The 109522-nt window shown below is 68.8% G+C and carries 109 protein-coding genes and 1 tRNA gene (2 of these 110 cut by a window edge); 47 read left to right on the top strand and 63 right to left on the bottom strand.

All coding sequences use genetic code 11. The features are described 5' to 3' along the window. A protein-coding gene (cyoB, locus tag AC4GYY_RS15625) for a cytochrome o ubiquinol oxidase subunit I (RefSeq protein ID WP_491121862.1) crosses the window boundary here: on the bottom strand, positions 1-1931 show its 5' portion. It extends 76 nt beyond the left edge of the window; the window shows 1931 of its 2007 coding nt (coding positions 1-1931); its start codon is at positions 1929-1931; its stop codon lies beyond the left edge, outside the window. A 14-nt stretch (positions 1932-1945) separates the two neighbouring features. Then, positions 1946-3028: a ubiquinol oxidase subunit II gene (gene cyoA, locus AC4GYY_RS15620; protein ID WP_491121860.1), complete on the bottom strand. Its 1083-nt coding sequence runs from the start codon at positions 3026-3028 to the stop codon at positions 1946-1948. 125 nt (positions 3029-3153) lie between these two features. Between cyoA and AC4GYY_RS15615 the strand changes: the two genes are divergently transcribed. Continuing rightward, positions 3154-4470 (top strand): MFS transporter, encoded by a 1317-nt coding sequence (locus AC4GYY_RS15615; protein WP_491121858.1) that lies wholly within the window; start codon positions 3154-3156, stop codon positions 4468-4470. 9 nt (positions 4471-4479) lie between these two features. On the opposite strand, the gene AC4GYY_RS15610 is transcribed toward AC4GYY_RS15615, so the two are convergent. The 7 genes from AC4GYY_RS15610 to AC4GYY_RS15580 all read right to left on the bottom strand — a co-directional run bounded on the left by AC4GYY_RS15610 (position 4480) and on the right by AC4GYY_RS15580 (position 13531). Further along, positions 4480-4965, bottom strand: a complete 486-nt coding sequence (locus AC4GYY_RS15610) for an asparaginase domain-containing protein (protein ID WP_491121856.1) — start codon at positions 4963-4965, stop codon at positions 4480-4482. Beyond that, positions 4962-6992: a M3 family metallopeptidase gene (locus tag AC4GYY_RS15605; RefSeq protein ID WP_491121854.1), complete on the bottom strand. Its 2031-nt coding sequence runs from the start codon at positions 6990-6992 to the stop codon at positions 4962-4964. The genes AC4GYY_RS15610 and AC4GYY_RS15605 overlap by 4 nt, the downstream gene beginning before the upstream one ends. A 250-nt stretch (positions 6993-7242) precedes the next feature. After that, entirely contained in the window at positions 7243-10077 is a 2835-nt protein-coding gene (locus tag AC4GYY_RS15600; protein WP_491121852.1) for a type ISP restriction/modification enzyme, read from the bottom strand. A gap of 289 nt (positions 10078-10366) precedes the next feature. Continuing rightward, positions 10367-10807 carry a type II toxin-antitoxin system VapC family toxin gene (locus AC4GYY_RS15595; RefSeq protein ID WP_491121850.1) on the bottom strand — a complete coding sequence of 147 codons (441 nt, stop codon included), beginning with the start codon at positions 10805-10807 and terminating at the stop codon, positions 10367-10369. Then, positions 10807-11058: a type II toxin-antitoxin system Phd/YefM family antitoxin gene (locus tag AC4GYY_RS15590; RefSeq protein WP_491121848.1), complete on the bottom strand. Its 252-nt coding sequence runs from the start codon at positions 11056-11058 to the stop codon at positions 10807-10809. The genes AC4GYY_RS15595 and AC4GYY_RS15590 overlap by 1 nt, the downstream gene beginning before the upstream one ends. Before the next feature lie 65 nt (positions 11059-11123). Next, positions 11124-13052, bottom strand: a complete 1929-nt coding sequence (gene uvrC / locus AC4GYY_RS15585; RefSeq protein WP_491121846.1) for an excinuclease ABC subunit UvrC — start codon at positions 13050-13052, stop codon at positions 11124-11126. A gap of 53 nt (positions 13053-13105) precedes the next feature. Continuing rightward, on the bottom strand, positions 13106-13531 hold the full coding sequence (locus AC4GYY_RS15580; RefSeq protein ID WP_491121845.1) for an organic hydroperoxide resistance protein: 426 nt from the start codon (positions 13529-13531) through the stop codon (positions 13106-13108). 89 nt (positions 13532-13620) lie between these two features. Between AC4GYY_RS15580 and AC4GYY_RS15575 the strand changes: the two genes are divergently transcribed. Further along, entirely contained in the window at positions 13621-14064 is a 444-nt protein-coding gene (locus AC4GYY_RS15575; RefSeq protein WP_491121844.1) for a MarR family winged helix-turn-helix transcriptional regulator, read from the top strand. Here the strand turns inward: AC4GYY_RS15575 and AC4GYY_RS15570 are convergent. Continuing rightward, positions 14061-14456 carry a hypothetical protein gene (locus AC4GYY_RS15570; protein ID WP_491121842.1) on the bottom strand — a complete coding sequence of 132 codons (396 nt, stop codon included), beginning with the start codon at positions 14454-14456 and terminating at the stop codon, positions 14061-14063. The genes AC4GYY_RS15575 and AC4GYY_RS15570 overlap by 4 nt on opposite strands. Before the next feature lie 123 nt (positions 14457-14579). On the opposite strand from AC4GYY_RS15570, the gene AC4GYY_RS15565 reads away from it, so the two are divergent. Next, entirely contained in the window at positions 14580-15332 is a 753-nt protein-coding gene (locus tag AC4GYY_RS15565) for a class I SAM-dependent methyltransferase (RefSeq protein WP_491121840.1), read from the top strand. A gap of 35 nt (positions 15333-15367) precedes the next feature. Here the strand turns inward: AC4GYY_RS15565 and mddA are convergent, their stop codons facing one another. The 6 genes from mddA to AC4GYY_RS15535 form a co-directional block, all read right to left on the bottom strand. Further along, on the bottom strand, positions 15368-16099 hold the full coding sequence (gene mddA, locus AC4GYY_RS15560; protein ID WP_491121838.1) for a methanethiol S-methyltransferase: 732 nt from the start codon (positions 16097-16099) through the stop codon (positions 15368-15370). Positions 16100-16199: 100 nt separating this feature from the next. Next, a complete protein-coding gene (locus tag AC4GYY_RS15555) occupies positions 16200-16811 on the bottom strand; it encodes a F0F1 ATP synthase subunit B family protein (RefSeq protein ID WP_491121836.1) in 612 nt (203 codons plus the stop codon). After that, positions 16804-17298, bottom strand: a complete 495-nt coding sequence (locus AC4GYY_RS15550; protein WP_491121834.1) for a F0F1 ATP synthase subunit B — start codon at positions 17296-17298, stop codon at positions 16804-16806. The genes AC4GYY_RS15555 and AC4GYY_RS15550 overlap by 8 nt, the downstream gene beginning before the upstream one ends. 59 nt (positions 17299-17357) lie before the next feature. After that, positions 17358-17585: a F0F1 ATP synthase subunit C gene (locus AC4GYY_RS15545; protein ID WP_491121832.1), complete on the bottom strand. Its 228-nt coding sequence runs from the start codon at positions 17583-17585 to the stop codon at positions 17358-17360. 40 nt (positions 17586-17625) lie between these two features. Then, complete coding sequence (locus AC4GYY_RS15540; protein ID WP_491121831.1) at positions 17626-18408, bottom strand: F0F1 ATP synthase subunit A; 783 nt, start codon at positions 18406-18408, stop codon at positions 17626-17628. 29 nt (positions 18409-18437) lie between these two features. Further along, positions 18438-18755 carry an AtpZ/AtpI family protein gene (locus tag AC4GYY_RS15535; protein WP_491121829.1) on the bottom strand — a complete coding sequence of 106 codons (318 nt, stop codon included), beginning with the start codon at positions 18753-18755 and terminating at the stop codon, positions 18438-18440. A gap of 137 nt (positions 18756-18892) precedes the next feature. Between AC4GYY_RS15535 and radC the strand changes: the two genes are divergently transcribed. Continuing rightward, the gene (gene radC, locus AC4GYY_RS15530; RefSeq protein ID WP_491121827.1) at positions 18893-19576 is read left to right on the top strand and encodes a RadC family protein; all 684 of its coding nucleotides are present in this window, start codon (positions 18893-18895) and stop codon (positions 19574-19576) included. A gap of 57 nt (positions 19577-19633) precedes the next feature. On the opposite strand, the gene AC4GYY_RS15525 is transcribed toward radC, so the two are convergent. Further along, positions 19634-19867, bottom strand: coding sequence for an EF-hand domain-containing protein (locus AC4GYY_RS15525; protein WP_491121825.1), 234 nt, complete (start codon positions 19865-19867; stop codon positions 19634-19636). A 58-nt stretch (positions 19868-19925) separates the two neighbouring features. Here AC4GYY_RS15525 and AC4GYY_RS15520 point away from each other — a divergent pair, with 58 nt between their 5' ends. Together AC4GYY_RS15520 and purB are read left to right on the top strand one after the other, a co-directional pair. After that, positions 19926-20384, top strand: a complete 459-nt coding sequence (locus AC4GYY_RS15520) for a hypothetical protein (protein ID WP_491121824.1) — start codon at positions 19926-19928, stop codon at positions 20382-20384. Positions 20385-20484: 100 nt separating this feature from the next. Then, positions 20485-21795, top strand: coding sequence for an adenylosuccinate lyase (gene purB, locus AC4GYY_RS15515; protein WP_491122025.1), 1311 nt, complete (start codon positions 20485-20487; stop codon positions 21793-21795). A 151-nt stretch (positions 21796-21946) separates the two neighbouring features. Here purB and AC4GYY_RS15510 read toward each other — a convergent pair whose 3' ends face one another. The 3 genes from AC4GYY_RS15510 to dnaK form a co-directional block, all read right to left on the bottom strand. Further along, on the bottom strand, positions 21947-22198 hold the full coding sequence (locus AC4GYY_RS15510) for a hypothetical protein (RefSeq protein ID WP_491121823.1): 252 nt from the start codon (positions 22196-22198) through the stop codon (positions 21947-21949). A gap of 151 nt (positions 22199-22349) precedes the next feature. Further along, positions 22350-23465 (bottom strand): molecular chaperone DnaJ, encoded by a 1116-nt coding sequence (gene dnaJ / locus AC4GYY_RS15505; protein ID WP_491121821.1) that lies wholly within the window; start codon positions 23463-23465, stop codon positions 22350-22352. A gap of 141 nt (positions 23466-23606) precedes the next feature. Next, complete coding sequence (gene dnaK, locus AC4GYY_RS15500) at positions 23607-25514, bottom strand: molecular chaperone DnaK (RefSeq protein ID WP_491121819.1); 1908 nt, start codon at positions 25512-25514, stop codon at positions 23607-23609. A gap of 162 nt (positions 25515-25676) precedes the next feature. Between dnaK and AC4GYY_RS15495 the strand changes: the two genes are divergently transcribed. After that, entirely contained in the window at positions 25677-26135 is a 459-nt protein-coding gene (locus tag AC4GYY_RS15495) for a copper chaperone PCu(A)C (RefSeq protein ID WP_491121818.1), read from the top strand. A gap of 32 nt (positions 26136-26167) precedes the next feature. After that, positions 26168-26617, top strand: a complete 450-nt coding sequence (locus tag AC4GYY_RS15490; RefSeq protein WP_491121817.1) for a vgr related protein — start codon at positions 26168-26170, stop codon at positions 26615-26617. Here the strand turns inward: AC4GYY_RS15490 and AC4GYY_RS15485 are convergent. From AC4GYY_RS15485 to pgi, 9 genes are read right to left on the bottom strand one after another with little or no spacing between them, the layout of a single operon-like run. Then, positions 26590-27153, bottom strand: a complete 564-nt coding sequence (locus AC4GYY_RS15485) for a hypothetical protein (protein WP_491121815.1) — start codon at positions 27151-27153, stop codon at positions 26590-26592. The two genes, AC4GYY_RS15490 and AC4GYY_RS15485, sit on opposite strands and share 28 nt — an antisense overlap. A gap of 36 nt (positions 27154-27189) precedes the next feature. Beyond that, positions 27190-27777: a GAF domain-containing protein gene (locus AC4GYY_RS15480; RefSeq protein WP_491121813.1), complete on the bottom strand. Its 588-nt coding sequence runs from the start codon at positions 27775-27777 to the stop codon at positions 27190-27192. A 40-nt stretch (positions 27778-27817) separates the two neighbouring features. Beyond that, entirely contained in the window at positions 27818-28129 is a 312-nt protein-coding gene (locus tag AC4GYY_RS15475; RefSeq protein ID WP_491121811.1) for a DUF1905 domain-containing protein, read from the bottom strand. A 15-nt stretch (positions 28130-28144) separates the two neighbouring features. Beyond that, positions 28145-28576 carry a hypothetical protein gene (locus tag AC4GYY_RS15470; RefSeq protein ID WP_491121810.1) on the bottom strand — a complete coding sequence of 144 codons (432 nt, stop codon included), beginning with the start codon at positions 28574-28576 and terminating at the stop codon, positions 28145-28147. Beyond that, positions 28573-29922, bottom strand: coding sequence for a glutathione-disulfide reductase (gene gorA / locus AC4GYY_RS15465; RefSeq protein WP_491121808.1), 1350 nt, complete (start codon positions 29920-29922; stop codon positions 28573-28575). The genes AC4GYY_RS15470 and gorA overlap by 4 nt, the downstream gene beginning before the upstream one ends. Beyond that, positions 29922-30332 (bottom strand): type II toxin-antitoxin system VapC family toxin, encoded by a 411-nt coding sequence (vapC, locus tag AC4GYY_RS15460; protein WP_491121806.1) that lies wholly within the window; start codon positions 30330-30332, stop codon positions 29922-29924. The genes gorA and vapC overlap by 1 nt, the downstream gene beginning before the upstream one ends. After that, positions 30329-30520 (bottom strand): type II toxin-antitoxin system VapB family antitoxin, encoded by a 192-nt coding sequence (locus AC4GYY_RS15455; RefSeq protein WP_491121804.1) that lies wholly within the window; start codon positions 30518-30520, stop codon positions 30329-30331. The genes vapC and AC4GYY_RS15455 overlap by 4 nt, the downstream gene beginning before the upstream one ends. A 54-nt stretch (positions 30521-30574) precedes the next feature. After that, entirely contained in the window at positions 30575-30952 is a 378-nt protein-coding gene (locus AC4GYY_RS15450; protein WP_491121802.1) for a DUF4174 domain-containing protein, read from the bottom strand. Further along, entirely contained in the window at positions 30949-32442 is a 1494-nt protein-coding gene (gene pgi / locus AC4GYY_RS15445; RefSeq protein WP_491121801.1) for a glucose-6-phosphate isomerase, read from the bottom strand. Before pgi ends, AC4GYY_RS15450 begins: the two co-directional genes overlap by 4 nt. 97 nt (positions 32443-32539) lie before the next feature. On the opposite strand from pgi, the gene lepB reads away from it, so the two are divergent. From lepB to era, 3 genes are read left to right on the top strand one after another with little or no spacing between them, the layout of a single operon-like run. Continuing rightward, positions 32540-33376 (top strand): signal peptidase I, encoded by an 837-nt coding sequence (gene lepB / locus AC4GYY_RS15440; RefSeq protein ID WP_491121799.1) that lies wholly within the window; start codon positions 32540-32542, stop codon positions 33374-33376. Beyond that, positions 33373-34083 (top strand): ribonuclease III, encoded by a 711-nt coding sequence (gene rnc / locus AC4GYY_RS15435; protein ID WP_491121797.1) that lies wholly within the window; start codon positions 33373-33375, stop codon positions 34081-34083. The genes lepB and rnc overlap by 4 nt, the downstream gene beginning before the upstream one ends. After that, the gene (era, locus tag AC4GYY_RS15430) at positions 34080-34970 is read left to right on the top strand and encodes a GTPase Era (RefSeq protein WP_491121795.1); all 891 of its coding nucleotides are present in this window, start codon (positions 34080-34082) and stop codon (positions 34968-34970) included. Before rnc ends, era begins: the two co-directional genes overlap by 4 nt. A 139-nt stretch (positions 34971-35109) precedes the next feature. On the opposite strand, the gene AC4GYY_RS15425 is transcribed toward era, so the two are convergent. Then, complete coding sequence (locus AC4GYY_RS15425; RefSeq protein ID WP_491121793.1) at positions 35110-35391, bottom strand: ETC complex I subunit; 282 nt, start codon at positions 35389-35391, stop codon at positions 35110-35112. 9 nt (positions 35392-35400) lie between these two features. After that, on the bottom strand, positions 35401-37908 hold the full coding sequence (gene hrpB, locus AC4GYY_RS15420) for an ATP-dependent helicase HrpB (protein WP_491121792.1): 2508 nt from the start codon (positions 37906-37908) through the stop codon (positions 35401-35403). Positions 37909-38087: 179 nt separating this feature from the next. Between hrpB and AC4GYY_RS15415 the strand changes: the two genes are divergently transcribed. Then, positions 38088-39002, top strand: a complete 915-nt coding sequence (locus tag AC4GYY_RS15415; protein WP_491121790.1) for a cation diffusion facilitator family transporter — start codon at positions 38088-38090, stop codon at positions 39000-39002. Between the two features lie 27 nt (positions 39003-39029). Here the strand turns inward: AC4GYY_RS15415 and AC4GYY_RS15410 are convergent, their stop codons facing one another. Beyond that, entirely contained in the window at positions 39030-40040 is a 1011-nt protein-coding gene (locus tag AC4GYY_RS15410) for a polyprenyl synthetase family protein (protein ID WP_491121788.1), read from the bottom strand. A 50-nt stretch (positions 40041-40090) separates the two neighbouring features. Here AC4GYY_RS15410 and AC4GYY_RS15405 point away from each other — a divergent pair, with 50 nt between their 5' ends. Both AC4GYY_RS15405 and AC4GYY_RS15400 read left to right on the top strand, forming a co-directional pair. Then, positions 40091-40369: a chorismate mutase gene (locus AC4GYY_RS15405; protein ID WP_491121786.1), complete on the top strand. Its 279-nt coding sequence runs from the start codon at positions 40091-40093 to the stop codon at positions 40367-40369. Between the two features lie 193 nt (positions 40370-40562). Then, entirely contained in the window at positions 40563-40997 is a 435-nt protein-coding gene (locus AC4GYY_RS15400; RefSeq protein ID WP_491121784.1) for a hypothetical protein, read from the top strand. Positions 40998-41091: 94 nt separating this feature from the next. Here the strand turns inward: AC4GYY_RS15400 and AC4GYY_RS15395 are convergent, their stop codons facing one another. After that, positions 41092-41697: a hypothetical protein gene (locus AC4GYY_RS15395; protein WP_491121782.1), complete on the bottom strand. Its 606-nt coding sequence runs from the start codon at positions 41695-41697 to the stop codon at positions 41092-41094. 40 nt (positions 41698-41737) lie between these two features. Beyond that, the gene (locus AC4GYY_RS15390; protein WP_491121781.1) at positions 41738-42502 is read right to left on the bottom strand and encodes a competence/damage-inducible protein A; all 765 of its coding nucleotides are present in this window, start codon (positions 42500-42502) and stop codon (positions 41738-41740) included. Positions 42503-42552: 50 nt separating this feature from the next. Between AC4GYY_RS15390 and map the strand changes: the two genes are divergently transcribed. After that, positions 42553-43380, top strand: coding sequence for a type I methionyl aminopeptidase (gene map, locus AC4GYY_RS15385; protein WP_491121779.1), 828 nt, complete (start codon positions 42553-42555; stop codon positions 43378-43380). A 242-nt stretch (positions 43381-43622) separates the two neighbouring features. Here map and AC4GYY_RS15380 read toward each other — a convergent pair whose 3' ends face one another. The 3 genes from AC4GYY_RS15380 to AC4GYY_RS15370 are packed head-to-tail and all read right to left on the bottom strand — an operon-like array spanning position 43623 to position 46812. Then, entirely contained in the window at positions 43623-44687 is a 1065-nt protein-coding gene (locus AC4GYY_RS15380) for an alpha/beta fold hydrolase (RefSeq protein WP_491121778.1), read from the bottom strand. After that, positions 44684-45994: an MFS transporter gene (locus AC4GYY_RS15375; protein ID WP_491121776.1), complete on the bottom strand. Its 1311-nt coding sequence runs from the start codon at positions 45992-45994 to the stop codon at positions 44684-44686. The genes AC4GYY_RS15380 and AC4GYY_RS15375 overlap by 4 nt, the downstream gene beginning before the upstream one ends. A 38-nt stretch (positions 45995-46032) precedes the next feature. After that, positions 46033-46812 (bottom strand): metallophosphoesterase family protein, encoded by a 780-nt coding sequence (locus AC4GYY_RS15370; protein WP_491121774.1) that lies wholly within the window; start codon positions 46810-46812, stop codon positions 46033-46035. Between the two features lie 92 nt (positions 46813-46904). Here AC4GYY_RS15370 and AC4GYY_RS15365 point away from each other — a divergent pair, with 92 nt between their 5' ends. Continuing rightward, positions 46905-47693 (top strand): class I SAM-dependent methyltransferase, encoded by a 789-nt coding sequence (locus tag AC4GYY_RS15365; RefSeq protein WP_491121772.1) that lies wholly within the window; start codon positions 46905-46907, stop codon positions 47691-47693. A 10-nt stretch (positions 47694-47703) separates the two neighbouring features. On the opposite strand, the gene phaR is transcribed toward AC4GYY_RS15365, so the two are convergent. Then, positions 47704-48252 (bottom strand): polyhydroxyalkanoate synthesis repressor PhaR, encoded by a 549-nt coding sequence (phaR, locus tag AC4GYY_RS15360; RefSeq protein WP_491121771.1) that lies wholly within the window; start codon positions 48250-48252, stop codon positions 47704-47706. Positions 48253-48344: 92 nt separating this feature from the next. On the opposite strand from phaR, the gene AC4GYY_RS15355 reads away from it, so the two are divergent. Both AC4GYY_RS15355 and AC4GYY_RS15350 read left to right on the top strand, forming a co-directional pair. Further along, positions 48345-49331 (top strand): alpha/beta hydrolase, encoded by a 987-nt coding sequence (locus AC4GYY_RS15355; RefSeq protein WP_491121770.1) that lies wholly within the window; start codon positions 48345-48347, stop codon positions 49329-49331. Then, the gene (locus AC4GYY_RS15350) at positions 49328-50368 is read left to right on the top strand and encodes a hypothetical protein (RefSeq protein WP_491121768.1); all 1041 of its coding nucleotides are present in this window, start codon (positions 49328-49330) and stop codon (positions 50366-50368) included. The genes AC4GYY_RS15355 and AC4GYY_RS15350 overlap by 4 nt, the downstream gene beginning before the upstream one ends. On the opposite strand, the gene AC4GYY_RS15345 is transcribed toward AC4GYY_RS15350, so the two are convergent. Next, on the bottom strand, positions 50365-50718 hold the full coding sequence (locus AC4GYY_RS15345) for a GntR family transcriptional regulator (RefSeq protein WP_491121766.1): 354 nt from the start codon (positions 50716-50718) through the stop codon (positions 50365-50367). The genes AC4GYY_RS15350 and AC4GYY_RS15345 overlap by 4 nt on opposite strands. Positions 50719-50743: 25 nt before the next feature. Beyond that, positions 50744-51334, bottom strand: a complete 591-nt coding sequence (locus AC4GYY_RS15340) for a nitroreductase family protein (protein WP_491121764.1) — start codon at positions 51332-51334, stop codon at positions 50744-50746. 94 nt (positions 51335-51428) lie between these two features. Here AC4GYY_RS15340 and AC4GYY_RS15335 point away from each other — a divergent pair, with 94 nt between their 5' ends. Together AC4GYY_RS15335 and AC4GYY_RS15330 are read left to right on the top strand one after the other, a co-directional pair. Next, a complete protein-coding gene (locus AC4GYY_RS15335; protein ID WP_491121762.1) occupies positions 51429-53222 on the top strand; it encodes a peptide MFS transporter in 1794 nt (597 codons plus the stop codon). A gap of 117 nt (positions 53223-53339) precedes the next feature. Then, entirely contained in the window at positions 53340-54026 is a 687-nt protein-coding gene (locus AC4GYY_RS15330; protein WP_491121760.1) for an NnrU family protein, read from the top strand. 34 nt (positions 54027-54060) lie between these two features. Here the strand turns inward: AC4GYY_RS15330 and AC4GYY_RS15325 are convergent, their stop codons facing one another. Further along, positions 54061-55050 carry an aldo/keto reductase gene (locus AC4GYY_RS15325; RefSeq protein WP_491121758.1) on the bottom strand — a complete coding sequence of 330 codons (990 nt, stop codon included), beginning with the start codon at positions 55048-55050 and terminating at the stop codon, positions 54061-54063. Positions 55051-55052: 2 nt separating this feature from the next. Continuing rightward, entirely contained in the window at positions 55053-56291 is a 1239-nt protein-coding gene (locus AC4GYY_RS15320; RefSeq protein WP_491121756.1) for a dicarboxylate/amino acid:cation symporter, read from the bottom strand. Between the two features lie 129 nt (positions 56292-56420). On the opposite strand from AC4GYY_RS15320, the gene glmM reads away from it, so the two are divergent. Further along, positions 56421-57758, top strand: coding sequence for a phosphoglucosamine mutase (glmM, locus tag AC4GYY_RS15315; protein WP_491121755.1), 1338 nt, complete (start codon positions 56421-56423; stop codon positions 57756-57758). Between the two features lie 73 nt (positions 57759-57831). Here glmM and ygfZ read toward each other — a convergent pair whose 3' ends face one another. After that, positions 57832-58545 carry a CAF17-like 4Fe-4S cluster assembly/insertion protein YgfZ gene (gene ygfZ, locus AC4GYY_RS15310; RefSeq protein ID WP_491121752.1) on the bottom strand — a complete coding sequence of 238 codons (714 nt, stop codon included), beginning with the start codon at positions 58543-58545 and terminating at the stop codon, positions 57832-57834. 50 nt (positions 58546-58595) lie between these two features. Here ygfZ and pyrC point away from each other — a divergent pair, with 50 nt between their 5' ends. Further along, positions 58596-59618, top strand: a complete 1023-nt coding sequence (gene pyrC, locus AC4GYY_RS15305; RefSeq protein WP_491121750.1) for a dihydroorotase — start codon at positions 58596-58598, stop codon at positions 59616-59618. 180 nt (positions 59619-59798) lie between these two features. Here pyrC and AC4GYY_RS15300 read toward each other — a convergent pair whose 3' ends face one another. Beyond that, positions 59799-60563, bottom strand: a complete 765-nt coding sequence (locus tag AC4GYY_RS15300; protein WP_491121749.1) for a DUF1134 domain-containing protein — start codon at positions 60561-60563, stop codon at positions 59799-59801. Between the two features lie 140 nt (positions 60564-60703). Here AC4GYY_RS15300 and AC4GYY_RS15295 point away from each other — a divergent pair. Continuing rightward, positions 60704-60793, top strand: a tRNA-Ser gene (locus AC4GYY_RS15295). Between the two features lie 263 nt (positions 60794-61056). On the opposite strand, the gene AC4GYY_RS15290 is transcribed toward AC4GYY_RS15295, so the two are convergent. Further along, a complete protein-coding gene (locus AC4GYY_RS15290) occupies positions 61057-61584 on the bottom strand; it encodes a MarR family transcriptional regulator (protein ID WP_491121747.1) in 528 nt (175 codons plus the stop codon). Next, positions 61581-62423: a Stf0 family sulfotransferase gene (locus tag AC4GYY_RS15285; protein WP_491121746.1), complete on the bottom strand. Its 843-nt coding sequence runs from the start codon at positions 62421-62423 to the stop codon at positions 61581-61583. The genes AC4GYY_RS15290 and AC4GYY_RS15285 overlap by 4 nt, the downstream gene beginning before the upstream one ends. Positions 62424-62694: 271 nt before the next feature. On the opposite strand from AC4GYY_RS15285, the gene AC4GYY_RS15280 reads away from it, so the two are divergent. Both AC4GYY_RS15280 and AC4GYY_RS15275 read left to right on the top strand, forming a co-directional pair. After that, the gene (locus tag AC4GYY_RS15280; RefSeq protein WP_491121744.1) at positions 62695-64866 is read left to right on the top strand and encodes a glycosyltransferase; all 2172 of its coding nucleotides are present in this window, start codon (positions 62695-62697) and stop codon (positions 64864-64866) included. 25 nt (positions 64867-64891) lie between these two features. Beyond that, entirely contained in the window at positions 64892-65599 is a 708-nt protein-coding gene (locus tag AC4GYY_RS15275) for a hypothetical protein (RefSeq protein ID WP_491121742.1), read from the top strand. A gap of 11 nt (positions 65600-65610) precedes the next feature. Here AC4GYY_RS15275 and AC4GYY_RS15270 read toward each other — a convergent pair whose 3' ends face one another. Next, on the bottom strand, positions 65611-67047 hold the full coding sequence (locus tag AC4GYY_RS15270) for a class I SAM-dependent methyltransferase (protein ID WP_491121740.1): 1437 nt from the start codon (positions 67045-67047) through the stop codon (positions 65611-65613). A 251-nt stretch (positions 67048-67298) separates the two neighbouring features. On the opposite strand from AC4GYY_RS15270, the gene AC4GYY_RS15265 reads away from it, so the two are divergent. Both AC4GYY_RS15265 and AC4GYY_RS15260 read left to right on the top strand, forming a co-directional pair. Next, positions 67299-68438, top strand: coding sequence for a hypothetical protein (locus AC4GYY_RS15265; RefSeq protein WP_491121738.1), 1140 nt, complete (start codon positions 67299-67301; stop codon positions 68436-68438). A gap of 181 nt (positions 68439-68619) precedes the next feature. Further along, complete coding sequence (locus AC4GYY_RS15260) at positions 68620-70050, top strand: glycoside hydrolase 5 family protein (RefSeq protein WP_491121736.1); 1431 nt, start codon at positions 68620-68622, stop codon at positions 70048-70050. An 81-nt stretch (positions 70051-70131) separates the two neighbouring features. Here AC4GYY_RS15260 and AC4GYY_RS15255 read toward each other — a convergent pair whose 3' ends face one another. Genes AC4GYY_RS15255 through AC4GYY_RS15230 form a run of 6 tightly spaced genes read right to left on the bottom strand, consistent with a single transcriptional unit; the run spans position 70132 to position 78294 of the window. Next, complete coding sequence (locus AC4GYY_RS15255; RefSeq protein WP_491121734.1) at positions 70132-70287, bottom strand: hypothetical protein; 156 nt, start codon at positions 70285-70287, stop codon at positions 70132-70134. Then, positions 70288-70584 (bottom strand): hypothetical protein, encoded by a 297-nt coding sequence (locus AC4GYY_RS15250; RefSeq protein WP_491121733.1) that lies wholly within the window; start codon positions 70582-70584, stop codon positions 70288-70290. It abuts the gene before it with no gap. 27 nt (positions 70585-70611) lie between these two features. Further along, positions 70612-71580 carry a formylglycine-generating enzyme family protein gene (locus tag AC4GYY_RS15245; protein WP_491122023.1) on the bottom strand — a complete coding sequence of 323 codons (969 nt, stop codon included), beginning with the start codon at positions 71578-71580 and terminating at the stop codon, positions 70612-70614. A 53-nt stretch (positions 71581-71633) separates the two neighbouring features. Beyond that, positions 71634-73475 (bottom strand): arylsulfatase, encoded by a 1842-nt coding sequence (locus tag AC4GYY_RS15240; RefSeq protein WP_491121732.1) that lies wholly within the window; start codon positions 73473-73475, stop codon positions 71634-71636. Between the two features lie 53 nt (positions 73476-73528). Continuing rightward, positions 73529-75892, bottom strand: coding sequence for an arylsulfatase (locus tag AC4GYY_RS15235; protein WP_491121731.1), 2364 nt, complete (start codon positions 75890-75892; stop codon positions 73529-73531). Further along, positions 75889-78294 carry a TonB-dependent receptor gene (locus tag AC4GYY_RS15230; RefSeq protein WP_491121730.1) on the bottom strand — a complete coding sequence of 802 codons (2406 nt, stop codon included), beginning with the start codon at positions 78292-78294 and terminating at the stop codon, positions 75889-75891. The genes AC4GYY_RS15235 and AC4GYY_RS15230 overlap by 4 nt, the downstream gene beginning before the upstream one ends. Before the next feature lie 464 nt (positions 78295-78758). On the opposite strand from AC4GYY_RS15230, the gene AC4GYY_RS15225 reads away from it, so the two are divergent. The 3 genes from AC4GYY_RS15225 to AC4GYY_RS15215 are packed head-to-tail and all read left to right on the top strand — an operon-like array spanning position 78759 to position 82581. Then, positions 78759-79682 (top strand): peptidyl-prolyl cis-trans isomerase, encoded by a 924-nt coding sequence (locus AC4GYY_RS15225; RefSeq protein ID WP_491121729.1) that lies wholly within the window; start codon positions 78759-78761, stop codon positions 79680-79682. Continuing rightward, positions 79679-80680, top strand: coding sequence for a HupE/UreJ family protein (locus tag AC4GYY_RS15220; protein ID WP_491121728.1), 1002 nt, complete (start codon positions 79679-79681; stop codon positions 80678-80680). The genes AC4GYY_RS15225 and AC4GYY_RS15220 overlap by 4 nt, the downstream gene beginning before the upstream one ends. Positions 80681-80697: 17 nt before the next feature. Then, positions 80698-82581, top strand: coding sequence for a DUF3604 domain-containing protein (locus AC4GYY_RS15215; protein ID WP_491121727.1), 1884 nt, complete (start codon positions 80698-80700; stop codon positions 82579-82581). Between the two features lie 40 nt (positions 82582-82621). Here the strand turns inward: AC4GYY_RS15215 and AC4GYY_RS15210 are convergent, their stop codons facing one another. From AC4GYY_RS15210 to AC4GYY_RS15195, 4 genes are read right to left on the bottom strand one after another with little or no spacing between them, the layout of a single operon-like run. Further along, positions 82622-84001 carry a Coenzyme F420 hydrogenase/dehydrogenase, beta subunit C-terminal domain gene (locus AC4GYY_RS15210; RefSeq protein WP_491121726.1) on the bottom strand — a complete coding sequence of 460 codons (1380 nt, stop codon included), beginning with the start codon at positions 83999-84001 and terminating at the stop codon, positions 82622-82624. Continuing rightward, the gene (locus AC4GYY_RS15205) at positions 83994-85052 is read right to left on the bottom strand and encodes a polysaccharide pyruvyl transferase family protein (RefSeq protein WP_491121725.1); all 1059 of its coding nucleotides are present in this window, start codon (positions 85050-85052) and stop codon (positions 83994-83996) included. Before AC4GYY_RS15205 ends, AC4GYY_RS15210 begins: the two co-directional genes overlap by 8 nt. A 3-nt stretch (positions 85053-85055) precedes the next feature. Continuing rightward, positions 85056-86030 carry a Gfo/Idh/MocA family protein gene (locus tag AC4GYY_RS15200; protein WP_491121724.1) on the bottom strand — a complete coding sequence of 325 codons (975 nt, stop codon included), beginning with the start codon at positions 86028-86030 and terminating at the stop codon, positions 85056-85058. Next, positions 86027-86992 (bottom strand): MDR/zinc-dependent alcohol dehydrogenase-like family protein, encoded by a 966-nt coding sequence (locus AC4GYY_RS15195; RefSeq protein ID WP_491122022.1) that lies wholly within the window; start codon positions 86990-86992, stop codon positions 86027-86029. The genes AC4GYY_RS15200 and AC4GYY_RS15195 overlap by 4 nt, the downstream gene beginning before the upstream one ends. A gap of 50 nt (positions 86993-87042) precedes the next feature. Here AC4GYY_RS15195 and AC4GYY_RS15190 point away from each other — a divergent pair, with 50 nt between their 5' ends. Beyond that, positions 87043-87606, top strand: a complete 564-nt coding sequence (locus tag AC4GYY_RS15190) for a DUF1003 domain-containing protein (protein WP_491121723.1) — start codon at positions 87043-87045, stop codon at positions 87604-87606. Here AC4GYY_RS15190 and AC4GYY_RS15185 read toward each other — a convergent pair. The 3 genes from AC4GYY_RS15185 to AC4GYY_RS15175 are packed head-to-tail and all read right to left on the bottom strand — an operon-like array spanning position 87567 to position 90429. Continuing rightward, positions 87567-88679, bottom strand: a complete 1113-nt coding sequence (locus AC4GYY_RS15185) for an inositol-3-phosphate synthase (protein WP_491121722.1) — start codon at positions 88677-88679, stop codon at positions 87567-87569. The genes AC4GYY_RS15190 and AC4GYY_RS15185 overlap by 40 nt on opposite strands. Next, positions 88679-89662: a glycosyl hydrolase gene (locus AC4GYY_RS15180; protein ID WP_491121721.1), complete on the bottom strand. Its 984-nt coding sequence runs from the start codon at positions 89660-89662 to the stop codon at positions 88679-88681. The genes AC4GYY_RS15185 and AC4GYY_RS15180 overlap by 1 nt, the downstream gene beginning before the upstream one ends. Next, positions 89659-90429, bottom strand: coding sequence for a TIGR04290 family methyltransferase (locus AC4GYY_RS15175; RefSeq protein ID WP_491121720.1), 771 nt, complete (start codon positions 90427-90429; stop codon positions 89659-89661). The genes AC4GYY_RS15180 and AC4GYY_RS15175 overlap by 4 nt, the downstream gene beginning before the upstream one ends. A 229-nt stretch (positions 90430-90658) precedes the next feature. Between AC4GYY_RS15175 and AC4GYY_RS15170 the strand changes: the two genes are divergently transcribed. After that, the gene (locus tag AC4GYY_RS15170) at positions 90659-91588 is read left to right on the top strand and encodes a glycosyltransferase family 9 protein (RefSeq protein WP_491121719.1); all 930 of its coding nucleotides are present in this window, start codon (positions 90659-90661) and stop codon (positions 91586-91588) included. Beyond that, on the top strand, positions 91528-91926 hold the full coding sequence (locus AC4GYY_RS15165) for a DUF6165 family protein (RefSeq protein ID WP_491121717.1): 399 nt from the start codon (positions 91528-91530) through the stop codon (positions 91924-91926). The genes AC4GYY_RS15170 and AC4GYY_RS15165 overlap by 61 nt, the downstream gene beginning before the upstream one ends. On the opposite strand, the gene AC4GYY_RS15160 is transcribed toward AC4GYY_RS15165, so the two are convergent. Further along, positions 91908-92504, bottom strand: coding sequence for a histidine phosphatase family protein (locus tag AC4GYY_RS15160; RefSeq protein WP_491121716.1), 597 nt, complete (start codon positions 92502-92504; stop codon positions 91908-91910). The two genes, AC4GYY_RS15165 and AC4GYY_RS15160, sit on opposite strands and share 19 nt — an antisense overlap. Before the next feature lie 177 nt (positions 92505-92681). Here AC4GYY_RS15160 and AC4GYY_RS15155 point away from each other — a divergent pair, with 177 nt between their 5' ends. The 13 genes from AC4GYY_RS15155 to AC4GYY_RS15095 all read left to right on the top strand — a co-directional run bounded on the left by AC4GYY_RS15155 (position 92682) and on the right by AC4GYY_RS15095 (position 107013). Then, positions 92682-93797 carry an NAD-dependent epimerase/dehydratase family protein gene (locus AC4GYY_RS15155; RefSeq protein WP_491121715.1) on the top strand — a complete coding sequence of 372 codons (1116 nt, stop codon included), beginning with the start codon at positions 92682-92684 and terminating at the stop codon, positions 93795-93797. After that, a complete protein-coding gene (locus AC4GYY_RS15150) occupies positions 93794-94855 on the top strand; it encodes an SDR family NAD(P)-dependent oxidoreductase (protein WP_491121714.1) in 1062 nt (353 codons plus the stop codon). Before AC4GYY_RS15155 ends, AC4GYY_RS15150 begins: the two co-directional genes overlap by 4 nt. Then, positions 94852-95934, top strand: a complete 1083-nt coding sequence (locus AC4GYY_RS15145) for a glycosyltransferase family 4 protein (protein WP_491121713.1) — start codon at positions 94852-94854, stop codon at positions 95932-95934. The genes AC4GYY_RS15150 and AC4GYY_RS15145 overlap by 4 nt, the downstream gene beginning before the upstream one ends. Continuing rightward, positions 95931-97037: a CgeB family protein gene (locus AC4GYY_RS15140; protein WP_491121712.1), complete on the top strand. Its 1107-nt coding sequence runs from the start codon at positions 95931-95933 to the stop codon at positions 97035-97037. The genes AC4GYY_RS15145 and AC4GYY_RS15140 overlap by 4 nt, the downstream gene beginning before the upstream one ends. Beyond that, positions 97034-98122 carry a CgeB family protein gene (locus AC4GYY_RS15135; protein WP_491121711.1) on the top strand — a complete coding sequence of 363 codons (1089 nt, stop codon included), beginning with the start codon at positions 97034-97036 and terminating at the stop codon, positions 98120-98122. The genes AC4GYY_RS15140 and AC4GYY_RS15135 overlap by 4 nt, the downstream gene beginning before the upstream one ends. Next, positions 98119-100218 (top strand): bifunctional glycosyltransferase/UDP-glucuronate decarboxylase, encoded by a 2100-nt coding sequence (locus AC4GYY_RS15130; RefSeq protein WP_491121710.1) that lies wholly within the window; start codon positions 98119-98121, stop codon positions 100216-100218. The genes AC4GYY_RS15135 and AC4GYY_RS15130 overlap by 4 nt, the downstream gene beginning before the upstream one ends. A 207-nt stretch (positions 100219-100425) precedes the next feature. Further along, the gene (locus AC4GYY_RS15125; RefSeq protein WP_491121709.1) at positions 100426-100986 is read left to right on the top strand and encodes an SRPBCC family protein; all 561 of its coding nucleotides are present in this window, start codon (positions 100426-100428) and stop codon (positions 100984-100986) included. Continuing rightward, positions 100983-102155, top strand: coding sequence for a zinc-dependent alcohol dehydrogenase (locus AC4GYY_RS15120; protein WP_491121707.1), 1173 nt, complete (start codon positions 100983-100985; stop codon positions 102153-102155). Before AC4GYY_RS15125 ends, AC4GYY_RS15120 begins: the two co-directional genes overlap by 4 nt. 69 nt (positions 102156-102224) lie before the next feature. Continuing rightward, positions 102225-103001: an SDR family NAD(P)-dependent oxidoreductase gene (locus AC4GYY_RS15115; protein ID WP_491121706.1), complete on the top strand. Its 777-nt coding sequence runs from the start codon at positions 102225-102227 to the stop codon at positions 102999-103001. A 3-nt stretch (positions 103002-103004) separates the two neighbouring features. Continuing rightward, the gene (locus AC4GYY_RS15110; protein WP_491121705.1) at positions 103005-103892 is read left to right on the top strand and encodes an SDR family oxidoreductase; all 888 of its coding nucleotides are present in this window, start codon (positions 103005-103007) and stop codon (positions 103890-103892) included. A 64-nt stretch (positions 103893-103956) separates the two neighbouring features. Continuing rightward, positions 103957-105036 carry a retroviral-like aspartic protease family protein gene (locus AC4GYY_RS15105; RefSeq protein ID WP_491121704.1) on the top strand — a complete coding sequence of 360 codons (1080 nt, stop codon included), beginning with the start codon at positions 103957-103959 and terminating at the stop codon, positions 105034-105036. 91 nt (positions 105037-105127) lie between these two features. After that, a complete protein-coding gene (locus tag AC4GYY_RS15100) occupies positions 105128-106228 on the top strand; it encodes an NAD(P)-dependent alcohol dehydrogenase (RefSeq protein WP_491121702.1) in 1101 nt (366 codons plus the stop codon). Positions 106229-106239: 11 nt separating this feature from the next. Continuing rightward, positions 106240-107013 carry an SDR family NAD(P)-dependent oxidoreductase gene (locus tag AC4GYY_RS15095; protein WP_491121700.1) on the top strand — a complete coding sequence of 258 codons (774 nt, stop codon included), beginning with the start codon at positions 106240-106242 and terminating at the stop codon, positions 107011-107013. A 28-nt stretch (positions 107014-107041) separates the two neighbouring features. Here the strand turns inward: AC4GYY_RS15095 and AC4GYY_RS15090 are convergent, their stop codons facing one another. Beyond that, positions 107042-107827: an SDR family NAD(P)-dependent oxidoreductase gene (locus AC4GYY_RS15090; protein ID WP_491121699.1), complete on the bottom strand. Its 786-nt coding sequence runs from the start codon at positions 107825-107827 to the stop codon at positions 107042-107044. Next, positions 107824-108735, bottom strand: a complete 912-nt coding sequence (locus AC4GYY_RS15085) for a glutathione S-transferase family protein (RefSeq protein ID WP_491121697.1) — start codon at positions 108733-108735, stop codon at positions 107824-107826. The genes AC4GYY_RS15090 and AC4GYY_RS15085 overlap by 4 nt, the downstream gene beginning before the upstream one ends. A 457-nt stretch (positions 108736-109192) precedes the next feature. Here AC4GYY_RS15085 and AC4GYY_RS15080 point away from each other — a divergent pair, with 457 nt between their 5' ends. Further along, positions 109193-109522, top strand: partial view of a TonB-dependent receptor gene (locus AC4GYY_RS15080; RefSeq protein ID WP_491121696.1) — the beginning only. Its footprint extends 2124 nt past the window's final position; only the first 330 of its 2454 coding nucleotides appear in the window; its start codon is at positions 109193-109195; its stop codon lies beyond the right edge, outside the window.

The following is a 109522-nucleotide window of genomic DNA, read 5'->3' as shown; positions in this document are numbered from 1 at the left end:
TCGCGCTTGTAGTTGAACGTGTGCCCGATCGCGACCGCGAGCAGCCCGGCGAAGCTCAGCGCCGCCAGCCACCAGACGTACCAGATCAAGCCCAGCCCGCAGACCATGGCCAATCCCGCGAGGATGACGCCCGCCCCGGTGTTCGACGGCATGTGGATGTCGCGGAAGCCGCCGACCGGCCGCTGATAGCCGCGCGCCTTCATGTCGGCCCAGGCGTCCAGATCATGGACCACAGGCGTGAACGCGAAATTGTACGCGGGCGGCGGCGAGGAGGTCGACCATTCGAGCGTCCGGCCCTGCCAAGGATCGCCGGTCTCGTCGCGCAGCGCCTCGCGGTCGCGGATGCTGACGTAGAACTGGATCAGCATGCACGCGATCCCGCCCGCGATCAGCGCGGCGCCGAACGCCGCGACGATGAACAGCGGCTGCCATGCGGTATCGTCGAGCACCCTCAGACGGCGGGTGACGCCCATCAGACCCAGGATGTAGAGCGGCATGAACGCGACGTAGAAGCCGACCACCCACAGCCAGAAGCTGCGCTTGCCCCAGGTCGCATCCAGGCGGAAGCCGAACGCCTTCGGCCACCAATAGTTGATCGCCGCAAACGCCCCGAACAGCACCCCGCCGATGATCACGTTGTGGAAGTGCGCGACCAGGAACAGCGAGTTGTGGAGGACGAAGTCCGCCGGCGGCACCGCCAGGAGGACCCCGGTCATCCCGCCGATCGGGAAGGTGACCAGGAACGCGATCACCCACAGCATCGGCACGTCGAACCGGATGCGCCCGCGGTACATCGTGAACAGCCAGTTGAAGATCTTCGCGCCCGTCGGGATAGAGATGATCATCGTCGTGATGCCGAAGAAGGCGTTGACGTTCGCGCCCGCCCCCATCGTAAAGAAATGGTGCAGCCAGACGAGATAGGCGAGAACGGTGATGACCAGCGTGGCGTAGACCATCGACGTATAGCCAAACAACCGCTTGCCCGAGAAGGTCGAGGTGATCTCGCTATACACCCCGAACAGCGGCAGGATCAGGATATAGACCTCGGGATGGCCCCAGATCCAGATCATGTTCACGTACATCATCGGATTGCCGCCGAGCGAGTTCGTGAAGAACGACGTCCCCACGTAGCGATCGAGGCTGAGCAGCACGAGCACCGCGGTCAGCACCGGGAAGGCGGCGACGATCAGCACGTTGGTGCACAGCGCCGTCCAGCAGAAGATCGGCATCTTCATCAGGCCCATGCCCGGCGCGCGCATCTTCACGATCGTCGCGATCAGGTTGATCCCCGACAGCAAGGTGCCCACGCCTGCGATCTGGAGCGCCCAGATGTAGTAATCGACGCCGGTGCCCGGGCTGAAATCGAGTTCGGACAGCGGCGGCATGGCCAGCCAGCCGGTCTGGGCGAACTCGCCGACGAACAGGCTGGTCATGACGACCATCGCGCCCGCGGCGGTCATCCAGAAGCTGAAGTTGTTGAGGAAGGGAAAGGACACGTCGCGCGCGCCGATCTGTAGCGGCACCACGAAGTTCATCAGCCCGGTCACGATCGGCATGGCCACGAAGAAGATCATGATGACGCCGTGGGCGGTGAACACCTGATCGTAGTGGTGGGCGTTCAGATAACCTTCCGAGCCGTTGAACGCGATCGCCTGCTGGCCGCGCATCATGATCGCGTCGGCGAAGCCGCGCAGTAGCATGACGATGCCGAGCACCATGTACATGACGCCGATCTTCTTGTGATCGACGCTCGTGAACCACTCTTTCCAGAGGTAGCCCCACAGCTTGAAATAGGTGATCGCGCCGAGCAGCGCGGCGCCGCCCAGCGCGACCCCGACGAAGGTGGCGACCACGATCGGCTCGTGGAGCGGCAGCGCTTCCAGCGTGAAGCGGCCGAGGATCGGACTGACGGCGGGGTGTGAAGAGGTCATGGTTCGGATGCTCTCTAGAGCGTGGTGTTGTCGGCCGGCGTGAAGCCGGAGCGCTGCTGGACGTCGCGGGGGTTCGACCCGCTCTCGCCGGCGTCGCCCCCGGTCAGCGGGCGGGTCTCGCGATAGCCCGGTGCGCCGCCGCCGGGGGTCTGCTCGATCGACGACGGGTCGTGGCGGTCCATGCGCATCACGTCCGACATGCAGCGCGTGCCCGGCCGGACGCAGCGATTGACCACCGCATCGAAGACGCTTGCGTCGATCGCGGCGTAGCGGGTGGTCGGCGCCTTCTCGCTCGGCTTCTCGAGCCGGAGATAGGTCGCGCGGTCCAGCGCGCCGCCGCCCGCCTTCACTCGCGCGACCCAATCGTCGAAGCCCTTCTCGCTGCGCGCGAAGAAGCGGAATCGCATGTGGCTGAACCCGGCGCCGCTGTAGTTCGCGGACATTCCCCAGCTATTGCCCGGACGATTGACGACCGCGTGGAGCTTCGTCTCCATCGACGGCATCGCGTAAATCATCCCCGCCAGCGTCGGCGCGTAGAAGGTGTTCATCACCGACGTCGAGGTCAGGCGAAAGCGGATCGGGCGGTTCACCGGCGCCACCAGCTCGTTCACGGTCGCGATCCCCTGTTCGGGATAGATGAACAGCCATTTCCAGTCGAGCGCGACGACCTGGACGTCGAGCGGCTTGAGGCGTTCGGGAACCTTCACGCCCTTCTGGATCCGGCCCAGCGGGCGATAGGGGTCGAGCAGATGGCTCCCCGTCCAGGTCGCCGCGCCCAGGCAGATGATGATGAGCAGCGGCGCCGACCAGATCAGCAGCTCCAGCTGGGCCGAATGGTCCCAGTCCGGCTCGTAGGTCGCGCTCTCGTTGGTCGCGCGGTAGCGCCAGGCGAAGACCAGCGCGGCGACGATCACCGGCACGACGATCAGCAGCATCAGCGCGGTCGAGAAGATGATCAGGTTGCGCTGCTGGAGCGCAACGTCGCCCGCGGGATCGAGCACCGTCATCTCCAACCCGCATCCGGCGAGCAGCGGGGCGAGCGCGGCGGGAGCGAGCAGGCGGGCGGCGCGGCGTAGAGTGTGACCGGATACGGGCATGGCGCGTCCCTAACCCCTTCATGCTGCGCCGCGACATTGGACATTTTGTCCAATCCCGCGATCGCGGCTATTCGTGCATCCGACGTGTCGCCAGCGGCGTTGTTCCCGTCGGCAGAGGATAGCACATGACCGCCCAGACCGCCTCTCACCACGCCGAACGCGATGCGCGCGCGATCAACGCGCGGCACGACATCTCGCCCGGCGAGATCGCGATCGGCGTCATCATCGGCCGCACGAGCGAGTTCTTCGACTTCTTCGTCTATGCGATCGCCTCGGTCCTGGTGTTTCCTTTGCTGGTCTTCCCCTACCTCGACCGGCTGACCGGGACGCTCTACTCGTTCGCGATCTTCGGCGTGGCGTTCGTCGCCCGGCCGATCGGCTCGGTGATCTTCTTCGCGGTCGACCAGGCACTGGGGCGCGGCGTCAAGCTGACGATCGCGCTGTTCATGCTCGGCACCTCGACGGTGTTGATCGCCTTCCTGCCCGGCTACGAGTCGATCGGCCATTGGTCGGCGGCCCTGCTCGTGCTGTTCCGGGTCGGACAGGGGATCGCGCTGGGCGGCACCTGGGACGGGCTGTCCTCGCTGCTGGCGGTCAACGCGCCCGAGAACCGGCGCGGCTGGTATGCGATGATCCCGCAGCTGGGCGCGCCCTTGGGCCTCATCGTCGCCTCCGGACTGTTCGCCTATTTCCTGTCGACCCTGTCCACCGCCGACTTTCTCGACTGGGGCTGGCGGTACCCCTTCTTCGTCGCCTTCGCCATCAACGTCGTCGCGTTGTTCTCGCGGCTGCGCATGGTCACGACCCCGTCCTACGCCAAGGCGTTCGAGAGCCGCGAGCTCGAGCCGTCGGGGGCCATCGCCACGCTGCGCGGCGACTGGCGGACCATCGTCATCGGCGCGTTCGCCCCGCTCGCCAGCTTCGCGCTCTTCCACATGGTGACGGTGTTTCCGCTGTCCTGGGTGTTCCTCTACACCAAGCAGCCGCCCGAGCGCTTCCTGACGATCGAGATCCTCGGCGCCGTCGTCGGGGTGGTCGCGGTGCTGGTCTCCGGGCGGATCGCCGACCGGATCGGGCGGCGCTCGCTGCTCGGCTATTCGGCGGCGGGGATCGCGGTCTTCTCCGGCTTCGCGCCGCAGATGCTCAACGGCGGCGACATGGGCGAGCTGGCGTTCATGGTCACCGGCTTCACCTTGCTCGGGATCGCATTCGGCCAGTCGTCGGGCGCGGTCGCGTCCAACTTCGCCTCCGCGCGGCGGTACACCGGGGCGGCGCTGACCTCCGACCTCGCCTGGCTGGTCGGGGCGGCGTTCGCGCCGCTGGTCGCGCTGGTGCTGGCGAGCCGGTTCGGGCTGCTCGCGGCGGGTGCCTATCTGCTGTCGGGCGCGATCTGCACGCTGGCGGCGCTCGGCATCAACAAGGAGCTGGCGGAGCGGTCCTGATCGCGCCGCTCAGCCCACCGCGACGAAGCCGCCCTTCTTGCGATCCTTGCGGACGCGGTCGCCGCGAAAGATTGTGCCGTTCATCGCGATCCACACGCCGGCCGGGGCGACCTGCGCCGCGGCCAGCGCCATGCCGAGGTTGAAGCTCGCATCCGACTCGGCGAACCGCGCCGGGGCGAGCGCGCCGACCAGCACGATCGTCTTGCCCGCGATCCCGGCCAGCGCCGCCGCGGTGTCGGTCATGGTGTCGGTGCCGTGAGTGACGACGATGCGCGTCTCCTCGGCATCCTCGACCGTTCCGCGGATCGCGGCACGGTCGTCGTCGGTCAGCTCCAGGCTGTCCTTGCGCATCAGCTCGACCACGCGGTGGGGCAGCGAGACGCGCGCGGTGGCGAAGATTCGCGAGACGACGCTGTCGCCGACCTGGAACTCGCTCAGCGCGTCGAAGTAGAGCTTGTCGATCGTACCGCCGGTGGTGAGGACGAGGACGCTCATGCCGCCTCGGCGAGCCCGTGGCGTTCGAGCATCGCCGCGGGATCGGGATCGCGGCCGCGGAAGGCGCGGAAGCTCTCGGCGGCGGGACGGGTCGCGCCCTTGGCCAGCACCTCGGCGCGAAAGCGGTCGCCGGTCGCGCGATCGACCAGCCCGGCTTCCGCGAACATCCGGAAGCCGTCCGCCGCCAGCACTTCGGCCCACAAGTAACTGTAATAGCCCGAGGCATAGCCACCCGCGAAGATGTGGCTGAAGGCGTGGGGGAAGCGGGTCCACTCCGGCGGACGGATCACCGCCACCTCGTCGCGGACGGCGTTCAGCACCTCCATCGGATCCGAGCCGAGCGTGCCCAGGTGGAGCAGGATGTCGAACAGCGCGAACTCGACCTGGCGGACGATGAACAGGCCCGACTGGAAGCGGCGCGCCGCCACCATCTTGTCGTAGAGGTCGCCGGGCAGCGGCGCGCCCGTCTCGCGGTGGCCGGACATGGCGGTGAGGACGTCCCGATCCCAGGCGAAATCCTCCATCAGCTGGCTCGGCAGCTCGACTGCGTCCCATTCGAAGCCGCTGACGCCGGCGATGCTCGGCCGGTTTACGCGGGTGAACAGGTGGTGGAGGCAGTGGCCGGTCTCGTGGAGCAGCGTCGTCACGTCGTTGTGGCTGAGCAGCGAAGGCTGGCCGTCGCCCTTCGGCGCGAAGTTGCACACGAGATAGGCGACGGGCACGCGGACCGCATTGCCGTCGTGGAGGCGGGGCCGCGCCTCGGCCATCCAGGCGCCGCCGCGCTTGCCGGGGCGTGCGTGGAGATCGAGGTAGAGGCCCGCGATCACCTCGCCGCTCTCGTCCGACACGTCGAAGTAGCGCGCGTCGGGGTGGTAGAGCGGAACGTCCGAGCGCTCGGCGAGGCGGATGCCGTAGAGGCGGGTCAGCAGCGCCTGCCAGCCCTCGACCACCCGCTCGACCGGGAAGTAGGCGCGCACCGCCTGCTCGTCGACGGCGTAGCGCGCTTGGCGGAGGCGGTTGGCGGCGAAGCCGGTGTCCCAGGGCTGGAGATCGTCGATCCCCAGCTCGGCGGCGGCGAACGCGCGGAGTTCGGCGAGGTCGCGCTCGGCGGCGGGTTTGGCGCGCGCGCCGAGATCGCGGAGGAAGGCGATCACTTCGCCGGCGTCGGGCGCCATTTTCGTCTCGAGCGACCAGGCGACCGGATCGGGGAAGCCGAGCAGCGCCGCCGCCTCGCGCCGCAGTTCGAGGATGCGGGCGATCCGCGGGCCGTTGTCGAACGTGCCGGCGTGCGGCCCCTGATCGGAGGCACGGGTGGCGTGGGCGGCGTAGAGGCGGGCGCGGAGCTCGCGATCTTCGGCGAAGGTCAGGACGGCTTGCACGCTCGGGTGCTGGAGCGTGATGCGGTAGTCCGCCTCCCCTTTCGCTTCGGCGGCGGCGCGGAACATCGCCTTGTCGGCATCGGACACGCCGCCGAGCGCTGCTTCATCGACGGTCTCGCTCCAGGCGTCGGTCGCGTCGAGAACGGCGCTGCCGAACTCGGTCGAGAGCTGCGACAGCTCGACGCTGATCGACTTGAAGCGCTCGCGCGCCGCGTCGTCCAGCGCGACGCCGGACAGGCGGAAGCCGCGGAGCGCGCGCTCGACGGCGACGCGATCCTCGGTCGCGAGATCGGCGAAGCCGGGCGAGGCTTCGAGCGCGACGAGCACCTCGTAAAGGTCGCGGTTCTGCGCGACGGCCATGCCATGCTCGACCAGCAGCGCCTGCCCTTCGGCATGCGCGGCGCGGAGTTCGGGCGTGTCGGCGACGCCGTGCAGGTGCGACACCGCCGACCACAGCGCGTCCATCGCGGTCTCGGCGCGCTCGTAGGGGAGCCAGGCGTCGGCGAAGTCGGTCGGCGTGTCGGCGACGAGCCGGGCGACGACCGCCTCGGCTTGCGCGATCGCGGCGCGGACGGCGGGGACGATCCGATCGGGGACGAGATCGGGGAACGGCGGGAGCGCGAGCGGATCGGCGAGGGTGTCGGTCATGCGGAGCGACGTGGCGTGGGCGGCGGCGAAGCGCAAGCGGGAGACAGGTTGAGGCGGTTGAGGCCCGTACGGCGAGATCGGGCCGCACCCGGCAGGAACGCGACGGGTTCGCGCCGGGAACGCGACACCGGCGCGACTGGAACGCGACCCGTACTCGACCGGGACGCGCCGGGAGAGCCGAGGGGGATATGACGATGCGAAGGAGCGAGCCGGGAGGGTGACGCAGATGGTTCAACAGAGCAATCGCGGGTCAGCCGCCTCGGTCGAGCGCCGCCATCGCATCGGTGATCGCGAGCGTCTCGAGGCTGACGCGGACCACCTTGGCGAGCAACGTGATCATCGCCTCCTTGTGATCGGCGAAGCGATAGGTGTCGAACTTCGCGGCGACGGTCGGGTCCTTGATCCTCTTCTCCTTGTGCTGATCGAGCACCCAGTCGATCGCGGAGCGATTGCCGAGGCGGTAGCGCCAGGCGTCGGCGGGGATGCCGGTGAGGCGGGTCGCGGTGTCGACCAAGACCGTGCCGTCCTCCGGCACCGACTTCAGCTTGGGAGACGGCGCGCGGCCTTTCGCGTCGGGCGTGTCGACGCGGTCGAGCGCGAACGGCTTCGCCTTCTCATAGTCGATGTGGAGCTTGAGCAAAGTCCGCCCCCAATCACGCCACCTGGCGAAATCGGGGTTGAGCGGCACGCGCGGGAACTCGCGGCGGAGATCGTCGGCGTGGACGCGGCGGTACACCGGATCGTGGAGCGCGGCGTAGCAATAGGCGAAGATGTCGTCCTTGGTGATCGCCGGATCGGCATAGTGCGCGCGGAAGCGGGCGAGCGCCCAGTCGGTGATGTTGTCGACGCGGTCGCCGGACTTGGTGTAGCGGTAGCGGGTTACCCCTCGCGTGTTGCCATTTCCGGTTTTCGTTAGACCTTTGTCAAAGGGCTTATTGACGGCTAGTGTACAGAAGTAGTCCGCTGCCATGCCATCTACTGTAATGGCTTGATTGGGAATTTTACCCTTGAACATAAATGGAATGCGGTATGGCCGGGCGACCAGATGACTCTCCAGATACAACCACTTTCTCGTAAATGCACGATACATCCCAGAGGTTTCATGAGATGAGTCATAGACGATTCGCGTTCCATTTGCTAAGTGTCGTTCTAGTTCGGTATCCCACTTTATTAAGGTATTATTCGTCGAACCGACGTCCCTCCGAGCCTTTTCGTAGGAGTTTATTAGCCGCTTAGTCTTTTGCGTAAGCGAGGCACGATTGTCTGCCCACATCCAATCGTCGCGCTGTGTTTTAACACCGTTCGATGACAACCTAAAGATTGCTGCAACAGCGCTGCTTGCCACATCGCCAGGACCAACCGTGGGGTCAGATAAGGGAAGATAGCTGCCCCAATCTGCGTGCTCGGCTGAGAGCCAGTATCCGTTTCCATCAGTTTGGACAATTCTGAAATCAGTACCATCCAGTTCTTGGCTCCCTAGCGTCGCAAGCTTCTCCGCCTGAGATAGATTTGCGGAGAGATGAGCATAGCGCAGGGTGTGCTTACGCTTCATCGCTTTACGCTTTACCCAGAAGCTAATCGCTACGCCAACCTTTATGCCGAAAACATTCGCGCCTCCAGCAACGCCGCTCGAACGCAGATTACCTCCGAGATCGACAATCCATCCCTCTTCAAACTCACTTTCCACAGCCTGACGAAAACCGTCGAACGCTACTGAATCTATGAAGCTGCGGTTAGTGACGAAGGCGATCACCCCGTCGTCGCGCAGCCGGTCCGACGCCCAGCGCCAGAAGCGGACGTACATGTCGGAAAGCGAATTAGTGTTCTGCGCCCGCGACAGCCGACGATAGGTCTGGCCGATGCGGTCGTCGACGCGCTTGTACGGGCGGTTGGGGTTGCGCGCGTTATAGTCGGACTGCCAGGCGTTGTACGGCGGGTTGCCGATGATGACGCTGATCTTGGCAGCGTTCTGGCGCCTGACCCGCTCCAGGTTCTCGTCAGCGATGCCGCCGAACATGTCGCCCTGATGCCCCTTGTAGACGCCGAGACCCGCAGTGTTGTCGAGCGTGTCGACGAAGACGAGTCCGGGGAACTCGGCATACTGGCCGTCGATCGCCGCGAAGGTCGCCTCGATGTTTAAATTGGCGACGTAGTACGGGAGGATCGCGACCTCGTTGGCGTGCATCTCGCGCGTATATTTGGCGCGCAGCCGCTCGCGGCCGGCACCCTGCATGTGCTCGATCAGTTCGACGATGAAGGTGCCGGTGCCGGTCGCCGGATCGAGGATCTCGACGCCCTCGTCCGCCAGCGTCCTACCGAAATGCCTCTCGGTCAGCCATTCCGCGCCGCGGACCATGAAGCGGACGATCTCGCCGGGGGTGTAGACCACGCCCAGCCGGTCGGCGGCGGCGGGGTTATAGACCTTGTAGAAATCCTCGTAGAGCTTCTTGAGGAACGTCTGCTTCTCGCGCCGGTCGGCCAGCCCGGTCGCGGCGTGGCGGATCGCGCCGTAATAGGGGCTGAGTACCTGTCTGGTCGCGTGATGAAGTGCGCCGGTGAAGAACTTCGCCTCCAGCTCGCCCAGCCGCCGCGCGACGTTGTTCTCTCGGTGATATTGCGCGTTGTCGAAAACGGACGCGAAGATCTCTTCGGTGAGGATGTGCTGGATCAGCATCTCGCGCACGTCGTCGTCGGTGACGGCCGGGTTGATCGCCTGCTTGGCATGGGCGAGGAAATCGGCGCGGGCGCGGGCGAAGTCGGACGAGCGCGCCTCCGCCTCGCCGATCGCGTGGCGCAGCGCATCGAGCACCTGCGGCAGGTTCTCGCGGAACTTGGCCGAGGCGGTGCGGAACTCGGTCAGCTCGGGGCGTTCGTATGCGTAGAAGGCGTCGAGCAGGCGGAGCAGCCCGGCGTCGTCGTCGCGCATGTCGACGCGCAGCACCTCCTTGCCGTCCTGGCGGAGCACCGCGGTGCGCGTGTCCTCGTAGATGATGTTGTCGTCGGGATAGCCGCGCGCGAGCTTGGCGGCGATCTCGCGGTCGAGGTCGTCCTTCTCGTCCTTCGCCTCCCAATAGCCGAAGGGCACGCGCAGGATCGACGGGATCAGCGCGCCGTCAACGCGGATCAGGTTGCCGCGCGGCCCCCTGCCCTCCCACTGGGGCGAGAAGATCAGGTCGCGCGAACGGCCGGTGCGTTCGAGCAGGTCGGCGAAGGCCTTGCTGACGACGCCTTCGTTGAGGTTGCCGGTGACGCGGTGCTGCTCGGCGAGCGTGCGGCGATAGGCGGCGACGTGCTGACGGCTGATAGCGGCTCTCCCCGTTCGGCTTTTTGGCGGGCGACCGCATAGGGGGCAAGAGTTCTGTCCGTTTCGCGCCCTACTCCGGCAATTGGCGCGGCCGCCATGTCCAAGGGTCCAGCACCCGCGCGCCCGTCGCCGCGAAGTCGGCGACGTTGCGGGTGACGACGATCAGGCCGTGGACCAGCGCGGTGGCGGCGATCCAGGCGTCGCGCTCGCTGACCGGATCGGGGACGTGGAGCGCGGCGCAGGCGGCGGCGACTGCGGCGTCCATCGCCAGCACGCGATCGGCGAACCCGGGCTTGATGACGCCGTCGAGCCAGCGCCGCAGCCGCTCGCCCTGCGCGGCGTCGCGGCGCTCGATCCGGACGACGCCGAGTTCGAGTTCGAAGAGCGACATCGCCGACAGGTAGCTCACCGCCGGATCGGTCGCCGCGAGCCAGGCGACGATCGCCGGGGCGGCGCGGCCACCGGCGACCTTGCGACTTTCCGACACGACATTGGTGTCGAGCAGGAACATCAGTCGAGATCGACGGCGCGAGCGGCGGGGCGTGCGCGCGGCGGATCGAAGTCGAAGTCCTGATCGTGGCCGGGCGTCAGCAGATCGAGCAGCGACGCGCCGCGCCCCGTCAGCCGCTCATACTCCGCCATCGCCATGACCACGAGCGAGGAGTGGCCCCGATCGGTGATGAAGACCGGACCGGCGAGCGCCGCCCGCTTGATGCTGGCGGGATCGCGGTTGAACTCGCGACTGGTGAAGGTGGCGGGCATTGCGTACGCTCATTGTCTGTACGTACAGACATGTATGATGCGCCTGTCTCGGGGGCAAGTCGCGCTCACCGCGCGTGGTAAAAGTCGTACACCTGTTGCGCGACCGTCGCTGACACCCCCGGCGCCTTCTGCAAATCCGCCAGGCTCGCGTTGCGCACCGCGCGCGCGGTGCCGAAGTGCATCAGCAGCGCCTTCTTGCGCGCCGGGCCGATGCCGGGGACCTCGTCGAGCGGCGAGGCGCCGATCGCCTTGGCGCGCTTCTCGCGGTGCGCGCCGATGACGAAGCGGTGGACCTCGTCGCGCAGGCGCTGGATGTAGAACAGGAGCGGCGAGTTGACGGGGAGCATCCGCTCGCGGCCGTCGAGCATGTGGAACACCTCGCGTCCCTCGCGGCCGTGATGCGGGCCCTTGGCGACGCCGACGAGGCAGACGTCCTCGATCCCGAGGTCCTCGAGCGTCGCCTTGGCGGCATCGAGCTGCGGGCGGCCGCCGTCGATCAGGACGAGATCGGGCCACATCCCGCTGTCGCGATCCGGGTTCTCCTCGAGCTGGCGCGCGAAGCGGCGGCGGAAAACCTCGCGCATCATGCCGACGTCGCTGTCGGTCTTCGCCTCGTTCCCCTTGATGTTCCACTTGCGGTACTGGCCCTTGCGGAAGCCCTCCGGCCCCGCGACCACCATCGCGCCGACCGCGTTGGTCCCCTGGATGTGGCTGTTGTCGTAGACCTCGATCCGATCGGGCGGCTCGGCGAGGTCGAACAGCTCGGCGAGCTCGCGGTTGAGCTTGGCCTGGGTCGTGCTCTCGGCGAGGCGGCGTTCGAGCGACTCCTTCGCGTTGCGCTCGGCCTGCTCCATCAGCCGGCGGCGGGTGCCGCGCTGCGGGGTGGCGATGGCGACGCGGTGGCCGGCGCGCTCGGACAAAGCCTCCTCGAGCAAGGGCTGTTCGGAAAGCGTGCGGTCGAGCAGGATCTGGCGCGGCGGCGGCACCTCCTCGTAGAATTGGGTCATGAACTGGAGGAGCACCTCGTCCTCGGCGACATCGGCGGTGTGCGCGGGGAAGAAGCTGCGGTGCCCCCAATTCTGCCCGCCGCGGATGAAGAACGCCTCGATCCCGATCAGCCCCTGATGGCTGGCGAGCGCGAAGATGTCGGCGTCGCCCACCCCTTCGGCGTTGATGAACTGCGAGCCCTGGATGAAGGTCAGCGCCTTGAGCCGGTCGCGGATCACCGCCGCCTGTTCGAAGTCCATGTTTTCCGACGCCGCCTGCATCTGCGCGCCGAGCTTCGCCTGGACGTCGGTGGTCTTGCCCGAGAGGAAGCGGCGCGCGTCGTCGACCAGCTCGCGGTAGCCGGCGTCGTCGATCCGCCCGACGCATGGGGCCGAGCAGCGCTTGATCTGGTGGAGCAGGCACGGTCGGTCGCGCGTCTTGAAGAAGCCGTCGGTGCAGGAGCGGAGCAGGAACAGCTTCTGGAGCGCGTTCAAGGTGTTGTTGACGCTGCCGGCGCTGGCGAACGGGCCGTAGTAATCGCCCTTGGCCCGGCGCGCGCCACGGTGCTTCTGGATCCGAGGGAAAGCGTGGTCGGCGTTCAGCAGGATGAAGGGGAAGCTCTTATCGTCGCGCAGCAGGACGTTGTACGGCGGGCGGTAGCGCTTGATCAATTGCGCTTCGAGCAGCAGCGCCTCGGCCTCGTTGTTGGTCGTGACGATCGTCATCGACCGAGTCTGGGAGACCATGCGCTTGAGGCGGGTCGAGAGCTGCGGAACCTGCGTGTAGTTGGTGACGCGGCTCTTCAGCGCGCGCGCCTTGCCGACGTAGAGCACGTCGCCGCGCGCGTCGTGCATCCGGTACACGCCGGGCTGGAGCGGGAGGGTGCGGACGACGTTGCGGATCGCGGCGACCCCGGCCTCGATATCGGTGCCGCCGCCCTCGTCGCCGCGGACGGTGTAGGTCGCCTTTTCCTCGTTGAACCGGTCGGGGGGGCCGTAACTCGACATATCGGCGACTTAGGGGCGCGCGGACTCGGCGACAACCGCGCACCCCGTTCGCGTCACGCCACAGTCAGGCCGACGTCGACATTGCCCCGGGTCGCGTTCGAATAGGGGCACACCTGGTGCGCCGCCTCGACCAGTTTCTGCGCGTCTGCCTTGTCGAGGCCGGGCAGCGTCACGGTGAGATCGGCGGTGATCCCGAACCCGCCTTCCGAGCGCGGACCGATGCCCACGTTCGCCCGGACGGTCGCATCCGCAGGGACCTTGAGACCGAGCGAGGGCGACACCGCCTTCATCGCGCCGATGAAGCAGGCGGCGTAACCCGCGGCGAACAGCTGCTCGGGATTCGCCCCCTCGCCGCCCGCGCCGCCGAGCTCCTTGGGCGTGGACAGCTTGAGATCGAGCCCGCCGTCGTCGACCTTGGCGGTCCCCTCGCGGCCCCCGGTGGCGGTAGCGGACGTGTGATAGAGGGCGGTGACGGCCATGATCTGATCCTTATACGACGAGAGTGTTTATCGTCGTACCTACATAGACGCGCTTGCGCCGGACGTCCAGAGGCATATTTATCGTCGTAATGAAAACCGTTCCCTCCACTCCGCTCCCGCTCGACCAGCAGCTCTGCTACGCGCTCTATTCGGCCTCGATGGCGGTGACGCGGACGTACAAGCCGATCCTGGACGGGCTTGGGCTCACCTATCCGCAGTATCTGGTGCTGCTGACGCTGTGGGACGCGGATGGGCTGGGCGTCGGCGCGATCGCCGAGCGGCTGGCGCTCGAGCCGAGCACGGTCACGCCCCTCGTCAAACGGCTCGAGGCCGCAGGCTTCGTCAAGCGGGACCGCGACACCGCGGACGAGCGACGGGTCCACGTCCGCCTGACCGACGCCGGACGGGACCTGCGCGAACGCTGCACCTGCGTCGGCGAGACGCTGGTCGCGCGGGCGGGGCTGCCGCTCGCCGAGCTGGCGGCGCTGCACGCGGGCGCGACGAAGCTGCGCGACGCGCTGACCGTGGATTAACCGATCTTCGCGAGGTCCTTGCCGACCTTCTCGAGCAGGTCGGGGCTGAGCCGCCCGCCCGACAACGGGGCGAGCTTGCGAAGCGACAGCGGCTTGAACTTGTCGAGGTTCTTGTCGCTCGACAGCCCGGGCATGTCCTTGTCCAGCACCGCCTTCGCCCGATCGTCGGTCAGCAGCTTCGCAATCGGCGTGTCGAGCGTGAAACGGCCGGCCTTGCCGTCGGCGACGGGCTCGGCAGGAGACGGCGGCGACGCGACCTCGTCGGTCGCCGGCAGGTCGAGGGAGAAGCGATCGGCCGCTTCCTTCGGCGCGGGCGGCTTCTTCGCAGGGGCGGCGAGCACCGGCGGCGCGACGAGGGCAAGCCCGGCGGCGATCACGACTGCGTTCCTCATCGATCCCACTCCTGTCATCGCGAGCGCGATAGCCCCGATCGCGCGGGCGCGCAAAGGATGCACGGTTGCGCGGGCGCAACGATCGGAGGATAATCGACGCACCCTAGACAGGAGAGACTCGCCGTGACCCCTCGGTTCCTCTCGGCCGCCGCACTCGCGCTGGTCGCCCCGCTCGCGCAGGCGGCGTCCGCCCCCTCCGCCGCCGTCACCGCCGCGCTCGCCGATCCCGCCCGTCCGGCCGAGGACCGCGCGCGCGACGCCGCGCGCCACCCGGCGGAGCTGCTCGCCTTCGCCGGCGTCAAGCCGGGGATGAAGGTGGCGGACTTCATCATGGGCGGCGGCTATTGGACCCGCATCCTGGCCAAGACGGTCGGCGGCACGGGCAAGGTCTATGCCTACCAGCCCAAGCAGTTCATCGAGTATAAGGCCGATTACGGAACGCAGCAGGATGCGGTGGCGAAGGATTATGCCAACGTGGTCCCCTCGCGCGAGTCGCTGGGCGAGGTCGCGTTCCCCGAACCGCTCGATGCGATCATGACGGTGCAGAACTGGCACGATCTGCATCTGAAGATGTCGCCGCCGGGGTTTGCCGGCGCGGTCGCCAAGCAGCTCTACGCCGCGCTCAAGCCGGGCGGCGTGCTGCTGATCGTCGACCATGTCGGGACGCCGGGGCCTGCGCCGTTCGCGGCGGCGGAGTCGCTCCACCGCGGCGATGCGGCGGCGACCCGGGCGGAGATCGAGGCGGCGGGATTCCGCTTCGCGGGCGAGAGCAAGCTCCTCGCCAGCCCGGCGGACCCGCACACCGCATTGGTGTTCGACCCCGCGATCCGGGGCAAGACCGATCAGTTCGTGTATCTGTTCCGCAAGCCGAAATAGCGGTCTTCGCGCGCCCGATCAGAGGAGAGGAGAGGTCACCCCCGCCGCAGCCGCGGCGTGAGCATCCCCACCCGCCCGCGGTACGCCTCGTAATCGGCGCCGAACAGCGCCACCAGGTCGCGCTCCTCGTGGCGGATCGCAATCAGGATATAGGCCGTCATGCCCACCGCGAACACCAGATGGCCGAGCGTCATCGAGGGCGTCGCCCAGAAGGCGAGCAGGAAGCCCGAATAGAGCGGGTGGCGGACGAAGCGGTAGAACAAGGGTTCGCGCAGCTGCGGCGGGGCGGCGACACGACCGCGCAGCTCGCGCCAGACCTGGCTGAGCCCGAACAGCTCGAAATGGTTGAGCAGCACGGTGCTGAGCAGCACGACGAACCAGCCGAGGCTGAACACGCCCCAGACCAGCGCCGCCGCGACCGGATCCGCGATGCGCCAGACGTCGCCCGCGATCGGCTGCCACAGTGCGAACAGCAGGATCAGCGCCGCGCTTGCGAACAGGACATAGGTGCTGCGCTCGATGGGCTTGGGGACCACGCGGGTCCAGACGCGCTTGAAGCCGTGGCGCGCCATGACGCTGTGCTGGAGGCCGAACACCAGGATCAGCGCGATGTCGACCGTCGCCGCGAGCGCGGGCGCCGCGGTACCGCCGCGGTCGATCGTCCGCGGCCAAAGGCTGAGATCGGCGACGAAGCCAATCAGAAAGAGGAACGTCGCGAAGAAGACGACATAGGCGACGCCCGCAAACAGGACGTAGAGATTGCGCATGGTTCATCCCCGCTCGAGCGGGGAATGTGTACGCGGTTCGCCTCCCGCGCGATTGGATGGAAGCGACGCCGAGCGGCTCGCCCTGGACGAGCAGGCGCGCCTAGTTCAGCCGACCCAGCCCCGCAATCGTGCGGTCGACCAACGCCTTGTCGGCGTCGGCCCCGTGGCGCTCGGCGAGCAGCGCCGCCGCCGCGGCGGACGCTGCCGACGCGGCGCGGGCGCGGACCTCGGCAAGCGCGGCCCGCTCGGCGGCGGCGATCTTGTCCTCGGCCATCTTGCCGCGGCGCTCGACCAGATCGGCCGCGTCCCGCCGCGCCTGGGCGACGATCGCCTCGGCCTCATGCTCGGCGTTCGTCGACATCTCGGCGGCGCTCGCCTCGGCATCGGCGATCTTGCGCGCGTATTCGTCGCGAAGCGCCTCGGCCTCGGCACGGAGCTGCCTGGCGTCGTCGAGCTGCTTCTTGATGTCGGCGATCTGGCGATCGAGCATGGCGGTCACCGCACGGACCCCGCCCTTCCAGATCACGATGCCCAGGAACACGAGCATCGCGATCGACACCCAGACGGTGCCGTTGAGTACGCCGAACAGCGCCGGATCGGCGTGGTGTCCCTCCTCCGCCGCGGCGGTGGTGAGCGCCTTGCCACCCGTCTCGGGCTGACCCTCCCGATGGATGGCACCGCCCGCTGCGGAAAGGATCACGAACTCAGCCATGGGTCATCGCCGCCTGAACGGCGCTCCGTGCTTCGTCGGGGGTGACCGACAATCCCGAGACCCGCGCGACGATGTCGCGGGCGGCTTCGGCGGCCACCGTCTCGATCTCACCCAGCGCGCGGGTGGTCGCGGCGCGGATGTCCGCCTCGCGCGCGGCGACGCGGGCCGCCTGTTCGTCCTTGGCGGCGTGGAGCGTCGCCTCGCTTGCCTTGGCGGCGCGGGCGCGGGCCTCGGTGACCAGCGCCTGCGCGCGCTCGCGATTGGCATGGTCGCGGGTGCGCCACGCCTCCTCGGCGGTGTCGGCCTCGTCGCGTGCGCGGCTCGCAGCCGACAGGTCCTTGGCGATCGCGGCATCGCGGCCGTCGATCGTCTGCTGGACCTTGGGAAGCATCCCGCGGCCGACGACGAAGAAGACGACGCCGAACGTGACCGCCAGCCAGAAGATCTGGGACAGCCAGGTCGCGGCGAGCTGGGAAATCTGGGGCATGGCGACTCCGCGCCCCCGCCCCGGCCGCGATCGACGCGGACGGGGTCGGAGGTGGGTGGTTACGCGACGAAGATCAGGATCATCGCCACGACGAACGACAGCAGGCCGAGCAGCTCGGCCGCGGCGAAGCCGATGAACAGGCGGCCCTGCTGGCCGTCGGCCGCACCCGGATTGCGCAGCGCGCCCTCGAGGAACGAGCCGAAGACGGTACCCACGCCGATCGCGGCCATGCCCGCGCCGATCGCGGCCAGACCGGCGCCCAGCAGCTTGGCGGCTTCTGCGTCCATGATAAAACTCCCTCGTGTTTCAGTCGGTTGGTTGAAGAACTTAGTGAAGGTTGACCGCATCGTTGATGTAGAGCGAGGTCAACAGCGCGAAGACATAGGCCTGGATGCCCGCGACCAGCAGCTCGAGCGCGGAGATGCCCACCATCAGCACGAACGACGGAATGCCGACGCCAAGCCCGGTGATCAGCCCGGCATTCCCTGCGTTGATCACGAAACCCGCGAGCACCTTGAGCAATACGTGCCCGGCGGTCATCGCGACGAACAGCCGCAGCCCCAGCGAGAAGGGGCGCACCATGAACGACACGAACTCGATCAGCGGGATCAGCGGCAGCAGCCAGACGGGCGTGCCGTGCGGCACGAACAGGCTGAAGAAGTGGAAGCCGTGCCGCCAGAAACCCACGATCAGCACGATCGAAAAGCTCATGATCGCCAGCACGCCGGTGATCGTGAAGTGGCTGGTGAAGGTGAACGGGTGGACCCCGAACACGCCCAGCGGCAGCAATCCCAACACGTTGGCGAACAGGATGAACATGAACAGCGAGAAGACGTAGGGGACGTAGCGCCGACCCTCCGGCCCGACGTTCGCCGCCAGCATGTTGTCGATGAAGCGGACGAAGCCCTCCACCATCACCTGCCCGCGACCGGGGATCAGCTTGCCCTTCGTGCCCATCGTCATGAACGCGATCAACGCGAGCGTCGCGAGCACCATCCAGGCCGCCGAATTGGTGAACGCGATCCGGTGCCCGCCGATCGCGAAGCCGTCCCAGATCGTCTGCACCTCGAACTGGTGCATCGGATCGATCTTGCCGCCGCCTGCCGCCACTTCGCCTCAACCCCCGTCGACGAGCCGGATCACTTCGGCCCCTGTGAAATCCGATAGATGTTCCTGAACGCGACGATGATCCCGAGGAACAGCATCACGAGCAGGCCCCAGGGCGAGGTGCCGGCGAAACGGTCGAAGACCCAGCCGATCAGCGCGCCGCCGACCATCGCACCGACGAGTTCGGCGAGCACGCGGCTGCCGAGACGATAGCTGTCGTCCCCGCTGGCCGCCCTGCCCGCTCCCGTGCGGTGCGCCTCCACCTGCTGCGCGGCGTCGAGACGCTCGTCGAGCGACCGCATCCGCGCATCCTGGCCGAGATTGTCCGGTCCGGGCCCGTTTTCCGCCACCCGCGCGCTCTCCCATCGTGTCAGGCAGGCGCAACGAGTGCCAGGTGGCGGGCCCGCCAAGGCAGGGGTCGGTTAGCCGGGGGGTGCGGGGGTGTCAACCGATTGACCGCGCGTGCTTCGAGCGGCATCCCCCCGTCATGGCGGAGGCGGAGGTCGACGACAGCAAGGGGCACCGCGAACGCCTTCGCAGCCGGCTGCTCGACGGCGGCGAGGCGCTGCTCGATTACGAGCTGCTCGAATATCTGCTCGCGCTGGTGAACCGGCGGATCGACACCAAGCCGATCGCCAAGGCGCTGATCCGCGAGTTCGGCGGGCTCGGCGCGGTGCTCGTCGCCGATCCGAAGTCGCTCCAGCGTGTGCCGGGCATGGGCGAGCAGGGCGTCGCCGCCATCAAGATCGCGCATGCCGCGGCCATCCGCATGGTGCGCGACGAGGCGGCGGCACGGCCCGTCCTCGGCAATTGGCAGGCGCTGCTCGACTATCTGCGCGCGGACATGGCGCACCTCTCGACGGAGCGGTTCCGCGTGCTCCACCTCAACACGCGCAACATGCTGATCCACGACGAGGTGATGGGCGAGGGCACGATCGACCAGGCGCCGGTCCATGTCCGCGAGGTGATCCGCCGCGCGCTCGAACTCGCGTCGGCGGCGGTGATCCTGGTCCACAATCATCCCAGTGGCGATCCGTCGCCCAGCCGCGCCGACATCGACATCACCCGCGCCGTGAGGGACGCGGGCAAACCGCTGGGGATCGCGGTCCACGATCACCTGATCGTCGGCGCGAACGGCCATGTCAGCTTGCGGGCGAAGGGACTGATCTGACGTGCAAACGGCCGCCGGATCGCTCCGGCGGCCGTTCGTCGTTCCTGTGCAGCTGTGTTACGAGGCGGACTTGCCGCCGCTGAGGAACGTGGTGAGCTCGCCCTTGCTGAGTGCGGACGACTTGTCGGTGTCGGCCTGCGCGAACGCCTTGGCGTTGTAGCCAGGCGCGGACATCGCCGCCGCGTTGCCCGGCTGCTTGGCCTTGAGCGCGTCCATCCAGGCGGAGAACTCGGTCTTGCTCAGCTGACCGTCGCCGTCCTTGTCGTAGCTGGCGAACTCCTGATCGACCACCGAACCGACCGCGGCGGCGGGCTGCGCCTGCGCGGCGTCCGTGGCAGCGGCGCCGGTCGTGGCCGTCGCGTCCGCCGTCTGCGGCTGGCTGGGATCGGCCGAAGTCGGAGCCGTTCCCGTCGTCGTGTCCGTCGTGCTCGACGTCGGTGCGGTCGTGGTGGTGGCCGACCCGTGCCGCGAACGGCTGGACCGGGTCGACGAACGGCTGGTGGTCGAGGTGCTCGGCGACATGGTCGAATCGTTCGGCGCAGTGGTCGTGGTGGACGAATCCGTCGACGTGGTCATCGTTCCGCCGGTCGTCTGGCTGCCCTGCATCGATCCCGCGCCGCCGGTCGTCGAAGTTCCGGCCGATCCGGTGGTCTGGGCCAGAGCGGGGACAGCAACCACCATCGTGGTCGCAAGAAGAATGGTCTTCAGCATCTGCCTGTCTCCTGTTTATCATCTTGGTTCAGGCGGCTCGCATCGAAGGACGCGCGCCGGTCAACTGCAATCGTATGAACCGTTGCTGACGAAGTAGGTTCCCGATCGGGCGATTTGAACCCCATGGTCCGGGCTGCTATCGGCCTGTCCCTCGTGCGGACGCGGTGAAGCGTGGCCGCTCAGCGATGAAGGAACTTATGGTACCGCGCTATTCCCGGCCCGAGATGGCGGCCATCTGGACGCCCGAAACGCGGTTCCGCATCTGGTTCGAGATCGAGGCGCATGCGACCGACGCGCTGGCCGAACTGGGCGTGGTGCCGAAATCCGCCGCGGAGGCGCTGTGGCGCTGGTGGGCGACCGATCCCGCGATCGACGTCGCCGCGATCGACGCGATCGAGGCGGTGACCAAGCACGACGTCATCGCCTTCCTCACCTGGGTCGCCGAGCAGGTCGGCGACGAAGCGCGGTTCATGCACCAGGGCATGACCTCCTCCGACGTGCTCGACACCTGCCTGTCGGTCCAATTGGCGCGCGCGTCGGACCTGCTCCTCGCCGATCTCGACGCGCTGCTGGCGGTCCTCGAGCGGCGGGCCAAGGAGCACAAGCTGACGCCGACGATCGGGCGCAGCCACGGCATCCATGCGGAGCCGGTGACCTTCGGGCTGAAGCTCGCCGAGGCGTACGCCGAGTTCGCCCGCGCCCGGACCCGACTGATCGCGGCCCGCGCGGACATCGCCACCTGCGCGATCTCGGGCGCGGTCGGCACCTTCGCCAACATCGACCCGCGGGTCGAGGAACACGTCGCCGCCAAGCTCGGGCTGACGGTCGAGCCGGTCTCGACCCAGGTGATCCCGCGCGACCGCCACGCGATGTATTTCGCGACGCTGGGCGTCATCGCCTCCTCGATCGAGCGCGTGGCGGTCGAGGTCCGCCATCTCCAGCGGACCGAGGTGCTGGAGGCGGAGGAGTTTTTCTCGCCCGGGCAGAAGGGTTCGTCGGCGATGCCGCACAAGCGCAACCCCGTGCTGACCGAGAACCTCACCGGTCTGGCGCGGATGATCCGCGGCTATGTCACCCCGGCGCTGGAGAATGTGGCGCTTTGGCACGAGCGCGACATCAGCCACTCGTCCGTCGAACGCTACATCGCCCCCGATGCGACGATCACCCTCGATTTCGCGCTGGCCAGGCTGACCGGGGTCATCGACAAGTTGCTGGTCTATCCCGCGCGGATGCAGGCGAACATGGACCGGATGGGCGGGCTGATCCACTCCCAGCGCGTGCTGCTGGCGTTGACCCAGGCGGGGGTGAGCCGGGAAGACGCCTACCGATTGGTCCAGCGCAACGCGATGAAGGTGTGGGAATCGGACGGTGCGCTGTCGCTGCTCGACCTTCTCAAGGCCGATCCCGACGTTAGCGCCGCGCTGTCGTCCGCGGAGCTGGAGGACAAGTTCGACCTCGGCTACCACCTCAAGCACGTCGACACGATCTTCGCGCGGGTGTTCGACTGACCCGGCGGATGCGCTCGGGAAGCCCAGGGCGAAGTGGAGCGCTCAAGCCACCGGCCACGCCTGTTCGACCCAGGGCCACTTGGGCCGAGGCAGGTGTGGCCGGCTTCGTGATCCGCCGTCGCGCAAACGACGCTGCGAGTTCAGGATTCACCTAAAGGGTCGTGCCCTCCGTGTTGGTACGAATATTGAGCTTCCACCGGACGCTGCCGTGATCAACCGGGTGCTGGTGGCGATTCTGCGGCGGAAACTGATCCCCCTTGTTGCAAGTCACTTCCCGCTTACAGCCGGTGCAGCGGTAGATCCCCGATACCGGCACTTCGTCCGCGGGTTCAAAGGTGTCCTTCCACCACGATTTCTCGGCACTTACGCTGGAAAGAACAGACGTCTCGATCTTGAATGACATGCAAGCCTCCGCGAGCGGGGGTAACTGGCCGACGACGGGCTCTGCCACCTATTCGCACCGATCCGGATCAAAGTCCGGCAGAAGCCCTCGGAACTGGCGGACATCTCGGCATCTTGTTAGCGCCGATCCGGAGCCGCGTCGGTGACCGGCCCTACTCCCCGGCGATCGCCTCTTTGATCTTCGCAAAAAAGCCCTTCGATTGCGGGCTCTCCTCCCCAGTCTCGGTTTCGCGGAACAGCTCCAGCAACTCGCGCTGGCGCGTCGTCAGCTTGGTCGGCGTCTCGACCTCCACCTGGATCACCAGGTCGCCGTGGCCGCGGCCCTGGAGGACGGGCATCCCCGCGCCGCGCTGGCGAAGCTGCTTGCCCGACTGGATGCCGGCGGGAATGCGGACCTCGTGGTGCGTTCCGTCGAGCCCCGGGATCGCGAGCGTCCCGCCGAGCGCGGCGGTGGTGAAGCTGATCGGCGCGCGCGCGAACAAGGTCGTCCCCTCGCGCTCGAACAGCGCGTGGCGTTTGACGTGGAGGAAGATGTACAGATCGCCCGCGGGCGCGCCGCGCGGCCCCGCCTCGCCCTCCGCCGACATCCGGATTCGCGTGCCCTCGTCGACGCCCGGCGGGATCGTGACGGAGAGCGTCTTGGTCTGCTCGACCCGCCCATCGCCGCGGCAGTCGCGGCACGGATCGTCGATCACCTGGCCCGAGCCGTTGCACACCGGGCACGCGCGCTCGACCACGAAGAAGCCCTGCTGCGCGCGCACCTTGCCGTGGCCGCCGCAGGTGTTGCAGGCGTGCGGGCGGCTGCCGGCCTTCGCGCCGGAACCGCCGCAGGTCTCGCACGCCGCGGTGACGTCGATCGTGATGTCCTGCGACTTGCCGTGATACGCCTCCTCGAGGGTCACCTCCATGTCGTAGCGCAGGTCCGCACCCCGCCGGGGCTGGCGCTGTCCCGGCCTGCCGCCCATGAACTCGCCGAAGACGCTCTCGAAGATGTCGGAGAAGCCGGAGAAGTCGGCGTTCTGCGTCTGCCCGCCACCGCCGTTTCGGAACGCGGCATGGCCGAAGCGATCGTAAGCGGCGCGCTTCTGCGGATCCTTGAGGCACTCATAGGCCTCGCCCAGCGCCTTGAACCGCTCCTCCGCCTCCTTGGAGCCGGGATTGCGGTCCGGGTGATATTTCATCGCGAGCTTGCGGTACGCCGACTTGAGCGTCCCCGCATCCGCAGTGCGCTCGCATTCGAGCAGTTCGTAGTAATCGACTTCGGTCATGCCCGTCCCCGGCGCCACAGTCCTTCGAGACGCCGCTTCGACCAGCTCAGCGGCTCCTCAGGATGAGCGGAAATAAACCACCGCTCGTCCTGAGGAGGGACTGAGCGAAGCGAAGGCCCGTCTCGAAGGGCCACGCCCGCGTTACGCCTTCTGGCTGTCGTCCACTTCGGAGAACTCGGCGTCGACCACGTCCTCCTTGGGGGCCTCGGCGGTTTCGCCCGACGCCGGAGAGGCGTCCGACTGCTGCTGCTTGTCGTAGATCGCCTGGCCCAGCTTCATCGCGACTTGGGCCAGCGCCTGCGCCTTCTCGTTCATCGCCTCGGGCTCGCCGCCCTCGACCGCGGTCTTCGCCTCGGCGACCGCCGCCTCGATCTCGGACTTGAGGCTCGCGTCGACCTTGTCGCCATGCTCCTGGAGCTGGCGCTCGGTGGTGTGGATCAGGCTTTCCGCGTTGTTCTTCGCCTCGGCCGCCGCACGCCGCTTCTTGTCCTCCTCGGCGAAGCTCTCGGCGTCGCGGACCATCTGCTCGATGTCGTTGTCGCTAAGCCCACCGCTCGCCTGGATGCGGATCTGCTGCTCCTTGCCGGTGCCCTTGTCCTTGGCGCTGACGTTGACGATGCCGTTGGCGTCGATGTCGAACGTGACCTCGATCTGCGGCACGCCGCGCGGCGCGGGCGGGATGCCGACCAGATCGAACTGGCCGAGCATCTTGTTGTCCGCCGCCATCTCGCGCTCGCCCTGGAACACGCGGATGGTGACGGCCTGCTGGTTGTCGTCCGCGGTCGAATAGGTCTGCGACTTCTTGGTCGGAATCGTCGTGTTGCGGTCGATCATGCGGGTGAAGACGCCACCCAGCGTCTCGATGCCCAGCGACAGCGGGGTCACGTCGAGCAGCAGCACGTCCTTGACGTCGCCTTGGAGCACGCCCGCCTGGATCGCCGCGCCGATCGCGACGACCTCGTCGGGGTTGACGCCGGTGTGCGGGTCCTTGCCGAAGAAGCCCTTCACGACGTCACGCACCTTGGGCATCCGGGTCATGCCGCCGACGAGGACGACCTCGCTGATGTCCGCCGCCTTGACGCCCGCATCGGCCAGCGCCTTCTTGCACGGATCGAGCGTGCGCTGGATCAGATCGTCGACCAGGCGCTCCAGGTCGGCGCGGCTGATCGCCTTGACCAGGTGCTTCGGCCCCGTCTGATCGGCGGTGATGAAGGGCAGGTTGACCTCGGTCGACGCCGCCGACGACAGCTCGATCTTCGCCTTCTCGGCGGCTTCCTTCAGCCGCTGGAGCGCCAGCTTGTCCTTGGTGAGGTCGATTCCCTCGTCCTTCTTGAAGCTGTCCGCGAGGAACTGGACGATCTTGTTGTCGAAGTCCTCGCCGCCCAGGAAGGTGTCGCCGTTGGTGGCTTTCACCTCGAACACGCCGTCACCGATCTCGAGCACCGACACGTCGAACGTGCCGCCGCCGAGATCATAGACCACGATCGTCTTGCCGTCCTGCTTCTCAAGGCCATAGGCGAGCGCCGCCGCGGTGGGCTCGTTGATGATGCGCAGCACTTCCAGACCCGCGATCTGCCCGGCGTCCTTGGTCGCCTGGCGCTGGGCGTCGTTGAAGTAGGCGGGAACGGTGATGACCGCCTGCGTCACGGTCTCGCCGAGGTACGACTCCGCGGTCTCCTTCATCTTCTGGAGCGTGAAGGCGCTGATCTGCGACGGGCTGTAATCCTTGCCGCCCGCGTTGACCCAGGCATCGCCGTTGGGGCCGCGGCTGATCTTGTACGGGACCAGCTCGGTGTCCTTCTTAGTGATCGGGTCGTCGAACCGGCGACCGATCAGCCGCTTGACCGCGAAGATCGTGTTGTCGCCGTTGGTGACCGCCTGGCGCTTCGCCGGCTGGCCGACCAGCCGCTCGCCGTCCTTGGCGAAGGCGACGATCGACGGCGTGGTGCGCGCGCCTTCCGCATTCTCGATCACCTTGGGCTTTCCGCCCTCCATCACCGCGACGCAGCTGTTGGTGGTGCCGAGGTCGATACCGATAACTTTTGCCATGAGTGCTCTTCTAGCCCCTGCCGAATATAGGTGCCGGCCGCGTCCCGTTACGGCGGCGCAACCGTGCTGACGAAGCGCGATATAGGGGGGGTTCGGCTTGTCGCAAGTCGCGGGGGCCGCTAGGCGAAATGCGACGTTTTCGGAAGAGTTGGAGGCCTGACGATGCGCACCTTTCCCCCGTTCGCCCCCATGATCGCGCCCGTCTTCGCCGCGGCGGTTCTCGCCGGCTGTTCGCAGCCGCGCGAGCTTTCCGTTACCAACGCCTGGGTACGCCTGCCCGCCGCCGCGGGGCGACCGGCGGCAGCCTATTTCATCCTTCACGGCGGGGCGACCGATGCGACGCTGATCACCGTCTCCACCGACGTGGCGATCAAGACCGAGATGCACGAGACGAAGACCGCGGACGGCACGATGACGATGGCCCCGCTCGCTGCGGTGGCGGTGCCGGCGCGCGCCAACATCCCCTTCGCCCCCGGCGGCCGGCACGTCATGCTGTTCGACGTCAATCCGGGGGTGAAGCCCGGCGGCGCGATGACGCTGACCTTCAGCTTCTCGAACGGCCTGCGGATCCAGCAGGACGCGAGCGTGATCGCCGCCGGCGACCCGGCGCCGAAGTTTTGAACGGACGTCTCCCCCGCCACGGGGAGGTTCGAGTGGAGCGCCCCCTCACCTCCGGGGAGATCGCGCTCGCCCGATCGGTCTACGGGGATGCGATCGACTACGCCCCGGTGACGGTCCGCCGCCGCAAATGGGCGTTCTTCCAGCCGCGCCATGTGGTGATGGCGCCGCTCGGCCACCTCCACTTCCACCCGGGCGGCGACCTCTACCGCGACGATTTCGCCGCCGCTCCGCTCAGCGACCAGGGGCTGTTCGTCCACGAGCTGTGTCACGTCTGGCAGCACCAGCGCGGCCTCTGCCTGCCGCTCGTCCGCCATCCCTTCTGCCGCTACGACTACGCCTTCAAACCCGGCTGGCCGCTCAAGCGCTACGGTATCGAGCAGCAGGCGGAGATCGTCCGCCACGCCTTCCTGCTCCGCGCCGGTGCGAAGGTGGCCGGCGCACCGGAGCTCGAGCGTTACGAGAGCGTGCTGCCGTTCACGTGACCATCCGGCGTGACGACGGCCGGCGCGCGCCGGATCAGCGCGAAGATGCGCAGTCCTGCGAACGTCAGCCCGCAGAAATAGATCGCCCCCACCGCCAGCGCGGCCACCACCGAGCGGAAGTCCTCGCCCGCCTGGAGCAGCGGTGCGCCGGTGACGGTCAGGAACAGCATATAGGCCGGATTGATGGCGATCGGCAGCCAGTTCATGATCTGGACGAGCAGCGCGACGCAGATCAACGCCAAGACGCCGACTCCGCCCGCCGTCCCCCAATGCAGCGCCGCATATTGCGCCAGGCCCGCGGTCGCGACACCGCATGCGGCCCCGATCACCGTCGCCGGCGCGAGCTTGAACGCGACCTTGTCCATGCTCGCCCAATACCAGGCGAACAGGAAGCCGGCATAGAGCGGCGCGAGCTTCAGCAGCGATCCGATCATTACGAAACCCGCTACCGCCAGCACCACCGCCGCCCACAGCGCCAGCCCTGCCCCGAGCGTCAGCGCGGGCGCGTCACCCGCCGCGGTCTCTTGCGTCGACATGTCCCTCTCCCACCGTTTTAATACGGTCGTTTTAGACTACGACGGAGGGGTCCGGGTGACAACCGGTGTTTGCCGTCGCGCAGGGCCGGCAACGAGCGGGGAGGCATCCGCACCGGTCCGAGTCGGGCCGGCCGCCGCCGGAACCGCGCGCGTCGGATCGCCTTGCCCTTCGACGATCGACGCGATGAGCGCCACGAACCGCTCCATGAGGGGCACCACCTCACTCGCCCGCAGCGCCCGCGCGACCGGGTCGATCGCGCACAATGTGCCGAAGAAACTGCCGTCCGAGAGCAGGATCGGCACGGAGACGTAGCTCTTGAAGCCGTAGACGACCGGGGTCGGATGGGTCCGCCACGCCTCTTCGGTCCCCGCGTCGTCGATCACCACCGTCCGGCAGGTCTGTCGGATATCGTCGCAGATCGTAGTCTTGATCTCGAGCTCTTCGCCCGGTTCGAGCCCGAACTCGATTCGGTCGAGGACCTGACAGGCGATCCACCGTTCCTCGGTCACGCGCGCCACTGCGGCGAAGCCCATCCCGGTCACCCGGCAGATCTCCTCCAGCATCGTGCGGATGCCGGGATCGTCGGCCAAGGCGATCGCCTCGGTACGGACGGGATCGGACATGGCGCGAGGATAGCCGCAAGCCGGGACGCCGCAAGTCGAATCAGCGCGCGCGCACCCGCATCGTCACCGCGACCGGGTCGTCGAGGCCGAGCGCCCCCGCCTCCCGCACGGCCGCCTTGAGCGGAAGCACATAGCCCCCGTCCTTCGGGAACAGCGAGGTCGTGAACGGCACGCCGTTCGCCTTGGCGGCGACCGGGACGCAGCACCAACTGTAGCTCGCCCGTTGCGCAGCGCCGCGGATTGCGGGAACATGGCAATCAGGTACGCCGACGAAAAAGAAGGGCGCCGGGCCGCGCCAAAGAACGACTAGGCCATCGAACGCGACAGGGACGAGCGGCGGCCCGCCAGTCACCTCAGCAACTTAAAGTCAAAACCAGTTTTTGACCTGATCGTCGAATCCCAAATAGGAAACCGCCCATCCCTCGCCAGTATTCACCAAATCGAACTCCCAACGGGTGACCAACTTGGCATGACGAACGAGATAATATTGACGGATGGCCGTGGACCCAAGACGATCGCTCTGAACTAATTCGAAACCCTGCACCGGGCCGTAGGCCTGAAGCGAAGTCAGCGTCTGATTCTTAATCGACGCCATTTCCGCTGTCTTGCCGCTCCACGCCGGGGTCGAGAGCAACTGCTCGACCGCGCCGTCGAGCTTGCCGGCCCGAAGCGCGGTCAGAAAACGGATCACGGGAGCCTCTGCGGCAGAGTCGCGCAGGAGAGGACGGTCGGCCGCCGAGGCGGGACCGGAGACCGCGGCAGCGCCGATCGCGATGGAGATGAGCCAGCGCTTCATCATTTCAACAGCACCAGCTCCTCCGCCATCGTCGGATGGAGCGCGACGGTGGCGTCGAAGTCCGCCTTGGTCAATCCCGCCTTCACGCACACCGCCGCCGCCTGAATGATCTCGGGGCTGTCGGGCCCGATCATGTGGATGCCGAGCACGCGGTCGGTCTCGCCGTCGCACACCATCTTGTAGAGCGCGCGCTCGTCGCGACCGGCGAGGACGTTCTTCATCGCGCGGAAATCAGAGGAATAGACCTTGACCGATCCATATTGCTGCCGCGCCTGGCTCTCGGTCAGCCCGACCGCGGCGATCGGCGGGTGGCTGAACACCGCACTCGGGATGCAATCGTAATCGACGCGGGTCGGCTTGCCGCCGAACAGCGTGTCGGCGAACGCCTGCCCCTCCCGGATCGCGACCGGGGTCAGCTGGATGCGGTCGGTCACGTCGCCGACCGCGTAGATCGACGGGCAGGTCGAGCGGTTGTCCGCATCGACCGTGATCGCGCCCCGCTCGTTCAGTTCGACGCCGGCGCTGTCGAGCCCCAGACCCTTGGTGTTCGGGATGCGCCCGGTCGCGAACATGACGAGATCGACGACGGCGGGCTCGTGCCCGGTCATGGTCACCCTGAAGCAGCCGTCGTCCTGCTTTTCGATCCGTTCGAACGTCGCGTCGAAGCGGAACTCCAGTCCCTTCATCATGCTGATCTGGAGCAGCCGGTCACGAACGGCCAGGTCGTAGCCGCGCAGGATATCCCTGGTCCGGTTCACCAGGATGACGTGCGCGCCGAACTGATGGAAGATGCCGGCGAACTCGTTGGCGATATAGCCCGCCCCCGCGATCAGCACGCGCTTCGGGATCGCGTCGAGGTGGAACGCCTCGTTCGAGGTGATGCCGTGCTCGTGCCCGTCGAACTGCGGAACCTGCGGATGCGCGCCCACCGCGATGAGGATGGTCTTCGCCGTCGTCTTCCGGCCGTCGGCGAGCGTCAGCTCGTTCGGCCCGCTGACGACCGCGCGCTGGTGGATGATCTCGGCCCCCGCATTCTCCAGCGTGTGCGTATAGGCGCCGTTGATCCGGTCGACCTCGGCCAGCACGTTGTCGCGCAGCGTCGGCCAGCTGAAGTCGCACTTGTCGGGCACGTCCCAGCCGAACCGCTTGGCGTCCTTCAGGTCCTCGGCGAAATGCGCGCCGTAGACGAGCAGCTTCTTCGGCACGCAGCCGCGGATCACGCAGGTCCCGCCGACGCGGTATTCCTCCGCCACCGCCACCTTCGCGCCGTGCGCCGCCGCGACCCGCGCCGCGCGGGTGCCGCCGGAGCCAGCGCCGATGACGAAGAGATCGTAGTCGAAATCGGGCATCAATTCACTCCGGGGTCGTCGAGCGCCGAGCGCAGGCCGAGATATTGGACGAAGGGGTCGAAATCGCGATCGCTGTAAAGCAGCGGTATGTCGTCGACGATGCAGCGGGTGGCGATCAGGATGTCGATCGTCTTGCGGACCGTGATGCCGAGTCCGCGAAGGTGGCGGTCGTTGCGCGCGGCGACGATCGCGACTTCGCCTCCCGTGATCTCGAGCACGGGATGCGGCTCAAGTTCGAGCCGGAGCGTCCGGAACTCACGATCCGTCTCGCACCCTTGGAGAACCTCCGTCAGGACGAGGTCGGGGATGATGACTTCGCCGACGGTGATCCCCTCGACCAGGCGAGCGACCTGTCGCGAGGGAACGTCCCTGCAAAAGTCGATCCAAACGCTGGTGTCGACCGCGATCAATCGCGCCGCATCTCGTCAAGGTCGCCGACCCAGTTGATCTTGCCGCGCAGCCTGAGAATGCCGCGCTGTCGATCGAGCTTGACGAACGAACGCAGAGCCTCCTCGACGACCTCGCGCTTCGTCTTGGCTCCGCTGACCGCCATCGCCTCGGCCATCAAGGCATCGTCGATCTCGATATTGGTGCGCATGTGTATAACTCCGGGTCGGCATACACATAAGCGCGCTAGGCCGTGAACGCCACCCTACCGCTCGCCCGCGCGCCGCATCGGCATCGCGTCGATCCGGCCTTGCAGCGTCTCGGCGAGCACCGGCTCGCGCGAGCGGAAGGCGACGCGGCCGTCCTTGCCGATCAGCGCCACGGCGAAGCGGCGTGGGTCGAGGCCGAGACGGCGGCGGATCGCGGCGGCGTCCTCGCGCGCGCCGCGGACTGTCGCTCCGATCACCTCGACCACCGTCACGTCGCGATCCGCCGCGCCCTCGCGCCAGCCGGACAGCGCATTCCGCTGCGCGGCGAGCATGGGGTCGGCGGCGACGGGCGCGCTGACCACCAGCACACGGCGCTCCCAGCGCATCTCGGCGATCGTCTGCGCCGCCAGCGCGATCGCCGCCGCCGCGATCACGCCAGCCCGGCGCGCGCGATCAGGTCGGTCGTCGACGGATCGAACTCGCCGCCGCCCTTGGCCGCGGCCTTCGCCATTTCCTTCCCCAGCTCGACCCCGAACTGATCGAACGAGTTGATGCCGAGCAGCACACCGCTGACGAACACGCGGTGCTCGTAGAAGGCGATCAGCGCGCCCAGCGTCCGCGCGTCGAGCGTGTCGAGCAGCAAGGTCGAAGACGGCCGGTCGCCCGGATAGGCGCGCGCGGGATCATCGGGGTTGGCCTTCCCCTTCATCAGCGCCGCGCCCTGCGCGAAGGCGTTGAGCAGCAGCATCCGGTGATGCTCCTCGGGCAAGGTGTCGCCCGGCTCGATCACCGCGAGGAACTCGACCGGAACCAGATGCGTCCCCTGGTGGAGCAGCTGGAACACCGCATGCTGCGCGTCGGTGCCGACGCCGCCCCAGGTGATCGGCGAGGTCGGTCGCCCGACCGGCTCGCCGTCGACCGTCACGCCCTTGCCGTTGGACTCCATCTCCAGCTGCTGGAGGTAGCTCGGCAGCAGCCGCAGCCGCTCGTCATAGGCGAAGGGCGCGCGGGTCTCCGCCTTGCGGACCTGGGTGTAGTAGAGGTCGGCGAACGCCGCGAGCGCGGGCGCGTTCTCGTGCAGCGCGGCGAGGCGGAAATGCCGGTCCATCTCCGCCGCTCCCTCCAGCAGCTCCTCGAACTGTTCCCAGCCCAGCTTGACCGCCGCCGGGAAGCCGATCGACGACCACAAGGAATAGCGCCCGCCGACGCCCTCGTTGAACCCCAGCACCCGCGTCTCGTCGACCCCCCACTCGACCGCCTTGTCGGTTGCGGCGGTCAGCGCGATGACGCGGCCATAGGGGTCTTCGACCCCGTGCTCGGTCATCCAGCCGATGACGCTCTCGGCGTTCATCATCGTCTCGGTCGTGGTGAAGGTCTTGGACGCGACCACCAGCAAGGTCGCCGCCGGATCGAAGCGCGCGAACACGTCCTCCAGCGCCACCCCGTCGACGTTGGAGACGATCGCCACCTCGTAGCGGTCGTGATCGCGCCCGAGCGCATCGACCAGCAAGTGCGGGCCGAGCGCGGAGCCGCCGATCCCGACATGGATCACCTGGCTGATGGGGCCGAACGCATCCGCCGCGATCGCGTCGATCACCGCGCGCATCTTGGCATGATACTCCGCCGCGCGCTTGACGCTCTCGGCATTGCCCTCGCCGCGCTCCGCGGTGTGCTCGACCGGGCGGTCCTCGGTGACGTTGACGTGTGCGCCCGCGAACATCTGCTCGCGCTTGCCGGCGAGGTCCTGCGCCTTCGCCAGCCGCTCGAACGCGGCCACCGCCTCCGGCGTCAGATGCGTCTTCGACCAGTCGAAATGGATCCCGGCGACATCGAGCGTGAACTTCGACAGGCGCTCCGCGTCATCCGCGAACAGCTGCTCCAGCCGCACCAGCGGCAGCCCCTCGATCTCCGACCAGTCCGCCATGTCCGTCCCTCCGATATCGTCGCGCGCCAAGCGCAGGGGCGCCGCGATCGTTCCCACGGCTTGACGCGCGCGCGGGGCTGGGCGACGCGCTTCGCCCATGGCCAAAAGCAAGCCCGCCGCCAAGCGCTCAGAGCCCCGCGACACGATCGTCTTCCTCGTGAAGCTGGCGATCGTGGTGTTCGTCTTCCGCAGCTTCGTGCTGGCGCCCTTCTCGATCCCGTCCGAATCGATGCTGCCCCGGCTGCTGATCGGCGATTACCTGTTCGTCTCGAAGTGGAACTACGGCTATTCGCGGTGGTCGCTGCCGTTCGGCTTTCCGCCGATCGACTGGCGCGTCGGCTGGGGCACGCCGGAGCGCGGCGACACGGTCGTGTTCCGCGGCCCCGAGGGCGAGGACCACGACGTCATCAAGCGCGTCATCGGCCTGCCCGGCGACACGATCCAGATGCGCCACGGGCAGGTGATCCTCAACGGCCGCCCGATCCCCAAGCAGCGCGTTGCGGACTTCATCCTCCCGCTCACCCCCAATTTCGACGCGACCAAGTGCGAGGCGCAGTTCCAGGCGTCCGACGCGACCGGCGCCGCGATCTGCCGCTACCCCCGCTTCCGCGAGACGCTGCCGGGCGGGCGCAGCTACGAAGTACTCGATCAGCGGGACATTCCCGGCGTCGACGACACCGGCGTCTATCAGGTGCCGAAGGGCACGGTGTTCCTGATGGGCGACAATCGCGACGATTCGGCCGACAGCCGCTTCCCCGCCCCGATCGACGCGATGCCGGGGCAGTCGCCCGGCATGGGCTATATCCCGCTCGACCATATCGAGGGACGCGCGCTCGTGGGCTTCTGGTCGACCGACGGCAGCGCCAATTGGGTCCTGCCCTGGACCTGGGCGACCGCCGCGCGCTGGAGCCGGGTCGGCCAGGGCTTCCCGTGACCGCGCTTGCCGCATGGGTGGAGGTGACGTTCGCCCACACACCGCGCGATCCCGAATTGTTCGTGCAGGCGGTGACCCACGCCAGCCGCGGCGGCGAGACGAGCTACGAACGGCTGGAGTTCCTGGGCGACCGCGTCCTCGGCCTCAGCATGGCCGAATGGCTGTTCGAACGGTTTCCGAACGAGCCGGAGGGGGTGCTCAGCCGCCGGCTCCATACCCTGGTGTCGGGCGCGACCTGCGCCGAGATCGGCCGGGAGATCGGCGCCGCCGATCACGTCCGCGTCGACAAGGGGGCCAAGGCGACCATCCGCGACGGCGACAGCGTGCTCGGCGATGTCGTCGAGGCGCTGCTCGGCGCCGTCTATCTCGAGGCGGGATACGACGCGGCCCGCGCATGGGTCCGCAAGCGCTGGGCGGACCGGATCGCCGGCGACGAGACCGCGCGCAAGCATCCCAAGGCCGCGCTCCAAGAATGGGCGCTTGCCCGCAACCTCGGCCTGCCGGCCTATGCCTCGCTCGGCGAGACCGGGCCTGACCACCTCCCGAACCATGCTGTCTCCGTTCGCGTCGGCGAGCATCGCGCGGAAGGACGCGCGCCGACCAAGCGGGAGGCGGAGACGATCGCCGCCGGCATCCTGCTCGACGCGCTGAATGCGATCGAACCCAAGCGCAAGAAACCGCGCGCCAGCACACGGATCCGGAAATGACCCATTGCGGCCTCGTCGCCGTCCTCGGCGCTCCCAACGCGGGCAAGTCGACCCTCGTCAATGCGCTCGTCGGGCAGAAGGTCGCGATCGTGTCGCCCAAGGCGCAGACGACGCGCGCGCGGCTGCTCGGGGTGGCGATCGAGGGCGAGACGCAGCTGCTCCTCGTCGACACGCCCGGCATCTTCGAGCCGCAGCGACGGCTCGACCGCGCGATGGTCGCCGCCGCCTGGGGCGGGACCGAAGGCGCCGACCTGCTCGCGCTGGTGGTCGACGGCAAGGGTGGGATCGGCCCCAAGGTCACCGCGGTCGCCGAGGCGCTGGCACACCGCCCCGAGCCCAAGTACCTCGTGCTCAACAAGGTCGACCTCGCCGACAAGCCCAAGCTGCTGCTCCACGCCGAGAGATTGAATGCGCTCGTCCCGTTCGCCGAGACCTTCTTCGTCAGCGCCGCGACCGGCGACGGCCTGCCCGAGCTCAAGCGCGCCTTCGCGGCGGCGATGCCCGAGGGGCCGTGGCATTATCCGGAAGACCAGGTCTCCGACGCGACCGAGCGCGCGCTGGCGGCGGAGGTGACGCGCGAGCAGCTCTACCTCCAGCTCCACGCCGAACTCCCCTATTCGGCGATCGTCGAGACCGAGACGTTCGAGGACCGCGCCGACGGTTCGGCGGAGATCCACCAGCAGATTCTGGTCGAACGCGCGAGCCAGCGCGCGATCGTGCTCGGCAAGGGCGGCCAGCGCATCCGCGAGATCGGCGCGCGCGCGCGCGCCGAGCTGACGGCGCTATGGGATCGGCCGGTCCATCTCTACCTTCACGTCAAGGTCAAGCCGGGCTGGGACGAGGACCGCGAGGTCTACCGCGACATCGGGCTGGACTGGGTGGAGTAAAGACCAATACCTCCCCGGGCCGGGGAGGGGGACCATGAGCATTCAGCGAATGGTGGAGGGGCAGACCAAAGCGGTGGCGCCTGTGGCTGCCCCACCCGCGCCATCCGGCGCTCCTCCCCCTTTCCGGGGAGGCAAAGTGCTACCGGAAATTGTCCGCGTAAGCCTGCAACTTCAGCTTGCGCTCGGGCGCCGGCGTTACGGTGTACGCGATCCCCTCGCGCTCCGCATACGCCACCGCCGCCTCCATCGTCGGGAAGCGCAGCTTCACCTGCGCGCGGGTGTCGCCCGATCCGGCCCAGCCGGTCAGCGGATCGGGCCGTTGCCCTTCGGGAGCCTCGAACTCGAGCTGCCAGCGGTCGGTCGCGAACTTGCCCGATTGCATGGCGTTCTTCGGGCGCTGGAAGATGCGGGCGGTGGTCATGACGCGCCCTTAGCGCGATCCGTTCGCCCGCGCATCGGCATTTTTGGTGCGCAGCGTCGCGTTGGCGGACGCCGGATCGTCGGGCCAGGGATGCCTCGGGTACCGCCCTCGCATCTCCTTGGCGACGGCCGCCCAGCTCCCCGCCCAGAAGCCCGGCAGGTCGCGCGTGGTCTGGATCGGCCGCCCCGCCGGCGAGGTGAGCGACAACACCAGCGGCGTCCCGTCGCCGAGCGTCGGATGCGTGGCCAGCCCGAACAGCGCCTGCGGCCGCAGCTCGACGGCCGGCCCTCCCTCGGCGGCATAGTCGATCGCGTGGCTCGACCCGGCGGGGCTCTCGAACCGCGCGGGCGCGCGCCGGTTCAGCTCGGTCCGCGCTGTCCAGTCGAGCCGACCGTCGAGCGCGCCGTGCAGTGCGCCCTCTCCGATCGCGTCGAGCCGGCGCTTGCCCTCGAGCAGCGCCGGCAGCCAGGTGTCGAGCTCGGCGGCCAGCGCCTCGTCCGAGAGCGCCGCGATCCCGGCATAGGCGGCGCGCGTGCGCAGCGCCGCCGATCCCGCGCCCCACGGCAGCAGCGCGAGGCCGTGCGCCCGCACGCCCTCGAGCAGCGCGGCGGCGATCTCCGCCGGATCGGCGGCGCTGTCCGGGCCGCTCGACAGCCGAAGCGAGCCCAGCCGCCGCTCGCGCAACGTCGTCACGCCGCCGCTCGCGGGATCGAAGGCGACCGTCCGGCGCGTCTCGATCCGGTCGGCGAACAGCGTCTCGACCGTCTCGCGGTCGATCGCCGCCGCGGAGAGGATGCGCGCGCCCGCCGCCGCCCCCTGCGTCTCGGCGACCGCCAGCCATTCCTCGCGCGCGAGGCTCGACGCCGGATCGAGCCGGAACCCGCGCCCGCCGGCGGAGGCCCAGGTCTCGCCCGAAGCATCGCGGCGCCGCGCGATGCGATCGGGATAGGCGAGCGCGATGGACACCGCCGCTCCCCTCCCGCGTGCGGCAGGGGTCGGGACAGGGCCTGGGCGATCGGCGACCACCGTACGATCGCGCGTCTCCCCTTCCCCGATCGCTCTCGCGCGCGGGAGGGAAGAAGCAAGGTTCGCCCACCGCCGCGCCAACCCTCGCGCCGCCTCCGCCTTCGCCCCGCGCTCCCCCCGCCAGCGCCGCAGCCTCAGTTCGAGATCGACGTCGGCGCCGCCCAGCCCGCGCTCGCCGAGCAGCACCGCGACCTCCGCCGCCTCGCGCGCCAGCCCGATCTTGCCTGCGCGGACCAGCATGTGCGCCAGTCGCGGCGGCATCGGCAGCGCCGCGAGCGCGCGGCCGTGCGCGGTCGGCCGCCCATCCGCATCGAGCGCCGCCAGCGTCGCCAGCCTTGCCCGCGCCTCCGCGACCGCGGCCTCCGGTGGCGGGTCGATCCAGCGCAACTCGCGCGGATCGGCGACGCCCCAGATCGCGCTCGCCAGCACCAAAGCCGACAGGTCCGCCTCCAGGATCTCGGGCGGATCGAAGCGCGGCAGACCCGCGGTCCCCGCCTCCTCCCACAGCCGATAGGCAATCCCCGGCCCCTGCCGCGCCGCGCGTCCCGCACGCTGGGTCGCCGCCGCCTGGCTCGCGCGCTCGGTGACGAGCCGGGTCATCCCCGCTCCGCGATCGTAGCGCGGCCGCCGCGCTAGGCCGCTGTCGACGACCACGCGCACGCCGTCGATCGTCAGGCTCGTCTCGGCGATGCTCGTCGCGAGCACCAGCTTGCGTCCCGCCTCGGGCGCGATCGCCGCGCGCTGCGCCGCCGGGTCGAGCGAGCCGTGCAGCTTGTGGAGCGACACGCCCGGCACCTCGGCCAGTCGTTCCGCCGTCCGCTCGATCTCGGCGACACCGGGCAGGAAGGCGAGCACCCCGCCGGTCTCCTCCGCCAGCGCCTGCCGCACCGCGCGCGCCATGTCGTCCTCGATCCGCTCCGCCGAGCGACCGATGTGGCGCAGCGTCAGCGGATACGAGCGCCCTTCGCTCTCGATCACCGGCGCGTCCCCCATCAGCGCCGCGAAGCGCGCACCGTCGAGCGTCGCCGACATCGCCACCACCCGCAGGTCCTCGCGCAAGCCTCCTTGCGCGTCGAGCGCCAGCGCCAGCCCGAAATCGCCGTCGAGGCTGCGCTCGTGCACCTCGTCGAACAGCACCGCGGACACGCCCGCCAGCTCCGGATCGGCCTGGATGCGGTTCACGAAGATGCCCTCGGTCACCACCGTCACCCGCGTCGCGGCCGAGCGCTTGACGTCCAGCCGCGTCGCATAGCCGAAGGTCCGCCCGACCGGCTCGTTCGCCTGTCCCGCCATCCGCTCCGCCGCCGCCCGCGCCGCGATCCGACGCGGCGACAGCAAAAGGATCTCGCCCCGGCACCAGCGCTCGCCGAGCAGCGCCGGGGCGACCGCCGTCGTCTTCCCCGCCCCCGGCGGCGCCACGAGAACGGCGTTCGCGCCGGAGCGCAGCGCGGCGAGCAGATCGGGAAGGACGGCGTGGACCGGAAGAGTCATCGAGCCTCGATCCCTACCCCACCGTTCGTGTCGAGCGAAGTCGAGACACCTTGATGCCCGTGGTAGCCGGGCCCTCGACGATGCTCGGGACGAGCGGAGGTGGCGGCCCCGTTCGTGTCGGACGGAACACGGCCCCATGCGCTAGCATCACACGCCCGCCCGGTGGTAGCGCGCCGACGATGGGCGCGCACCACCACCACGATCATGGCCATTCGCACGAGCACGGTCATGCACCGGCGACCTTCGACCGTGCGTTCGCCATCGGCATCGCGCTCAACCTGGCCTTCGTCGTGCTGGAGGCGGCGTTCGGGTTCTGGGCGAACTCGGTCGCGCTGCTCGCCGACGCCGGGCACAACCTCTCCGACGTGCTCGGGCTCGCGATCGCCTGGGGCGGCGCGGCGCTGGCGCGGTCGGCCCCGTCGAAGCGCTTCACCTACGGCCTGAAAAGCTCGACGATCCTGGCGGCGCTCGCCAATGCGCTGCTGCTCCTCGTCGCGATCGGCGCGATCGCGCTGGAGGCGGTCCAGCGCTTCGCCGCCCCCGCGCCGGTCGCGGGTGACACGATCGCGGCGGTGGCGGCGGCGGGGATCGTCGTCAACGGCCTGACCGCCTTGCTGTTCGCGCGCGGTCGCCACGGCGACGTCAACATTCGCGGCGCCTTCCTCCACATGGCGTCTGACGCGGTGGTGTCCGCAGGCGTGGTCGTCGCCGGCCTCGCGATCGCCGCGACCGGCGCGGGCTGGATCGATCCGACGATCAGCCTGGTCATCGCGGCGCTGATCTTCTGGCAGACCTGGGGGCTGCTGCGCGAGACGGTGGAGATGAGCCTCAACGCCGTCCCGCGCGCGATCGACTATGACGCGGTCGAGGCCGCGCTCGCCGATCTGCCCGGGGTCGCGCGCATCCACGATCTCCACATCTGGCCGATGTCGACCACCGAGCCGGTGCTGACCGCGCACCTCGAAATGCCCGCCGGGCCCCCCGGCGATGCCTTCCTCGCCGACGCGCAGGACATGCTGCACCACCGCTTCGGCATCGGCCACGCGACGCTGCAGGTGGAGTACGGCGCCTGCGGGGTCAGGCACGCGCATTGATCGCAGTCCTCCCCGGCACGGGGAGGACTAGTAGCTCCGGCTCACCGCGAACTCGACCGCCTCGATCATCGTATCCTTCGCCGCGCTCGCGCCGAACACGCCGAGCGCGTCGATCGCACGCTGGCCGTAGTGCCGGGCGCGCGCCCGCGTATCCTCGGCCGCGCGGGTCTCGCCCACCAGCCGAATCGCCTCCGCCAGGTCCGCGTCCGACGACCGCCGCCCCTCGATCGCGTCGCGCCAGAACTGGCGGTCCGCGTCGCGCCCGCGCGCATGCGCCAGGATCACCGGCAGCGTCACCTTGCCCTCGCGGAAGTCGTCGCCCGCGTCCTTCCCCATCACGCCCGCGTCCGAGGTATAGTCGATCGCGTCGTCGACCATCTGGAACGCGATGCCCAGGTTGCGCCCATAAGCGTCCAGGGCCGCCTCCTCCGCCTCGGGCCGCTCCGCCACCACGGCTGCGATCCGGCAGGCGGCGGCGAACAGCTCGGCGGTCTTGGCGTTGATGATCTGGAGGTATTTGTCCTCCCCCGTGTCGATCCGCCGCGCCGCGGAGAGCTGGTGCACCTCCCCTTCCGCGATGACCGCCGAGGCATGGCTCAGGATCTTGAGCACCTTGAGGCTGCCGTCCTCGACCATCAGCTCGAACGATCGGCTGAACAGGAAGTCGCCGACCAGCACGCTCGCCGGATTGCCCCAGATCAGGTTGGCCGCGCGCTTGCCGCGGCGCAGGTCGCTGCCGTCGACCACGTCGTCGTGGAGCAATGTCGCCGTGTGGATGAACTCCACCGCCGCCGCCAGCCGGTGGTGGCGCGTGCCGGTATAGCCGATCGCCCGCGCGCTCGCGAGCGTCAGCATCGGCCGCATCCGCTTGCCCCCGCCCGCGATCAGATGCCCGGCGAGCGTCGGGATCAGCGGGATCTCCGACTGCATTCGGTCGAGGATCGCGGCGTTGACCAGGTTCATGTCAGCGGCGACCAGCGCGACCATCGGGTCGAGCGAGGGCTGCGCGCGAGCGAGGCGGTGGACGGTGGCGCTCATGTGCGGGCCGCTCTAGGAGCGAGGCGCGCAGGGAGCAACAGGAGGGGTTGATGCCGGACGAGGTGCTGACGGGCTATCGCAAGAGCATCGACAACATCGACGCGGCGCTGGTCCGCCTGCTCGCCGAGCGCTTCAAGATCACCCAGGCGGTCGGCCGCTACAAGGCCAAGGCCGGGCTGCCCCCGGCGGACCCGGGCCGCGAGGACGCCCAGATCGCACGACTGCGCGCGCTCGCCGAGGAGGCCGAACTCGACCCGGAGTTCGGCGAGAAGTTCCTGCGCTTCATCATCGACGAGGTGATCCGCCATCATGAACGATGGCTGGGGTGAGTCCGTCCGCCGCAAGCGCGATCCAGGAGCCGGAGCCGAATCGCGACCGCGTGCGTCCAGCTGAGCGCCGCCTTCGTAGGCGGCAATCCTCGGCGACGCTGAGCTGAACCCGCTTCACACCGCTCCGACGACGGCCGGCACACGAGTGCGAAGCGCTGTCCTACAGCCCCCCATCTGCGTCATACCCTCGCGGATGATCGACTCGCCCCACCTCGACGACGACCCTTTCGTCTTCACCCCTGTCCCCACCGCGTCATCCCGGCACGACGGCTGGACCGCCGAGCGCCAGCGCGCGTTCATCGCGGCGCTGGCCGAACATGGCGGCGTCGCGGCGGCGGCGCGCTCGGTCGGAATGACGCCGCAGAGCGCACGCAAGCTGCGGCTCCGCCCCAACGCGGAGGGTTTCGCGCGCGCCTGGGATGCGGCGGTCGAGGAAGGGAGGGACCGCGCCCGCGACGAGGCGCTGCGCCGCGGGCGCGACGGCGTGCTCATCCCCGTCACCTACGCCGGCAGGGTCATCGGTCAGCGTCGCCGCTTCGACAACCGCCTGCTGTTCGCCGCCTGCTACGGCGAGCCCCCGTCGCGCTACGAGCGCGACCGAGCCAAGACGCGCCGTCACGAGCGCTGAGAGATGCGCGAATGCGGCGTTTTCCCGGAAACTTCGGAAACTTCGGAGTCCCGAACACCGTCGCGAAAGTGTTCCTGGGGTGGCCTCCGGCCCCTCACCGCCGCTCGACCGAGACCGAGAACTTGGGCGTCAGCGCGCAGTCGGCGGGCGCCGGGCCATAGGCCGCGCGGTCCAGGCACCAGGCCGCGCTCGCGAAGTTCGTCGCGATGGCGGCGCGGACGATGCCGTTGTCGCGCATCGACGCATCCACGCCGCCGCCCTTCATCGCGGTGGTGATGTCGCGGTCGAACAGCACCTGACCCGTGTCGGCGCGCGCGAGGCGATAGTGGAAGGTCACCGAGGCGGTGTTGTGGGTGCCGATGTGGAACGGCGTCCGGCTGCCGACCCAGGTCACGGCGAGCCGCTTGCGCCCCCCGGACTCGGCCAGCAGGTTCATCCGCCGCAGCGTCTCGCGCAACCCGTCGTTGACACTGCTCCGCTTCGCCGCGGCGATCCAGTTGAGCGCCGAGCTCTTGATCGTCGGCGGCAGCCCCGCGATCTCGCCGACCTCGACGTCGTGGTACAATGCATGGCCGATCGCGACGGGGGCCGGCGTCTCCGGCGCGAACGGCAGGCCAATGGCGACGAGCGCGATCTCTCCCGGATCGGCAACGGCAGGCGCGGCGATCAAGACCGCGGCGGCGAGGACGGGCAAGCGCATGGCCGTGCCCGTGCCACGCCGTTCCTCACCAGCCGGTTACTCAGATCCCGTCCGCGACCACCTGATACCCCGCGGTCTCCAGCGCGGACCGCAGGTCGGCCAGGCACGCCTCGGCCAGCGCCCCGTCGGGCGAGCGCACGACGAAGTTCGCCCCCACCCGGCCCTCGCGGAAGAACGGATAGCTGCCGATCGTCACCTCGCCCGTGGCCGCGAAGCGCTTCTCGGTATCCCGCAGCAGGTCCGCGACCTCGCTCTCGGCCACCCAGCAGCCGATCGTCCGCGACACCACCGGCCGTCCGCCCTCGAGCGTCCCGGTCAGCGCGTCGAGCATCCCGGCGGTGATGTGCGGCACCCCGGCCATGATGAAGACGTTGCCGATGCGGATACCGGGCGCGCCCGACAGCCGGTTCTCGATCAGCTCGGCCCCCGCGGGCACCCGCGCCATCCTCAACCGAGCCTCCGTCGCCCCGCCGCGGGTGGCGTAGTAACGCTCCAGCGTCGCCACCGCCTGCGGATGATGGACGACCCCGACCCCCAGCGCCGCGGCGATCGCGTCGACGGTGATGTCGTCGTGGGTCGGGCCGATCCCGCCGGTGGTGAACAGGTAATCGTTCCTGGCCCGCAGCGTGTTGACCGCCTCGACGATCGCCTCCTGCCGGTCGGGCACCACCCGCACCTCGGCCAGCCGGATGCCCTGCACCCCCAGCCAGGCGGCGACCTGGGCGATGTTCTTGTCCTGCGTTCGACCGGAGAGGATCTCGTCCCCGATCACCACCAGCGCCGCGGTCCAGATGCGTTCACTCATCCGTTCGACTTAGCCTCGCATCGGCCGACCCGTCACGCTATATCGGCAGGATGACCGATTATGTGACGATGACCTCGGATGCGCCGATGACGCGCAACGGCGCGATCAAGCTCCACGGCGCGGACGCCTTCGCCGGGATGCGCGCCGCCGGGCGGCTCTGCGCAGAGACGCTGGACATGCTCGTGCCGCACATGGTCCCCGGCGTCACCACCGCCGAGATCGACCGGCTGGTGTTCGAGTTCATCAAGCTGAACGGCGGCATCCCGGCGACGCTCGGCTATCGCGGCTACGGTTATTCATGCTGCATCTCGATCAACCACGTCGTCTGCCACGGCATTCCCAGCGACAAGCCGTTCAAGTCGGGCGACATCGTCAACGTCGACGTCACCCCGATCGTCGACGGCTGGCACGGCGATTCGAGTCGGATGTATCTGATCGGCGACGTGCCCTTGAAGGCGCGGCGGCTGGTCGACGTCACCTACGAATGCCTGATGCTCGGCATCGAGCAGGCGCGGCCGGGCGCGCGGATGGGCGACGTCGCCCACGCGATCCAGACGCATGCCGAGGCGCACCGCTACGGCGTGGTCCGGGACTTTTGCGGCCACGGCGTCGGCCGGCTGTTCCACGACGCGCCGGAGGTGGTCCACGTCGGCAAGCCGGGAACCGGGCCGGAGCTGCGGCCGGGGATGATCTTCACGATCGAACCGATGATCAACATCGGCCGCGCCGACGTGAAGCTGCTCGACGACGGCTGGACGGCGGTGACACGCGACCGCTCGCTGTCGGCGCAGTTCGAACATTCGGTGGGGATCACGCAGGACGGGTGCGAGGTCTTCACGCTCTCGCCGAAAGGCTATGCCGCGCCGCCGTACGTGTGAGGGCTCTGCCGCCTCCCGGTACGGGAGGCGGAGCGCCGTGACTTAGAGGGCGACGAACACCCCTGCCACCAGCGCGATCGACGCCAGGGCCAGGAGGCCGTTGGTCGCGGTTTCGAGCATACGCATGACGTCAGTCCTTCTCTGCCGGCGGTATGTCCGGCTCGGACGCAAATGGATATCGTTACGTCATTGCGCAATAATCGTTCGCGACAATCATGGATGCACTTCGTGCAATCGTGAAGTCAACGGACTTTAGGCAGCGCCGCCAGCACCTCCGCGACGGCGCGGACGATCGCCGCCGGATCGTCGATCTCGATGTTGTGGCCGGTCTTCGGCACCACCCGGTGCACACCCCCCCGCGACAGCGCCGCGGTCTCCGCGTGGAGCCACAGCCCGGTCGCGAAATCCGCCGACTCCACCGGATCGGTCTCGTCATGCTCGCCGTGCGACAGCACCACCAGCGGCTTCGCTCCGAACGCACCCGGGCGGAACAGCGCGGCATAGACCGGGTCGTTGTCGGGCACCGCGTACACGCTGTTGAGGATCTCCGACGCCTGCGCCGTCTGATATCGCCGCGTCACCTGGACCCGCGCACGCTCGGCGGCGATCTCCGGACCCAGCTTCGGGCGAACCGGATCGGAACAGCGACGGTAGATCGGCGCAGCGGCGTCCAGGTCGCCGCCCTCGGCCGCCGCCCGACAAGCCCGGTAACGATCGAGCAGCCACGCGAGCCCATCGGTCCCCGCCAACTCCACCTTGGCGGCGATGACCGGGCCATACTGCCGCCGCGCGCGGAGCCGGATCCGCTCGCCCGAGCGATCCTCGGCCGGATCGACCAGCACCAGCCCGGCGACGTCCTCGGGATAGAGCGCCGCATAGAGCTTGACGTTGAACCCGCCCAGCGAATGGCCGACGAGCACCAGCGGCGAGGGGAGCCCCGCCGCGCGGATCAGCGCGTGGAGGTCCTCGACGATCGCATAAGGCGAGCGCGGCCCCAGCGCCGCGTCGCTATAGCCCAGACCGGCGCGGTCGTAGGCGCAGGCGCGCGCCCGCTTCGCCACTGCGGGCTGGACCAGCGCCCAGATCACCGACCAGTCGCTGCCGCCGGCGTCGAACAGCACGGTCCGCCCGCCCTCCGGCCCCATGCAGACCAGGTTGAGCTTGCGCCCGTCGCCGATGTCCACCTGCCGTTGCGGATGGGTGTATGCGGCGGCGAGTTCGGGCGTCACCTGCGCCGCCGGCTCGGCGAGAGCGGTGGTGGCGGAGGTCGCGAGCAGAGCGGCGAGCAGCAGGCGAAGGGAGTTCATAGTCCAGGTGTAGCAAGCCGCTCGCCAGGCACAACGGATCGGCCTGGCCGGGTCTCCCGCATCGTCAGCAGCACCGGCAGCACGCCCAGCGCGACCACGGCGATCAGCGCGCCGGGCGCCAGCGGCGAGCCGGTCTCCTCGATCAGCCGGTGCGCCAGCCAGGGCGTCAGCCCGCCGAAGATCGCCGTCGCTCCGGTCGCCCCGAGCGCCAATCCGCTCAGCCGCCCCTCGCCCGGCAGCAGTTCGGCAGTCGTCACCGCGCCGACCGCGCTCACCCCACCGCCCAGCGCGGCAAGCGCCAATGCCCCCGTCAGGGCACGGCCCAGCCCGCCGCCGGCGCTCATCGCCCAGAACAGCGTCGCCGGCAGCAGCACCGCCGACGCGCACAAGCCGATCAGCACCGGTCGCCGTCCGATCCGGTCGGAGAGCAGCCCGATGAGCGGCGTCACCGCGATCACCACGACCGCCGCCGCGGTCGACAGCGTCAACGCCGCGCCCTCGCTCATCTTGCCTGCCCCGGTCAGGAAGGCAGGTACGTACGTGATCCCCACGTAATAGGTGACCGATCCGAGCGCCGAGATCGCGAACCCGCGCGCCACCGCCCCGCGGTGATCGCGCAGCATTCGCGCGATGGGGTTTTGGGGAATCACCCCTGCCCCCTGCTGCCGGATGAACTCTGGAGATTCGTCCATCATTCCGCGCGCGATCCACACGCTTCCCGCCAGCGCCGCCCCGATCAGGAACGGCACGCGCCAGCCCCAGTCCGCCAGCGCCGCGGCGCTCATCAGCCCCACCGTCGCCGCCGCCACCCCGACCGCGAGCAACCCGCCGACCTCGCTCGCCGCCGAGGCGGAGGAGGTGATCAGCCCGCGCCGGTGGACCGGCGCGCCCTCGAGAAGGTACGCGACCACTCCGGTATACTCGCCGCCGACCGAAAACCCCATCACGCACCGGAGCGCGATCAGCAGCCAGCCCGCCGCAGGGCCGATCGCCGCCGCGGTCGGTAGCAGCGCGGTTGCGAGCATTGCCGCGGTCATCAGCGCCATCGAGGCAAGCATCATTCGCCGCCGCCCGTAACGATCCCCGACATGCCCGAATACCGCCGCGCCGAGCGGACGCATCAGATACGCGACCGCGAACCCGCCGAGCGCCACCGCCATCCCGCCGTCGCCGCCGCCGAAGAACACCCGCGACAGCACCGTCGCGAAGTAGAGGTAGAGGGTGAAATCGTACCATTCGACCGCCGTCGACAGCGCCGCGACGGTCATCGAACGGCGCGACATCGGCGCGGGCTGGTCGGTGGACATCGGGCGGGCGTAGCGGCGATCCGCAGCGCGACAAAGCCTCAGCCCGTCGACCCGACCTCCACCGTCTCGCTGATCGGCCTTTTCGGCTGGGGCGAGAGCGTGCGCACCAGCGTTTCGAACGTCCCTGCACCGATCCGGATCTCGTTGAACGCCGGGGGCGAGCTCCGCACCCGCTTGGACAGGGTCCCCGCCCCGATCAGCCGCACCGTCCAGTCGCCGCGCCGGAACGGCACGTCGAACGGATCGTGGACGTGGCCGGACAGCACCGCATGCGCACCGGCGTCGGCGAGCGCTTCGAGTGCACGTCGACCACCGCGAGTGTCGGCAGTGCCGCGGGTGCCCCCTTCGACCAGCGGGTGGTGCGCCGCAACGAAGATCAGATCGCCCTTCGGGGCGGCGGCGACCAGCGCCAGCGCCTTTTGCAGCGCATGGTCGCTGACATAGCCCTTCGACCAGTTGAGCCGCCACTGAGCGCGCGCCGTGGTCTTGAGCGGGACCACCGTGATCCCTTCCAGGCTCAGCGGTCGCTCGATCAGCTTCTCGGCGGCGGCGTAGCGGCTGTACGGGTCGAAGAGGCGGCGGAGAGGGTCGGAGTAATAGGGCAGATCGTGATTGCCGACCTCCACCGTCACCGGCACGCCCAGGCCGCGCAGCCACTTGCCGCCCGCGTCGAACTCACCGCGGAGCGCCCGCATCGTGAGGTCGCCGGTCATCACCACCGCCTCGGGCTTCTCGTCCGCCACGCAGCGCTCGAACCAGGCGAGCGCGGCCGGGTCCTCGGCCCCGAAATGAACGTCGCTGACATGGAAGATCTTCATGGGTCTCCAACGCGCAAGCCGGCGATCGGCTCAACCGCCTTGCCGTCCCCGCCGCGCCGCTTCAAGACGGGTCACCTCATGGGAGACGAACGATGCGGCGGCTGATCGGCGGATTGATGGTGGCGGCGCTGACCGCGGCGGCCCCGAGCGCGCCCGTGTCGCGCGAACTGACGGCGGCCGTATCGGCGAAGACCCGTGCCCCCGCGAACGTCGCGCGCGATCGATACCGCCACCCGGCGGCGACGCTCGCCTTCTTCGGGGTCAAGCCGACCGACACCGTCGTCGAGCTGATCCCCGGCGGCGGCTGGTACACCGAAGTGCTCGCTCCCTATTTGGCGGCGCGCGGGACCTATTGGGTCGCCGGCGGCTGGGACAAGGGGCTGAACGGCGTCCGAGCGATCCAGGCCAAGGACCGGGCGACCTACGCCAAGGTCCGGCTCGCCGCCTTCCCCGCGACGGCGGGCGCGCCCACCGTGCCGGCCGGAAGCGCCGATGTGGTGCTCACCTTCCGTAACGTGCACAACCTGCGCTTCTCGGGTGTCGACAAGACCCAAGCCGCATTCGCCGAGATGTTCCGGATGCTCAAGCCCGGCGGGACGCTGGGGATCGAGGAGCACCGCCTGCCCGAGGCGCGCGATGCGAAGGCCGAGGAGACGAGCGGCTATATGAAGGAAAGCTCGGTGATCGCCTTTGCCGAGCGTGCCGGGTTCAAGCTGGTCGCGCGGTCGCAGATCAACGCCAACCCGAAGGACACCGCCGATTGGGCCAAGGGCGTCTGGACGCTGCCCCCGACCTACACGCTCGGCACCGTCGACCGGGCGAAATACGCCGCGATCGGGGAGAGCGACCGGATGACGCTGAAGTTCGTCAAGCCGAAGTAAGCGCGGGCGCTCACCCCAGCTTGTCGACCTTGTCCTTCAGCCGGGTCAACTCGGCCTTGAGCGCGGCGATCTCGTCGTCCTTGCTCGCCGGCTCGGCGTCCGCCGCTGCGCCGACCGGCTTGAAGGCGTTCGTCGCGGCTTCGAACATCGCCATGTTGCGCTTGGCGAGCTCCGCGAAGGGCGAGCCCGCGAACGCGCCTTCGACCGCGGTCTTGAACTGGCTGTGGTTGCGGCGGAAACTGTCCATCGACGCATCGAGATAGCCCGGCACCATCGCCTGCATCGAATCGCCATACATCGCGATCAGCTGCCGAAGGAAGTTGACAGGCAGCATCTGCTGCGCTCCCTTCCCCTCCTCCTCCATGATGATCTGGGTGAGCACGGTATGGGTGATGTCCTCGTCCGTCTTCGCGTCGACGACCTTGAAGTCGCGGCCCTCGCGCGTCATCGCGGCAAGGTGGTCGAGGGTGATGTAGGATGAGCTCTCGGTGTTGTAGAGCCGGCGGTTCGCGTACTTCTTGATGACGACGATCGCCCCCGCCGCATGCTGCTTCTTCATCGAGCGCCCCCTCCGTGGTGTTTGATCGCGATGGTATCGCAAGCGTTTCCGCGCCGCAACATGGCCCGCGCCCCCTACCCTTGTTCCTCGACATGCTGCGCAGCGAGACCGCAGCATCGTCGGATCGGGCGGCCGCCGTGCTCGAGGGTTTGCGCCGATATCAGGATGCTCCCCGAACACTGTCGTTCCTTCGGGCACCGGCGCGATCCCGCAAGGGTGCGGCGAGGATGCGCGACTATGGCGGGCACGGACGCCCCGTCGTGTTCATCCCCTCGCTCATCAACCCGCCGTCGGTGCTCGACATCTCGCCGGGCCGCTCGCTCCTGCGCTGGATCGCGGCGCAGGGCTTCCGCACCTGGCTGGTCGACTGGGGCTCCCCCGCGGCGTCGGACGCCCGACTGGACGTCGCCGGGCACGTCACCGATCGCCTGCTGCCGTTGCTGACCAGGCTCGACGAGCCGCCGGTGCTGGTCGGCTATTGCCTGGGGGGAACGATGGCGCTCGCCGCCGCGGCGAGGGCCGCGGTCGCCGGCGTCGCCACGATCGCGGCCCCTTGGCGGTTCGGCGGCTACGGCGAGGCGGCGCGCGCCGACATGCTGGCGCTCTGGAACTCCGCCAAGCCGGCGTGCGAGGCGCTCGGGCTCGTGCCGATGGAGGTATTGCAGGCGGGTTTCTGGAAGCTCGACCCCGCGCGCACGATCGCCAAGTACGAACGGTTCGCGCGGCTTGATCCCTACAGCGACGCCGCCCGCGCGTTCGTCGCCCTCGAAGATTGGGCGAACGGCGGCGCGCCGCTGACCTACGCCGCGGGCGCGGAGCTGTTCGAGGGACTGATCGCCGACGACCTGCCCGGCCGCGGCCTGTGGAACGTCGGCGGCGTGACGGTCGACCCGACAGCACTCGGCTGCCCCGCGGTCGAGTTCGTCTCGCGCACCGACCGGATCGTTCCCGCCGCGAGCGCGGTCGGCCTGCCCGACCGGCGCGACCTCGACGCGGGCCATGTCGGCATGGTCGTCGGCAGCCGCGCGCACGCGCAACTGTGGGAGCCGCTGGCGGCGTGGCTGGCAGGCGTGCCGTGAGGCGGCGCTGGCCGGTCGCACTCGCGCTCGCCGTGCTGGGCTGCGGCGAGGCGCAGCCGTCCGACGAGGTGCTCACCGTCGTCCCTGCCGCCGTGCCCCTTGCCGTCGCGTCCCCGGTCATGTCCACGCCGCAGCGCGGCAAGACGGGCCACCCCGATCTTCCACCCGACGCCCACCGTGCCCTGCCGGCGGTGCTACGCGGCGTCACCACCGACTCCGCCTGGCAGGTCCCCGACCTTACCGACGCCGTCGCCGCCCACGCCGTCGCGCCCACCGTCCGCATCGTCCTTGATCCCCAGCCCAAGCCGGAGGACTATCGCCCGGCGATCGAGGCGCTGCGCCCTCACGCCTACCTCATGGCGCTGCTGCTCGACTCGACCGCGATGAAGCGCCTGACCCCCGACCAGATCGCCGCCCGCGCCGACGCCTATCTCCGCCTCTACGCCGACCAGATCGACCTGTGGGAGATCGGCAACGAACTCAACGGCGCCTGGGTCGGCAAATCTCCGGAGGAGATCGACGCCAAGGTCCAGGCCGCGTTCGACATGGTCCACGGGCGCTACGCGGGACACACGGCCATCACCCTCAATTATTGGTCCGGCCCCAATTGCTACGCCAAACCCTGGGAGGACACGCTCACCTTCGCGCGCCAGCTGCCGGAGGCGGTCCGGGACGGCACGGACTACCTCATGCTCAGCATCTACGAGACCGCGTGCACGCCCGCGCAGCACCCGAGCGCGGCCGAGATCGGCGACATGCTGACAAGTCTGGGCGCGCTGTTCCCCAACGCGAAGCTCGGCATCGGCGAGACCGGCGCGCAAGGGACCGAGGACGGATTGCCACGCGACCCGACGCTCAGGAAGAAGCAGGCGATCGCGAGCTATTACTACCGCATGGACGCCGAGCTCCGGGCGCGCCTCGGCGCACGCTATGTCGGCGGCTATTTCTGGTGGTATTATGCCGAGGACGCGGTGCCGCGTCGCAAGCCGAAGTCGCTGTGGCCGACGCTCGACCGGCTGCTCGCCGCGCTCGGCTAGACCCGCTCGCCCAGCAACTCCGCCGCGTCGAGCCCCAGCAGCCGGATGTGATCCCGGATCCTGGGCCAGTGCTGGGTTACGAAGGTTTCGCGTTCGGCGATCCGCAGCCGCTCGGCTGCGCCGGGCAGGACGAACATGCCGACCCCGCGACGGACCTCGACATAGCCCTCGTCCTGGAACGATTGGTATGCCTTGGCGACGGTCAGCGGATTGGCGCCATGCTCGGCCGCGAGCGCGCGGACGCTGGGAAGCTGATCTCCGGCACCATAGTCGCCGCGCAGCATCGCCGCGGCGATGGTCCCGCGCAGACGGATATAGACGGGGCTGTCGTCGCTGCTGAGCGCTGCCATGCTGTCTTAATACACTGACGGTGCGTCAGGTCGAGTCGGAATCGGCCCAATCTCCCGCGACCCGCGCTAGGTCCGGTCGCGGACGTTCGTCGAGCGCGCGCGACGGCGTGCCGATGAAGATGAAGCCGGCGATCCGCTCGGGCGCGGCGCCAAAGGCGTCGCGCACCGTGTCGCTGTACGCAGGCCATCCGGTCAGCCACCCGCCGGCATAACCCATCGCGTGGACCGCGTGGAGCAGGTTCATGCACGCTGCCCCCGCCGACAGCTCCTGCTCCCAGAGCGCGATCTTGCTGTCGAGCACGGGCGACGACAGCACCACGACCAGTGCCGGCGCCTGCCGTGCGTATTGGTCCATCGTCGCCACCTCCGCCGCCGACGCCTCCGGCCGCTCCGCACGGTAGGCGTGGCAGATCAGCCGCGACAGCCGATCGCGCTGGTCGGCGCGGACGGTGACGAACCGCCACGGCGCGAGCTTGCCGTGATCGGGCGTCCGTGCCGCAATCGCGACGGCGTGACGGAGCTCCTCGGCGGAAGGCCCCGGCGCGACGAGATCGCGCGGCTTGCCCGAGCGCCGGGTGGCGAGCAGCGAAAGCGGGGTCGAACGGTCGTTGAACATGGGGGCGGACGTAGCTTCACGCCCACCCATTTACACCCCCGCGCATCCCGCTAGTCTCACCCGCAACGAGATAATCAGGGAGCGTATCACCCATATGGTCGACACCCCGACCGCCGACACCCCGGCCGAGCCGGACATCAGCCACGTCAATCCCGCGGCAGAGGCCACCTGGTTCGGCCATCCGCGCCAGCTCGCGCGGCTGTTCACCACCGAGATGTGGGAGCGGTTCGGCTATTACGGGATGCGCGCGCTCCTGACGCTGTACCTGACGAAGCACTTCATCTTCGGCGATCGCCAGGCGACCGGGCTCTACGGCGGGTTCACCGCGCTCGTGTACCTCACCCCGCTGATCGGCGGCTATCTCGCCGACCAATATCTCGGCTCGAAGCGCGCGGTGAAGTTCGGCGCGCTGATGATGAGCGTCGGCTATTTCACGCTCTGCTTCGGCGGCCAGACCGCGCAGCCGTTCGCGACCATCGACGGTCAGCGTTACGAGGTTCAGGTCGTCGACCAGGGCGGGAGCGAAACCCGCTACGTCGTCGACGGCGCGCAGAAGCTGAAGATCAAGGGCAACGACGACAAGTCGGTCGATCTCCTCGCCGCCGACGGCAGCGTCGCGCGCCACGTCGAGCCCTCGGGCTTCGTCTCGGACGCGGAACGCTCGCCCTTCTTCGTCGCCGTCATGCTGCTCGCCTTGTGCCTCGTCTCGGTCGGCAACGGCTTCTTCAAGCCCAACATCTCGACGATGGTCGGCGAGCTGTACGCGCAGGGAGACCGACGACGCGATACCGGGTTCACGATCTTCTACATGGGAATCAACCTCGGCTCGCTCGGGTCGCAGATCCTGTGCCCGTTCCTCGCGGTCGCGGTCGGCTGGTGGGCCGGGTTCGGGCTCGCCGCGATCGGCATGCTCATCTCGTTTGCGCTGATCCAGTTCAACGGCGGCAAGCTCAACGGCTATGGCGAGCCCCCCGCGGATCAGCCCGCGGGCCGCGCGGCCGGCATCTTCGCGCTGGCGACGCTCGGCGTCCCGGCCTTCTACCTGCTGTTCGTCAACCTGATGAACGCGCCGGAGCCGGTGCCGGGATCGGGGATCGTCGGCTACATCGTCTCGCTGTCGCTGATGGGGAAGCTGCTGTTCGGCACCTTCCTGCTCGGCGTCCCCGCCATCCTGATCTGGTCGTTCGTCAGGGGCTCGCGCACCGAGTTCCAGATGATGCTCGCGGCGATGGTGCTGATCGTCTTCAACGTCGTCTTCTGGACCTTGTTCGAGCAGGCGGGATCGAGCCTCACCCTGTTCGCCGACCGCAATACCGAGCTGTCGGTGTTCGGCCTGTTCAGCATCTCCGCCGGGCAGACGCAGTTCTTCAACGCCGCCTTCATCGTCATCCTCGCGCCGATCATGGCGGCGATGTGGACGAAGCTGGCGGCGGCGGGGCGCGAACCGTCGATCCCGGTCAAGTTCGGGATCGCGCTGATCGGGGTCGGCGCGGGCTTCCTGTTTCTCGTCTGGGGCGGCACGTTCGCGGGCGCGGACTTCAAGGTCGGGCTGTGGTGGCTCGCCGGGCTCTATTTCATCCACTCCGCCGCCGAACTGTGCATCTCGCCCGTCGGGCTGTCCATGATCACCAAGCTCTCGATCGCGCGGATCGTCGGGCTGATGATGGGGGTGTGGTTCCTGTCGATCTCGGTCGCGCAGTACGTCGCAGGCGTCGTCGCGCAAGTGGCGAGCGTCGAGACGGTCGGCGGACAGGTCACCAACCTCAAGGTCAGCCTCGACACCTACAACGGCGTCTTCTGGACGATCGGGCTGGTGGCGGCGGGGATCGGGCTGGTGCTGCTGCTGATCTCGCCGGTCATCAGGAAGTGGATGCACGGGGTGCAGTGAAGCCGGCACGCGAGAGCGAAGCTGCGCGCGAGGCCGGCGAACTCGGCCGGCGGAGCGCAGCGGCGTTGGATGGCGCGACGCGGCTTCGCCGCGGCGACTGGGTTAGGGGAGAAGCCGATGAACACCGTCGTGATCGCCTGCATCGCCTTCGTCGGCACCCACTTTCTCCTGTCGCATCCGCTGCGACGGCCGATCGTCGGCGCGGTCGGCGAAGGCGGGTTTGCGGGCGTCTACTCGCTTGTCGCCTTCGCCACGCTCGGCTGGATCGCCTGGGCGTACCGGCACGCGCCGCCGGCGCCGCAGCTCTGGCCGGTACGCGACGGGCTATGGGCAGTCGGCACCGCGATCATGCTGGTGGCCAGCATCCTGCTGGTCGGTTCGCTGATCGGCAACCCCGCGCTTCCCGGCGCGCCCGGCGGTCACCGGCCTGTGCCCGAAGCGCGCGGCGTGTTCGCCGTGACCCGCCACCCGATGATGTGGGCGTTCGCCTTATGGGGTGTCGCGCACATCCTCGTCTATCCCGATCCGTCGAACATCACCGTCGCGGTCGCGATCATCGTCCTCGCGCTGGTCGGGGCGGCCTTGCAGGACCGCAAGAAGGAGGCGCTCCAGCCCGATTTCTGGCCGGCATGGGAGCGCCGCACCAGCTACGTCCCGTTCGCCGCCATCGCCGCCGGCCGCGCCAAGTTCGCCGGCTTCCGCCCGCACGACTGGGTGGGCGGCGTCGTCATCTGGCTCGCCGCGACCTGGGCGCACCTTCCGCTCGCCGGCTGGGCGGCGGGGGTGTGGCGGTGGGTGGGCTGAACGGCGCCGAAGCCGAGCGCGCAGGCGCCGCGCCCTACAGCCGCGTCATCGCCATCATCCGCTCGCCGTACCTCGGCCCCGCAGTCTTGCCCTTGGTCGCCTCATCGAGCCGCCGCAGGTCGTCGCCCGACAGCGCCACGTCCGCCGCCCCCATCGAATCCTCCAGCGTCACCCGGCGCTTGAAGCCGGGGATCGGCACGATGTCCTCCCCCTGCGCCAGCAGCCAGGCGAGCGCGATCCGCGCCGGGCTCGCGCCGTGCGCCGCCGCAATCTCCTTGACGACGTCGACCATCGCCATGTTCGCCGCGAAATTCTCCTCGGAGTAACGCGGATCGTTGCGGCGATAATCCCCCTCCGGCAGATCGTCGCGGCTCTTGATCTGCCCGGTCAGGAACCCGCGGCCGAGCGGCGAATACGGCACGAAGCCGATGCCGAGCTCGCGGCAGACCGGAAGGATCTCGTCCTCGACGTCGCGCTCCCACAGCGAATATTCGCTCTGCAGCGCCGCGATCGGGTAGACCGCCGCCGCACGCCGGATCGTCGCCGCGCCGGCCTCGGACAGCCCCAGGTGGCGGACCTTCCCCTCGGCCACCAGCTCCGCCATCGCGCCCACCGTGTCCTCGATCGGCACGTTCGGGTCGACGCGGTGCTGGTAGAACAGGTCGATCGTCTCGACGCCCAGCCGCTTGAGCGATCCCTCGCAGGCCCGCCGCACGTTCCCCGGCGTCGAGTCCACGCCGACGACCCCCTTCTCGCCGAAGCGGAAGCCGAACTTGGTCGCGATCACCACGCCGTCGCGCTTGCCCCGCACCGCGCGGCCCAGCAGCTCCTCGTTGACCAACGGGCCATAGACCTCGGCGGTGTCGAAGAAGGTCACCCCCAGCTCGATCGCGCGGTGGATCGTGGCGATGCTCTCGTCCGCGTCGGCCGCGCCGTACATGCCCGCCGACACGCCCGCCATCGGCATGCAGCCGACGCCGAGCGCCGAAACCTCGAACTCCGGTCCGAGCGTGCGATATTTCATGGTCATCCCTCCGTCTGGTCGCCGCCCCAACGCGCGAGCGTCGCCGTGGTGGCCAAGTCCCACATCACGTTGCCGAGCGTGCGGACGATATCGGGCAAGGTCTCGACCGCGACGAGCAGCCCCAGCGGCGCAACCGGCGCGCCCAGCGTCGCGCACACCGGCGAGATCGCGCCGACGTAGCTGACGGAGCCCGGCAACGACACCGAGCCGAGCGAGGTCAGCATCGCCACCAGCGCCCCCACCGCCAGCGTCGCGGGCGATAGCGCCACGCCGAACCAGGTCGCGACGTAGATCGCCACCGCGAAGTTCATCGCCGGCCCGGTCGCGCGCAGGATCGCGACCGCCAGCGGCAGCGTCACGCCCGCGGTCGCGACGGGTGCGCCCAGCGCCTGCGCCCCCTCGATCATCGCCGGCAGCGAGGCGAGTGACGACTGGGTCGAGATCGCCACCGCCTGCGTCGGCAGGCTAGCACGGACGTAGCGCGACAGGCTCACCCGCCCGCCGATCACCGCCACCGGATAGGCGAGCAGCGACACGACGACGCCGACCGCGGCCACGATCAGGATATAATGGATCAGCGCCTGGAACGCGCCGCCCCCAGCGGTCGCGCCGACGACCAGCGCCAGCGCGAACACGCCGACCGGGCCGACCCACAACACCCAGTCGATCACCACCAGCATCGCGTCGCGCACCGCGACGAATACGCGGACCAGCAGCTCGCGCGGCTCGGGCGCGATCCGCATGATGCCGAACGCGAAGATCAAGGCGAAGATGATCAGGCCCAGGAAATTGCCCTCGGCCGCCGCCTTCAGCACATTGGCGGGGATCACGTTCGCCAGGAACTCGCCGATCGGCGGCGTGGGGGGCGCCTGCTGGACGCCGGTCAGCGCCGCCTTGAGCGCGGCGGCGCTGGCGGCGGGTATCGGCGCGAGCGCCAGGAACAGCGGCGTCAGGATCGCGGCGAGCACCGCCGACGACGCCATCACCACCAGATACAGGCCCACCGCGCGCCCGGCGAGGCGCCCCGCCTGCGCCGCCTCCGCCGTCGCGGCGACGCCGGTGACGAGCAGCGAGAACACCAGCGGCACGATCGTCATCTGCAGCGCGTTGAGCCACGCCTGCCCCACCGGCCGCGCCACCGCCACCGCCGGGCCGACCGCGCCCGGCGCGAACTCTCCCAGCGCGATGCCGCCGACGAGGCCGATCACGAGTGCTGCAAGGATGCGGGTGGATTGGGACATACGGGCATTCCGGATGCACTTCCGTCACCTCGGACTTGTTCCGGGGTCCACGGTTGGGCAAGGGCGTCGGCCCAGGGGCTTGCCGGACGGTGGATGCCGGGACAAGCCCGGCATGACGAGGCTCGCTTGATGGCACGCAAGTATTTCGGCACCGACGGCATCCGCGGGCTCACCAATATCGCCCCGATGACGGCGGCGATGGCGATGCAGGTCGGGATGGCGGCGGGCCGCTATTTCCTGCGCGGCGATCACCGCCACCGCGTCGTGATCGGCAAGGACACGCGGCTCTCCGGCTACATGCTCGAGAATGCGATGGTCGCGGGCTTCACCGCGGTCGGGATGGACGTCGTCCTGCTCGGCCCGATGCCGACCCCGGCGGTGGCGATGCTCACCCAGTCGATGCGCGCCGACCTGGGCGTGATGATCTCGGCGAGCCACAACCCGTTCGCCGACAACGGCATCAAGCTGTTCGGTCCCGACGGCTACAAGCTCTCCGACGAGGCCGAGGCCTCGATCGAGGCGATGATCGACGGCGATATCCCGCTCGCTCCCGCCGCCGACATCGGCCGCGCCAAGCGAATCGACGACGCCAAGGGCCGCTACATCCATTTCGCCAAATCGACCTTCCCCCGCGATCTCCGGCTCGACGGGCTGCGGATCGTCGTCGATTGCGCCAACGGCGCCGCCTACCAGGTCGCGCCCTCCGCGCTGTGGGAACTCGGCGCGGACGTGGTGGCGATCGGCGTCTCGCCCAACGGCAAGAACATCAACGACAAGGTCGGCTCGACCGCGCCCGAAACGCTGTCGGAGACGGTGGTCGCCAGCGGCGCGGACCTCGGCATTGCGCTCGACGGCGACGCCGACCGGCTGATCGTCGTCGACGAGACCGGGACGGTCGTCGACGGCGACCAGTTGATGGCGACGATCGCCGAAGGCTGGCACCGCGAGGGCCGGCTCGAGGGCGGCGGGTTGGTCGCGACGGTGATGTCGAATCTCGGGCTCGAACGCCGGATGGCGAAGCTCGGGCTCGGGCTCGAGCGCACCAAGGTCGGCGACCGCTACGTCCTCGAACGGATGCGCTCGGGCAGGTTCAACGTCGGCGGAGAGCAGTCGGGGCACATCATCCTCTCCGATTATGCCACCACCGGCGACGGCCTCGTCGCGGCCTTGCAGATCCTTGCCGAACTCCGCCGCGCCGGCGCGCCCGCGAGCGAGGTGCTCCACCGCTTCGACCGCGTTCCCCAGCTGCTCCGCAACGTCCGCTTTGCCGGCGGCAAGCCGCTCGACGCGCCCCCGGTCCAGGCGCTGATCGCCCAGATCGAGACCGAACTCGCCGGCCGCGGGCGCCTCGTGATCCGCCCCTCCGGCACCGAGCCGGTGATCCGCGTCATGGCCGAAGGCGACGACGCCGGCGAGGTCGAACGCGCCGTCGGCCGCATCTGCGACGCGGTGCAGGCGGCGGCGTGACGTCTCCGTTCGTGTCGAGCGAAGTCGAGACACCGCCCCGTGTCTCGACTTCGCTCGACACGAACGGAAAAGCTTATGGACTGGCCATTGCGGTCTCGAGCCACTCCGGCACGATCGCGTCCCCCAACGCCTCGACCCGGCGATGCTCGACCATCAGCCCCAGCTCCGAATAGACCGCCCGCGTCCGATCGCCGGCCTCGCCGAGCGGCGCGACCACCAGCCTTCGATTGACCGTCGACCGATAGTTCATCCGCGCGGTATTCTCCTGCCCGATGTAGCAGCCCTTGATGAAGCTGACCCCGTTCAGCTCGCGCGCATTGCACTCCAGCCAGAGCGTCACCCCGTCGCCCAGCTCCGCCACGCCTTCCGTCACACCCAGCGACAGCCGATGCCCCAGCCAGCCCTCTGCCGGTGCGGTCGGCGGTGCGATCCATCGGCGGCCGAGCTCGGGAAGACGTGGGTCGGGCACGCCTTGCTCGCCCTGCGCCGACCAATGCACCGCCAGCCCGGGCTCGACCGCAATCGTGATCGCCCGCCGCAAGCGATACAGCGTCAGCCGCTTCGCCAGCGCCTCCGCCCGCTTCGCCTCGCAGTCGATCAGCACATCGTCGCCGTCGGCCCAGACGAGGAAGTCGAACAGCGCCTTCCCCTGCGCACTCAGCAGCGCCGCCCAGACCGGCAAAACCCCCGTAACGTCGTTGGTGACGAGTCCCTGGAGGAACCCGCGCACGTCCTCGCCGGACAATCGGATCAAGGCGCGGTCGGTGAGCGTGGTGGCATCGGTCATGGCCGCAAGCTAGGGACTTCCGTTCCTCTCCCCAACCCCGCAGGCCGCCCGTGACCGACCGCTTGACGATCCGCCGCCCCGACGACTGGCACGTCCACCTTCGCGACGGCGAGATGCTGCGGGCGGTCGCGGGCTTCACCGCGCGCCAGTTCGCCCGCGCCATCGTGATGCCCAACCTCACCCCGCCGGTCACCACGCCGGAGATGGCCGCCGCCTATCGCGAGCGCATCCTCGCCGCGCTCCCCGCCGACGCCGCCTTCACCCCGCTGATGACCTGTTACCTCACCGACGCCGCCGACCCCGACGCCATCGCGCGCGGTCACGCGGAGGGCGTCTTCACCGCGGCCAAGCTCTACCCCGCCAACGCCACCACCAACTCCGCCCACGGCGTCACCGACATCCGCGGGCTATGGCCGGTGTTCGAGCGGATGCAGGCGATCGGCATGGTCCTGTGCATCCACGGCGAGGTCACCGACCGCGACGTCGACATCTTCGACCGCGAGGCCGTCTTCATCGAACGCACGCTCACCCCGCTGCTCCGCGACTTCCCCTCACTCAAGGTCGTCCTCGAACACATCACCACCGCCGAGGCCGCCGCGTTCGTCAAGGCCGGTCCGGACACGCTCGGCGCGACCGTCACCCCGCAGCACCTCATCATCAACCGCAACGCGATCTTCGACGGCGGCCTGCGCCCCCACGCCTATTGCCTCCCCGTCGCCAAGCGCGAGGCGCACCGCGTCGCGGTGCGTGCGCTCGCGACCTCCGGCCACCCCCGCATCTTCCTCGGCACCGACAGCGCGCCCCACATCGTCGGCGCGAAGGAAGCGGGCTGCGGATGCGCCGGCATCTTCAATGCCCCCCACGCGCTCGAAAGCTACGCTCGCGTCTTCGACGAGGACGGCGCGCTCGACCGGTTCGAGGCGTTCGCGAGCGAGAATGGCGCACGCTTCTACGGCCTGGCGCTCAACACAGGGACGGTGACGCTGGAACGCGCCCAGGTACGGGTGCCGGACCGCTACGGCGAGGTCGTGCCGTTCCATGCCGGGGAGGTCATCGGGTGGCGGGTGATCTGAACCGCTCGTCACCCCGGCCTTGCACCCGGGTCCTGCTTTTCCTCTGAGCGATCGTAACGCCTCTGCCGGACCACCACAGCAAAGCTGCCCTTTGACCACCTGTAGCCCGCTGCGGCAAAGCCGCGTCGTCGGACGGGTTTGCTGGCAAAACCCGCCGGCACGGCGCGAGCCGACCTGCGCCTAAAACGGCACCCACTTCGACTTGTGCGTGAAGTTCATGTAGCCGACGTTGACGCCCGCGCGCCAGCCGACCCCCAGCCGCACCGGGATCAACACGATGTTGCCGCGCCGCAGATAGGTCGCGGCGAACCCGCCGACGAGGTACAGCCGGCCCTCGGCCGCCGGAAAGCGACGATAGAGGTCGGCGGTGTCGTAAAGGTTGTAGACCAGCACGAACACCTTGTTGGCGTCGCCGCCGACGTCGAAGCCCACCGACGGCCCGGTCCAATAGACCGGCTGCTGCCCCTCGACCTTGTGGGTCATCACCCCCGATCCGTAGCGCAGCCCGACGACGAACGCGCCCGACGCCTCGCGGCCCGCGATATAGGCATTCGGCTCGCCCTGGTCCTTCAGGATGCGCTCGATCATCCCACCGAACCCGGCCGCGCCCTTGCCGAACACGCCCTCGCCCGCCGAGATCAGGTCCTCGCGGTGATAGGTGTCGGCGGCCTGGGTCGTCGCTTCCGCCCGGGCCTCGCGGCGCGGCGCGTTGTACGGGTCCGTAGGCGGCGGCGTGCGATCGTCGGGATACGACCGCGTCTCTTCGGGGCTCTGATCGCCGGCATCGACCGGCTGCTCCTCCATGCGGGGGGCGGGCTGGCGCGGCTGGCCGCTCCGCAGATCGCTGTCGACCGGCTGGTTGGGATCGACCGTCCGCACCTGCGCGGGCGCGGCGGCCCCGGCGAGCAGCGCGGCGGCGGCCGCGATCGAGATGGCGAAACGCATGACAGTCCCCTACCCTTTGACCGACGCTAGGCGCCGTTCTGCCGCCTGCGCAATGAACCGGCGATGACCCGAGTCGTTTCCACGCCCGGCCGGTTGATCCCCCGCCGCGCGCCCGCTATAGCCCGCCGCCTAGCCGAGCCGGAGACGTGGGTGAGTGGCTGAAACCAACGCTTTGCTAAAGCGTCGTACGGGAAACCGTACCGAGGGTTCGAATCCCTCCGTCTCCGCCAATTGCAGCGGCTCCTTGTTGGCGAGGCCCCAAGGGATGAGCTCACTCCGGAAGGTCGCGTCCGGCCACGCCGATCGCCGCGATCCCTTCAGTTCCGAACGCCAACTCACCGAGCGATAGACCTCTAAGGAATGGCGCCTTGGCGGAGTGGCAGATCCTCGCGAACCGGGCTTCTGCCTTCCGTCCCGCGGGGGCATTGTAAGGAGACCAGTTCGCACTAGACCGCCACCACCCTCGCCGAGGTGAACTCCCTCTAACAGCGCGTCAATCGTCCGACCGGCTCTTGTCGGTACTTGCATCCTGGAAGAACTTCGCGCTCCGCGTGATCGTTTTCGTGGCCGCGTCCAGCCGCAATGAGGCTCGCCGCTCCGTAAGTTGCTCGGCGATGCGGACGAACTCTTGTCTGAGACCGAGCAGCACCGACTGGCCCTCGCTCGTGAGACCGCCGGCCGTCGGGCCGTCGTCGCTTTGCGGCTCGAGAAGCTTCTTGTCCCGAAGCTTCTTGAGCCCCCTTCGGACTCCCTGGGGCGTCATGCCCGCGCTTCTGGCGAATTGAGCCGGTGACTCGTTCGCGTCAGCATTGCGTGCGAGGTGACCCAACACCAGCCACTCCTCGAGCGTCATGCCGTTTGACTTGGCGAGCAATCCTTCCAGGGCCGCGGCTCCCGCGCCGATCGCTTCCAGATAGGCTTGGACCTGCTCGGCCGTATGGGGCTCGTACGTGCGGCCGCCTTCGGATGACGGATTCTCTGCTTCGTCCACGATAATCATCTCCTGATCGCAATTGGTCACCGAACGTATTGTGTCGCGCGAGAGAGCAGCTTTTCGTACAAGCCGATGAACGACTGCGCCTGTGGTTCTCGCAACAGTCTGCCGACCCAGTCGGCGGTCACCTCCCGCTTCAACGGTGTGACTTCGGTGGAAAGCAGCTTCGCCGGCGCACTCCGCGCCGGGAGCCCGATCCTGTCGAGAGCCGCGTCGACCGTGCTGAAGTCGCCTGCGGCGAAGTCTTCGTAGTAAATGCACGAGGTCGGCCGTGACGCGGCCTTGAGGTAACGCTCCAGCGCCTCGCATCCCCGGACAATGTTGCGCAGTGAGGAGAGCGCGACCGACGAGTCGTAATCGGATAAGGAAAGCCGCTGGCCTGCGACCTGCGTGCTATGAAATTGCCCGCTCAGTCGCGCCGTCGTGTTCGAAATCGCCTGTTTCACCACGTCTCGGCGAAGCAGGAACAGGAAGGACGTGCGAGCCAGATACCGGTCGAAGTGCCCGATATGCTCCGCCATGGTGAGACCCGGCACTCCGGCCTTCGCGACGAACCATCCCGCCTCCACGCTGCGGGACATCCGGAATGCCAGCGCCTGCTCGGCCGAAGCCAGCAGCTGCCGCTGCTGGACCGCCTTCAGCTGCGGCTCGTTGAACGCCTCGGCGATGGCGGACGCGGCTCGGGTCCGCTCGATATGCCGGCACAAGAAGGTGCTACCGGCGCGCGAGGTGAAGACGATGACGGCCTGCCCTTCCAGCGCCGGCCACGACACGTCGCCGCCATCGGGCGGGGCCAGTCTCGCAAATCCAAGGCTGGGTAACGTCGCCTTTCGGCCGCCGACCTCCTGGAAATCTGCTTGCGTCAACAGCGGCCCTTTGGTCCCTCGCCGGCGAGGGATGATGTGCCGTACGCCTCACGCAGGCGTCCGGCAAGGAGTCTGCCGCAGCCTGCCGCCACGACGGCGGAAGCGTCTTGCCTCCCTCCCCGATCGCATCGGCTCCGCTGGCGCCCGTGCGGGCCGGGACGCGGGAGCCGGACCTCGAACAGGCAAACGTGATCGTTCGGTGGCGTTGCAGGGTCGCTGGGCGTACACGCCACCGCGGACACATAACGTGCCGCGTTCCGGTGAGGGTGTGATGGCGTTTTCGATGGTTGATCTGCCTCGGCCAGAACCGCTGATCCGCGAAGCGCGGGAAGCTTTGAGGGTCGGCGACGCCGGATCGTTCGTAGAGCCGCTCACCACCGCGATCGCTCGCTGGCCTTCGGACGCGAGACTCTATGAAATGCTCGCGTCGGTCTTGAAGTCGCAGGATCGGTTCGAGGCCGCTGCGACCGTCCTGCTCGATGGATCCGCGAACTACGACCTTTCTGCCGCGCAGTTCCACCGCGCCTTCTCCTTCGCGAAGCGCGGCGACCGCGCCGATCTCATGCATCAGGCGTGTGAGCTCACGCTCTCGCGCTTCCCGGATGAAGCGTGGGCGATCGAGGCGCTGTTGCGGATGACCGAGCAGGCCGGGGACGAGCAAGCGGTGCTCGACCTGCTGACCTCGCTCACACCCGAGCAGCGCGGCCACCCCGCGATCGCGTTCAGCCATTATCGCGTGTCGAAAGGCGCGCAAAAGGCGGTGGCACGCCAGGAGGCCCTCAAGGCTTTCGCGGCAAGCGACCGACCCGACCTCTGGCTTGGCCGGTTGCTTCGCCTCGATCACGACAGCCGCGGCTCTCTCGAAGCCTTCAAGCGGGCCGTAGCCGCCCGGCCCGATGACGACGTAGCCGCCGCCGAACTCGCCAATACGGCGCTGACGCGAGGATGGGTGGGCGAATGCGCCGGCGCGCTCGTGCGCGCGGAGACACTCGGCAGCAGCGAGGCCCAGGCCGAGATCCGGGCCATCCGCCAGTTCTTCGCCGCGCTCGGCGGATCGCTCGAAGCGGCGGCCGCCGAGGTCGAACCGTTCCGTTCGGTGACAACCCCCGGCGCGGCGGTCGAGTGGCTCTGCGAACATTGTCACATCGACGCGCCCGAGCCGCGGCTCGGCGTGCTGATGGTCGGCGGCTCGCTGGCCGGCGGCGGTGCGGAGCGGATCGTGTCCACGCTGTTCTCGGCCATCCGCGCTCGCCGCGGCGACGATGCGGTGCGGCTCTGCCTGTTCGACATGGTCGACGGCGAGCCCTCCAGCTTCTATCTTCCGCAGACTGGGATTTCGGCGGCGGAGGTGCTGGTCGCGAGACCGTGCACCGTCGATCATCCGCAAATTGCCTGGCTGCCGCGGCCCTTGGCGCGCCGGACGCAAGCCTTGTACGATCACATCACCGCCCAGCGCCCGGCGGTCGTTCATGCCAGCCTCGACATGGCGAATATCTGTGCGGCTTACGCGGCGCTGCTGGCCGGCGTGCCCCGGATCGTGCTTCATGTGCATAACATGCGCCCCAGCGCGCTGTCGCTGTTCGAGGAATTCCACCCGGACTTCGACCGCTGCTACCGCGCCTTTCTCGCGCGACCCGAGGTGACCCTGATCGGTGTCGCGGAGCCGTCGGTCGCCGACTACCTCGATTGGGCTGAGGCAGCGCCGGGCGCGCGGACCCACGTCGTGCATAACGGCTTCGACTTCGCGGCGTTCGAGGGTCCGGCCGCGGCCGAGCAAGCATCGTCGCTACGCGCCTCCTTGGGACTCCAAGCGAGCGATCGCCTGGTCGGGACGGCGATCCGGTTCACGGAACTGAAGCGTCCTGGCTTGTGGGTGGACATGGCGGAAATCCTCGCCGCCGAGTTCCCCGACGTGCAATTCGTCATGTTCGGCGACGGGGAGCTTCACGCCGCGACCGAACTGCAGGTCGTGGAAAAAGGGTTGAGCCGGCGTGTGCATCTGCCCGGTCGCGTCACGAACCTCCACGAGCTGCTGGGAGCGATGGACGTGTTCGTCCTGTCGTCACGCACCGAGGGGTTGCCCAACGTCCTGATCGAGGCTCAGGCGGCCGGGGTGCCCGTCGCGACCTTCGACGTCGGCGGGGCTCGCGACACCTTCCTCGACGGGCAGACGGGCGTTCTCGTTCGCGAGCAGACGGCCGAGGCGCTGGCCGAGGCATTGCGCCCGCTCCTCGCCTCGCCGCAGCGACTGGCCAGCATGAAGGGCGCGGCGCGCATCTTCGTACGCGAGCGTTTCGCCGTCGCGCCGATGGTCGACAAGATCCTCCGCATCCTCGATGGCGAGGATCCCGGCTCGATCATGGACGCAGAGCCGCGACCGGTCCCGCCGTCCACCTGGCTTTCGGCGGTATCGCGTCGTCTTTGGCCGAGCTCAAGGAAGTAAGATGACGAGACCAACCGTCCGGTTCATGATCCTCATGCAATGGGGTCGCGTCGGCAGCAACCTTGTCGTCAACATCATCAATCAATCGCGCGAAGCGACGCTGACCAACGAGAGGTTCAACACGATCCGGGAAGCGGATGCGCAGCTGGCTTGGTACCGGGAACATTACCAGTTCGACACCGCCACGCCGACGCACCGACTGATCGGCACGAAGGAGAACATCATCACGCTTGCCGATCGACAGGGGTTCGTAGAGCGCCTTCGCGCCGATGGCATCCGGATCATCCGCATGCGGCGAGACAATCTCGTAAAGGCCGCGATCTCGCAGGTTCGCGCGCAACTCTACGCCGAGCAGAGCAAGGCGGAGACGGGCAAGGCGATCTGGGCGATCCGCAAGGGCGAGACCCCACTCGGTCCGACCCAGATCGACCCTGCCGATCTCAGGTGGCGGATCACATCCATGGATCAGGCTCGTCAGGCCTTGATGAGCGCCTTCGCACCGGAAGAGGTCCTGGACATCGAGTACGAGCAGATTCTGAACACACTGCCAGACGTCGTCGCTCGCTTGCGCAAGCACTTGGATCTACCCGACGACAAGCCTTTCCGGGTCCCATTCGAGAAGGCCACCCCGGACGATCTGCTTACGATCGTCAACAATTACGACGAGGTGCAGCGTTCGCTCGTCGGCACGCCCTACGAGGCGATGATGCCCGTCCGGCAGGCGGTCGGCTAGAGGATCAGACGTCAGGCCGCAGGCATCGCCGGCTTCGCTCGAGACGGGCGACGCACCTTCGACCTTACCGCCGCGCTGGCTCTGAGCATACGGAGGATCTCGGCATAGCGGGCAGACTGGATGCCGCCTTCGGCCGAGATCTCGGCTCGGCGAAGCAGCCGCAGAAACGTTCTGATCGGCTCCGCGTCGTCTCGACCGATCACCTCGGGAAGCGGCTTGTGCGGCAGCGGGGTGATCGCGCGAGGATGATCGCTTTCGACCGAGTAGCCGTCGAAGACATAGGCCGCATGATCCCAGAAGGTCGGATCCTCCACGTCGTCGCAGAGCGCCGCAAAGGTCGTCACCGGGCGAGCGATCGACCAAGCGAGTCTCTCGGCATCGTCGGCCTGGTCCGCGATGACGGTGAGATGGTGCAGGAACGTCGCCGCGGCGGCAACGCCGACGAAGTGGACGAACTGCGCCGCATTGTGCCGATGCACGTGCAACACGGTCTCGGGCCGAGACGGATCGATCTCGACGAGCTTCGCCGTGATCCGACCGAACAGACAGTCGCGGAGCGCTTCCGCTTCCGCCCGGCTGGCCGTCGAGCGGCTGTGCACGATCGTGATCCGCGCGTCGGCCCCGTGCCGCTGGACTCCCTTCGGAAGGGTCGCGATCCCCGGCTGGCGGAACGCGGCGCTGCAGGGCCACGCGGCCAGCGCCGTGCGCGCCTCGGTCGGGGCGGACGTGAAGTTCCAGAGTCCGGCGTAGTAGAGGCTGGCCTCACTCGTCAGCGCGCTTTCCGCCGCAGCCTGGGCGCTGGGCGGCACACGAAGCGCCTCAACCCTATCGTCCATCCCGGCGACGCCAGATCGATAGGTATCCGTCACCGCGTCGGAAATCGGGTAGGTCGCGAAGCCCGACAGCACGGAGCCCAGGAACCGGTGCTCCGGTTGGCCGAGATGCGGCAGAGCGGCCGCGAAGAAATCGTCCGCGCTGAACTCGTTGAGATGATAGCTATTCAAGCTTCGTCCCTGCCCGAAGTACCATGGATCATTCGGACAGGTGATGTAGATGAGCCCCGACCCGCGAACCGCCCGTTTGAGCAGCGACAGGAATTTATCGGGGTCCGCGAGGTGCTCGATCGTCTCCACGCACGAAATGACGTCGAAGCGCCCCAAGCTCGAACGGCTGAGGAACTCGACCGCATCGTGGACCTGAAATAACAGTCCGTCTTGCTTGAAGGTCGCGCGGGCGTTGCTGATCGCCTCTGGCGAGACGTCGACCCCAACGACCTCTTTTGCCCCGAAGCGATCACGCAGGAGCCACGCGCCGAGGCCTTCGCCGCACGCAAGATCGAGCACGCGCTTTCCCTCGACGAGATGCGCGAGGGGCAGGTAGCGAGCGGCGTGGATCGACAGCTCTGCGGGCGAGTAGCTCGCAGCGTCGGACAGGCTGAGACGTTCCACCCGCCCGCCCTAGCGGGCGGCGCTCGCCTAAGAAAGGGCCGGCGATCTCCGCGGGACCAGGTGATGGTTGCTAGGCGGTTCCCCCGGAGCTACGCGGCCGCCTGCCGGCCCTCGACAGCGCGCCTCCCCGGCAGCACGCGCAGACGGACGATCATCCCCCGGGCGCATGGATCCGAAACAGCGGTGCGCGACGACGCGGCCGTGGACATCGGCGAGGCGACCGTCCTGATGGGCGCCTCACGGAGGATAGCTTGAACGACACGCCGGAGACGATCACCCCGCCCCATGCCTTCGGCCCGGACGCTCGTGCGCGGGTTCGATCGGGGCTGCGCATCTGGCAGAACACCGCGCCGCCGGCCGCTGGCTGGACGGCGGACACCTTCGCCAAGGGACCGCTCACCGACGCGATCGTGACCGACACGGCGCAGCTGGTCGCTCCAGGGCTAGATCCGACCGTCGGACGCTGGACCCGCATCTGGGGACCGCGCGCGAACAGGCTGCGCGCCAACGGCGGCAACCCGATCTCGCCCGCGATCATCGCGAGCAATGGCGGGCGCTGCCGGACAGAGTTCTCGAGCCACGCACGCGCTGATGCGTCGATGCTCGGCTGGCTCGCCTACCACCTCGGCCACGGCGGCCACGAAACGGGCGGGACCGGCTACCTCGACATCATCAACGCCGCAGGCATGCCCGACGAGGCGTGGATCCCGTATCCTTACGCCGCAGCATATCCGGACACGGTGTTCGATCGAGCGGCGTCCAACGGCACGCGGGACCGCGTCGCGCTCGACACGGTGATCCAGCCGCACGGTCGTCATTGGGATGTACCGGCGGGGAGCCGAACCGGCATCGACTTCGACTGGGAGGTGGCGGACGGCCGCTTCGGCGTCGATGCGACCAGCGCGCTGCTGACGTCGGCGGCGCGGTGCCGTTTGGCGGGCCAGCAATGTTCCCTCTACCTCAATCCGCTGAATGGAGGGAATGCGGAGCTTGAAGGTCTCGACGCGCTCGATCTTTGGGAGCTTCATGCAGCGTTCGATTACATCTCGGTCCTGGTCTACGCGCGATCGTTCGAGGGCGACGCCGGGCAATCGATCCGAAACCAGCTCGAACTGCTGACCGGGCCGCATGGCGACAAGCCGATCGACTATCGCAAGATCCGCCTAACCGTCGGGATGGGCGCCGCCTCGGACATGCTGACCCCCGCCGACGCCGTGCTGTGCCGCCAAGCGCTGGACGGCGAGCTTCCCGGATGCCCACCGGGCGTGGCTGAGAGCAAAGCGATGGGCGGCGTCCTCTTCTGGCCGAATTCCGGCGCGCCCGGGGGCTCGCTCAGCCGGCCCTACAATCAGGTCATCGCTGCCGTGCTCGGGCTTCCTCATCGCCGCTGACGGGAGGCGAGCTGTCGACCAGCAGGAGGCGGCTTGGCACAGGCGAGCGCTTCGTGCCCCACTCCGGGCATTCCCAGCCGCCCAAGCATCGCGAAAAGACCCGTTCGCATCCGGCGGACAACACTTTTAGGCTTGCCTTGGGTTCAGGCTTTCCGCCACCGCCCCGCATTATGCGGCGCTCGTGACCGATCCCAACTCGCCCCCGTCACCAATGCCGCGCATCCTGACCCGCACGGGTCTGCCCTACTTCGTGACGGACGCGGGCGAGCCCTGGACGCCCATCGGGCATAACGACGCCGTGACCTGGCCCGAACTCGCCGGGCTGTTCCGCCGCCGCGACCTCGCCGGGGTCGAACGGCATCTGCTCTGGCTGCGTGCGCACGGCGTCACCTGCATCCGGTTGATGCTGGAATATTGCCACGGCGAGCACCGCTACCTCGAGCGTCCCGCCGGCGCGTTCGCCCCCAACATGGTGCGGCTTTGGGACGACCTGTTCGCGCTCTGCGAACGCACCGGCATGCGCCTTCTGCTGACACCCTACGACACGTTCTTCATGTGGGTCCGGTGGGCGCATCACCCGTATCGCAAGGGCAACGGCGGCCCCGCATCGGCCCGGGGACACTGGCTGACCTGTCCGCAGACCCGCAGCGCGATCAAGCGGCGGCTCGCCTTCGCCAGCGATCGCTGGGGCGGCAGCCCGGCGCTGTTCGCCTGGGATCTCTGGAACGAGATCCATCCCGCGCACGGCGGAGACGATCCGCAGACCATCGCGCCCTTCATCGACGACGTGGCCGATTGGCTGCGCACGCACGAACGCGGACGCCGCGGCTGGGCCAACCTCCAGACCGTGTCCGTGTTCGGCCCGGTGCTGCTTCAGCATCCCGGCCTGGCCGAGCCGATCTTCCGCCATCGCGCGCTCGATTTCGCCAACACCCACCTCTACGAAAAGGGCACCATCGACGATCCGCGGAACACGGTCGAACCTGCGCTGGCGGTGGCCCGGCTGATGGCGGTCGCGGTCGACGAGGCCCGCGATGGTCGCCCGGTGTTCGATTCGGAACATGGCCCGATCCACCGGTTCAAGGACAAGAAGACGACGCTGTCGGAAGCGTTCGACGACGAATACTTCCGCCACATCCAATGGGCGCACCTTGCCAGCGGCGGCACGGGCGGCGGCATGCGCTGGCCCAATCGTCATCCCCACGTGCTCACCCAGGGGATGCGGGACGCGCAGCGCGCGCTCGCCGCGGCGCTGCCCCTCGTCGACTGGACCCGCTTTCACCGCCGCAACCTGTGGGGGCGGGTCGGTTGCAGCGATCCCGGGGTCGCCGTCGTCGGCTGCGGCGACCGGCATCAGGCGATCGTCTGGGCGGTACGGACCGACGCGCTGGGGGAGGACGGGCGCGTGGCGGAGCGGCGAACTGCCGACCGCGCGACCCTGACGGTGCCCGGTCTGGCCGATGGGGCGTACCGCGTCGCTCGGCTCGACACCCGCTCCGGGCGGATCGTCACGACGTGCGAGGCGACCGCGGACGCGGGCGAGCTTGCGGCCGACGTCGGGCCGATCGCGGCCGACGCGGCCTTCGTGATCGCCGACGCAGGGTCCGCATAAGCCGCGCCGCCGCCAAGGCCGCTCGACCCGGCGGCGTTGTTCGACCTGCTAGAGACCGACGTCGCAGAGTATGCTGGGACGTCACGCGCTTCGGACGACTGTCGCGGAAAGGTGAAGATCGATCTTCATGCCGTTCCCGCCTTCGCTGTCGATCTTGCCGGCCGGCACCGCGTCGCGCCCGGCGCCGCCGCGCGACCCGCAGGGGTCGGCGGCGATGACGTCGGCCGCCGCCTGCATCTATTCCGTGCTCTCCTGGCACTCCGCGCCGCTCCACCCCGGCTCATCCAGAAGGAGGTCGAGTTTCGCGATCGTGTCCCTGCGAACCTCCCGGCAAGTGCGTCCTCGGGGAGGAGAGATGGAGACGTCATCGGCGATCGCCTCCTTGATGCGCGACATCGCGGCGCGGCTGAGGATCCCCTCGTTTTGCAGCTCCCGACACATCTGCACGAAGCCGATCGCCACCGCATGGCCGCTCAGGCCGACGTTCGAGATGTCGAGATGAAGCCGCTTATGCGCCCGGAGATCATCGTTCATTGCCAGTCCCCAAGAAGTCGTCCCCGATCAGGCCTTCTGCCGAGCATGACGATCCGCTCGCGCTTCCGACCGCCTGTCCCGCGGATCACTGGCTCCGATCACGCAGCGGAAGCCGATGTGCCCCGTGGAGGTGTCGACCGTCTCCGGATGGCGCGCCGCGGGGCGATAGCGTTGACAATAGTTGGGGGCGCACAGATGCGACCCGCCCTTGAGCACGCGGCGCGGAAAGCGCGCGGAGACCAGCGGATCGATGCTGGCGAGCGCCGCCCCACCACGCGGGTTCGCGGGGATACAGCAGCTCTTCGCCTTCGTGCCACGCTCCGGCGTCGCCCACCAATCGGCGGTCCACTCCCAGACGTTGCCGATCATGTCATACAGCCCGAACCCGTTCGCCGGAAAGCTGCGAACGCGCGAGGTCCGCGTCCAGCCGTGCGGCGACTGGTTGGCGAAGGGAAACAACCCGAACCACGTGTTCGCCATCACCTGCCCGCCGGGCGTCAGGTCGTCGCCCCAGGCATAGTCCGCGCCCTCGAGACCGCCGCGCGCCGCATATTCCCACTCGGCCTCGGTCGGCAGGCGCTTGCCCGCCCAGCCGGCATAGGCCTCCGCGTCGGCGGCGGTCACGTGGACGACCGGATGGTCCGCCAAAGCGTCGATCGAACTGTCCTTGCCGGTGGGGTGCCGCCAGTCGGCGCCTTCGCGGAACGCCCACCAGCGCGTGGGATCGGCGGTGTCGATCGGCACCGGCGACTTCTCGAACACCGCCGAGCCGGCGCGCGCCTCGGCGGGGTCGAGCCCGGGATAGTCCCTGGGGTCGGGCGCGGTCTCGGCAGTGGTGACGTGCCCGGTCGCCGCGACGAAGCGGGCGAAGTCGGCGTTGGTCACCGGCGCCTCGTCGATCCAGAAGGCGTCGACCCGCACCGTTCGCGCAGGCGCCTCCTCCGGGTAGAAGCGGTCGGACCCCATCATGAACGCGCCGCCGGGGAGGATACGCATCCCCGGCGGCGCCACGTCGGCCGAACGCAGCTCCGACGCGACGTGTCCGGTCATCACTGCTTCCCGGCCTGGGTGATCTTGGCGGCTTCCTCGACGAAGGACTTGCTGTCCTTGGTCCGGTGGATCTTGCCGCCGAGCACGTCGTCCCAGGTGATCAGCGGATACAGATTGTTCTCCTGCGCCTGCTGATCGAACAGCGCCTTCAGTTCCGCCAACTTGGCGGGGTTCTGCTTGGCAAGGTTGACGCGCTCGGTCAGGTCGGTGTTGAGATCGTACAGCTCCCAATTGGTCTCGTCGAACTTCTCCTTGCCCTCGGTGCCTCCGGGCAGACGGTTCGGCAAATGGAGCGACGCCTTCCAGCCATCCTGGTAGATCGCTCGCGATCCGAAGATATAGTAATATTGCGTGTGGTGCCGCGACGGCGCCGCTGCATCACCGATCGAATAGGCGAGCGACACGCCTTGGATCGGCTTTTGCGGAATACTGCGGATCGCACCGGGCGCGGTGATGCCGAGGATCTCCAGCGTCGTCGGCAGCACGTCGATCACGTGTCCATATTGCGTGCGGATGCCGCCGCCCTGTTTGATCAGCTTGGGGTAGCTGACGATCATCGGATTGCGGGTGCCGCCTTCGGCGTTCGCGTCGGACTTCCACAGCCGGAATGGCGTGTTCGCCGCCTGCGCCCAACCAAGCGGATAATTTCCCTCGGTCGCGGCCGGGGTGCCGATCTCGCCGATCTTGCCGAGATTGTACTTGATGTTCTCCTTCTCCGGCAACGCCTTGGTGAACAGGACGCGGTCGATATCGCCGTTGAGCGTGCCTTCCTTGCTCGCGCCATTGTCGCCGATCATCACCACGAACAGCGTATTGTCGTACTGCTTGGTCTCTTTCAGGTGATCGATCAGCCGTCCGATCTCATGGTCGGTGTAGGTCAGGTAGCCGGCGTACACCTCGATGAACCGGGCATAGAGCTTCTGCTCGGCGGGCGGCAGCGAAGCCCATGCCTTGATCGCCGGATTGCGGTCCGGCAGGATCGTGTTCGCCGGGATGATCCCCATCTGCTTCTGCCGCTCGAACACCTGCGTTCGGTAGGCGTCCCAGCCGGCGTCGAATTTGCCCCTGTATGCGTCGCTCCACTGCGCCGCCACCTGGTGCGGCGCGTGCGTCGCGCCGGGGGCGTAATAGAGGAAGAACGGCTTGTCGGGCGCCGCCTTATGCTGCTTGTCGATATAGCTGATCGCCTTGTCGGTGATCTGCTCGCTCAGATGCCGGCCATCGGGCTTCACATGGACCTGATCCTCGACCAGGTCGGGCTTGTACTGGTCGGTCTGCGAACCGAGGAAGCCGAAGAAGTGATCGAAGCCCTTGCCGGTGGGCCAGTGATCGAAGGGACCGGCGTCGCTCGCCTCCTCGTCAGGCGTCACCCCGTACTTGCCGACCGCGAAGGTGTTATAGCCGTTGTCCCTCAGGATCTCGGCGATCGTCCCGTCTTCCGAGGGCAGCCGGCCGTCCCAGCCGGGGAACCCGGCCGACAGGATCGTGTGCGAGAAGCCCGAGACGTGGACGGCCCCGCTGTTCCGTCCCGTCAGCAAGGCCGCCCGGGTCGGCGCGCAGATCGCGGTCGTGTGGAAATTGGTGTAGCGCAGCCCCTGTTGCGCGAGGCTGTCGAGCACCGGCGTGCTGATCCCGCCACCGAAGACGCTTGCCGCGCCGAAGCCGACGTCGTCGATCAGGATCCAGACGACATTGGGCGCGCCCGCGGGCGCCTTGACCGGCTCCGGCCAGCACTCGCGCGAGTCGGCGAGCGTGCGTCCGATCTTGGCCGGGCACGCGGCCGGCTGTTGCGCCTGCGCCGCAAGTGGCGTCAGCGCGAAGGCGACGGCTGTGGTCAGCATTGTGAGGCGGTGCTTCATGGATCGATGTCTCTGCTGTTCGGGATGGATGGGAGTCAGCGCGCCGGCTGGGCGAGGCCCGGCAATCCGGGCTCGAAGGTGATGGTGATGCGCGAGACATCGCCGTCGAACTGACCGTGCGGGGTGCGGTAGTCGGTCACGGTCACACCGGTGTCGCGTCCGGTGTCGAGCATTTCCCCGAGCGCCGCGGGCACCATCAGCGTCCGCGGCAGATGGCCTCTTGCGATCACGGCGCCGCCGCTCGCCAATTCCACCGTCGCACCCTTGCCGAATCCTTCGGAGGTGAAGCTCACGCGCAGCCGCTGCGGGCCCGCGCCGAGCGGCTTGATCGCGGCGATCCGGTAATTCTCGTCCGGCCGAGTGGACATCGCATAGGCCAGCACCGGTCGGCCGCGATCGAGGAACAGGCTCCAGCCGCCATGATGGCTGCCGACGGCAAGGACGACGCCGGATGCGTCCGCCTTCGCAGGTGTGATGTCGGCGTCGACGGTGAACGAACGTCCGGCGAAGAACGGGCCCGAATATGCCGGCACACTGACGTCCGCGCCCCAATAGTCGAACCGCAGCCGCGGCGGGATGCCGAAACCTCCGCGCGCCGTGCCGAACCGGTGGTCGAGCGGGAAGACGCCGTTCGCCTCGGCTTCCTTCCGCCATGTTCCGATCATCGCGCGCATCACGTCTGGGTGCTGCGCGGCGACGTTGTCCGACTGTGAGAAGTCGGTGCGCAGGTCGTAGAGCGACCAGGTCGGGGTCGATCCCGGCGGCGGCGCATCGTCCCACGGCTTGCGGCCGTCCTCGCTGCTCGCGAACCAGCCGTCCTTGTAGAGGCCGACCTTGCCCATCATCTCGAAATATTGGGTGCGGGGCGTGTCGGGCGCGCAATCCGCGAGGCTCGGCAGCAGGCTCGTGCCGTCGAACGCCTTCTGTCGGACGCCGTAGACCGTGGTCGGAAACGGCAGGCCCGCGGCCTCCATCAGCGTCGGCGCCATGTCGACGACGTGCCCGAACCGCGCGCAGGTGGCGCCAGGGCGCGCGACGTGGCCCTTCCACGAGATCACCAGGTCGTTGCGGATACCGCCGAGCATCGAGGCATATTGCTTCGTCCAGCGCAGCGGCGTGTTCATCGCCCACGCCCAGCCGGCGGGGTAGAGCTGGTAGGTGTCCGGCCCGCCCTGCTTGTCGAGCGTCGAAGCCAGATAGGCGTCGTCCTCGTTGATGTGGTTCGCAAGGTGGCCGAGTTCGTTGAGCGTGCCCTGCGGACCGCCCTCGCCGCTCGCGCCGTTGTCGCCGGAGATCATCGCCACCAGCGTCGTGTCGAGCACGCCCATGCGGTCGAGTTCGGCGAGGATGCGGCCGACCTGCTCGTCCTGGTAGGTGAGCATCGCCGCGGCGACCTCCATCGACCGGGCGGCGAACGCGCGCTGCTGTGGCGTGAGCGAGGACCAGGCCGGGATGCCGTCGGGCCGCGGCGTCAGCTTGGTGCCGGGCGGGATGATCCCGGTCGCGAGCTGGCGCCGGTAGGTCTCCTCGCGGACCTTGTCCCACCCCTGGTCGAACTTGCCCCGAAAGCGCGCGATGTAGGAGGGGAGCGCCTGATGCGGGGCATGCAGCGAGCCGGGAGCGTAATAGAGGAAGAACGGCTTGTCGGGGTCGGCCGCCTTCTGGTTGTGGACCCAGGTGACCGCGTCGTCCGCCAGCCGCTTGTCGAGCAGTTCGGTCGGCGCGTCCGCGTCGCGGTCGGGGATGCGGTTGGTGCCGCGGTAGAGCACCGGGCTCCATTGATCGACGTCGCCGTCGAGGAAGCCGAAGAAATACTCGAAGCCGAGCCCCGTCGGCCAGCTGTCGAACGGCCCCGCAGGCGTTCCTTCGCCGGGGGTGATGTTGTGGTGCTTGCCGAACATCGCCGTGCTGTAGCCGTTGAGCCGCAGGATCTGCGCGACCGTGGCGGTCGCGGGCGGGATGCGTCCTTCGTAGCCCGGAAAGCCGCTCGGGCTGTTGGTAAGCATGCCGGTGCCGGCGTTGTGGTGGTTGCGCCCGGTGAGCAGGGCCGCGCGGGTCGGCGAGCAGATGCCGGTCGTGTGAAAGCGGTTGTACCGCTGCCCGGTGGCGGCGAGGCGCTCGAGGTTCGGGGTCGGCACCGGCCCCCCGAAGGCGCTCGAGATGCCGAAGCCGACGTCGTCGCTCATCAGCAGGAAGATGTTGGGCGCTCCCGCCGGCGCGCGCACCCGCTCGGGCGCGGCGGGCTTGGACTCCTCGACCCGTTCGGCGATCGTCCCGGTGAAGGGGCCGCGCGGGATCGGCAGCGTGGTCCGATTGGTTTGCGCAGCGGCCTGAGCGCCGACGGTCCACGCGATCGCCGCGGCCGAGAGCAGGAGACGCCGGCTTACCGACCTGCTCACAGCTTGGTCCTCAGCGTCACGCCGTAGGTGCGCGGCTCGCCGAGGATCGAGGTGACGAGCCCGGTCGTCCCCGGCGAGAGGGTCTGGAAATACTCCTCGTCGGTCAGGTTGCGCGCCCACACCGACAAATCCCAGCGTGCGTCGTCGAAGCGAAGGCCGAGGCGAGCGTTGAGGACGCCATAGCCTTCGACCTGGCCGTAGCGACTGTTGCTCGACGAGGTGTTGAACGAGGAGCGATGCGAGAAGTCGGCGTGGCCGTAGAGCTCGACCTGGCGCGATCCCCAGTCGCCGATCGGCTGCGCGAGGTCGGCGCCGAGCGTGTAGGTGAATTTGGGGACGCCGGCCAGCTGCTGCCCGGTGAGATCCTGGATCGCGCCCAGGTTCGCACGCTCCGGCGCCTGCGGGGCGTTGGTGTAATCGCGGTACTTGGCGTCGGTGTAGCTGAACGAGCCGGTCAGCGACACCAATCGGGTCGGGCTCCACGAGAGGTCGCCCTCCACGCCGCGCGAGCGGACGCTGGGGATGTTGGCGATATACTGCCGGATCGTGTTGTTACCCTGATCGACCGTGATCGCCGTTTGATAGTCGCTGATGTCGGTCCAGAAACCGGCGAGGTTGAGCGTCACCGCGCGATTGAGGAACTGGCTCTTGAGACCGACCTCATAGGCGTCGACCTTTTCGGGCTTGACCTCGGGCGGGATGCCCGGAGGCAGCGCGGTGAGGTTGAGACCACCCGACTTGTTGCCCCGCGAATAGGATGCATAGACCAGCACGTCGGGCGCTATCTTGTAGGAGATGTTCGCCAGGCCCGAGAGGCTGTTGTCGTCGAAGCCGGTCGAATAATCGATCACGGGATTGAACTGGTTGCGGATCGCTTGTGCCGCGGTGGCGACCGCCGCCGGCAGGCCGGAGAGATCTGCTCCGGCCACCGGGAACTGGTGATATTCGCCGTCCTTCTTCTCGTGGGTGAAGCGCAGGCCGCCGGTCAGCTTCAGCGCGTCGCTGACGTTCCAGGTCGCCTGTCCGAACGCCGCCAGACTCTTGGTCTGCGGGGTCGAGGTCGAATCGGCCTCGAAGCCGTTGAGCGCGGCGTTGCCGACGGCCGCGGGGACCGTCGGCAGGTTCCAGTTGGCCGCGGCGGCGCCATAGGCGGTCGCGCCATAGCCGCGGACGATCTGCCAGAAATAATAGCCGCCGATCACGTAATCGATCGTGTTGGTCCCGGTCGAGGCGAGTCGGACCTCCTGGCTGAACTGCCGCTGGCGATTGGCCTGCTGGGCCTTGGTGATCACTGGCAACGCGGTGCTGTCGCCGTCATTCGCCGGATCCCAGTCCCACCAGCGGTAGGCAGTGATCGACGTCAGCGCGGCGCGACCGAGATCCCAGTCGATTTGGCCCGACAGGCCGTAGCTGCGCATGTCGGCCTGATAATGCCCGTCGGAATCGCCGATCCGCGCGAACGGATCGACCGGCAGCGGCGTGTAGCCCGCGCGGGCCGCTCGGGCGCGGAAGTTGTTCGGGATCGTCACCCCGTTGTCGTAGGTATCGAAGATGTTCGCGACGACGTTGAGGACGAAGTCCTGCTCCTGCTTCGCATAGTCGCCGATCAGCTTGACCGACAGCGAACTCGTCGGCTTGATCAGGAGCTGGCCGCGTACCGAGACGTTGTCGTAATTCTGCGCCTCGCGCTGCGTGGTGACGTTGTACAGATAGCCGTCATGATGGGTCAGGGCGGCGCTGAGCCGCAGTGCGACGGTATCTGCAACGATCGGGGCGGAGGCCGAGCCGCGAAATTGATAATAACCGTAGTTGCCGCCGCTGGCCTCGCCAGAGAACTCCGGCTCGAAGCTCGGCGCACGGGTGGTGATGTTGATGGCGCCCGCGGTCGTGTTCTTGCCGAACAGCGTGCCCTGGGGTCCGCGCAACACCTCGATCCGGTCGAGGTCGACGAGGTCGAACTGCGATTGCCCGACGCGGCCGTAGAACACATTGTCGATGTAGATGCCGACGCCGTTCTCCAGCCCGTCGTTGGTCAGCGCGACGTTCGAGCCGAGCCCGCGAATGTTGATGTTGGTGTTGCGCGGGTTGAAGCTGAACACCTGGAGCGAGGGGACCAGCTGCTGAACCTGACCAAGGGTGAAGTTCCCGGTCCGCTCGAGCTGCTCCTGCCCGACGACGCTGAGCGCGATCGGCACGTCCTGCGCGCGCTCCTCGCGGCGGCGGGCGGTGACGACGACGTCGCTCCCCGCGGCGTCGTCGGCTGCGGGCTCGGGAGCGGCCGCGGCCGGGGCGGCGGCGGCCGCGGCGGCGGTGTCCTGCGCCGCAGCGCTCGCAGGATGAAGAGCGGAACCGGCAACCCCGAGGAACAGGAGCCGCGCGAATTGCGGAGATCGCGTCGTCACGTTGGTCGATCCTTCATGCAGGAGGCCCGGGCGAACCGCGCAGGCGCACGGCAGCGCGCCGCCGCAGGGCGCGGCGAACGTCAGGCAAGTCGGTGAACGGGCAGCGCACCGCCCGGCGGAAGTTCAGACCTTCTCGGTCGTTCGGCTACGGTCGGACAGCGGGCCGATCGGCGCGATCACGATATCCATTACGTCCCCCTCTCGAACTGCAATCGCGATCACAGCGACTCAATTCCCACTACACTGATGGGGATTCCACTTCCGATCCAGCGCGTCAAGAAGCATTTGCAAGATCCGGTCGCCCGAATCCCAAGCCCTTGTTTCTCTGCGCTTCCTTGTTCCGCTTTGGCGCGCCGCCCCAAGGAGATGGCGCGGGCGGGCGGCGGATTCAGCCGATCCTTCCCGCTTGACGACGTTTCGATCCTTCAATACCCATCCTCTTAATAGGCTTTCAGGGGGCCGTCGTGAACGCCTATCTGACCTCTGCCGAACACCTGCCCGGCGGCGCCTTCGTCGGTGCCGCGCGGCAGCCGGGCGATGTCCGGTTACGCCGGTCGATCCGCGCGATCGCGCGCGAACCGTTGCTGCATTTTGTCCTGATCGGCCTCGTGATCCTCATCGCCAGCCGATATTTCGACGCGCGCGCCACCCGCTACACGATCGACCTGACGCCGGCGGCGACCGGGCGGCTGATCGCTGCCTACGAACAGCAATACGGCAGCCCGCCGACCGCCGAGCAGGTCCATACGATGGTCGACGACGCGATCCGCGAGGAGATCTATCTGCGCGAAGGAATCGACCTCGGGCTCGACAGGAATGACGAGATCGTCCGGCGCCGGATCGCGCAGAAGTTCAGCTTCCTCCGCCAGGATTCGGCGACCCCGCGCGCGCCGACCGACGCCGATCTGCGCGGCTGGTTCGCGAACCATCCCGACGCCTACCGTCATCCCGGCAAGCGCAGCTTCGACCAGCTTTATTTCTCGATGGACAAGGTGGGAGAGGAGGCGGCGAAGCAGAAGGCGCGGGCCGAACTCGCCAGACTGGCGCCGGGAGCCCCGCCACCCTCGCGCGTCGCCGACCTCTTTCCCGGCCCCAGCGACGTCCGCTCGCTCTCCGAAGCGGAGGTCGCGCGGATGTTCGGCGGCGACACCTTCGCGCATGCGGTCTTCACGGCCTCGATTGGTCGCTGGGCCGGCCCCTTCCGGAGCGGCTTTGGCTGGCACCTGATCCGCGTGACCGAACAGGCGGCGCCACGGCAGCGCAGCTTCGACGACGCGCGGGCCGACGTGACCCGCGACTGGACCGAGGCGCAGCGAGACGCACGCAACGAGGCGGACTACGCGAAGCTGCTCGCACGCTACAGCATTCATCGAGCCGACCGCCCGTGATCCTGGCGCGCCTCCTCGCGCTGATCGTCGCGCTCCTCGCGTCGGCACCGGCGCTGGCGCACGAGGTCCGCCCCGCGCTCCTCGAAATCACCGAGCGCGCCGACGGTCGCGCCGACGTGGCGTGGAAGCAGCCCGTCCAGGTCGAACAGGCGGTCCATCTGCGCCCGCGCCTCGATCGCCTGATCGACCGACCGCCGGACGCGAGCGACCGGACCCCGGGCTCCCTGACGGCGAGCTGGTCCGGGATCGACCTTGGCGGGCGCGGGCTCGACGGGCGGACGGTGCGGGTCCAGGGGCTCGACCGGACCATCACCGACGTGCTGCTGGTCGTCCGCTCCCGCGGCGATGACGCGACCTCACGGGTCCTCACCCCGGCCGCGCCCGACTACCGGATCGACACCCACCCCGGCATCCGCGTCCCCGCCTATCTCCTGCTCGGAGTCGAGCACATCCTGACCGGCGTCGATCACTTGCTGTTCGTCCTCGGGCTGATCCTGCTGAGCGCCGGGGTGCGCCAGTTGCTCCTGACCATCACCGCCTTCACCGCCGCCCACAGCATCACCCTTGCCGCGACCGCGCTCAGGGCGATCGCCCCCGATCCGGCGCTGGTCGAGGCGCTCGTCGCGCTCAGCATCGTCTTCCTCGCGGTCGAGCTGGTCCGCAAGCAACGCGGCGCGACCGGCCTGACCCAGCGCATGCCGTGGATCGTCGCCTTCCTGTTCGGCCTGCTCCACGGAGCCGCGTTCGCCGGAGCGCTGCGCGACGTCGGCCTGCCCGCGGGCAACATTCCGGCGGCGCTGTTCCTGTTCAACGTCGGGGTGGAGATCGGGCAATTGCTGTTCGTCGGCACGGTGTTGACCGCGCTGTCGCTGCTCGCCCGCATCCGCTGGCCGGGAATGGCACCGACCGCCGCCCGCTTCGCCACGATCTACGCGATCGGCGGCTTCTCCACCTTCTGGCTGCTCGAACGGCTCCAGACCGCCTTCACCACCGTCTGACCTCAGGGAGAGTTCCGATGAAGCATCTCGGCAAAGTCCTGCTCGCCGGCCTCGCATTGTCGCCGCTCGTCGCTTATCAGCTCTCGACGGGCTCGCCCGCGAAGGCGGCGCAGGGCGCGACGGCTGCCGAGATGGCGCCGCCCGCAGCGACCGTCCCCTACGATCCGGACCGGAACGCTTACTTCGGCGATCTCCATCTCCACACGATCAACTCGTTCGACGCCTATGTCCTGATGGGCACCCGCGTCTCGCCCGACGAGGCGTTCAAGTTCGCGCGCGGCGACACCATCCGATATCTTGGCGGCCCGGTGCATCTCGGCGTCCCGCTGGATTTCCTCGCGGTCACCGACCACTCAGAGAACATCGGCGTCTTCAAGCAGCTGGAGGATCCGAGCAACCCGTTCGGCCAGACCGAGATCGGCAAGCTCGCCAAGACCGGCGGGGCCGACGCCTTCATGAAGATCGCCAAGATGATGATGACCGGCACCAAGTTGCCGATGGACGTCTCCCCGGTGACCGCCGACGCCTGGGAGCGCGAGATCGCCGCCGCCGACGACAACAACCAGCCGGGCAAGTTCACGACCTTCATCGCCTACGAATGGACGTCCATGCCGGACGGGCGGAACATGCACCGCAATGTCATCTTTTCCGGTCGGCGCGCGCCCGCGCCGTTCACCTCGCTCGATTCGAACAAGCCGCAGGATCTGTGGGCCTATCTCGGCAAGGTCCGGCACCAGGGCTATGACGCCATCGCCATCCCGCACAACATGAACGCCTCGAACGGCCTCATGTACGACTGGAACACGATGGACGGCCGACCGATCGACGAGGCCTATGCGCAGCTGCGTGCGGTCAACGAGCCGGTGGCGGAGATCAGCCAGAACAAGGGCACGTCGGAGACCCACCCGACGCTGTCGGGCAATGACGAGTTCGCCAATTTCGAGATCATGGACACCGAGCTGCTGGGGCATATCCCAAGCAAGCCCGGCGGCTCCTACTGGCGCGACGCGCTCGGCCGCGGGCTGGTGATCGGCGCCAGGATCGGCACCAACCCCTTCAAGGACGGCGCGGTCGGTGCGAGCGACCTCCACAGCGGCCTCTCGGTCCAGAGCGAGCAGGACTATGGCGGGATCGGCAAGCCCAATCTCGGCCGCGGCAAGCTGAGCAAAAGCGAGGTCAACGACGCGCTCGGCTACGGCAAGGGCAACGGCCTCGAATTGAAGCCGCTGATCATGAGCCCTGGCTCGCTGACCGGCGTCTGGGCCGAATCGAATACGCGCGATGCGATCTTCGCTGCTTTCCGCCGCAAGGAGACGTTCGCAACGTCGGGGACGCGGATCAAGGTGCGCTTCTTCGGCGGGTGGAACTTCAAGCCCGATCTGGCGGCCGGCAACGGCTGGGTGGCCGACGCCTATCGCAAGGCGGTGCCGATGGGGAGCGACCTGCCCGCCGCCCGCGGCTCAGCGGGACCCGACTTCGCGATCCAGGCGGTCAAGGACCCGAACAGCGGCAACCTCGACCGCGTGCAGGTGGTCAAGGTCTGGCTGGAGGGCGGCAAGCAGCAGGAGCATGTGTTCGACGTCGCATGGGCGGGCGGGCGCCGCGCCGATCCGAGGACCGGCAAGGTCGCCGCGATCGGCACCACGGTCGATCTGAAGACCGCGACCTACACCAACTCCATCGGCGCGGCCCAGCTGAGCACGGTGTGGCACGACCCGACGTTCAAGGCGGACCAGGCGGCGGTCTATTACGTCCGCGTCCTCGAAATCCCCACGCCGCGCTGGTCGACCCTGCGCGCGGTCGAGAACAAGCTGCCACTGCCGAAAGGGGTTGCCGCGACCATCCAGGAGCGCGCCTGGTCCTCGCCCATCTGGTACACCCCCGCCGTTCGGCCGAGGTGAATCATCCGCGGATCGGGTCGAGGGGCGGCTCTGTCGCGCCTCAGCCCTCCGACCTCGCCGGATCGACGATCCGTTCGATCCGGTCCGCCACCCGACCGGCTCGGCCGCGGCGGTAAGCCAGGCCCTGGTAGATCGCCAGCGACAGCTTCGCCCACCAGACGTAGATCAGGGGATGCGTCGCGCCGGCGAACCGCGCCACGCGGTGGCTCCACCGCGCGATCGCTGCGCGCATGCGGTACACCTGTCGGCGTCGCCAGCCGAATGTCCCCGTGGACGGGCGGACGCGCTTGATGGGGATCATCCCGCGGCGCGGCCAGGTCAGCCGATATGCCAAGCCTTCGCGCCGGTGTCGGAACCCCGCCGCCTGCGTCTCCGCGACGAAGTCCGCATCGACCTCGTCGAGCGACAGCCGCCCGTCGGCGATCCCGGCCGCCAGCAGATCGCGGAGCGCCGGGCTGCGCACGACGACCACGTTCGTGCCGCGCCCGTCGGAAGAAAAGGGTTCCACCCAAGCGTCGCCGAACGAGATGTCCGCGGTCTCGGCCACGACGTCGTCGCAGAAGTCGCAGGCGCTGGCCTGGAAGAAGCCGGCGCCCCAGTCGCCATCTGCCAGATGCCACCAGTCGCGCGCATGGACGCTGGCGTCGGCCAGGGTGAGCTGGGCGGTGTACCAATTGGCCGGCCGTCCCGCGTCCTTGCGACGATATTCCACCGCGCGCACCGCACCGGGATCGACACCCAGCTGCCACGCGAAGCTGTCGACGAAGCGCGCGCTCTTCATGTGGCCGCAGAACAGCCCGAGCAGGTGCGTCACCCGCTCGGCGATCACCGGGTCCTCGGCGCGCAGCAGATTGACCGCCTTGATGAAGCACGGAATGCCGACCACCGCATAGCGCCCCGGCACCGCGCGGATCTCCGCCAGCGCCTCCCCGAGATCGATGGGGAAATAGCGCGACCGGGCCCCTGCCCGGAGTTCGCTGCTGCTTCGCGACACCGCATAGCGGAAGAATACGCCGTTCGCGCCATCGGTCGGCACGACATGGACCACCCCGTCGATCTCGCCGCCGCGAAGCAGCGCATCGGCCACCCAGGTGACCATCCCGCCCGAACTTCCGGCCGCACGATACTCCGCCTCGGCGACGTGGCCGACATAGCCGGTCTCGAACCGTCCGAGCCGGGCGTCGCGGTGCGGCGCGGTGGGGAACCGCGCCGCGGCGATCACATCCTCGTTCGCGGCCTCAGGTGAGAACGGGCACGTGTGGGCGAATGAGGGGTCCGTGTCGGCAAGCGCGCCCACCGGCTTGCGTAGCCGGTCGCGGTCCCACGCCATCGGCCGCTCCAGAGCCGCGCACGCGCCGCAGCCGATGCAGAGGCCGGACCGGACGATCGCACCAGGGGTGATCGCGGTCGCGTCAGCCAAGCGCTCGCTCCAGGAACGCGATCGAGAGCGCCCGCTCGGCGGCGATCCGCTCGCCGATGCTTGGACGCGGCGGCGCGCTCAGCAGGTGGTCGACCGCGTGGTCGTCGATCGTCGGCTCCACCAGGTGCCGCTCCGCTCCAAGCGACGAGACCAGCCCTTCGAGCTTCAGTCGTCGGTAGGGCGACGCCGCGGCGATCAGCGGCCGGCCGTAATGAAGCGCGAAGACCGAGCCGTGGAAGAAGCTCGTCGCCACCGCTGAGGCTCCTGCCACCAGCTGCGCGAACTCCAGCGGTCCGGCGTCGACCGCCTCCTCGTCCGCGGCGGCATGAGGATAGCCGACGCTCACCAGCCGCGTCCCCGTCCGGTCCGCCCACCGCCGCATCGCCGCGACCAGCCATTCCGGCAGCCCGTGGCCGTAGAGCAAAGCGTAGCGGCCCTCCGCCGGTGGCCCGGCTGGCGGCAGCACTTTCGGGAAGGCGAGGCAGGGATCGAGCACCAGCGCGGGATCGCGCCCGGTCGCCTCACGGACGATCGTGCGCGAATTCCCGTCGCGCACCGACAGCGCGTCGAACCGGCGGAGCCGATCCGCCCAGTGCGGGTCGAGCCCGCTCGCCGCCGCGTGGCTGCCGCAGCTCGCGGCATAGGAGACGAGCCGTCGGGCGCGCACGCCTTCTCCGAAGAAGGGCGCGCAGCCGCCGTACCAGGGGTGCGAGAAGTTCCACACTTCATCGCTGCCCACCACGACCGCGTCGAACGCTTCGGCGCGCTCCGGCCGATCGAGCGGAAACGGCGGCGAGCAGGGCAGCGCCGCGACGGCTTCGGCAAAGGCGCGCACCTTGCGGCCCAGCGCGGGGAGATGCCGCCGGGCGGTGCGCGCCGGCAGTTCGGGCTGGAAGGCGTTGCGCAGCTCGCGCGAGGTCACTCGGGCCGAGCGATGGTCCATCAGCACCGCGTCGTGGCCCAGCTCGCGCAGTCCCTCGACCAGGCACCGCGCCTGCCAATAGGAGCCGTAGTTGATGCTCGCGTGAAAGGTGAGGATTCCGATCCGCATCGGTCAGCGCGCGTAGATGCGGTCGAGCACCCGCGCCGAATCGAGAAAGCGATCGGCGCCGGCATCGAAAGACGGATCGCGCACCAGCCGCATCGCCCAGGCGGCGGCGGCGCGTCCGCCCCAATCGTCGGGCGGGCCGATCAGTCGCGTCGTCTGCGTACCGTCGAAGCGCTCGGCAGTGAAATCGTAGAAGGAGCCGCCGACGTTGCGTAGCGCTGCGCCGGCCTTGGTGCCGTAGAACGCGGCCTCGATCACCGCCTCGCGTCCGGCGTGGAGCCGCCACGAACAGGCGAGCCGGACATCGGCTCCGCCGGCGCGGAACGAGGCGCTGGCATAATCCTCGACCACGTCGGGCGTCGCCGGCCTGCCGCCGGCGAGCAGCGTCGCGCGCACGTCGGCCACCGCCGGGAAGTCCAGCATCCACAAGGCGAGATCGACAAGATGGACGCCGAGGTCGACGACGCAGCCGCCGCCGGACAGGCGTGGGTCGTAGAACCAGGGCTTGTCCGGTCCGTAGGCGTTGTGGAACACCAGATCGACCGCGAAGATCTCGCCCAGCGCGCCGCCACGCACCAGACCGGCGACCGCCTCTCCGGCGGCGGTGGCGCGGTAGGAGAGGTCGACGCCGAGCAGCCGATCCGCCTTGCGCGCCGCGGCGATCACCGCCGCCACCTCCGCGCCGTCGCGCCCCAGCGGCTTCTGACAGAACACCGCGGCGCCCGCCTCGAGCGCGGCGATCGACTGCGCCGCGTGCATCGCGCTGGGCGTGGCGATCACGACCCCGTCGAGGTCCATCGCCAACATCGCGTCCAATGAGCCGACCTGCGTCGCCGTACGAGCAATGGCCGCCGCCTCGGCCAGGCAATCCGCCGACGGATCGGCGACGGCGACGATCTCGACCGCCTGCGTCGCTGCGATCGCCGCCATCCGGTGCCGCCCGATCCAGCCGGCGCCGAGGACCCCGATGCACGGCGTCATGCGAACTCCACCAGCGCCTTGACGAAACCCTCGGGCTTGTCGCGGGTCGCTGCGATGGCTTCGCCAAGCGCGTCGAGGCGGTAGCGGTGCGTATAAAGCGGAGCCGGATCGAGCCGGCCTTCCGCCACGGCGGCGATCGCTTCGCGCACACCCTGCATCCGCACCGTGTCGTCGCGCTCGTGCGCGTTGATCACGTCGATCCCCTTCCAGTTCCACATCTGCATGTTGACCTGGCGCGGCCCGTCCTGGTGATAGCCCGCCACCACCAGCCTGCCGCCGAAACCGACGAGCTCGGCGGAGAGATCGAGCGGCCATTGCTTACCGACGCACTCGATCACCCGGGCGCACAGCGCCTCGTCGGTCAGCGCCTTCACACGGTCGATGATCGCCCAATGGTCGTCCATCGGGATCGTCTCGGCGGCGCCGTAGTGACGCGCGAGCGCGAGCGACTCGGGACGGCGGGAGACGGCGATCACGCGCGCGCCCGCGTCGGCCGCAAGCCGCGTCAGAACCGCGCCCAGAAAGCCGATGCCGACGATCGCCACGTCCTGGCCCGCGCGGATGTCGGCGCGCCGAAAGATGTTGAAGGCGCAGCCGAGCGGCTCGCCGGGAAACGGCTGGCCGTCGAGCGCGGGCGGGAGCGGAGCGACGAGACGCGCGTCCGCCACGTCATATTCGGCGAAGCTGCGCCCGGAGAGCGTCGCCACGCGGTCGCCGATCGCCAGTCCCGCAACGTCCCGACCCAGCGCGTCGATCCGGCCCCAGCCCTCGTGGCCGAGCCCACCGGCCTCGCCCGGGAAGGTCGACCAGGGCTGGCCCTGCCACGGCTCGACGTTGGACGCGCATACGCCGCAGCCCTCCAGTCGCACCCTCACCTCGCCGACATCCGGCTCGGGCAGAGCGACGTCGGTCAGCTCCAGGCGTTCGGGCGCGGCGAGCACCGCCGCCTGCATGCTCGTCATCACGCTGAAATCTCCCGGAACTTCGACGCACGCGAAGCGATCGGCTGGTGATGAACCAAGACGCTTCCCCGCCCGCCGACGGCATGAACCAGACGCTGCGCGCCAATATCGCCCGGCTGCGAGAGCGCGCCGCCCACGAGCGCAAGGAGCGGTCCGTCGCCACCCGCATCGCCGATGCGATCACCGCCTTCGCCGGATCGATGACGTTCGTGGCGATCCACGCGCTCGTCTATCTGACGTGGGTGGCGGCAAACCTCGGCTGGTTGCCCGGAGTGCCGCGCTTCGATCCCACGTTCGTCGTCCTCGCCATGGAGGCGTCGGTGGAGGCGATCTTCCTGTCGACCTTCGTCCTGATCTCGCAGAACCGCATGGCGCGCGAGGCCGAACGCCGCGCCGACCTCGACCTTCATATCAACCTGCTCGCCGAGCATGAACTGACCAAGGTCGCCGACCTCGTGGTCCGCATCGCCGAGCACGTCGGGGTCGTAGGTCATGACTCGGAACTCCAGGACGTGCGGAAGGATGTTTCGGCCGAGCGGGTGCTCGACGCGCTCGACGATGCGCGGAACCCGGATCAGGCGGGCTCGGCGATGAACGCCTCGACCGCGTCATAGGCGATGTCGTCGGTCATCTGCTCGGGCGGATGCTTGCAGAAATAGGCCGCCGCCGGGATGACCGGCCCGGCCAGGCCCCGGTCCGCGGCCAGCTTGGCGCAACGGATCATGTCGATCGCGACGCCGGCGGAATTGGGGCTGTCCTCGACCGAGAGCCGCAGCTCGAGGTTCATCGGCACGCCGCCGAACAGCCTCCCTTCCATCCGCAGGAAGCAGACCTTGTTGTCGTCCTGCCAGGCGACGTAGTCGGACGGGCCGATGTGGATGTTCTCGTCCTCCAGCCGCTGCTCCGCGACCGACTGCACGGCCTCGGTCTTGCTGATCTTCTTGGACTTGAGCCGGGTCCGGTTGGACATGTTGAGGAAGTCGGTATTGCCGCCGGTGTTGAGCTGATAGGTCCGATCCAGCTTGACCCCGCGCTTGCGGAACAGGTCGGTCAGCACGCGGTGGACGATCGTCGCGCCCAGCTGCGCCTTGATGTCGTCGCCGATGATCGGGACGCCGGCCGCGCGGAAGCGCTCGGCCCAGGCGGGATCGCTGGCGATGAACACCGGGATGTTGTTGACGAACGCGACGCCCGCCTCCAGCGCACATTCGGCGTAGAACTCGCTCGCCGTCTGGCTGCCGACCGGCAGGTAGTTCATCAGGACGTCGCAGTCGCTCTCCCGAAGCGCGTCGATCACCTCCTCGCGCGTCGGCTCCGCCGCGTCGGCCAGCACGAAGGTGCGTGCCTCGTCCGGATAGTCGAGCATATGCTCCGCCACCCCGTCGAGCACCTTTCCCATCCGCACCGTCGCGCCGGCATGGCGCACGTCGGCGCAAAAGACCTCGGTCGAGTTGGGCCGGGCGAAGATCGCCTCGGCGACGTCGCGACCGACCTTGCGCGCATCGACGTCCCACGCGGCGACCACGGAGATGTCGGACGCGCGGTAGCCGCCGAGCGCCTCGTGCATCAGCCCGGTCAGGTCGTTCCCGCCTTCGCGGTAGTGGCTGAGCCCCTGGACGAGCGAGCTGGCGCAATTACCGACGCCGACGATGCCGATGCGGATGGACTTGGCGGTGGGGGCCAGCATCAGGCCGCGTCCTTCCGGGTCGCGAAATCGAGCGGCGACGGCGTCGATTCCGCACGCGGGGTGAAGGACATCGGGGTCGCCGCGCTCGTTCCCGCCGGGGCGTAACGGTCGATCATCCAGGCGCAGAAGTCCGCGAACTGCTGCGGATCGCGCGGGGGGCTGGTGTGGTGCGGCGCGAGGCCGAGATGCTCGGGCGTGAAGCAGAAGGTCAGCGTCACCTCGAAATCGGCCAGCGCCTCCATCTGCCGGTCGAACCAGTCGACCGCATTCGGGCGAAAGCTGTCCGCCCAGCTGAGCCCGGTGCGCAGATGCCGGGTGCCGAGCCGCTTCATCCAGGCGACCGCCTCGTCGAGCCGCGGGTCCTCGAAATGGAACCACTGCATCAGCCCCATCTCGGCCGCGTGTTTCGCATAGACGTCGAGCGCGGGTTTGGGCGTACCGTCGGGACGGATCAGGCCCATGTAGAAGTGGCGGTAGTAGGAGGATCCCTCGGCCTCGCGGTGGCGGGTCTCGGCTCCCCAGTCCATCGGCAGGTCGAACAGCGAATACCAGAAGACCCGCGGGACTCGGCCGAGCAGGAGTTCGGCGGTGCGCTGGAGCCCAAAGACCTGGACCTCCTCCGCACCGAACGAGCCGACGCCGACCTCGGTCACCCAGATCGGCTTGTCGGGCACGACCGCCTCGATCTCCGCCACCTTCTCCGGCCAGGCATGGATCGACCACAGGTTCCAGTCGAGCGGAAAGCCGTGGACCGCCACCACGTCGACCGCGTCGAGCACACCCAGGCTGCGCATCCGGTTGGTCCAGTGCGGGTCGATCGGCGACATCCCGCCGAGCACCCGGGTCATCGCGGGATTGACCGCCCGGATCGCCGCGCCCGCCCGGATCACGGTGTCGGCGAACACGTTCCACTCGGGGTCGAGCGCAGGGTCCCAATGCGACTTGTTGTTGGGCTCATTCCAGATCATCGCGGCTTCGATCACGCGCGGGGCTCCCCCTTGGTGGGATAGACGGCGGCCGGGCCGTATTGGGAAAACGGCACCGGCGCGGCGCGGCAGACGAACACCTCCGGCTCCGGATTGGCGACGATCTCGAACCCGGAGGCGCGCAGCATGGCGGCGCTGCACGCGCGATTTGGGGCCCACCAGTTGGTCCAGTCGTCGGCGTAGCGCCGCTCGATGAAGTGCATCTTGGGATAGCCGGGATCGTCGAAATAGTCGGGCTTGCGATAGGTCCCCGGGGTGAAGAACGGATGGTTCTCGGGGACCGCGGCAACCTCGTCCGATCCCTGCTGCATCGTCTGGAACAGCAGGAGGTCCGCGGCGGCATGCTCGCGGATCAGGTCCAGCGCGAGCAACGGGTGACGCAGGTGGTAGAGCACGCCCATGAACACGACGAGGTCGAAGCGTTCGCCGAGCGCGGCGACCTGGTACACGTCCAGATTGCGGAACTCGAGGTCGTCGAAGCCGAGCACCCGCGCGGCCAGCCGCGCCTGGGCCAGGTAGCGTTCGTCGCTGTCGATCCCCACCACCCGGGCAGCGCCGCGGCGCTTCATCTCGATCGCATAGAACCCCGCATTGCAGCCGATGTCGAGCACGGTCTTGCCGGACAGATCGGCGGGCACGGCGTCGGCGAACCGGGCGAAATTCGCTCGCGGATAGTCGCCGAGGAAATGGTCGGGAGCGGTCGCGATGCCGTCGAGGTCGAGATTGTGGAACCAGGGTGCTAAGGCCGCGATCTCCGCACGCAACGTCTGACCTTCATCGCCGTCTCGTCTCGCAACCTGCATTACGCCCCCAAAAAACCGATCAGGGCCGTCGCGATCGCCTGCCCGACGATCAAGCTACAAACCTTCGTCTAAGAGAACGAGCGTGGCGGCTTGCCGTTCCCTCCGTCGCAGGCATCTTGATCGAGATTAGCATGATGGTCGGGAACCGGGCCGCGATCTTCGGTCTTCTACGGCGCGAGCGGGAGAGTCGATGGAGCAGTGGATACGGGCGATGCGCGCCGGGCGCTACGGCGAAGCCTGGGCGCTGGAGCGGGCGACGATCATCGCGCGTGACCCGGCGACACGCGATGATCCTGCCCTTCCCTACCATCTGCGCTGGGTGTGGGACGGCGGCGCGCTGGATGGACGCGACGTCGTCGTGCGCTGCTATCACGGGCTGGGCGACACGCTGCAATTCGCCCGCTTCCTGCCGGCGCTTGCGGCGCGTGCGCGGCGCGTGACGCTGGAGGTGCAGCCGAGCCTTGCGTCGCTGCTCGCCCCCCTGGCAGATCGAATCGTTCCGTTCGATCCGGCACGGCCGCTGCCCCCTGGCGAGTGCGATATCGAGATCACCGAGCTCTGCGGTGCGCTCGCGCTGGCACCGGATGCGGCTGCCCTCCCCTATCTGACCGCGCCTGCCTTAGCGCTTCCGATCGGGACGGTCGGGCTGTGCTATGCCGCGGGCGGCTGGGATCCTGCGCGCGCGGTCCCGCCCGCGCTGTTCGCCGACCTCTGCCGGGCGCGGCCCTGCGTCACGCTGGTCGCCGAGCCCACCGCGCTGCCGGTCCTCAATCCCGACGGCTGCCCCTTCGACATGGCGGCGACCGCGGCGCTCGTCGGTGGAGTGGATTTGGTCGTCACCGTGGACACGATGATCGCCCACCTCGCCGGGGCGATGGGGCGCCCGGTCTGGCTGCTCCTCAGGGAGGCGCCGGACTGGCGGTGGAACCCCGCCGCGCGCGACACGCCCTGGTATCCGACGATGCGCCTCTATCACCAGCCGAGCGCCGGCGACTGGCCCGCCGTGCTCGCCGAGGTTCGCCGCGATCTCACCTGCTTCGATCCACCGAAAGGACCGTCATGGCCCGCCTCGCCACCCCATCCGTTCCGGTCTCCTGGGGCGAGCTGCTCGACAAGCTGACCATCCTCGAGATCAAGCGCGAGCGTATCGTCGCGCCCGCGGCCCGCGCCAACGTGGCCCGCGAACATGCCGCCCTCGCCGGGTTCGGCGCGACCGTCCTGGCGCAACCCAGGGTGGCGGACCTTTACGCCGCGCTTCGCCACGTCAACGAAGAGCTGTGGGAGATCGAGGACGCGATCCGCGCCGAGGAGGCCGAAGCGCGCTTCGACGCGACGTTCGTCGGGCTCGCCCGCGCGGTCTATCGAAAGAACGACGAACGCGCCGCGCTCAAGCGCCGGATCAACCAGGCGCTCGAGTCCGAACTGGTGGAGGAGAAGAGCTACTGGTCCGCCAGCTGAGCGGGCACGATGTTGAGCGCGACGAGTCGGAGCGAGGTGCCGTCGAGATCAAGGATCGTCAGCGACCCGGGATCGCACGGCAAGCCGAACATCGCGGCGAAGCGAAGGCCGAGCGCATGCGCGACGATTCCGCGGATCATGTCGCAGTGGGTCACGCACAGTGCCGGACCGCGATCGTGCGACCGCGCGGCGAGGACAGCCAGCCCTCGCGCCGCCGCCTCGCCCATCGTCTCTCCGGCCGGGCAGCGCGCGGTGTCCCGCTCCGCGTTCCACCGCCGCCAGTCGGGATCGGCCGCGAGATCGGCGAAGGTGCGTCCGGCGAAGCGGCCGAAGTCGATCTCGTCGAGTCCGTCGTCCCGGATCACCGGAGCCTGGAACTGCTCCGCGAACGCCAGGGCGGTCTCGACGCACCGTCGGCGAGGGCTGGTATAGATGGCTCCATAGCGCGTCGCCGCGACCATCGCCGCGAGCGCGTGCGCCTCGCTCCGGCCGGTATCGTCCAGCGCGATGTCCGACCGACCGCTCAGGACCGATCCTACCTCGGAGTGATGCCCGTGACGGACGAGATGGAAGCGCATCGAGTCTCCGGGGACCGGCCCGGCAGCGGGACCGAGCGAAAGATACGGGAGCGAAACGGGTTAGGGAACAAAGTTGTAGAAGAAGATGTTTCTGCTGTCTAAGGGTCTGCCATGTTTGATCTCGGCTGCCGACACAGATCGGTCCGAGATCGGTTCTGGTTCGGGGGAAGATCGAGGTTGTCCGAGAAGATACTGGTCACCGGCGGAGCGGGGTTCATCGGTAGGTTCGTCGTTGGGGAGCTGCTCTCGCGCGGCAACGAGATCCGCGTCCTCGACAGCCTCATCGATCAGGTTCACGGCGCCACCGACGGGGCCGCGATGCTCGACCCCGCCGCCGAACTGATCCGCGCGGACGTGCGCGACAAGGCCGCGGTCGCGCGCGCGCTCGACGGCGTCGACGCCGTCGTCCATCTCGCCGCCGAGGTCGGCGTCGGCCAGTCGATGTACGAGGTCGAGCGCTACACCTCGACCAACGACGTCGGCACCGCGGTCCTGTTCGAGGCGCTGATCGACCATCCCGTCCGCCGCGTCGTCACCGCCTCGTCGATGTCGATCTACGGCGAAGGGCTGTACCGCGACGCCGACGGCGCGCTGGTCCAGGACGCCGACCGGCCGCGGCTGCGCGATGGACAGGCGGTGTGGGAGCCGCTCGACGGCCAGGGTCGCCCGCTCGCGCCGATGCCGACGCCCGAGTGGAAGCGGCCCAGCCTGTCCTCAATCTATGCGCTCAACAAGTACGTGCAGGAACGAACCACCCATATCATGGCGGCGCCGTACGGGATGGAAGGCGTCTGTCTGCGGCTGTTCAACGTCTATGGTCCGGGACAGGCGCTCTCCAATCCTTACACCGGAGTGCTCGCGATCTTCGCGTCGCGACTGCTCAACGGCCAGCCGCCGATGATCTTCGAGGACGGCGAGCAGCGCCGCGATTTCGTCCATGTCCGCGATGTCGCCCGTGCCTTCGCCGATGCGCTGGTGCTGCCGCAGGCGGCCGGGGGCACGTTCAACATCGGTTCGGGCCGCGACCGGTCGGTCCGCGAGATCGCGCTGTCGCTGGCGCGCGCGATGGGCAAGAACCGGATCGAACCCGAGATCGTCGGCAAGGCGCGGATCGGCGACATCCGTCACTGCTTCTGCGACACCGGCCTCGCCGCCGATCGTCTCGGCTTTCGCGCCGAACACGATTTCGAGGCGGGCCTGGCGGAGCTTGCCGAGTGGGTCGCGTCGCAGACCGCCGACGACCGGGTGGGCCAGGCGCGCGCCGAACTCGACGCACGCGGACTCGTCGCGTGAGCGGCGATGCGCCCATCCTGATCACCGGCGGTGCCGGGTTCATCGGCGCCAATCTGGCCGATCGGCTGGCCGGTGAGGGGCGCCGAGTGCGTGTCTACGACGCGCTGTCGCGTCCCGGGGTGGAGACCAATCTGGAGTGGCTCCGCGCCCGCCATGGCGACCGGATCGAGACGATTGTCGCCGACGTCCGTGACGAGCAACGGCTCGCGGAAGCGGCCGCCGACGTCGAGGCCGTGTTCCACCTCGCCGCGCAGGTCGCGGTGACGACCAGCCTCGTCCAGCCGCGCGACGATTTCGCCATCAACGTCGCCGGAACGCTCCACCTGCTGGACGCGCTGCGCACCCGCAATCCGGACGCTGCGCTCGTCTTCGCCTCGACCAACAAGGTCTATGGAGATCTCGCCGATCTCGCGTTCGAGCAGAGCGACGAGCGATATCAGCCGGTCGATCCGGAGATCCGCGCGCACGGCATCGGCGAGGCGCGCGCGCTCGACTTCCACACGCCCTACGGCTGCTCCAAGGGCGCCGCCGATCAATACGTCCTCGATTATGCGCGCAGCTACGGCCTCAAGACCGCGGTGCTGCGGATGAGCTGCATCTACGGCCGGCTCCAGATGGGGACCGAGGACCAGGGCTGGGTTGCGCATTTTCTGATCCGCGCGCTCGAAGGCAAGCCGATCACGCTATTCGGCGACGGCCGCCAGGTGCGGGACATCCTCGACGTGGCGGATGCGGTCGACGCCTATGTCGCCGCGTGGCGTCGGATCGATTCGGTGGCGGGGCGCGCGTTCAATCTGGGCGGCGGCCCGGACAATGCGGTCAGCCTGCGCGCGCTCCTCGCATATGTCGCGACCCTGGTGGGTCACGACCTCGAGATCGCGCACGAGGACTGGCGCGCCGGCGACCAGCGCTACTTCGTCGCGGACACCCGCGCCGCCCGGCGCGCGCTCGGCCTTGGCGATCGGACGCCCTGGCGCGAGGGCGTGGCTCGGCTGGCGCGGTGGCTCGCCGACGCGCGCGGTGTGTCCCTGGGCGCACCGCGGAGCGCCGCGGCGTGAGCACGCGCCGCGTGCTGATGACGGTCGATACGGTCGGCGGCGTGTGGACCTATGCGGTCGACCTCGCCCGGGCGTTGCAGCCCTTGGGGTTCGAGGCCGTGCTGGCGGTCATCGGCCCGCCGCCGAGCGACGCTCAGCGGCGGGCGGTGAGAGACCTCCGGCTCGTCGAGACGGGGCTGGCGCTGGACTGGCTCGCCCCCGACGAAGCGGCAGTACGCGCGGCCGGCCGCACGGTCGCGACGCTCGCTCGGGACGAAGGGGTCGATCTGGTTCAGATCAACCAGCCCGCGCTCGCCGCCGAGCCGATGCCGGTACTCACGCTCGCGGTCCTGCACAGCTGCGTCGCCACCTGGTGGGGCGCGGTGGAGCAAGGACCACTCCCACCCGCATTCGCGTGGCAGACCGCGCTCGTCCGGTCGGGACTGGCGCGCGCCGACGCGGTCATCTGCCCGAGCGCGGCGTTCGCCGAAGCGGCGCGCGCGACCTACCACCTGCCGGTCGCCCCCCAGGTCGTCCGCAACGGGCGTCGCGCCGTTGCGGGGCCGGCGGGCACGATCGCGGAGGATCACGCCTTCACCGCCGGACGGCTCTGGGATCGCGGCAAGAACATCGCGACGCTGGAGCGTGCGGCGGTGTCGCTCCCCTTTCCGATCCTCGCCGCCGGTCCGGTCGCAGCGCCGCACGGCGAGCGGGTCGAGCTTGCGCGGGTCACCGCGCTCGGGACGCTCGGGCCCGCCGAGATGGCGGAGCGGCTCGCCCGGCGGCCGGTGTTCGTCTCCGCGGCCAGGTACGAGCCGTTCGGCCTGGCGGTGCTTGAGGCGGCTCAGGCCGGATGCGCGCTGGTCCTCGCCGACATTCCGACATTTCGCGAGCTATGGACCGGCGCGGCGATCTTCGTCGGCGCCGACGACGCGGACGGCTTTGCCACAGCCATCGCGCGGGTGATCGGCGATCCCGGCGAGCGCGCCGCGCTGGGCGATGCCGCGCGGCGCCGGGCGGAGGCGTTCACCGCCGAGGCGATGGCGCGCGGGATGGCGGAAATCTTCCGGACCACGCTCGATCGGCGGGTCGCGGCGTGAAGATCGCCTACTTTACCCATAGCCTCTCCTCGTGCTGGAACCATGGCAACGCGCATTTCCTGCGCGGCGTGACCAGCGCGCTGATCGCCCACGGACACGAGGTGCGCGTTCACGAGCCCGCCGGGAACTGGAGCCTCGAGAACCTTTTGCGCGATCACGGACCGTCGGGGCTCGACGCCTATCGCGCCGCCTATCCCGAACTGTCCTCGCGTCCGTTCGCTGCGGCCGAAGATCCCGAAACGCTGATCGGTGACGCGGAGCTGGTGATCGTCCACGAGTGGAACGAGCCCGCGCTCGTCGCCGCGATCGGGCGGCTCCGGGCGCGCGGCGCGCGGTTCACGCTCCTGTTCCACGACACCCATCACCGCGCGGTCAGCGCGCCGCACGAGATGGCGGCGTTCGATCTGTCCGGCTACGACGGCGTCCTCGCGTTCGGCGAGGCGCTGTCGGAGGTCTATCGCGGCTGGGGCTGGCGCGGCCGGGTATGGACCTGGCACGAGGCCGCCGACATCCGCCGCTTCCACCCGCCAGAGCACGAAGGCGATCGTGAGGGGCTCGTCTGGATCGGCAACTGGGGCGACGGCGAGCGGACCGCCGAGCTCGAGACGTTCCTCTTCCACCCTGCGCGCCAGACGGGGCTGCCGCTGGACGTATACGGCGTGCGCTATCCCGACGATGCGCGCGCGACGCTGGCGCGCTACGGCGTCGCCTATCACGGCTGGGCGCCGAATGCCGAGGCGCCCGCGATCTTCGCGCGCCACCTTGCCACGGTTCACGTGCCGCGGCGCTTCTACACGACGGTCCTGCCCGGCATCCCGACGATCCGCGTGTTCGAGGCGCTCGCCTGCGGCATCCCGCTGGTGTCCGCGCCCTGGCATGACGCCGAACATCTGTTCCGCGACGGAACCGACTTCCTCTTCGCTCGCGATGGAGACGAGATGACTTCCCACCTGCGCGCGCTTGCCGCCGACCCGGCGATGCGCGCCGATCTCGCGCGCCACGGACTGGAGACGATCCGCGCGCGCCACACCTGCGATCACCGCGCCGCCGAGCTCCTCGCGATCGTCGCTTCGCTCGCCACCCCCGTGGAGACCGCCGCGTGAAGATCGCCTTCTACGGGTCGAGCCTGGTGTCGTCCTATTGGAACGGCGCCGCGACCTATTACCGCGGCATCCTGGGCGACCTCGCCTCGCGGGGCTGGGACATCACCTTCTACGAACCCGATGCCTTCGAGCGTCAGCAGCACCGCGATATCGATCCGCCGGAATGGTGCCGCTCCGTCGTCTATCCGGCGACCGCGGACGGCCTGCGCGCCGTCCTCGCCGAAGCGCCCGCCGCCGATGTGGTCGTCAAGGCCAACGGCGTCGGCGTGTTCGACCGCGAGCTGCTGGAGGGGATCGTGGCCCAGGCGCGGCCGGGCGCGCTCCGGCTGTTCTGGGACGTCGACGCCGCCGCGACGCTCGACGAGATGCGCGGCGACCCGTCGCACCCGGTGCTGCGCGCGCTCCCCGATCTCGATCTGGTGTTGACCTATGGCGGCGGGCCGCCGGTGATAGAGGCGTATGAGGGCTTCGGCGCGGCGACCTGCGTCCCCATCTACAATGCGCTCGATCCGGCGACCCACCACCCCGTCGCGCCCGACCCCAGCTTCGCCTGCGACCTCGCCTTCCTCGGCAACCGGCTGCCCGACCGCGAGGCGCGCGTCGAGGAGTTCTTTCTGAAGCCGGCGGCGGCGTTGCCCGGGCAGAGGTTCCTGATCGGCGGCAACGGCTGGGAGTCGAAGGCGATGCCCGCCAACGTCCGCCACCGCGGCCATGTCTATACGCGCGAACACAACGCCTTCAATTGCACCCCGCGCGCGGTGCTCAACGTCGCGCGCGATTCGATGGCGCACGTCGGCTTCTCGCCCGCGACCCGGGTGTTCGAGGCGGCGGGGGCTGCGGCGTGCCTGATCACCGACGCCTGGGAAGGGATCGAACAGTTCCTGACTCCCGACGAGGAGGTCCTGGTGGCGCGCGACGGCCAGGATGTGGCCGAGCATCTCGCCGCGCTCACGCCCGAGCGCGCGACGGCGATCGGCGCGGCGGCGCTCGCGCGGGTGACGCGCGAGCATACCTATCGCTTGCGCGGCGAGCTGGTCGACCGGCTGCTCCGGGAGCGGATCGCTCGGCGGGCGGAGGCGGCATGAGGCTGATCGTCCTCGGCCTCTCGCTGTCCTCGGCCTGGGGCAACGGCCATGCGACGACGTTCCGGGCGCTGCTGCGCGCCTTCGCCGCGCGTGGGCACGACATCCTGTTCCTGGAACGCGACGTCCCCTGGTACGCCGCGCACCGCGATCTGCCCGACCCGCAGTTCTGCCGTCTCGCCTATTACGCCGATCTCGACGGCCTAGAGCATTGGCGCCCCGAGATCGCGGCGGCCGATGCGGTGATCGTCGGCTCCTACGTCCCCGACGGGGTCGAGGTCGGACGGCGGGTGCAGCGATGGGCCGGCGGCGTCACCGCTTTCTACGACATCGACACGCCCGTGACCCTCGCGAAGCTCGCGCGCGGCGATTTCGAGTATGTCTCGCCGGAAGTGATCCCCGGCTATGACGTGTACCTCTCGTTCACCGGCGGACCGACGCTGCGGCGGATCGAGCGCGAGTTCGGCTCCCCGGCCGCGCGCGCGCTCTACTGCTCGGTCGATCCCGATCTCTACGCGCCGACCGGCGCGGCGAAACGCTGGGACCTGTCGTATCTCGGCACCTACAGCCCGGATCGCCAGCCGACGCTCGAGCGGCTGCTGATCGAGCCGGCGCGACGCTGCCCCGACCGGCGCTTCGTCGTGGCCGGACCGCAATATCCGGCCGAGATCGATTGGCCCGCCAATGTCGAGCGGATCGAGCATCTGCCGCCGGCGGAGCACGCGGCCTTCTACTCGGCGTCGCGCTTCACGCTGAACGTGACCCGCGCGGACATGATCGCGGCCGGATGGTCCCCCTCGGTCCGCCTGTTCGAGGCGGCGGCGTGCGGCACCCCGATCATCTCGGACCGGTGGCCGGGGATCGAGGCGCTGTTCGAGCCGGGCCGGGCCATCCTGCTCGCCGACACCGCTAACGAGGTGGTCGCCGCCTTGGCCAGCGACGCCGATGCGATCGGCGCCGCGGCGCAGCAGGCGGTGCTGTCGGCGCACAGCGCGGCGCACCGCGCCGCCGAGCTCGAAGCGCATCTCGCCGAAGCGGCCGCGAGCGACGCGCCTCACCGCGAAGACCAACAAGAACAAGAAGGAGAGACGGGTATGCAGTCACGCGGAGTCGCGTTGGTCGCCGGGGGCGCCGGGTTCATCGGGTCGCATCTGTGCCGCGCCTTGACGGAACGCGGGCACGACGTGATCTGCCTCGACAACCTGCAGACCGCCCGTCCGAGCAATCTGCGGCTGCTGGAAGGATTGCCCCGGTTCCGGTTCATCGAGGCGGACGTCGTCAATCCGCTCCCGCGCGAGGTGATCGACCAGGCGGATCGGATCACCCGCATCTACAACCTCGCCTGCGCCGCCTCGCCGCCGCAATATCAGGCCGATCCCGAGCATACGATGCTCACCAACGTGGTCGGCACCCACCATCTGCTTCGGCTGGCCGAGAAGGCGGGCGCGCGGTTCCTGCTCACCTCGACCAGCGAGGTGTACGGCGACCCGGAGGTTCATCCCCAGCGCGAGGATTATCGCGGCTCGGTCAGCTGCACCGGCCCGCGCGCCTGCTACGACGAGGGGAAGCGCGCGGCCGAGGCGATGACCTTCGACTATGCGCGGATGCGCCGCGCGGACGTCCGGGTCGCGCGCATCTTCAACACCTACGGCCCGCAGATGCTTCCCGACGATGGCCGGGTCGTCTCCAATCTCCTGTGTCAGGCGCTGACCGGCGCGCCGATCACCATCCATGGCGACGGCACGCAAACCCGCAGCTTCTGCTATGTCTCGGACATGGTCGAGGGATTGATCGCGCTGATGGAGGTCGAGCGCGATCCGGGCGAGCCGGTCAATCTTGGCAATCCGACCGAGCTGACCGTTAACCAGCTGCTCGAGCTGGTCGTCGAAGTCACGGGGACCGACCCCGAGGTCGCCTATCTTCCGCTGCCCACCGACGATCCGCGCCGACGCCGGCCCGACATCTCGCGCGCGCACGCGCTGCTCGACTGGTCGCCCAAGGTCTCGATCCGCGAGGGGCTGGCGCTGACGAGCCGGTGGTTCGGCGAAGAGGTCGGGGCGGAGCCCAGCGGCGCCCGGTTCGACCGCGCCGCGGCCTGACGGCCGCGTGAACAAGGCGGTCCGTCGGGGCTGCGTCGGGCGGCGTGGGCGGCCCGCGCCGGTCTGGGCAAGGTTTTCTCCGTCGGCGCGTCGACTATCGTGATCTCTAATCCAGATCAGGAAAGTTATTAGTCACGCATCCGGAATGATCGGAACATCGCTTTCGGGCATTCGCTTGTGAGCCATCTTCCATTCATCGAGGGTGCGATGTCCGAAAACGAAGTCACCTCATCCCCGACGCGCGACGACGCGCCGCCGACGACCGCCAAGGATCTTCACGGCGACCGCGAACTGGTCGCGCGCGCCGTGACGATCAACCGGCCTGCCGCCGAGCTTTACGCCTATTTCCGCGACTTCTCGAATCTCCCGAACTTCATGGAGAATGTGGTTCGGATCGACGTTCTCGACGCGACGCGATCGCATTGGGTGGTGAAGGCGCCCGGCGATCGCACCGTCGAATGGGACGCGACCGTCACCGAAGACCGCCCGGGAGAACAGATCAGCTGGCAGTCCGGGGAAGGTGCGGACGTTCCCAACTCCGGACGGATCACGTTTCGCGACGCGGGCGCGCGCGGGACCGTGGTGACCGCGACGATCGCCTACGATCCGCCGGGCGGCGTGATCGGCAAGCTGATCGCGAAGATGTTCCAGCGTGAACCCGGCATCCAGGCACGCCGCGATCTCCGCCGCTTCAAGCAGCTGATGGAGACCGGCGAGATCGCCACCCCCGCGATGAACGCCAAGCAGTTTGAGGAGATGGGTCTGTGAAGGCGCTCGCATGGCACGGCAAGCACGACGTCCGCATCGACAACGTCGACGATCCCGGGATCGTCAACCCGCGCGACGCGATCATCAAGGTCACGGCCACCGCGATCTGCGGTTCGGACCTCCATCTCTACGATCACTACATCCCGACGATGCAGTCGGGCGACATCCTGGGTCACGAGTTCATGGGCGAGGTGGTCGAGACCGGCCCCAAGTCGACCCTCAAGAAGGGCCAGAAGGTCGTGGTCCCGTTCACGATCTCCTGCGGCTCCTGCTATCATTGCAGCAAGCATCAATATTCGGCCTGCGACAACGGGCTCCCTGCCGATAACCAGGACATCGCGCAGGAAGTCTATGGCCAACCGATGTCGGGTCTGTTCGGCTACAGCCACATGACGGGCGGCTATGCGGGCGGCCAGGCCGAATACGTCCGCGTCCCGTTCAGCGACGTCGGCCCGATCGTCATCCCCGACGGGGTGGAGGACGAAAAGGTCCTGTTCCTCTCCGACATCCTGCCGACCGGCTGGATGGCGGCCGAGAACGCGCAGATCGAGCCGGGCGACATCGTCGCCGTCTGGGGATGCGGCCCGGTCGGGCTGTTCGCGGTCCAGTCCGCGTTTCTGATGGGCGCCGAGCGCGTGATCGCGATCGACCATTTCCCGCATCGGCTCGAACTCGCGAAGCGGTTCGGCGCGGAGACGATCAACTTCGAGCAGACCAAGGTCTACGAAGCGCTGATGGAGATGACCGGCGGGATCGGCCCCGACGCGGTGATCGACTCCGTCGGCCTCGAGGCGCACGGCTTCTTCGTCGACAACGTCGTCGACCAGATCAAGGCGTCGACCTTCCTCGGCACCGACCGGATCCATTCGATTCGCCAGGCGATCATCGCCTGCCGCAAGGGCGGTCGCGTGTCGATGCCCGCGGTGTACGGCGGCTTCGTCGACAAGTTTCCGCTCGGCGCCTTCATGGAGAAGGGCCTGACGCTCAAGACCGGACAGACCCACGTCCAGCATTACATGCCCGCGCTGCTCAACGCGATCATGGAAGGGAAGATCGACACGACCTTCCTGATCTCGCACCGGCTTCCGCTCACCGAGGCGCCGCAGGGCTACAAGATGTTCCACGACAATCAGAACGAAGTCACCAAGGTCGTCCTGTATCCGGGCTGACCTCTCGTCCTCGAATGACCCTTCCCCGCCCCTTTCGCACATCGCGAGGGGAACAGAGAGATCAACGATATGGCCAACAAATTCGCGATCATCACCGGCGGCTCCACCGGCATCGGCGCCGAGCTCGTCAAACTGGCGGTCCAGGACGGCTACGACGTGCTGACCGCCGCCGATACGCCCTTCGAAACCGAGTTCGGTGACGGCGTCGAGACGCTCGACGTCGATCTGTCGACGCTCGAAGGCGTGGATCGGATGCTCGACGCGGCGGGCGGGCGGCGGATCGACCTGCTATGCGCCAACGCCGGGCATGGTCTCGGCCACGCCTTCCTGGACCAGAAGGTCGAGGACTGGCGGCACGTGATTGACACCAACATCACGGGCACGATCTATCTTCTGCACAAGGTGCTGCCGGCGATGGTGGCGCGCAACGACGGCAAGGTGCTCGTCACCGGATCGATCGCCGGATACATCCCCGGCTCGTTCCAGGCGGTGTACAACTCCTCCAAGTCGTTCGTCGATTATTTCTGCGACGCGATCCGCAACGAATTGAAGGAGGCGGACGGCGTCCAGATCACCACGCTGAAGCCCGGCCCGGTCGACACCGAATTCTTCGCGCGCGGCGACATGCTCGACACCGCGGTCGGCGATCCGAAGTCGGACAGCCGGCGCGATCCGGCGCTGGTCGCCAAGGACGGCTGGGATGCGCTGATGGCCGGGAAGGACTCGATCTTCTCCGGCCTGTCGACGAAGGTCCAGGGGACGCTCGCCGGCGTGACGCCGGCGGCGGTCCTGGCGGAACGGCACCGCGGCATGGCCGAACCCGGCACCGCCGAGAAGAACGACTGAGTCATGGCCAACGCGCTGACCGATCCGCAGGGCAAGCACCACACGGGCGGCTTTGCGGAACAGCCGCAGGACTGGCCCGGGCTCCAGCGGGACATGCGCCCGGTGCCCGACTGCGGAGAAGACAGCTATCGCGGTACGGGTCGGCTGACCGGCCGCCGCGCGCTGGTGACCGGAGGCGATTCCGGGATCGGCCGCGCGGCGGCGATCGCCTTCGCGCGCGAAGGCGCGCGGATCGCGATCAATTACCATCCACGCGAGCAGCCCGATGCGGACGACCTCAAAGCCGTGCTGGCGCGCGACGGCGTCGATCTCGTCCAGCTGCCCGGCGACCTCACCGATCAGGCGTTCGCCACCCGGCTGGTCGACGACGCGGTTGCCGCACTCGGCGGCCTCGATCTGCTGGTGATCAACGCCGGCTATCAACAGGCTCAGCCGTCGATCGCCGACATCAGCGACGAACAGTTCGATCGGACGATGAAGACCAACGTCTATGCGATGTTCTGGCTGTCCAAGCGGGCGGCGGCGGTGATGCCGGCGGGGTCGACGATCATCAACACCGCCAGCGTCAACAGCTTCAACCCGGTCGAAGAGCTGCTAGACTATGCGACGACGAAGGGCGCGATCGAGATCTTCACCAAGGGCCTCGCCAAGCAGCTCGCGTCGCAGGGCATCCGGGTCAACGCGGTCGCGCCGGGGCCGGTGTGGACGCCGCTCCAGGTCTCCGGCGGTCAGCTGGACGGCAAGCTCGAGAGCTTCGGCCAGGACACCGCCCTCGGGCGCGCCGGCCAGCCCGCCGAACTCGCCGGCCTCTACGTCACGCTGGCCGAGCAGGGGAACAGCTTCACGACCGGCAGCATCTTCGGCGCGAACGGCGGCACGGGCGTGAACTGACACCGCCTCCGGCGACGCCGGAGCGGGCGTGGCGGTGCGCCCGCGCCTCGGCTATCGTGGCGCGATGGCGGGTCCCTTCGGAGTCGCCCGCCGCGTCATGATCACGGCAGGGCTGTCGGCGCTGGTGGCCGCTCTTCCGCTCGTCGGCGCAGATCCTGCCGAGGCGAAGTCCTCCGCACGGGCCGCACCAGAAGAGTCCAGACTGCCCCCGCTCCCGCCCGCGGCGATCGACGACGCGCTCGAGATCGGCGGGCCGGAGATCGCCGCGAAGCGGGTCGAGACGCGGATGTCGGTAGCGGTCCGGATCGACGGCCGCGGTCCGTTCGGGTTCATCGTCGACAGCGGTGCCGACACGACTGCGCTCAGCATGTCGCTCGCCAGTCGGCTCGGGCTGGCGAGGGGCACGCCGGTCATGCTCCACTCGATGACGGGGGTCGGGCCGGTCGAACGGGTTCACGTCGGCGAGCTCGGGCTCGGCGAGAGCACGATCCGAGACCTTGACCTGCCGGTCCTGCGCGAGGACGATCTCGGCGCGCCTGGGCTCATCGGCATCGACGCGCTCGTCGAGCAGCGGCTGATGATGGACTTCGAGAAGAAGGTCATCACGATCGAGGACGCGCGACGCCCGCCGCCGCGGCTGAACGGCGAGGTGGTGGTGGTCGCGCGGCGGCGACGCGGGCAGCTGATCCTCACCCAGGTCGGGGTCAACGGGCGCGGGGTCGAGGCCGTGCTCGACACCGGCTCCGAGATCACGATCGGCAACGGCGCGCTCCGCACCGCGCTGGAGAAGCGGCACCGCGGGCGCATCGAGACGGTCGACGTGCTCGGGGTGAACGGCGTCAAGGTGACGATGCCGTTGGTCCGCCTGGCGGAGATCCGGATCGGCCCGATCGTGATCCGCGACGTTCCCATCGCCTTCGCCGACGTGCCGCCGTTCGCGGCCTTCTCGCTCGACGATCATCCGTCGCTCCTGCTCGGGACCGACCTGATGGCGAACTTCCGCCGCGTGTCGCTCGATTTCCGCGCGCGCAAGGTGCGGTTCCAGCTGAAGCGCTGCGACACCGTCAGCGTGATCGTCAGCACGGCGGCGACGGCGTCCCGACTCTCGGCGGCAGAGCCGAACGGCGCGGTCTGTCGCGGCTGAGCGGCCCGCCGCGGCTTACTGGATTCCCGAAGCCGTCGCCGTTACCGTGCCGCGGTTCACCGGCCGCGATCGCCGGACGGGAGAGACAGCCATGGAGATCACCGCCGCCGTCGCGCGCGGAGCCGAGCGCGAGTTCACGATCGAGACCGTGACACTCGACGACCCGCGCGACGACGAGATCCTGGTGCGGGTGGTGGGCGTCGGGCTGTGCCACACCGATCTGGCCTTCAAGATGTCCGGCGCGATCGCGGCGCCGGCCGTGCTGGGGCACGAGGGATCGGGCGTCGTCGAGCGGGTCGGCGCGGCCGTGACCAAGGTCGCGCCGGGGGACCGGGTCGCGATGACGTTCCGGTCGTGCGGAACCTGCGCGAACTGCGCGAAGGGTCAGCCGGCCTATTGTCACACCATGCCGCAGCTCAACTACACCGGGGCACGGGCGGACGGCGGCAAGGCGCTCCGCCGCGGCGACGAGGAGATCGCAGGCAATTTCTTCGGCCAGTCGAGCTTTGCGACCTATGCCCTCACCTACGAGCGCAACGTGGTGAAGGTCCCCGCCGACCTCCCGCTGGAGCTGATGGGGCCACTCGGCTGTGGGGTGCAGACGGGTGCCGGGGGCGTGATGCGTTCGCTGGCGTGCGAGGCGGGCTCGTCGCTGCTCGTCCTGGGTGGCGGCGCGGTCGGCCTGAGCGCGGTGATGGGCGCAGTGATCCGGGGCTGCGCGACGATCATCGTGTTGGAGCCGCATGCCGCGCGGCGGGCGCTCGCGCGCGAACTGGGTGCGACGCACACGCTCGATCCGAAGGACGCGCCCGATCTCGCCGCCGCCGTGCGCGCGATCGTGCCGATCGGCGTCGACTACGCCTTCGACACGACGGGCATCCCGGCGCTGCTCCAGGCCACGCCGACCTGTCTTGCCCCGCGCGGCGTGTTCGGGATCGTCGGTATCGCTCCGCCGGGCACGCCGATGCCGGGCGACCTGATGACCGCGGTGACCTTCGGCCATACGGTCAAGGGCATCATCGAAGGCGACAGCGACCCTGACGTCTTCATCCCCGAGTTGATCGCGCACTATCGCGCGGGACGACTGCCGTTCGACCGGCTGATCCGAACCTATCCGCTGGCCGAGATCAACCAGGCGATCGCCGATCAGCATCGCGGCGACTGCGTCAAGGTCGTGCTGCTGACCGCTTGAGGGGAGATTGGATGCATCCGTTGGACCTGACCGGAAAGATCGTCCTCGTGACCGGCGGCAATCGCGGGATCGGCTACGGCATGGCCGAGGGAATGGCGCGGGCGGGCGCCGACATCGTGATCTGGGGCAGCAACCCCGCCCGCAACGCCGAGGCGGCGGAGCGGCTCGCCGCCCTTCCCGTCCGCAGCCTGACGCAGACCGTCGACGTGTCGCGGGAGGATCAGGTCGACGCGGCGATGACCGAACTGCTGACCTCGATGGGGCGGCTCGACGCCTGCTTCGCCAACGCCGGGATCAGTCCGCGACGGGAACGCTTCCCCGACGCGACGCTGGACGAGTTCGATCGCGTCTTCGCGGTCAACCTCCACGGCGTGGTGCTGACCTTGCGCGCGGCAAGCCGGCACATGCGCGAGCGCGCCGAGAGGGGCGACCCCGGCGGGTCGTTGGTAGCGGTCTCCTCGCTCGGCGCGGTCCACGGCATGCCGCAGGCCGCGCCGTATGCGGTCGCCAAGACCGCGCTTGCCGGGCTCACCCGCAGCCTCGCCGTCGAGCTTGCGCGTTACGGGGTGCGCGCCAATACGATCGCGCCGGGCTGGATCGAGACCGAGATGAACGCGGGGCTGCACGGCGACGGGCCGATGACGAAGATCCTGCCGCGCATCCCCGCAAGACGCTGGGGCAAGCCGGAGGATTTCGCAGGGATCGCGATCTATCTCGCGTCCGACGCGAGCGCCTATCACTCCGGCGACAGTTTCATGATCGACGGCGGCTATTCGGTGTTCTGATCCGGCGCCGTCAACGTGGTGACGGCGATCAGGCGTTGCGGGCGACGAGCCCACCGTCGACCGGGATGATCGCGCCGGTGACGAAGCTCGCGCCCGGCAGGCACAGGCTGACCGTCATGTGGGCGACTTCCTCCGGCGCGCCGTAGCGGCGCAGCGCGGTACGGCGTTTCGCATAGAGGTCCTTGTCCGCGTCGCTGATCGACGCCGTCATCGGCGTCGCGATCGGGCCGGGGCAGATGCAGTTGACGGTGATCCCCGACTTGCCGAGATCGACCGCCATCGCCCGCGTGAGCGCCACCACGCCGCCCTTGCTCGCGGCGTAGGCGGTGTCGCCCGCCGTTGCGCCGAGGGCCTCGGTCGAGGCGATGTTGACGATGCGAGGATGCGGGCTTGCGGTCAGATGCGGAAGCGCCGCGCGGACGATCCGCTGATGCGCGGTCAGATTGATCGACAGCAGCCGGTCCCACAGCGCGTCATAGCCGTCGCCGTTCAGCGGGCTGAACCCGGCGACGCCGGCGTTGTTGACGACGATGTCGAGCCGACCGAGGCGCGCGACGATCTCGGCGATCGTCCGCTCGATCGCGGCCGGGTTGGCGACGTCCATCCCCCAGGCGTGCCCGGCGAGACCTTCTTCGCGGATCGCGGCGGCGGTCGACGCGACTTCGCCCTCGTCCCGGTCGGTCGCAGCGACGGTCGCACCGGCGCGCGCGAGCAGCCGCGCGGTCGCCGCCCCCATTCCGCCCGCCGCCCCGGTGACCAGCGCCACCGATCCGGCGAGCGCATCGGCGGCGAACCCGCAGCCTTTCGCCATCATTCCGGCTCCCGCAGCGCGAAACCGATCCGCGGCAGATGGACCACGACCGTCCCCGCACGCTCATCCTCCCGCCGCAGCGAGACCCGATGCGGCGACGATCCCACCAGGACGCCGGCAATGGGTTCGCGGCCATAGTCGGCGGCCGAGACGACGACGGACTTGCCCGCCAGCGTCGCATCCGCGGGCGCGACCTCCGTGGGGTCGGGCTCGGCGGCGCGCGCTGCCGCGATCGCCTCCTCAGGAGTCGCCGCAGACCGTTCGCCGTGGCCGATCGCGCGGACCCGCTCCATCCAATCCGCCAGGTGCGGCAGGTCCGTGAACGCCGCGGCCGCGGGCGGGTAGAAGCCTTGGACGAACCATAGGTTGTAATAGACCGTCGCGTCGATCAGCCCGGGCTGGCCGCCGCCGAGGAACGCGCGTCCGTCGGCCAACTGCTCGCTCGCGAGCGCGGCATGGGCGCGGAGTTGCACCGCCATGTGCGGGACGGCGGCGCGCATCGCCGCGGGATCGAACGGCTGCCCGCTCAGCGCTTCGCGGTCGCGGACGAAGGCCGGGTCGACCTTCTCGCCGAGGCCGGCGAAGATCACCGTCACCGCCGCCTGGAAGAATGCGCGGTCGGTCCACTGCGCCGCCGCCTGGTCCAGCCCCGGAGCGCCCGAGGGAAAGAGGGTCGGCGTCGGAAATCGCCGTTCCAGCTCGCGCGCGATGAGGACGCTGTCGCAGTAGATGTCCGCCCCGATCTGCATCACGGGGATGCGCCGGTATCCTCCCGTCAGCGCCGTAAGCTCCGGCTTCGGCATGATCACCGGCTGATCGACCGCGCGCCAGGCGAGCCCTTTTATGCCGAGGCAGACGCGCACCTTCTCGGAGAAGGGTGAGGACTGATATTGGTGCAGCAGGATCGTCACGCACGCTCTCCCCAACGCCTCTCGACGGGCGCCGTGCGATCCTGCCGGGCGAACCGCGTCCTGGCCAGCGAAACCGGCAGCTCGCCGGGGTCGATCGAGCGCGCGCCGCACAGACGAACAGCGCGATCGGTCGAGGAACGCCGGAACCCGGACACGCACGTCGCAGCGGTCCGGCTTTCGCCTTCACAAAGTGAACGGGCGGCCACGTTCGCTGTTGACGCACCGCAATATCTCTAACTACATCGGGCTAATAGGGATTCATCCGAGGCTCGCGAGGCCTTGGCGCAGAGGGGCCAGCGATGGAGCGTCCGACCTGACACCGCCGCACCGCCCGGTAGCGCGGTGCCACCACCACCACGTGTAGCTCGTCCGACCGGCGGCGCATCGCTGCGCGCCGATGCGGCGGCGCGCGCCTGCCATCCGCGACCTCCTGGGCGTGTACCTGAAGGACTTACCCGTGACCCACCGCCTCACCCTCGCCGCCACGCTGATGGCCACCTCCGCGCTCCTACCCTTCGTTGCGACGCCGGCCGCCGCTCAGGCGACGGCGCCCGACGGTGCGGCCGCGGTGACGACCGCCGCTGCGGCCCCCGTCACCGCGGCCGATGATGGCACCGACGTCGTCGTCACCGCGCGTCGGCGCGAGGAGCGCGCGCAGGATGTGCCGATCGCGCTCAGCGTCGTCGGCGCGGAGCAGCTCGGCGTACGCGGCGACTTCCGGCTCGATCAGGTGCAGCAATTGGTCCCGTCGCTCCAGGTGTTCAGCTTCAACCCGCGCAACACCAAC

This window comes from Sphingomonas sp. SP6 (assembly GCF_058313435.1).
This window is presented reverse-complemented; position numbering and strand designations above follow the sequence as displayed.

What these genes read in the sequence shown, in the direction of transcription:
- cyoA (WP_491121860.1), bottom strand. Translation starts at nt 3,028, where the DNA reads ATGCCCGTATCCGGTCACACTCTACGCCGCGCCGCCCGCCTGCTCGCT.
- AC4GYY_RS15615 (WP_491121858.1), top strand. Translation starts at nt 3,154, where the DNA reads ATGACCGCCCAGACCGCCTCTCACCACGCCGAACGCGATGCGCGCGCG.
- AC4GYY_RS15610 (WP_491121856.1), bottom strand. Translation starts at nt 4,965, where the DNA reads ATGAGCGTCCTCGTCCTCACCACCGGCGGTACGATCGACAAGCTCTAC.
- AC4GYY_RS15605 (WP_491121854.1), bottom strand. Translation starts at nt 6,992, where the DNA reads ATGACCGACACCCTCGCCGATCCGCTCGCGCTCCCGCCGTTCCCCGAT.
- AC4GYY_RS15595 (WP_491121850.1), bottom strand. Translation starts at nt 10,807, where the DNA reads ATGTTCCTGCTCGACACCAATGTCGTGTCGGAAAGTCGCAAGGTCGCC.
- AC4GYY_RS15590 (WP_491121848.1), bottom strand. Translation starts at nt 11,058, where the DNA reads ATGCCCGCCACCTTCACCAGTCGCGAGTTCAACCGCGATCCCGCCAGC.
- uvrC (WP_491121846.1), bottom strand. Translation starts at nt 13,052, where the DNA reads ATGTCGAGTTACGGCCCCCCCGACCGGTTCAACGAGGAAAAGGCGACC.
- AC4GYY_RS15580 (WP_491121845.1), bottom strand. Translation starts at nt 13,531, where the DNA reads ATGGCCGTCACCGCCCTCTATCACACGTCCGCTACCGCCACCGGGGGC.
- AC4GYY_RS15575 (WP_491121844.1), top strand. Translation starts at nt 13,621, where the DNA reads ATGAAAACCGTTCCCTCCACTCCGCTCCCGCTCGACCAGCAGCTCTGC.
- AC4GYY_RS15570 (WP_491121842.1), bottom strand. Translation starts at nt 14,456, where the DNA reads ATGAGGAACGCAGTCGTGATCGCCGCCGGGCTTGCCCTCGTCGCGCCG.
- mddA (WP_491121838.1), bottom strand. Translation starts at nt 16,099, where the DNA reads ATGCGCAATCTCTACGTCCTGTTTGCGGGCGTCGCCTATGTCGTCTTC.
- AC4GYY_RS15555 (WP_491121836.1), bottom strand. Translation starts at nt 16,811, where the DNA reads ATGGCTGAGTTCGTGATCCTTTCCGCAGCGGGCGGTGCCATCCATCGG.
- AC4GYY_RS15550 (WP_491121834.1), bottom strand. Translation starts at nt 17,298, where the DNA reads ATGCCCCAGATTTCCCAGCTCGCCGCGACCTGGCTGTCCCAGATCTTC.
- AC4GYY_RS15545 (WP_491121832.1), bottom strand. Translation starts at nt 17,585, where the DNA reads ATGGACGCAGAAGCCGCCAAGCTGCTGGGCGCCGGTCTGGCCGCGATC.
- radC (WP_491121827.1), top strand. Translation starts at nt 18,893, where the DNA reads ATGGCGGAGGCGGAGGTCGACGACAGCAAGGGGCACCGCGAACGCCTT.
- purB (WP_491122025.1), top strand. Translation starts at nt 20,485, where the DNA reads ATGGTACCGCGCTATTCCCGGCCCGAGATGGCGGCCATCTGGACGCCC.
- AC4GYY_RS15510 (WP_491121823.1), bottom strand. Translation starts at nt 22,198, where the DNA reads ATGTCATTCAAGATCGAGACGTCTGTTCTTTCCAGCGTAAGTGCCGAG.
- dnaJ (WP_491121821.1), bottom strand. Translation starts at nt 23,465, where the DNA reads ATGACCGAAGTCGATTACTACGAACTGCTCGAATGCGAGCGCACTGCG.
- dnaK (WP_491121819.1), bottom strand. Translation starts at nt 25,514, where the DNA reads ATGGCAAAAGTTATCGGTATCGACCTCGGCACCACCAACAGCTGCGTC.
- AC4GYY_RS15495 (WP_491121818.1), top strand. Translation starts at nt 25,677, where the DNA reads ATGCGCACCTTTCCCCCGTTCGCCCCCATGATCGCGCCCGTCTTCGCC.
- AC4GYY_RS15485 (WP_491121815.1), bottom strand. Translation starts at nt 27,153, where the DNA reads ATGTCGACGCAAGAGACCGCGGCGGGTGACGCGCCCGCGCTGACGCTC.
- AC4GYY_RS15480 (WP_491121813.1), bottom strand. Translation starts at nt 27,777, where the DNA reads ATGTCCGATCCCGTCCGTACCGAGGCGATCGCCTTGGCCGACGATCCC.
- AC4GYY_RS15470 (WP_491121810.1), bottom strand. Translation starts at nt 28,576, where the DNA reads ATGATGAAGCGCTGGCTCATCTCCATCGCGATCGGCGCTGCCGCGGTC.
- gorA (WP_491121808.1), bottom strand. Translation starts at nt 29,922, where the DNA reads ATGCCCGATTTCGACTACGATCTCTTCGTCATCGGCGCTGGCTCCGGC.
- AC4GYY_RS15455 (WP_491121804.1), bottom strand. Translation starts at nt 30,520, where the DNA reads ATGCGCACCAATATCGAGATCGACGATGCCTTGATGGCCGAGGCGATG.
- pgi (WP_491121801.1), bottom strand. Translation starts at nt 32,442, where the DNA reads ATGGCGGACTGGTCGGAGATCGAGGGGCTGCCGCTGGTGCGGCTGGAG.
- lepB (WP_491121799.1), top strand. Translation starts at nt 32,540, where the DNA reads ATGGCCAAAAGCAAGCCCGCCGCCAAGCGCTCAGAGCCCCGCGACACG.
- era (WP_491121795.1), top strand. Translation starts at nt 34,080, where the DNA reads ATGACCCATTGCGGCCTCGTCGCCGTCCTCGGCGCTCCCAACGCGGGC.
- AC4GYY_RS15425 (WP_491121793.1), bottom strand. Translation starts at nt 35,391, where the DNA reads ATGACCACCGCCCGCATCTTCCAGCGCCCGAAGAACGCCATGCAATCG.
- hrpB (WP_491121792.1), bottom strand. Translation starts at nt 37,908, where the DNA reads ATGACTCTTCCGGTCCACGCCGTCCTTCCCGATCTGCTCGCCGCGCTG.
- AC4GYY_RS15415 (WP_491121790.1), top strand. Translation starts at nt 38,088, where the DNA reads ATGGGCGCGCACCACCACCACGATCATGGCCATTCGCACGAGCACGGT.
- AC4GYY_RS15410 (WP_491121788.1), bottom strand. Translation starts at nt 40,040, where the DNA reads ATGAGCGCCACCGTCCACCGCCTCGCTCGCGCGCAGCCCTCGCTCGAC.
- AC4GYY_RS15405 (WP_491121786.1), top strand. Translation starts at nt 40,091, where the DNA reads ATGCCGGACGAGGTGCTGACGGGCTATCGCAAGAGCATCGACAACATC.
- AC4GYY_RS15400 (WP_491121784.1), top strand. Translation starts at nt 40,563, where the DNA reads ATGATCGACTCGCCCCACCTCGACGACGACCCTTTCGTCTTCACCCCT.
- AC4GYY_RS15395 (WP_491121782.1), bottom strand. Translation starts at nt 41,697, where the DNA reads ATGCGCTTGCCCGTCCTCGCCGCCGCGGTCTTGATCGCCGCGCCTGCC.
- AC4GYY_RS15390 (WP_491121781.1), bottom strand. Translation starts at nt 42,502, where the DNA reads ATGAGTGAACGCATCTGGACCGCGGCGCTGGTGGTGATCGGGGACGAG.
- map (WP_491121779.1), top strand. Translation starts at nt 42,553, where the DNA reads ATGACCGATTATGTGACGATGACCTCGGATGCGCCGATGACGCGCAAC.
- AC4GYY_RS15380 (WP_491121778.1), bottom strand. Translation starts at nt 44,687, where the DNA reads ATGAACTCCCTTCGCCTGCTGCTCGCCGCTCTGCTCGCGACCTCCGCC.
- AC4GYY_RS15375 (WP_491121776.1), bottom strand. Translation starts at nt 45,994, where the DNA reads ATGTCCACCGACCAGCCCGCGCCGATGTCGCGCCGTTCGATGACCGTC.
- AC4GYY_RS15370 (WP_491121774.1), bottom strand. Translation starts at nt 46,812, where the DNA reads ATGAAGATCTTCCATGTCAGCGACGTTCATTTCGGGGCCGAGGACCCG.
- AC4GYY_RS15365 (WP_491121772.1), top strand. Translation starts at nt 46,905, where the DNA reads ATGCGGCGGCTGATCGGCGGATTGATGGTGGCGGCGCTGACCGCGGCG.
- phaR (WP_491121771.1), bottom strand. Translation starts at nt 48,252, where the DNA reads ATGAAGAAGCAGCATGCGGCGGGGGCGATCGTCGTCATCAAGAAGTAC.
- AC4GYY_RS15355 (WP_491121770.1), top strand. Translation starts at nt 48,345, where the DNA reads ATGCTGCGCAGCGAGACCGCAGCATCGTCGGATCGGGCGGCCGCCGTG.
- AC4GYY_RS15345 (WP_491121766.1), bottom strand. Translation starts at nt 50,718, where the DNA reads ATGGCAGCGCTCAGCAGCGACGACAGCCCCGTCTATATCCGTCTGCGC.
- AC4GYY_RS15340 (WP_491121764.1), bottom strand. Translation starts at nt 51,334, where the DNA reads ATGTTCAACGACCGTTCGACCCCGCTTTCGCTGCTCGCCACCCGGCGC.
- AC4GYY_RS15335 (WP_491121762.1), top strand. Translation starts at nt 51,429, where the DNA reads ATGGTCGACACCCCGACCGCCGACACCCCGGCCGAGCCGGACATCAGC.
- AC4GYY_RS15330 (WP_491121760.1), top strand. Translation starts at nt 53,340, where the DNA reads ATGAACACCGTCGTGATCGCCTGCATCGCCTTCGTCGGCACCCACTTT.
- AC4GYY_RS15325 (WP_491121758.1), bottom strand. Translation starts at nt 55,050, where the DNA reads ATGAAATATCGCACGCTCGGACCGGAGTTCGAGGTTTCGGCGCTCGGC.
- AC4GYY_RS15320 (WP_491121756.1), bottom strand. Translation starts at nt 56,291, where the DNA reads ATGTCCCAATCCACCCGCATCCTTGCAGCACTCGTGATCGGCCTCGTC.
- glmM (WP_491121755.1), top strand. Translation starts at nt 56,421, where the DNA reads ATGGCACGCAAGTATTTCGGCACCGACGGCATCCGCGGGCTCACCAAT.
- ygfZ (WP_491121752.1), bottom strand. Translation starts at nt 58,545, where the DNA reads ATGACCGATGCCACCACGCTCACCGACCGCGCCTTGATCCGATTGTCC.
- AC4GYY_RS15300 (WP_491121749.1), bottom strand. Translation starts at nt 60,563, where the DNA reads ATGCGTTTCGCCATCTCGATCGCGGCCGCCGCCGCGCTGCTCGCCGGG.
- AC4GYY_RS15280 (WP_491121744.1), top strand. Translation starts at nt 62,695, where the DNA reads ATGGCGTTTTCGATGGTTGATCTGCCTCGGCCAGAACCGCTGATCCGC.
- AC4GYY_RS15275 (WP_491121742.1), top strand. Translation starts at nt 64,892, where the DNA reads ATGATCCTCATGCAATGGGGTCGCGTCGGCAGCAACCTTGTCGTCAAC.
- AC4GYY_RS15255 (WP_491121734.1), bottom strand. Translation starts at nt 70,287, where the DNA reads ATGCAGGCGGCGGCCGACGTCATCGCCGCCGACCCCTGCGGGTCGCGC.
- AC4GYY_RS15250 (WP_491121733.1), bottom strand. Translation starts at nt 70,584, where the DNA reads ATGAACGATGATCTCCGGGCGCATAAGCGGCTTCATCTCGACATCTCG.
- AC4GYY_RS15245 (WP_491122023.1), bottom strand. Translation starts at nt 71,580, where the DNA reads ATGCGTATCCTCCCCGGCGGCGCGTTCATGATGGGGTCCGACCGCTTC.
- AC4GYY_RS15240 (WP_491121732.1), bottom strand. Translation starts at nt 73,475, where the DNA reads ATGCTGACCACAGCCGTCGCCTTCGCGCTGACGCCACTTGCGGCGCAG.
- AC4GYY_RS15215 (WP_491121727.1), top strand. Translation starts at nt 80,698, where the DNA reads ATGAAGCATCTCGGCAAAGTCCTGCTCGCCGGCCTCGCATTGTCGCCG.
- AC4GYY_RS15205 (WP_491121725.1), bottom strand. Translation starts at nt 85,052, where the DNA reads ATGCGGATCGGAATCCTCACCTTTCACGCGAGCATCAACTACGGCTCC.
- AC4GYY_RS15200 (WP_491121724.1), bottom strand. Translation starts at nt 86,030, where the DNA reads ATGACGCCGTGCATCGGGGTCCTCGGCGCCGGCTGGATCGGGCGGCAC.
- AC4GYY_RS15195 (WP_491122022.1), bottom strand. Translation starts at nt 86,992, where the DNA reads ATGACGAGCATGCAGGCGGCGGTGCTCGCCGCGCCCGAACGCCTGGAG.
- AC4GYY_RS15190 (WP_491121723.1), top strand. Translation starts at nt 87,043, where the DNA reads ATGAACCAAGACGCTTCCCCGCCCGCCGACGGCATGAACCAGACGCTG.
- AC4GYY_RS15185 (WP_491121722.1), bottom strand. Translation starts at nt 88,679, where the DNA reads ATGCTGGCCCCCACCGCCAAGTCCATCCGCATCGGCATCGTCGGCGTC.
- AC4GYY_RS15170 (WP_491121719.1), top strand. Translation starts at nt 90,659, where the DNA reads ATGGAGCAGTGGATACGGGCGATGCGCGCCGGGCGCTACGGCGAAGCC.
- AC4GYY_RS15165 (WP_491121717.1), top strand. Translation starts at nt 91,528, where the DNA reads ATGGCCCGCCTCGCCACCCCATCCGTTCCGGTCTCCTGGGGCGAGCTG.
- AC4GYY_RS15160 (WP_491121716.1), bottom strand. Translation starts at nt 92,504, where the DNA reads ATGCGCTTCCATCTCGTCCGTCACGGGCATCACTCCGAGGTAGGATCG.
- AC4GYY_RS15130 (WP_491121710.1), top strand. Translation starts at nt 98,119, where the DNA reads ATGAGGCTGATCGTCCTCGGCCTCTCGCTGTCCTCGGCCTGGGGCAAC.
- AC4GYY_RS15125 (WP_491121709.1), top strand. Translation starts at nt 100,426, where the DNA reads ATGTCCGAAAACGAAGTCACCTCATCCCCGACGCGCGACGACGCGCCG.
- AC4GYY_RS15115 (WP_491121706.1), top strand. Translation starts at nt 102,225, where the DNA reads ATGGCCAACAAATTCGCGATCATCACCGGCGGCTCCACCGGCATCGGC.
- AC4GYY_RS15110 (WP_491121705.1), top strand. Translation starts at nt 103,005, where the DNA reads ATGGCCAACGCGCTGACCGATCCGCAGGGCAAGCACCACACGGGCGGC.
- AC4GYY_RS15105 (WP_491121704.1), top strand. Translation starts at nt 103,957, where the DNA reads ATGGCGGGTCCCTTCGGAGTCGCCCGCCGCGTCATGATCACGGCAGGG.
- AC4GYY_RS15100 (WP_491121702.1), top strand. Translation starts at nt 105,128, where the DNA reads ATGGAGATCACCGCCGCCGTCGCGCGCGGAGCCGAGCGCGAGTTCACG.
- AC4GYY_RS15095 (WP_491121700.1), top strand. Translation starts at nt 106,240, where the DNA reads ATGCATCCGTTGGACCTGACCGGAAAGATCGTCCTCGTGACCGGCGGC.
- AC4GYY_RS15090 (WP_491121699.1), bottom strand. Translation starts at nt 107,827, where the DNA reads ATGATGGCGAAAGGCTGCGGGTTCGCCGCCGATGCGCTCGCCGGATCG.